Below are 115,343 nucleotides of genomic sequence, written 5' to 3' on the forward strand. Positions count from 1 at the left end.
GCAAAATAGAAAGTCTAATTTATATAGATTGTATGTATAGTAGTAAATTAATATACTATACAGATATAAATAAAGAGAAGAAAAAAGAGATTTTGTTATAAAGAAAACTAAAAGGAGATAAAGACTTTTGTTATTTCTTATATCAAAGACAATATTATGATATAGAAATAGGGCTTGCTTACAATGGCTTTAGGTATTACTCTCCTGAAACTGGTAGCTATATCTCCCAAGACCCTATTGGGTTATTAGGAGGAATGGCTCTCTATGGTTATGTACACGACTCTAATGGTTGGGCACGAGCTACAAGCTCGCGGCAGCAGGGGAGCAACAAAAATTGAAAAGATATCACTAAATATTCTAATAATATGAAAGAAATTGAATTTTTATTAACATTTGAAGAAATGAATGCTTTACTTAAACTACTTCATTATATAAAATTTACTTGCGAAGATGAAGAAGCAAATATATTTAAGGGCAGTCCTTTTATCAATTCAATATTTAAAAAAAATTTAAAAGAATATCCTATTCCTCTATATCAAAGTAAACAAAGACAAAAAGAGCTTTTAGATAGCATAGAGAAGAGATTAGAAAAGGAAGATTATTATAATGAGCTTTCGGCTGTAGAAAAAAGAGAATACTTATCAATTCTTTTATACCCATATCAATTAGATTAGAAAAAGGGTAATGTTCCAGATGTGTTGTTGTAATCCTCATTGATAAGGCACGAGCTACAAGCTCACGCCAGCAGGGTAAACTTAAAGCTGTATTCCCATTTTAAATAAAACTACAATGAGAACCATAAGAAAAAAAGCAAGTGTTATACGATTAAAATATACTCCATCAGCAGGTTGGTTGGATATCAATTTTGGTGGAGAGATTTTTCGTTTGCTAAAAGGGGAGATTATGCTCGACAAGACCCCTTATAGCGATGAAACTTTAGTACCTATTGAAAATCCAACTATAGAAGGTGATATTTTCTCCTATCAAGTAGGGAAAACCTTATATAAAATGGACTGCTCCACTATGGAAGGAGCTATAGATTTGGCGCTGCTGGTGCAAAAGCTAAAGAATGAAACCAAAATAGTAAAAAACTCTATTGATGAGAATTTTGAAATTATTTTGGAAGAAAAAAAACTTAGTTTTAGTATTGGAAATTTCAATAGAATGATATTGATAGACTATAATAAATATAGGAATCAATTTACAGAACGTTTTCCAGAACCAACGAAGTGTTATACAATGGGAGATTATTATGTAGAAAATGGTATTATCTATATACAAACAGTAGGGAGAAATTTAGATGATGAAAATGACCCTGTTGTAGATTATCAATATCAGTGGCACCTCAAACTAAATAAGGTACTGCAAACTACTCTTGAAAAATTATTGGAAATAGGAAGGGGAAAAAAGAATATTTTTTGTACCTTTGCCTAGTCTATAAGCTGAATATAGAAAATATGAGAATAAAAGAGATAACACTTCACAATTACAAACGCTTTGCAGATAAAAAAATATCTTTTCACAAAAATGGTGATATAAATGATATGACCCTGATTGTAGGGAATAATGGCACTGGAAAAAGTTCACTGCTACAGGCTATTGTAATGATGATAGCCCCCCTTACACGTAATAACTTTAGTGTAGAAAATATTGATTGGAGTGGCTTTGAATATAGGTTTATACAAAGTGGAGGACGTATGCCTTTAAAAATAGAGGCAACTATTCATTTTTCTGAAGAGGAACTCAATGAAACTATTCTTTATGCTGAAAGGCTTAAAGAACTGGAAAAAAAGTTAGTTATTCCTAACAAAAATAAAGAAATCAAAGTTTTCTTTGACTATGAAAACGGAAAGCCTTTCACTAAAAACCCTAAAGATTCCTATCAACTTTCAGGCTATCAGTACGCAAAACAGCTTACAGCCTTTGAAGCTGATAAAAGCAAATTGTTTGAAAAAGTTGGTAATATCTATTGGTATACCGAGCAGCGCACTTCCTATAGCGTGAACAATATGTTTGAAGGTGAAACCTCTCAATTAGACGCTATACGCTCATTTTTAGCCAGTGCTTATAGTTTTCACATCGCCCTTGAAAGAGGACGAGAGCTAAAAGCTGGGGAATTTGATTTTTACAAAAAAATATCAGAATTATATAGCATTGTTTTTACCGACAGAAAATTCGTAGGTTCTACCCCTCGTTTTGATATTTATGAAAAGACTACTGCCCCTGATTTCTTTTTAAACGATGGCAAGAACGATTATGAACTCTCTGAAATGTCGGCTGGTGAGCGTGCTATCTTTCCTATTCTAATGGATTTCGCACGATATAACATCAACAATTCTATCATTATTATTGATGAAATAGAATTGCACCTGCACGCCCCTCTGCAACAGGCTTTTATACGTGCTTTGCCTAAATTAGGACACAATAACCAATTTATACTCACCTCGCATTCTGATTATGTTACCACTATGTTTGAGGAGAACCAAATTATTAAGCTTAACTAATGAAAATTATCAACCTATACTGCGAAGGAAAAAGAGGTAGCCACGACTTTGATATTCTTGAAAAAGTAATCGATGGTTACCTCAACATCACTATCAAACCCATTGGTGGTAAATATGGTGCCAATGCTATTATGGAATACCAAGAGAAAAATGGCAATGTGCGTTCCGATTTCTATCTTCTCTTTAGAGATAGAGATTTTGATAAACCCATTCCTAAAGATGAAAAACTTATTATTGATAGAAAAACTTATTACAGCTATCGCACTACCATTGAAAACTATCTGTTGGATGTGAGTACCTTTTTCCATTTTCTTCAGGAACAAAAAAACAACTACGGACTTAATACTGAAGACACTGTAAAAGCACTTTTTATAAAGGTTGCTAAAGAATTACAATACTACCAAGCCGTAAGACATACTTTAGGAAAAATGCGTTTTGCTAATAGTTTTGATACTACTTGGGTAGTAGGGAGTGGCACCTTACCTAATGTATTAGATTTAAATACCTGCAAAACTAATGCTTGGCAACTGATTGAAAAAGAACTTCATAAAAGTCAACAACAATGGACGAAAGAAATTTTTGAAGCTACTTTGCAAGACTTCTTAACCCTATTTGAGGCAGAATCATTCTTTGATGAACTGAAGTTTTTAGTGTATTACCAAGGAAAAGATTTTGCTAAAGCTCTCACTAAAGAATTGCCTAACTTTCCCATTGATAACTACTATAAATACGCCAAGAAATATTTTGATTACACAAAATACCTCGATCTTGTAGAACTGAGAACTATCATAGAACAACATTTAGTATAGCAAAACTTGTTTTTGGTATAGAAAAAACTACTTTTTACCCTTTGTAATTCCTTTTGCACTACCTTTGCCTCTGTAATACTAAAATCTTCATTACAGTGAAAAATACAATAACCCTTATAGCTCTATTGATTGTGGTGAGTGAGGCTGTCCGAAAAGTTTTGTTTAAACTTTTAAAGACAGCCTTCTTTTTTAAGATTTTATTTTATATTTTCTAAAATATTCAAGATTTTGGATTCTTAAGCAGCTTGTAAAAGGTAAGAAAATAAAAAAGTTGTATTTTGAGAAGATTTTAGTGTGTTTTTATTAGTTTTTGCTTCCAATTGGGCGGTCTTCTTCCTATTAGACAATAATTTTCTAAAATTATGACCAATTGACATTAGTAAAAATTCCATTTCTACTTTTTCCTTACCTCTATGTGTGAACCGATTAAACTTATTATCACTTTTTAGCTGTCCAAATACTGCTTCAACTTCTATCGGACGCTTTCTACGATGATACTGACCTCTTTCACTGGTTAATAATGCTCTCGCTCGTGATTTTAACTGATTTAATCGATAATTAACCTCTATTCTTCGGTTGCCTTTTGATTTATGACATAAACCTCTAAGCGGACACCCCTCACATCTTTGTGCCTGGTAATAAGCAATTTCTGATTTATATCCATTACTCGATATTCGCTTCCCCTTCCCTACATTTCGTAGTTTTTGCCCCATTGGACATACATAATAATCCTCTTTTAGGTTATAGTACATATTTTGAACTAAAAATGGGTCTTCTTTTTGCTTCTTTTTCTGTTCTATATGAAAAAAACTGAACTTTATATATCCCTTAACACCTTTTCTTTCAAGTATTTCGTAGTTTTCTTCACTGCCATACCCTGCATCAGCACAAACTTCTTTGCTTTGTTTCTGATAATTCTTTTCAAACCCATTTAGATGACTTTCTAATGTAGTAGTATCACTTGGCGTTTGATGGATGCTAACGTGAGTAATGAACTGATTTTCAGTAGATATTTGAGCATTATAAGCTGGCTTTAACTGACCATTTTTCATATGATCATCTTTCATTCGCATAAAAGTAGCATCAGTATCTGTTTTACTATAAGAGTTCCTATCTCCCATTATCTCTAAACTTTTTTCGTATTGTTCTAACTTTGGAAGATATTCATTTTGAAGCTTTTGTAACTCTCTTTCTTGTTTTTTAGTAGGTTCTTTTAGCCTTTTATTGATTTGGGATAATTGCTCTTTAAGTGCTTCTGCATTAATTTCTTTAGGAAGTTCCTTTTTGTTAATTTCTTGATTATCAGATTGTATACTATCTTCTATATCAGAAAGTACTTTATTAATTTTTGCTTCTAACCTTTCCTTGTACTTCTCTACAGAACCTCTCCACACAAAAGTATATTTATTGGCAGCTGACTCTATTTTTGTACCATCAATATACTGAATATCAAGGCTAAGATAACCTTCTTTTACTAAGAGTTTTACAATTTCAGCAAAAAGTTTTTGCAGAGAATCTTTCAGAGTTTTGCCTCTAAAATCATTAATAGTTCTAAAATCAGGAGTTGTACCACCTGCCAAATACATAAGAGGAAGATTCTCTTTAACTGCGAGAGCCATTTTACGGCAAGAATAAATATTAGAAAGGTAGCTATAAAAGATTATTTTTATCATCGTACGAGGATGATACGCAGAACATCCTCCCCCCTTATATTTTTGAAGTATATCTTTTATATCTAATTGATTAACAACCATTTCAACTAGTTTAGCAGGATGGTTCTTATCTATTTTATCAAAAATATTTTCGGGAAAAAGTGTTAAAAATTTGTCAGGTTCAGATTTAAATGATATTTTTGTCATAGTGTTTTTTTAGGAGCCACAAAGATACAAAATTTGTGGTAAAACACCAAATAATAAGAGGCTATCCGATAAAAGATAGCCTCTTTTTTATTCATTACTGATAATCAGCCTTTTAAAACTTTTCGGACAGGCTCGGAGTATATAGGCAATTCTAAGTTCTACGATGCCGTAGCCGATACGAATACGGGCGATGGTTCGGCTACTATTTATTCGGTAGGCGCAATGGTACCCCTATGGATACAAGCACCCGCTGAAGAAGACCCCTATAAGCGTGCTACCGTTTGGGGCGTGGCTCTTAGCGGTACTTTTGTAAAGATGGAGAATCAAAACTTTCCTATTGGTAAAGCCCATTGCCCCCGAGCGCTTTAAAAAAGCGGTTGCCAAAGCCGAAAGTTACCACCAACTGCTCACTCAGCAAAAAACGGACTTTGAGTGTACTGACACACAATGTATTAGTATTCGCGCTAACAGACGCAATTACCGCATCGCTCATAGCGATATATTGTATATAGAGGCACTGAAGGACTATGTGATTATCCACACTTTTACCGATAAATACATTACGTGGATTAACCTGAAGAACATTCATAGCCAGCTGCCCGCTGCGTTATTTGTACGCATCAATAAAAGTTGCGTGGTGAATGTACAGCACATCAGTTCGTACACCCACCAATTTATTTACATTGGTGAGACCGAAATTCCTATTGGCAGAGCGTATGAGGTAATTAGCAAATTAGCAAATTAGCAAATTTGGAAATTAGTTGTATTTTTGCTTTGAAAATAAAGCTTAAATACCACTTTATGAAAAAGAATTTTATAACTTTAGTATTAGTATGTATGGCATTGATACATTCAGTAAAAGCACAGCAAACAGAAGACCTTACCCTACAAGGGGCTAAAGGTAAATTAGCAGCCACCCTGCAAATGCCTAAAATCGAGAAAGGCAAAAAGGCGCGAATGGTGATTATCTGTCACGGTTTTGGTGGCGATAAAGACCGTCCCCTATTGCGCACTATCGCCGACAGGCTGCAAGAGGCGGGTATCGCGAGCATCCGTTTTGATTTCAACGGCTGTGGCAAAAGCGAAGGACGTTTTCAAGATATGACCGTACTCAACGAAATTGAAGACGCCAAAAAGGTGATAGATTATGCTCAGAAACTCCCTTGGGTGAGCGGCATCAGTATCGTAGGGCATTCTCAGGGAGGTGTAGTAGCCTCGATGGTAGCCGGTGAGCTGAAGAAAAGCATCAAGAGTGTGGCTCTTTGTGCCCCTGCGGCTGTTTTGCGCGATGATGCCCTGCGCGGCAGCACACAAGGCGCTACTTACGACCCTCATCATATTCCTGAATATGTAGACCTCCCCAGAGGAATTCGTATGGGACGGGACTATGTTGTAACAGCACAAACGCTTCCCATTTACGAAACCGCTAAAGAGTATAAAGGCGCAGTACTCGTTATTCACGGCACTTGGGATGTGATAGTCCCCTACACCTATGGCGAGCGTTACCACCAAGGGTATAAAAATAGTCGATTAATACTTCTCCCCCAAGTAGACCACACCTTCTCCACCGAAGAAGCCCGAACCAAAACCGCCGCTGAAATTACCGAGTTTATAAAAAAACATTAGAAACAAATCCCCGCTGAAAGAAAAATCTATCAGCGGGGATTTTTTTAATTTGCTAATTATTCATTACCTTTGCAAAAAAATCATCTAGAAAGATATTATTGAATATTGGTATATTATAAGATTAAAAATTTAATTATTAAATATATGGAAAATGAACAAACTACACAAAGTGGGTTTAAATATCCTATTACAATAAGTGATGCCATTATAAATATAGAGCAAAGAAAATTTTTATTACCCGCTATACAAAGAAAGTTTGTATGGACAACTGAGCAAATAGAAGTACTTTTTGATAGTATAATGAGGGATTATCCTATAAATTCATTTATGCTATGGAACGTCACATCAGAAAAAACAAAAAATAGTTATAAATTCTATGAATTTTTAAAAGAATATAAAGCTTTTTTTAAAGAAGAAAACCCTTATATAAACACAAAAGGATATCCAGATTTTATGGCAATTATTGATGGGCAACAAAGACTTACCTCTTTATACCTTGGTTTAAAGGGCACGTATGCTTATAAAATGCCTAGAAAAAGATGGAAAGACGATCCAGATTGTATGCCCACAAGAAAATTATACTTAAATCTTTCAGCTCCCTCATTAGATGATGAAAAACAAATGAATTATGACTTTAAGTTTCTTTCATTAGATGATTTTGAAAAATTGAAAAATGAAAAAGACCTTTTTCTTGTTAATGACATTTATTTGTATAAAGATCAAGATAAACTTGAAGACTATATGAATGAGCATTCTTGGAAAGATAAATCTTTTGCAAAGAAGACTTTACGCAAACTTAGAGAAGTGATATTTAAAGATAAATTAATTAATTATTATCAGGAAGAAAATCAAGATATAGACACTGTATTAGATATTTTTATAAGAACAAATAGTGGAGGAGAACCCTTAAGCTTTTCAAATCTTCTTATGTCTATAACTACAGCCAACTGGAATAGGGATACAAGAGAAGAATTTAGATCACTTAGAGATACTATCTATAGCTATAATTTTATTATATCAGATGATTTTATTCTCAAATGTTGTTTAGTATTATTCAATGATAATATAAAATTCCAAGTAGCTAATTTTGATTCAGATAGTGTAGAAAAATTTGATGAAAATTGGGGACGTATAAGAAAATGTATTGAAGTATCATTTGAATTACTAAAAAAATGGGGATTTAATGATGCAAATTTAAGAGCAAAGAATGCTGTAATACCCATTATTTACTATATCTACTATCATAATTTAGAAAATGAAATTCTTGAAGAACATAAATACAAAGATGATAAGAAAACAATAAGAAAATGGCTTTGTATATCTTTATTAAAAGGAGTTTTTGGAGGTCATTCTGATAGTGTGCTTTCTAGTATAAGAAAAGTATTAAAAACTAATCTTTCTCTGAAAAAATTCCCTTTTAAAGAAATTAAGGAAGAATTTTCTACTAATGATGCTAAAAGCTTATCTTTAAGTACTGAAGCAATTGATGATTTATTAAAAACTCAAAAAGAGTCTCCTAATTGTTATACTATTCTTGCTTTACTATATTCACACTTTAACTATGATACTGTTGCATATCACCAAGACCATCTACATCCAAAGAGTAAATTTGAAAAACTAAGCAAAGAAAAAATTGAAAGTGAAGAAAAATATATTTTTTACACTAATAAAGAAAATTGGAATTCTATTCTTAACCTTCAATTATTACAAGGAGGGGTTAATAAATCTAAAAATGATGATGATTTATCAAAATGGGTAAAAGATAACAATATCAATCTTAAAGAACACATTATACCTGAAAATATAAGTCTTGATTTTAGTAACTTTGAAAACTTTATACATCAAAGAAAGAAAATGCTTATGAGTATAATTCAAGAAATAACAAATATTCAAGAATAAATCCATTCCTTTTTTATAATTTGTGTTTCTAAGAAGATATTACAAAAAGAGTGAAAAACTCTCAAAATCACTTTCTCTCAGCTAATAACATCTATATAAAAGGCATCCTTTCTTTCACTACCCTCATTCAACGCTCAACTGCACAAACTTTTGACGAATTAGCAGAATCGTTTTGCTCCTTGATATCCTTTATATAGTTTTCATATAGGTATTAATGAAGTGAATGTTTTGAAGAAGGAAGCGGCGCGTAACCGCTACCTTAGGAGATAAAAAAGCAGTGAAAGTAGGTACTGATTTTCTAAAAATTAAAGACGGGAAAATCACCGACTGCTGGACGATGAACAACAGAGAATAAAGAAAAGCGTTTTTCCTTGCGCCACGCATAGCACAAATGCTTTTTTAGGTAACGGCACAGCGAAAAACAGCAACGCAAGGGGTGTTTTAGGTATTTTTCAAGTGAAAAAATCTTACAAAAACACTTTATGGACTTGTGGCATTTTTCCCAAAGGCTAACTTATCACTTAGGCAACCTTTGGCATTTTGAAAAAAGATAGAAAAACGAATATTTTAGGCTTTTTCCCGTAGGAAAAAGCCTAAAATATTTATAAATACACCATTTTCTCGCGGGCAATGGGTTGTTATGGGAGTTTTTTAGAAAGTTTTATAAAGAATGAAAGTATACACATAAATGAAATATATTTAAAATTATAGTACTTAAATAAAAATATTATTTTTCTTATTCTCAAAAAATAATATTAAAAGTTATATATGATTTTACTCTAAAATCGTATCTTTGCAATCATAAATCAATAAACTATTTTATAGATGATGAATAACATTGTAGGAATTATTAAACAGTCATTAGATAACATATCATATTTATATTATTTATTATTGATATTTTGCTATGCATTTCTTATCGCAGATATTTTAAGTTTATGGTATTTAGATAATCCTATAACCAAAACTATTGGGACATCAATTAACATTATAAATATACTTATATTTATAATTTGTTTTATGTTTTGCTATTTTATAGGTATGTTCATAATTTTAATTAGAAATTTAATTTTTCCTCCAAAAAGCGATTATTATGAAAAAGGAAAAATGTCATTATATGAGATGAGGGAAAGATCTGTTATTGAAGATAATAAAGTAATGTATGAGGAATATAAATTTCTTATAAAAGAAAGAAACATACAAGAAAATGGAGAATGTTTTATATATATGATAATAATTATGGGGGTTATAGATTTTTTTTCTAATAATGGTAGCTTAAGAATATTATGGTACAATAATATATTATTATTTATAGTGCTTATAGGAACATTAATATCATTACTTTATTTCTCGGCAGGTAGAAATAGTAGAGATTACACAGGAATTAGTAGGAAAAAGAATGCTAATACTAAATAATTAACTCACTTGTGACAATAGATGATTATAAAGCTGTTTATAATTGTCATAACTTCCTTTTTCATCTAAACCAAGATTAAACTGATTACTCCAATTTTTAAGAACTAAACATAATATAGCCCAAAAAGGGTGTTCATTATTAGGTTCAAATACATTAATTATATTATTTAAACGGATGTTAATATCAGGATGCCATTTCCCTCCACTAAGATTATTTTTAAAGAATATTAAGGAGGCAACTCCTATTACAATAGATAACTCTGTCTTTTCTTGACTTTCTTTAGATAGAAGTATTCTATCAGCAGCCTTCCTATCAGCTTCAAGTTCTATCTCTTTTACATCATCATCTGTCAAATTGTTTTCTTTTCGTTTTTTAATATGTTCTAATTCTGCGTGTGCTATTTCGTGATATAGAATAAAATTCATAACCTCTACAAATAGATCATTTGTTCTTTCAATATACCATCCTTCTTCATCATTTTTATCATAATATTCAGGATTAGGAAAATACTCTTTATCCCAATCAGAGTAGGTTTTAATTAAAGATATACCATAATCAAATAGTTCTTTTGCTCTTTCACATAATTCTTTATTGTGTTCTTTTCTCGGTTTTTTTCCCATTCTTATAGCATCTGGAATAACTAATATTTCTTCATACAATACAAAAAAATAATAACATATAATCCAAATATAGGAAAGGAATGTTTCGTGAATACTAATAGTTCCATTTTCATCAATAAAAGGAGTTTGTCGTTCAGATAAAGATAGATTTTCTCCACGATATTTTATTTTATCATCCAATTTAGAATTCATTAGTAATTTCTCAATATATTCTTTATCCCTATCTACAAGTCTGCCTGTAATATTATATTTTAACACTCTAATAGGTTGATTTCCATTATGTACATCTTTCTTTACTGAAACTTTCATAGATTAAAAATTTAGAATGCAAAAATACATTTTTTTATTTTAATACAATCTATTATAGTAATAAATTTCACTAACTAATCATAAATCTATAGATTATTTTACAACTTCTTACCTACTTCACCTCTTGTTCTTACAGAAGTAATTTATTAACACAACTAAATCCTCGCTTGTAGCAAACGGGGATTTTCCTAATTCTCTAATTTCCTAATTTCCTCAATGCGTTTGTTGAGTTTTTTCAATTTCTTTTTGATTTGTTTTTCTTGGCGTTTGGCAATCTTTTCTTCATTTTTTGTATGCTTTTATGAAAGGACGCAAAGATAGTGATGATTTGCCGGCAAGTTAAAACGACCGAAAAACGACCGAAAAACGACCATTTCTATATATTATTGTTTAAATTCTTCCTCTCCTTTTTCGGTAATAAACCATTGCTTACCACTTTCTGACTTCCTTAAAAGCCCCTGATTTGCCATATTTACAAGATCTTCCAATCTTTCTAAGTTTTTCATCATAGGTGTTACTTAAACTCAACCCAACCAGATTCATTAGGTTGTTTGCATAATTCTTTTATAAGTAAATCTAAGTTCTCCATTAGCTAAAAAATCTTCTCCGGCAAGTTACCGGCAAGTTAAATTACATAAGTTAAATATATGAAAATCAGATATATATTCAATATCAACAGATAAAAAAAGAGTACTCCGGCAAGTTACAGGCAAGTTAAAACAACCGAAAAACTTGGTAAGACTACACATAAATCTGGCACAAAAGTAATAAAATAAATTGATTATGAAAAACTTTGCTTAGCATAGCTTTTTTATTCACTTCCCAATTTGCTAATTTCCTAATTTCCTAATTATTTGTACTTTTGCCCCGTAAAACAGAGGAATATTACAAATGATATATGGTTTAATTAGCAGCCTATGAAACTTTTCCAATTTATAAAAAGCTGGACGCTCCCTCTCTCAATGGGCATAGGGGCGATGGCGTATTTGCTGTTTTATTACGTGCCCGCCTTAGAGGAGGCATCGCAATGGTTTGCCCCCATATTCAACAGCATACTGCCGCTGTTTATGTTCCTCATTCTCTACGTAACTTTTTGTAAAGTCGATTTCAGGAAAATAGCCATCGTACCTTGGCACTGGTGGATGGTAGCAGTGCAATGCCTATTAGTAGGCATAGGCGTAGGAGCTGTTCTCCTTTGGGGCATCATAGGTAAGGAACTGATACTTTTAGAAAGTGTATTAGCTTGTATTATCAGTCCGTGTGCCGCAGCGGCAGCCGTAGTAACCCTCAAACTCGGTGGTAATTTAGAGCAAATGACCACCTACACCTTTGTTTCCAATCTGCTCTGTGCCCTGCTTATTCCGCTATGCTTCCCGCTGATAGAACCCGCCTCACAAATAACCTTCTGGAGTGCTTTTGTGCTGATAATGCAAAAAGTATGTTTAGTGCTGGTTGTACCAATGCTATTAGCCTTGCTCACCAAGAGCCTTCCCCTACTCCACCGCTTTCACCAATGGCTCATACACATCCCCGACCTATCTTTCTACCTTTGGGGCTGCTCGCTGATGATTGTAACAGGCACTACCCTCAAGAACATCTTCCACGCAGAAAGCAGTATATTTTTTTTACTACTTATTGCACTTTCAGGCTTAGTAATATGCCTATTGCAGTACGCCATAGGCAGGCGTATTGGTAAATATTTCGGCACTTCTATTGAGGCAGGACAAGCCTTAGGACAAAAGAACACCGCCTTTGCTATCTGGATAGCCGCCACCTATCTGCATCCCCTTTCTACGGTAGGTCCCGGTTGTTATATCCTATGGCAAAACATTATCAATTCAATAGAAATCTGGAAACGAGGAAAGTATAATGCATAAAACAATTAACATAAGATTGTCAATTGCTAATTGTTTTGTATTTTTGCAGCGAAAACAAACATACTTCTCTACCAATGAAAATATCATTCAAAAACGATTATGCCGAAGGAGCTCACCCTGCTATCTTAGAGGCACTTATGAAAACTAATCTCACCCAGCAAGCAGGCTACGGACTTGATGACTATTCTTTAGAAGCCAAAGCCCTTATCAGAGAAAAAATAAAGAACCCTAATGCCAAAATACACTTTGTAAGCGGCGGCACACAAGCCAATTTATTAGTAATTGCGGCACTACTGCGCCCTTACGAAAGCGTTATTGCCGACAATACTGCCCATATTGCCGACAGCGAAACAGGTGCCATTGAGGCTGTAGGACATAAAATACACCTCGCCCCCTCTATCAATGGCAAGATAACCCCTGAAGACATCGCTCATTACGCCACTTGTTATACCAACTTTCCTCATCAGGTAAAACCGCGATTGGTATACATTACCAATGCTACCGAAGTGGGCACAATATACACCCTTGCCGAGCTAAAAGCTATCTATGCCTGTTGCCAAGCCCATCAGCTTTTGCTCTTTATGGACGGCGCAAGGCTGGGAGCAGCCCTCAACGCCAAGGACAATGATATACAATGGGAAGACCTTGCTCAATACACCGATGTTTTCTACATAGGGGCAACCAAAAATGGCGGCTTATTAGGAGAGGCAATTGTTATCAACAAGCCTGCCCTACAAGAAGGATTTGAATATCATCTGAAACAAAAAGGCGCCCTCTTAGCCAAAGGAAGGTTATTGGGCTTACAGTTCCTGACGCTCTTTCAAAACGACCTATACAACACATTAGCACGCTATGCCAATGAGCGTATGCAGACCATCAAAGAAGCACTGGCAGCAGCAGGATACCCCTTTTTAGCCGACACCACTACCAATCAGTTATTCCCTATTTTGCCCAACAAAAGCATTGATATATTAGCAGAAAAGTTTGAGTTTTACCGATGGAAAACCATTGATGAGGAACACACTGCTATACGACTGATAACCTCGTGGGCTACCACCCCCGCACAAGTAGCCGCCCTGACAGAAGCAATTGGCTCGCTATAATAACGCACAAAATATCTATCTACATCGCCCCATCCCTGAGCGAAGGATGAGCGAAGGATGAGCGAAGGTTGAGCGAAGGAAAGTCAGCGCAACACAAATTTACTAATTTGCTAATTTACTAATTTGTTAATTTGCTAATTAGTTCTTACCTTTGCGCCAAACTAACGTCATAACGACTAAAAATAACCCATATATGAAATTCAACGAGTACAAACAATTAGACCTTACTAAGGTAGCTGAGGAAATATTGGCTTTTTGGAAAGCCTCAAATATCTTTGAACAGAGTATCTCCGCTCGTGAGGGCGCTGCTCCGTTTGTGTTTTTTGAAGGACCGCCGTCTGCCAACGGAGTGCCTGGTATTCACCACGTGATGGCACGCTCTATTAAAGATATTTTCTGCCGCTACAAAACTCAAAAAGGATTTCAAGTAAAACGCAAGGCAGGTTGGGATACCCACGGATTGCCCGTAGAATTGGGAGTAGAGAAAGAACTCGGCATCACCAAAGAAGATATAGGCAAAAAAATAAGTATAGAAGACTACAACAAAGCCTGCAAGGAAGCCGTGATGCGCTATACCGACATCTGGAACGACCTTACCGAAAAAATAGGCTACTGGGTGGATATGGACGACCCTTACATCACCTACAAACCCAAATATATGGAAAGCGTATGGTGGCTTTTGAAACAGCTCTACAACAAGCAGTTGCTGTACAAAGGCTACACCATTCAGCCCTATTCGCCTAAGGCAGGGACAGGCTTGTCATCGCACGAGCTGAACCAACCAGGTTGCTACCGCGATGTGAGCGATACTACCATTGTGGCACAATTCAAAGTGAAAGCATTAGCAGCAGCGGCAAGCAAAGTATTCGGCAACGCTACCGAACCTATCCATATCCTCGCTTGGACAACTACCCCTTGGACGTTGCCTTCTAATACGGCATTGGCGGTAGGCAAAGAAATTGACTATGTACTCGTAAAAACATTCAATCAATATACTTTTGAGCCGATTACTATCATCATCGGCAAACCGCTTTTGGCAAAACAATTCGGCAAGAAGTTTGTAGAGGGCGCTGCCGAAGCCTTTGCAGCTTACACTCCCGAAAGCAAGACGATTCCTTACCAAATATTAGGCGAATGCAAAGGTGCTGACCTTGTAGGTACTACCTACGAGCAACTCGTTCCTTGGTGCGCTCCTGCCGAAAATGCCGACCAAGCTTTCCGCGTGATTGCAGGCGACTTTGTTACTACCGATGATGGTACAGGTATCGTACATATTGCCCCTACTTTTGGTGCTGATGACGCCCGTGCTGCCAAAGCCTACGATATCCCTCCAATGTTGGTGAAAGATGCCGATGGCAACCTTATTCCGCTAGTAGATTTGCAAGGAAAATTTATCACAGGGCATAATATCCCTGAGCTTTTTGCAGGTAAATACATCAAAAATGAGTATTACGAGGCAGGGCAAGCTCCTGAAAAATCGTGGGATGTGAGCTTGGCGATTCTCCTAAAAGAAGAAAACAAGGCTTTCAAAGTAGAAAAATACGTACACAGCTATCCGCACTGCTGGCGTACCGATAAACCGGTGCTGTACTACCCGCTCGACTCGTGGTTTGTAAAGGTTACCGACTTCAAAGAGCGTATGTTTGCCCTCAACGAAACCATCAATTGGAAACCTAAGGCTACCGGCGAAGGGCGTTTTGGCAACTGGCTAAAAAATGCCAACGACTGGAACCTTTCGCGTTCGCGCTATTGGGGTATCCCGCTACCTATTTGGCGCACTGCCGATAAGCAAGAGGAAATATGCATCGGTTCGGTAGAAGAGCTAAAAGCCGAAATACAAAAAGCTATTGCAGCGGGCGTAATGACTGCCGACCCTTATAAGGATTTTGTAGTGGGCGACAACTCCGAAAGCAATTACAACAAGGTAGATTTGCACAAAAATATCGTTGATAACATAGTGCTCGTATCGCCATCGGGCAAACCAATGCAGCGCGAAACCGACCTGATAGACGTATGGTTCGACTCGGGAGCTATGCCTTATGCACAATGGCACTATCCTTTTGAAAACAAAGAGTATATAGAAAACCATACTGCCTACCCAGCCGACTTTATAGCCGAAGGGGTAGACCAAACACGCGGTTGGTTCTATACGCTACACGCCATTGCTACTTCGGTATTCAATAGCGTGGCTTATAAAAACGTAGTATCTAATGGGTTGGTGCTTGACAAGAACGGACAAAAAATGTCCAAACGCTTGGGCAATGCAGTAGACCCATTCACTACCATTGCCGAGTACGGCGCCGATGCCACTCGCTGGTATATGATTTCCAACGCTAACCCTTGGGATAACCTCAAATTCGACTTGGAAGGGGTAGCCGAAGTGCGCCGTAAGTTCTTCGGTACGCTCTACAACACTTATTCATTCTTTGCGCTCTATGCCAATACCGATAGCTTTACTTATGCCGAAGCCGATATACCACTGGCTGAACGCCCTGAAATAGACCGCTGGATACTTTCGGAACTCAACACACTCATCAAAGAAGTTGATGCCCTCTATGCCGATTATGAGCCTACCCGTGCTACCCGTGCTATCTCGGATTTTGTACAGGAGAATCTCAGCAACTGGTACGTACGCTTATCGCGCCGCCGTTTCTGGAAAGGCGAATACGAAGCTGATAAAATAGCAGCTTACCAAACGCTTTACACCTGCCTGATAACCATTGCTAAACTGATGGCACCTGTAGCACCTTTCTATGCCGACCGCCTCTACAAAGATTTGGCAAGCGTTACCGGCAAAGAAAACAAAGAGAGTGTACACCTCACCGATTTCCCTGTAGCTAACGAAAGCTACATCGATAAATCATTGGAAAGCAAGATGCAGAAAGCACAGACTATCTCGTCTTTAGTACTATCGTTGCGCAAGAAAGAAAGCATCAAGGTGCGTCAGCCGCTGCAAAAAATTATGATACCGATAGCTAACGACACCGAGCGTGCTGAAATAGAAGCGGTAGCAAGCCTCATCAAGCACGAGGTGAATGTGAAGGAAATAGAGCTTTTGGAAGATGCCTCAGGTATATTGGTGAAACAAATCAAGCCAAACTTCAAGACCTTAGGTCCTAAATTTGGCAAGGATATGAAAGCCATTGCCGCTGCAGTACAAGAGTTTGGACAAGCGGAAATTGCACAGTTTGAAAAAGCACAAACTTATTCCCTACAACTGCCCGACAAAACAGTTACTTTGAGTTTGGACGATGTTGAAATCAGCACTCAGGATATAGAAGGTTGGTTGGTAGCCACAGCTGGTAGCCTATTGGTAGCTTTAGATATTCACATCACCCCCGAACTGCGCCAAGAGGGTATTGCTCGCGAGCTAGTGAACCGCATTCAGAATATCCGCAAGGACAACGAATACGACATCACCGACCGCATACAGATACGCCTGCAAGCGCAGCCTGCCCTACAAGCAGCCGTTACAGCCAACGAAGCCTATATCAAGAATGAAACCCTTACTGATAGCATCACTTTTGTAGATAGCCTGCCTGAGGGTGAAGAAATAGTATTCGACGAAGTAACAACAAGAATAGTGGTTAGTCGTTAGTCATCGGTCGTTAATCAAAAAGAATTACTCCCAGAGTTTTTATATAAATTTTGGCAGTTGGTAAGATTTATTTAAAAATATTTTTCAAAAAAACGTGTTAGGCACTATTTTTGAGGTGTAAAGAGTGAGGTGCCCCCTCCTCACTAAACATTAACATTATACATATACAATGAAAATTTTTTTAGTAACTATCACGTTTGCAGCATTATTGTTGGGCTGCGCTTGCCAACATACAACTAATAAAAACAAAACGGAGGCGGTTCCTTCAAATGAAATTATGGAAAATAATAACCAACAAATGATTACGGAGGTAAATGCAGAAAAAGAGGCTGAAAAAACCAATTCGGGGACTGCTAATTTGTATTTTGCAGGAGGGTGCTTCTGGGGTACAGAGCACTTTTTCAAACAGATACGCGGTGTGATAAGCACTGAGGTGGGCTATGCCAATGGCACATTACAACACGCTCCTTCGTATGAAGAGGTGTGCAGTGGAAATACAGGATTTGCAGAAACTGTAAAAATAGTTTATAACCCGCAGGTAGTGGATTTGAAATTGTTATTAGAGCTCTATTTCAAAACTATAGATCCTACTTCGCTAAACAAACAAGGCAATGATGTGGGCGACCAATACCGCACTGGTATTTACTATACAGATGCAGGAGTGAAAACGACCATAGATGAAGCCATAGCTGCATTGGCTAAAAACTATAAAAAACCTATAGTAGTAGAGGTAAGTCCGTTAAAGAATTTTTATCAGGCAGAGGAATATCATCAGGATTATTTGGATAAGAATCCTCGTGGGTATTGTCATATCCCTACAAAGTTGTTTGAGGTAGCGCGAAAGGCAAACCCTGAGCCTATAAAATTCAAGAAACCTACGGAAGCAGAGTTGCGCTCACGACTAACCAAGGAGCAATATGCTGTTACCCAACAGAATGCTACCGAAACGCCTTTTGCCAACGAGTATTGGGATGAGCAACGTGAGGGTATTTATGTGGATATTACTACAGGGGAGCCATTGTTCAGTTCGCTAGACAAGTTTCAGTCGGGGTGTGGATGGCCTTCTTTTGCAAAACCTATAGACAAAAAGCTTATAGAGGAAAAAGAAGATAAATCATACCATATGACACGTACTGAAGTGCGTAGCAAGCTGGGTGATGCTCACTTAGGGCACGTGTTTGACGATGGTCCTAAACAGCTGGGAGGCTTGCGTTATTGCATCAATAGTGCTTCATTGCGTTTTATTCCTAAAGAGGATATGCAGAAAGAAGGCTATGGTGAATATCTTGTTTTATTTAAAAAATAGAACTTTTTCACATCTATAGAAAAGCGACAATGTTGGCTTTCCAAAAAGTTAAAATGCACTTAGTATCTACACTTAAAACCTCTTGATTTTATCTATAAAGAAAAAACAATGATTTTAATGGATTACTGATGATTTTTCAACATTAAACCTATTTATATAAATTATTCTTTTTATAATAGGAGAAATATTGACAATACAACATCTATAAAATAGAGGACTAAAAGTGTTAATGAAAATATAAATATGTTAAATGTGCGCATTTATTCGCTAAAAAAGTAGAGCAACACAAAAAAAAGAAGTATATTTGCTGAAAATTTTGCTGATTGTGTTTATATACTATATAGGAGTATAGGGAGGGCAATTGGCAGTGATTAGCAAGCAAATAGTTAAAGTTAATTTTTTATCAAACAATGAAAAGAATAGTATTGTTACTTTTGGCAGTGTGTGCTTTTGAAGCGAAAACATTTGCACAAGAACTCAACTTACCACAGCAAAATCAATATTTGGCTGACAGTGAATTTTTGATAGCTCCTACTTATGCGGGTATCGGGGACTTTGTGCGTATTCGTCTTTCAGGGATTACGCAATGGGTAGGTATAAAAGGTGCGCCTGATTATCAGTCTATTGGTGGAGATATGCGATTGGGTGAACGAAGTGGAGCAGGTATGACACTTTACAATGACCGCAACGGGCATACTTACCAAAAAGGGGGTAAAGTGAGTTTTGCTCACCACCTTACACTTGACCGTTATGATAATCACTTTGTTTCGTTTGGTATTTCGTATGCACTTAATACTTTTCAGATAAACATTGATAAATTTAATCCATCAATACGAGATCAGGCGGTTACCAATGACAGGTTTACAGTGAATCACAACTTCGATCTTGCAATGCTTTATCGTTACAAAAGTGTGTTTGTAAACATTTCGGCTTTGAACATCTTAAACAAAGATATTGAGCGTTTTTACAGAGAAGAGCCTAAAGCGTTGCGTAACTATATGGTATTTATGGGCTACCGTTACAAACAAGACAAACGCAGCAAATTTGAAATTGAGCCTTCTATTTTGTATCAACTTTACGAAAGTGATAGTCGTTCTACTACCGACTTTAACTTGAAATTCCGTTGGATGGATATAGAGGATTATTATTGGGTGGGTGTGAACTACCGTTCTCTAAACGATCAAATTTTCAAACCTTTAAATATTGGGCCTATGGCGGGGCTTAAAAAGGGATTGTTTTATTTTGCTTACTCATATCAGTTGACACTTAATGAACTTGTAGGATACAACTCTGGTACACACGTAATTACCTTGGGGCTTGACCTTTTCCAAGGGGTTAGTAACTGTAAATGTGCGCAACGATAAGCTGACAATGGAACAGATTATACTTAAGAACATTAGAGTGCGTTCTAACCACGGTTGCCTTGTGGAAGAGGAACAAATAGGCAGTGATTATAGGGTAGACCTAAAAGTTACTGCGGACTTGGGCAAGGCGCGTAGCACAGATGCACTTGAGGATACGGTGGATTATGTGAGCTTGAATAGGATTGTAGTTGAAGAAATGGCAGTGCGAGCGCAATTGCTGGAGGTGGTAGCCGATAGAATTGTGAAGCGGGTGTTTGCAGAGCATCATCAGGTAAAGGGGCTGACATTGAAGGTTGCTAAGATAAATCCGCCTATAGGAGGAGATGTAGCAGAGGTAGTATTGAAAATAAAAGAAAAAAGAGCATAACAACCATACTCTTTTAAAAGTAAAACGATTATTAACCCATAAAAAAGAGCATTATAATGACAAATGTATTAGACAAATTTATTCACGATGTAAAGGCGAATGTACCTGGATACATTGCGGTATCAGTTACTGAAATTCGTTCGGGAGTTTCGTATGCAGCAGACTCTGCAGATCCTAACTTTGATCCGAACCTTGCATCGGCTTACAACCTTGAGGTAATTAAAGCTGCACAAATGGCAATTCAAGCCTTGGGGTTGGGCGGAAAAGAAAGAATACAAGACATTGTAATTACCCTAACCGACCAAATTCACGCGATAGATGTGGCTGGGAATGGTAGTTACTTTATCTACTTGGTAATGGACGCTACGAAGACCAACGTAGGCTTAGCGAGAGCTTTTGTATCTAAATACAAAAGAGATTTAGAATCTGTTTTCTAAAAAAAAGTGGGAAAAATTTGGTTAGTTTGAAAAAAAGCTATATCTTTGCACCCGAAATAAAAAATAAGGCATCGTGGCCGAGGGGCTAGGCGGAGGTCTGCAAAACCTTATACAGCGGTTCAAATCCGCTCGATGCCTCTCTTTTTTTTAAAGGGAGCACTTCATATAATTTTTAAAAACATAAAATAATGACAAATATTTTAGACAAATTTATTCAGGATATGCGTACTAACGTTCCTGGATTCGTAGCTGTTTCAGTTACTGAAGTACGTTCAGGCGTTTCATATGGTTCTGATTCCGTAGATAACAGTTTTGACCCTAACCTTGCTTCAGCTTACAACCTCGAAGTAGTGAAAGCAAAACAAAATGCGCTTCAAGTTTTAGGTCTTGCATCTAAAGAAAGAATTGTGGATATTATCATTACACTTACAGATCAAATCCACGTTATTGATATTTCATCAAATGGTAGCTACTTCATCTACTTGGTAGTAGATTCTACAAAGGCAAACCTTGGTATGACAAGAGCTTTGCTTTCAAAATACAAGAAAGACTTAGCTTCAATCTTCTAAGAGGGTTTGGTGAAAGTATTCATATAAAAATTGTTTATCAGAAAGAAGCTATCTTTGTAGGTAGCTTCTTTTTGTACTTAAATATTTTATGGATAAAGAACATAAGGTATATAGTGTTGAAGAAGCAAAACGGCGCTTAGAGCGTTATTGTGCTTATCAGGAGCGGTCGCATAGGCAAGTGAAGGAAAAGTTGCGAGAGATGGGAATGATTCCGCTGGCTATTGATGAAATTATTGTGCATCTTATCACGCATAATTTCCTGAATGAAGAACGATTTGCACGAAGTTATGCTCGCGGAAAGTTTAGGATAAAAAAATGGGGGCGCTATAAAATTACACAAGGACTAAAACAACACGGACTGAGTGATTATATTATTGAAGCTGGGCTTGAGGAGATTGATGAGGAGGAATATATGGAGGTGTTTGAGGCTGTAGCTGAAAAAAAATATAATGCCATAAATGAGCGCAATGTATATAAAGCGAAGGCTAAACTGGCTAACTATTTATTGTATAGAGGTTGGGAGCCTGAACTCGTATATGAAAAAGTAGAAGAATACTACGATTAAAATACTATGAAAAATGCTTTTTTGTGGCTTTTGCTACTGATGGTTTTTTTTGGTTGGCTTATCCCTTATCGTGAGGATTACAATGCTTATTTTGATTTGGGGGCTTTTATAGACTGGGGGATAGTGATTATCTTCTTGCTGTATGGGCTTAAACTGAACCTTACTGAGGTACTAAAGGATATTAGAAATTGGCGCTTACACGTATTGGTACAGGTGGCTACTTTTGTGATATTTCCTTTGTTGGTATTACCATTTTACAAGTTGGCTGAAGGTAGTGATTTATATGTGTTATGGCTTTCTATTTACTTTTTGGCTTGCTTGCCTTCTACGGTGTCGTCTTCGGTGGTGATGGTTTCGATAGCGCGTGGTAATGTGCCTTCGGCAATTTTTAATGCTTCGGTTTCGGGGCTTATAGGTATCTTGGCTACGCCTTTGCTGATGCGTCCTTTTATGGAGGGGGGTAGTAGTAATGAGGTTGACCAGATGGCAATTGTACAGCAGTTGCTACTAAAGGTACTTTTGCCTATTGTGCTTGGGCTGCTGTTAAACCCTCTTTGCAAAAAACTTATTGCTAAATATGGAAAGCTCATTGGCAAATTTGACAGGCTTATTATTTTGCTGATTGTGTATGAGAGTTTTTCGTTAGCCTTTGTGAATAAGGTTTTTAGTAGTGTGCCTTTGGTAATGTTTGTTGTGATAGCTATAGCTGTGGTAGGACTTTTCTTTATTGTGTATTACCTGCTACAGTGGGTTTGCGCAAAACTGAGCTTTAATCGTGAGGACACAATCACTACTACTTTTTGCGGTTCTAAGAAATCACTGGTACACGGTAGCTTGTTTATGATGGTACTGGGTGTGCCTGATGACAATAAGGTATTGTTTTTGCTGCCTATAATGCTTTATCATAGCTTTCAGCTGTTTTATGTTAGCTTTTTAGCAAATAAGCTGGGAACAAAAGCATAACTGATAACTATTTAACCACTAAAAACTGAAAATTATGAATATTAAAGATTGGGCTGATGATGATAAGCCTCGTGAGAAGCTAATGGTACGTGGTAAAGGGGCTCTCAGTGATGCGGAGCTTTTGGCGATATTGCTGGGGTCGGGTACCACTAATGAGAGTGCGGTGGCACTGAGTAGGCGTATATTGGCTTCGGTAGATAATCGTTTGACGTTGTTGGGAAAGCAATCTCTACAACAATTGCAGCAGTTTAAAGGTATTGGTCAGGCAAAGGCTATTACTATTTTGGCGGCTGCTGAATTGGGTAGGCGTTGTAGTGCTGAAAGTCCTGAGCCTTTGCCTAAAATAGGAAGCTCTTCGGCAGTATTTAGGCTGATGCAACCTCTAATAGGGGATTTGCCTCACGAGGAGTTTTGGGTGCTTTATATGAATAGTGCAAATAAGGTAGTTCATAAAGCTCCTCTTTTTAAAGGTGGAATTGATGAAACTATTGTAGATATACGTTTGCTTTTTAAGATTGCATTGGAATGGTGTGCTGTACAGATTATATTGGTGCATAATCATCCTTCGGGCAATACAACCCCCAGCCGACAGGACTTTGAACTTACTGAAAAGGTGGGGAAAGCGGGTAAAACACTTGATGTGAAACTTATAGACCACGTAATTATTACAGAAAAAGATTACTATAGCTTTATGGATAGTGGTGTTATTATTTATTAAAAAGAAATTACAATGAGAGATATTGTACGTGCAGCTAAATTATTTGCTGAGATTAATGAATTATTGATATCTAGTGGTGCTAACACACGGCGTGTGGAGCGCAATGTAGAGCGTATATCGAACGCATTGAACTATCATTGTGAGAATTTTTATTCGCATTCGGCTATCGTACTCACTGTTACAGATAAGGCTACTAAAGAAAAGGAAACTATAGTGCGTACTATATCGCATCACGGGGTGAATTTTAGTGCTATTTCGGATATTAGTATTCTTTCGTGGGAGACTATAGAAAAGGGATTGCCCATAGAGGAAATAGAGGAGCAAGTAGAGACTATTAAAGCTAAACCGCACTATAATCGTTATTTGATGTGGTTTTTTGTGTCGGTAGCCGGTGGAGCGCTTGCTTATGTATTTGGTCAGCAGCAAGCAAGCTATGGTGAGTTTGCGCTTTCGTTTATAGCTACTTTAGTAGGGCTATGGGGGCGATACTTACTGCAACTTAAGAAATTTAACGTGTATATATGCTGGGCGTGGGCTGCTTTTGTGTCGGTATCAGTAATTAGTGTATTTAAGCATTTGGGGGTAGAAACGTATCATAATGCATTGGCAGCTTGTGTGTTGTGGTTGGTGCCTGGTGTGCCGCTTATCAATGGTTTTATAGATTTGCTTTCGGGAATTGTAGTATCGGGACTGGCTAAACTTACGCACGCTGCGATGCTGGTATTTATGATTTCAGTAGGTTTTTATTTAGCATTACATTTGTGGTTATGAATTTTCTTGATGTATTTATAGGTTTATCGGAGCGTATTTTTTGGTCGATGTGGATATCTATAGGCTTTGCTCTTTTGTTTAACACACCGCGCCGTGCTCTTTGGATTACGGGGGTATTAGGTGGTGTAGGCTGGGGGATAAAGTTTGTACTTTTGGCAACGCTTATGCCCGAACAGATTGTTACTACTTCTTTTTTGGGGGCTTGTGCAGTGGGCTTGCTTGCAGTGTATTTTGCTCATAGGGTGCATACTCCTCCTATTGTATTTACCATTCCTGCGGTTATCAATATGATACCTGGTAAATACGGCTACGAGTTTATGATGAATACTATCAAAATAGTTACGATAAAAACCCCACAGGAGGAAACCCTTACCCTTATCTATGAAACGATAAAATTGGGCTTGCAAACAGGCTTTATAACGATGTGTTTGGCTTTTGGGGTAATTACTCCTCTACTGCTATTCAATACTTATTCGGTAAAAGGAAAGGATTTGAATGCTTTTATCAAGAAGAGATTGCTAAATAAGAACAAGGACAAAAACAATAGCTATTAGAGGTATTTTTTTAGTCGTTTGGTAAATCTATTTACATTCATTTCTTGGGGAATATCAATCTTTTGGAACATTGCATTATATAGAACTTGGGCACATAAGGGGGCGTTGAGCACTCCGCGTGTGCCTAAGCCATTTAATATCCATAGCGGGGTGTGTATTGGGTGCTGCCCCACCAAGGGGCGTCTATCAGCTACCGTAGGGCGTATGCCTGCCTGATGACTAACAACTTCATAATCGCAGCATATCATCTTTTCTAGTTTCTCAATAAGAGCCGTACGACCCGCTTCGGTTATACATTCTGTAAGGTCTTCGGGGTCGTAGGTTGCCCCAACAGTATAAAGGTCGTTACCCAGCGGAATGATAACGCCATCGCTTTTTAGGATATTGTTAAGCTTCAAATCAGGTGCGGAAAAAGTAAGCGTTTCACCTTTGCAAGGGCGCATAGGCACATTTTTAAAGTAAGGATTATTAGCAACACCACAGCCTTCGCAAAATACTATATTGCGAGCTTCTACACCTTTATAAACTACATATTCTTCGCAAAATTGCAATAGTTCATAATCAAATGTTTGCTCATAATATATCCCTTGTTTTTGCCATTGAGCGAGTGCGTTATCAAGATATAGTTTTATATCCAATCTTCCCGTATGTAGTACCTCGCCAAGTCCAAAAGGCGCTGGTATTGCACTATTCCCCGATGACAATATACACCCTCCTAAATAGTGCTGTAGTACAAGATTATCGGCAGCGGCAAACCAATTGTTTTGTTCTTCTACCGAAGCAAATTTGCGCCATACAGGCAATGCTTTTCTGAACGATAAGCCAGCTGCTTTTTCTGTTTCCGTATAAAAACTGTCGGCTACCGAACTCACCTCATCGGCGCGCCATATGGGGGTAAAGCGCTTCAGCACCACAGGGTTATATACCCCTCCTGCAATTCTACTCGTAGGCTGAGAGTGGTCGGAAATTATACAAAAAGTTTTTTTGTTTTTCTCAAGAAAATGACCCAAAGTAACCCCTGCTAATCCAGCCCCAATGATAATACAATCGTACATTTCACCCTCTTTGTTTGTTGTTTTTATAAATCTGATAATAACTTGTAGCCCCCTCTTTTTTTATGCCTTCTGAAAAATAAGGTGCTTTTACCCCCTCTTTAAGTACAGTTTTGCCCGTAGCTATATAAGCCTCATCCCATAGTCCGTTTTTAATAAACTCCTGCAAGGTATAGCTGCCCCCCTCTACTATCAAACTTTGTATCTGTTTTTGGTAGAGCACCTTGCACAGCTGCGGTAAAACATCTGCCGAGAAATCTATCAAAGCTACTTCGGTATTTTTAAGCTCTTTTTCAGCTATAAAAGTACAATGTTGTTTGTCAGCCAAAAACAATGTAGGTTGCGAGTCATTCCATACTTTGAAGTTTTTAGGGCTACGCAAGTAAGGGTCTATAATCACGCGCAACGGATTATGTCCATACCACTCACGAGTGTCCAATGAAGGATTATCAGCAATTACCGTATTCACCCCCACCAAGATAGCCTGTTCACGACTGCGCATCAGGTGAGCGTATTGTCGTGCTTCAGCGCAGCTAATCCAGTGAGGAGCAACTTCATCTTTGTGAGCGGGTGCTATAAAGCCATCACTACTCTGTGCCCATTTCAAAAATATATAAGGGCGTTGCTTGTTGTGATAGGTAAAAAAACGCTTATTTAGTTCCAAGCATTCTGCTTCGCATACACCTACAGTTACAGCTATCCCTGCCGCCCTCAATTGGTCAATACCCTTGCCCGCAACAGCCGCAAAAGGATCAGTAGTACCAATCACCACACGCCCAATGCGATGCTTAATGATAAGCTCCGTACAAGGCGGCGTTTTTCCGTAGTGGCAACAAGGCTCTAAATTCACATATAGCGTACTATAAGGCAGCAAGTTTTTTTCTTTTACCGAAGCTATGGCGCGCACCTCAGCGTGTCCCTCGCCAGAACGCTGATGCCATCCCTCGCCTATAATCCTACCCTCATAAACAACAACACTACCTACCAAAGGGTTGGGGTAGGTAGTGCCTAAACCATTATATGCTAATTCAATACATCTATTTATAAAAGCTTCATCCATAATTAGAAAAGATCGTTTTCGCTGATGCTCTTATCGTGTTTAGTATAAGCTGTAGGTCGTTTTGCAAAAAAATCATCCAGTTCATTACTAAAAACCTCCTCTTCAAACCAAAGCATCGGTTTAGCCTCATCAGCACTGATGTTAAAAGGCTTGCCCAATCCCAACTGGGTAAGCGAATCATCTAAGCGGTAACGCATATAGTTTGACAAGTCCTTTTTGCTAAAGAAATCCAACTCCCCTTGTTCAAAAATCCAATCAAGCATCTTATCTTCCAACAAAATGTAGTTCCTGATAAACTCTGTAGCATCTTTTTCTGCCTTAGCCTTCATTTCTGGCTTTTCTTCAAAAATCTTTTTCAGTATATAAATACCCGCATTAGCGTGAAGTTGCTCATCTATCGATGTCCAAGCAATAATATTCGCTACATTCTTCAAATACCCCTTGAAACGCGTAAATGACAATATAGTAGCAAACTGACTGAAAAGTGAAGCGTTTTCTATGATAAGCGTAAAGAATAAAATACGCTCCATAGCATTCTCGCGGTTTTTAGCAAGATACTCCTTCAGCACCCCACTGCGTTCTTTAAATACAGGCACTTCTAATAAGTTCTCAAACTCATTGTTGTAGCCCAATACCTCCAACAAGCGCGCATAAGCCTCGCTATGGCGAAATTCACATTCAGCAAAAGTAGCCCCCAAACCATTAAATTCTGGCTTTGGGAACAAATCGTAAAGATCTCCCCAAAATGTCTTTACCGATACCTCTACCTGAGCAATACCCAATAAAGCTCGCTTTACCGCTTCCTGCTCACTAAAACTAAGATTCGACTTAAAGTCCTGAATGTCGGCAGTAAATTCCACCTCCGAGTGCACCCAAAACGACTGGTGCATAGCGTTTACAAACTCCATAACCTCTGGATATTCAAAGGGTTTGTAGTTCTCTCGCTTGTCAAAAATACCCATAGTAATTATTATTTTTTTGTTTTTCTTGAGGTGCAAAGATAAGAAAGTATTACCAAAAAAGTACTGCTAACGAAAAGAAAAATCGTTAGCAGTCCCCACTTTTAATCCTTCCTACTTGATATTAAGGCAAATAGATCTGATTGTTCATTAGCCCCTCCTCATCCTTATTATGAGGCTGCTTCTTTTCCATTGTTTTCGCATACAGAAACTCCTCACTGCTCAAGTGAGTCTTATTTCTCTCTGTCGCATTATTACGGGTGTCCAAAGCGCTACCCACTCCAGACATTTCTCCCACATCATCCAAGACAATCTCCTCACGGAGATTCTCTTTCACAAGTTTTTGATTCTCTAATTTCATTTTGTCTGTTTTTTTTAATTATTAAATACGTTATTAAGTTCCTTATTTCGAGGCTTCCTTATAATGCTTTACCCTATCAATAAAATCGCTCAATACGTTCATATAATTGATAAAAGCCTCATAAGGAGAGTCATACGGAAGTACATACTTATGGTAATCAGCCCCCGAAAATAGTTTCGTACGCATAAAGTAAAAATGTTCACTTGCTTGCAACCTACTATAATCGTCTATCAAGTCCGCATCCTTCAATTTCCTCACCAAAGGCTGAACTTTAAAAAGCTCACTAAAAGCCTCTTTTTGCAATTCGTTACCCATCCACGAAGTAATATCACGCTCCTCATCAGTCCACGATATAGGGTAAGGAACAGGCAAAATATCTTTCGCAGGATATTTCTTCGCTACCTCTTTAGGTAATAAAAACTGATAATTAGCACTATCTTCCATTATATGCGCTATAAAATAACGCAAAAATTCAAATATACCACTCTCTTTGCGTTGGTAATGCCCTATTACCTCGTAGTTCATAAACAAGTTCAGCACATCAGTCTCCTTCAAGCTCTCCGATACCCAATGCGCATATTTTTCCGAAGTAAGAGGATATTCACTCCAATTTTTATCCGAAAAACGAATCGCTATATCATCACTCAATTTACTATTCTTAAGCAGCAAGCTCAAGCTGTCGTCTATTGCGTTTTTATATACAAAATTCGGACTCTTCCACCCAAGTACGTGTTTTGCACCATCAGTAAGCATAGTCTTAAAGCCCAATTTCGCCACACGCTCACCTATCTTATCCGAGTATATAAGCGATGTATTTCTGAAGGTAACAGGTTTCTTCCCAAAGAGTTGTTTTATAGCCGTAGCGTGGCGCTTTACTTGTTGTTCAAACTCATCAGTATCTTCCGATAATGAAGCCAATGAATGCGAATACGTCTCAGCCAAAAACTCTACATTACCCGTGTCTGCCAATTCCTTAAAGCTGCGCAACACCTCTGGAGTATGCATCTCAAATTGGTCTATTGCCGAGCCCGAAATCGAAAAAGCTACTTTAAACTTCCCTTCATATTTCTTTATCAGCTCTAGCAGCAACCCATTAGCTGGCAAATAACAATTCTCAGCAAGATCTTCAAGCTCAGAACGATTCATATAGTTGTCAAAGTAATTATGTTTCTTACCTATATCAAAAAATTGATACTTTCTAAGACGTTCAGGATGGTGAATTTGAAAATAAATGCAAATCGACTTTTTCATAGTTCTTCTTTTTGTGTGATTGATTGATAAATTTGTTTAAGTTTCAGTGAGGCATTTTCCCATTTAAGTTCATTCACTTCGTTATAACCCTCACGTTGCATATGATTAGATAAGGCAGGATAAGTCAGTACCCCATAAATAGCGTCAGCAAGCGCATCTATATCCCAATAATCCACTTTTATTGCGTGATCCAATACCTCCGCTACCCCCGATTGTTTCGATATAATAGTAGGAACCCCCGAGCGCATAGCCTCCAATGGCGATATCCCAAAAGGCTCCGATACCGATGGCATCACATACACATCGCTATATCTAAACATTCGTTGCACATCATTTCCGCGCAAAAAGCCCGTAAAGTGAAACCTCGTGCCCAAGCCCAATTGTGCCACACGGCGCACCAAAGGGTTCATCTTTTCACCGCTACCAGCCATCACAAAGCGCACATTAGGCACGCGTTTTAGTACTTTCGCAGCAGCTTCCACAAAGTATTCAGGACCCTTTTGCAAGGTAATACGTCCCAAGAAAGTTACTATCTTATCCTTAATGCCGCGCTCCTCTTTTTCCTCTGTATCAGTCTTAAAGTCCACCGCATTGTGCACTGTGATCACCTTTTCAGGAGCAATGCCATATTTTTCTATTACTATATTACGAGTCCAGTTACTTACCGTTACCACCACATCGGCAGCCTCCATACCCCGCTTTTCAATATCGTATACCAAAGTGTTGCGGTTATATTCGCCACCGCGGTCATATTCAGTAGCGTGCACGTGCACTATCAGCGGTTTGCCCGATAGCTGTTTAGCAATCATCCCTGCGCTATAAGTCAGCCAATCGTGAGCGTGAATCACATCAAAATCGTAATTCTTAGCCACAGTACCCGCCACCAAAGCATAGCGGTATACTTCTTCCATCAGGTTCGCTCCGTATTTACCCGAAAACTGAAACTTGTTGTGGTACGATATGCGTTCCCTGTTTTCACCCGCTTTTAGGTAAGCATCACGCTCACGCGCAAAAGTCTCTGGGTCAAGATAAGGCACCAAGTTAGAGCCTATCTCCATAAAGTTGATATGTTTCCAAAAATCCTCAATCTTCTCGGTATTTTGTAGCATCTCCACATCACTCGCATTGATAATTTTCGCCGCGCTCGCATCTTCATCACCACTGGCTTTTGGCATTACAAATAGTACTTCTACATCATTTTTGGCAAGACCTTGGGCTATCCCCAAGCACGCCGTGCCAAGACCACCACTGATGTGTGGCGGAAATTCCCACCCAAACATTAATACTCTCACATTCTTCATATAATTAACAGTTTTAAACTATTACTAAAACTCATTATTTTTCCCCTTTTGCTTTTTCCAATAGCCACTCGCAGCGCAATATTTCAGCCACATTCTTCGCCTTCGATATGCATCCCCGCGATTGGAAAGGTGGGTTACCATCGTAAATCGCCGAAATACAACTCACTCCGTGTGCGTTCAGCTCATCTTCAAAGTCCTCCAAAATAACATCAGCATCCGCTATATAAGCCTTGCCGTATAGTTTCAAGCTCGCCTCTATGTAAAAACTAATAAGCCAAGGGTGTGCAGCACCATTAAAGGTAGCCTTATCTCGCGCAATCACATTGCCCACACTCTCGCTTTCATAACGCGGGTGGTTAGGCGACAAGCTGCGCAACCCACGTGGCGTAAGCAATTCCTGCTTAATGATAGTCAGTACCTTGTGTTGTCTCTTTTCGTTTAGGGGCGAATAGTCTAGCGCACAAGCAAATAATTGGTTAGGGCGCACATCCGTATTTTGGTAAGTAAAGTTCGCATAGTCAGCAAGATAATCCTTGCCCTCTATCCAAAATACATTGTTAAAGCTATCAGCAATTTGTGCCCCTACGGTAGCCCATTCAGCCAAAAACGCCTTGTCTTTAGCCGCTTCAGCCATTGCTACAGCATAACATACAGCGTTGTACCACAGCGCATTCACCTCCACTACATAGCCATTGCGAGGCACAATAGCCCCGTAATTACCCTCAGCGTCAAACCAAGTTAGTGGGCGGGTAACATCATCTGTCCATAGCAAGCTATTGCTATCCATTCGCATCGTTTTGCGCGTACCCTTGCGGTAAGCCTCAAGTATAGCCTTTAGCACCTCACCATATTCCTTCCACAATTGTTTTTTGTTCTTGCCAGCCTCTTTTTCGTATTGCTGCAAAGTCCAGAAAAACCAAAGTGAAGTATCCGCATCAAATACAGGATTGCTCACGTGCGTGCTGATTTGTCGTGCAAAAAGCCCATTGTAAAAATATTTAAGAGCCGAAGTAATAACCTCACTGAAAATCTTATCCGTCTTCCCCGATAGCGCAATCCCTGGTAAAGCTATAAAAGTATCGCGAGTATTAAATTTATACCAGTGGTACCCCGCTTTGATGCGTGTTTCTCCCGCTTTATTTACTAAAAACTGCGAAGCACTATATCGCAAGCACTCTTCTGCCGTGTTGCGCTCTTGGCGTTCTTTTTGGTATTTCTCAAAATCTTTCGCCAATTTGCTACTATCAGCCTCTTCCAAGCTTGCCGAAAATACGATGCTTTCACCTTTTTTCAAGCTCATTTCAAAGTAGCCTACGCTTAGCAAATCCTCTTGGTAGTCATAACCACGCTCTTTTTCTTTGGTGTAATAAACATTGTAATTCCAATACGCCTGATTTACAAAATCTACCTTTTTACTCGTCTGTAAGTATAAGTGCGGAAGTGCAGCGTATAGTTTTACGCGTACCCCACCCTTTATCGCTTCAGTTTCAGTATTTGCCGCATCGTTAGCTTTGCTTAGCGAATGTATTTCTCTAAATGCCAACAGCGGGTTCAATCGCAATTTAGTAGCCGAATGCGCCTCCAATAGAGTGTACCGAATCAATACCTGCGGAGCGTGGTGCATCATTAGTATTTCTTTCTTTAGCAATACGCCCCCCACTTGGTAGGTTACCGTAAAAGCCTTTTCGTATGAAATATCTACTATATATTTATGCCCTCGTGGCTCATACACACCTTCATATTTATGCACCCCAAAGTTAAACTCTCTCCCGTGTTGTATAATAGTCTCGTCCAATGACGAAAGCATTACATAATTCTCACCCATAAAATTCTCAAGTGGCACTACTAGTAGCCCGTGATATTTACGCGTGTTACAAAACACAAGAGTTGAGGAACAATAACCCCCACCCCTATTCGTACCCAAAAACTCCTTGTTCAGTGAGTATTCAAGGTTGATAAGCTGGTCTTTTTTAAATGATAAATAACTCATAAATAGATACTTTAGTTATTGGTTCGTTTATTACATCTTCATTATATCCGTTCTTATAAAAATACCCCCCACGGCGAAGTTTCTTTTTTACTCCTGCCATTTCAACACCATTCCTACGCGTGAGGGGATATATATTGATATGAGATTTTTCCCTTCTTTATATTGTGTGAAATGTTCTGTATTTTCTTCCAATCGGTTCAAACCACCATAAGTAGGGTTATCGCTATTCAGGGCAATAGTATATTTTCCTGGGCGCACCTCAAATTGGTAGTCGCTATACGAGTTGCTACCGCTAAAGTTGAATACAAATAAGTACCCTCCTCGCTCAAAAGCCAATAGCTGCCGTTCAATATCTCGCACCAGCACCTGTGGCTCATAATTTAGCATACTCGTTTCTCTCACCAAGTGTATCATCGCCTTGTCAAAAGCATTCAAGTGCTTAAATTTCAAATCAGGATTATCTACAAGGCTCCACAAGCGCCTTGCGTGGCTATAGCTCCAGCCGTTACCCTCACGCGGAAAGTCTATCCACTCAGGGTGTCCCCATTCGTTGCCCATAAAAGTAAGGTAACCACCCCCACAAGTGCCTATCGTTACAAGGCGTATCATCTTGTGTAAGGCTATTGCCCGCTCTACGATAAGGCTCTGGTCAACCCCCCCCATTCCAGTGTATATTTCCTTGTCCGTCAGCCTAAAAAAGATAGTCTTATCACCCACTAAGGCTTGGTCGTGGCTTTCCGCATAGCTAATAGTCTTCTCTTCAGCCCGCTTGTTAGTCAGTTCGTAGTAAATATCTCCCACGTGCCATTGTTCATCAGGCACCTCTTTTAGTAATTTTATCCAATAGTCAGGAATGCCCATACTCATTTTGTAGTCAAAGCCCATTCCTTTAGTTCTTATAGGCGATGCCAAACCCGGCATACCACTCATCTCTTCAGCTATTGTAATCGCTTTCGGATAAATCTCGTGTATCAGTTGGTTCGCAAGTGTCAAATACACTATGGCATCATCATCTTCGTTGCCGTCATAGTAAAAACTATAATTGGTAAAAGCCTTCCCCAGTCCGTGGTCGTAGTACAGCATACTCGTTACCCCGTCAAATCTAAAACCATCAAATTGGTATTCTTCCAGCCAATATTTGCAGTTTGATAGCAAAAAGTTCAGCACTTGGGGTTTGCCGTAGTCAAAGCAGCGAGAGTCCCACGCAGGGTGATGTCCCCGTTCCCCACCGTGAAAGTACAAATAGTCCGTACCGTCAAATTTACTAAGCCCTTCAGCCTCGTTACTCACCGAGTGCGAGTGTACTAAATCAAGAATCACACAGATACCCAAGCCGTGAGCAGCATCTATCAGCTCCTTTAGTTCTTCAGGCGTACCAAATCGTGAGCTTACCGCAAAAAAGTTAGCCACTTGGTAGCCAAACGACCCGTAGTAGGGGTGTTCCTGTATCGCCATCAGCTGTATCGTATTGTAGCCCAAGGCAGCAATGCGGGGCAATACATACAACCTAAATTCTATAAATGTACTCACCCGTTGGTGTTCTGTGCTCATCCCTATGTGTGCTTCATATATTAGCGGATGTGCTTCAGGAATAGGGCGTTTATTCCGCCATTTGTAAGGGTAAGGCGGCAACCACACTTGCGCACTGAACACTTTTGTGTAATCATCTTGCACAGCACGAATAGTGTGTGAAGGAATACGCTCGGCAGCACCGCCGTCCCATTCCACTAACAGTTTGTACAATTGGTTGTGTTGTAGCACCTCTTTAGCAAGGCGCAATTCCCAGTCTTGAGAATTAAGTTTTTTAAAAGCGTAGTGATTATTTTTTTGCCAGTCATTGCCGTCAGTCAGAAGGTAAATGGCAGTGGCATTAGGAGCCCATTCGCGCAAAACCCATTCTCGCCCATCAAAATGCAACCCGTAGTACAAGTGCGAGTTGCAATTATCCGATAAGCACGCCGCATCTCCTTGCATTGTTTTCGCAACACTCTGGTAATGCGCATAGCGCCCGTCAATAATATGACGGTATGGGGTTAATAATGGGTCTTTCATAATCAGGTAATTTTGGGCTTAACGGAAAAGTCTACGTAAGTGGCTTTATGGTAAGTCAATTAAATTCGCCGTAAAATTAATATAATTTTTTGACATACACAAAACTTTTTTTCAAAAAAATATATTTAATTTTAACAATCCCTTATTTTTCAATGATTTCCAATATTAATTAGAAAGCAAGCAAATCAATAAATCCCCTATTTATTAATAAGACGATGAGCCAAATTTCACCAGCTCATCGTCTTATTTCATCATTTTAGTACAAAATCCCAACTTTTAAGACTTATATAACACCCATTCCTCGTCCGATAGGTTATATATCTTCTGTATTTTGCTCAAAATACCCTCAAAATCTATATGCAAGTCCTTCAGTTCGCCCGTTTTTATATCAAATACCCAGCCGTGCACCCGCACCGAGCGGTTTGCTAAGTAACTTTCCTGCACCACTGCCATTTTTATGATGTTTACACACTGTTCTTGCACGTTTAGTTCCACTAAGCGCCGATAACGTTCCTCGTTATCTGCAATAGCGTCCAATTCCTCTTGGTGTAGTCTATACACGTCTCGTATTGTCCGAAGCCAAGGGTTCAGCAGCCCGTAGTCTTTAGCCTGCATCGCCGCTTTCACGCCTCCACAACCGTAATGCCCACACACCACTATATGTTTCACCTTCAGGTGCAGCACCGCGTATTGTATCACGGCAGTCGAGTTCATATCCAACCCATTTATCACGTTCCCCACATTGCGATGCACAAAAGCATCACCAGGTTCCAAGCCCATCAACTCTTCCGCTGCCACCCTACTGTCCGAGCAGCCTATGTATAAATAGTCAGGATTGTGAGTGCGCGCCAATTTTTCAAAAAAATGTGGGTCTTCAGCCTTACGCCTGCGTATCCATTCCCGATTGTTCTCAAAAATTTTGTTATACGAAGAGGTCATAATTTTATAGTATTAAATTTTCACTTTTTATTTGTTATTCGCACTTTTCTTCCTCACAATGGCAGTCAGGAGCATCTATTTCAAGAGTCGTATGCGCTATGTGCAATTCCAACAATCTATGCTTCAGTTCGTGTTTTATTTCCATAAAAGCCCGCGTATTCACACACTCTTTCAGTACGATATGAGCCGTCAATGCATTCTTGTCACTACTCAAAGCCCAAATGTGAATGTGATGCACCGCCTGCACCATAGGGTGCGACTCTAGGCAGCGTTTTATCTCCTCACTATCAATCCCCGAAGGCACCCCGTCCAAAATCAACTTCATACTCTCTTTCAGCAAACCCCAAGTAGATACCAAAATCACGATTGCCACTATAAAACTACTGATAGGGTCTGCAATATGCCAACCCGTAAAATACACTATTGCCCCCGATACGATCACACCCACCGATACCAAAGCATCTACCATCAAATGCAAAAAAGCCCCTTTGATGTTGATATCATTATGCTGACCCTTGTAAAATAGAAATGCCGAAGCCGCATTTATTATCACCCCTATAAAAGCAGTAATCATAATCGCACTACCCACCATTTCTGGTGGATTTGCCAGTCGTTCACAAGCCTCAATACATATTCTTACTACGATATACATCAGCAGCAGCGCATTGATGAGCGAAGCAAGTATTGACGATTTTTTATAGCCATAAGTATAAAGCTGAGTAGCAGCCTTTTGCGACAGCTTCATTCCTATAAGCGAAATAAACAAACTCGCCACATCACTCAAGTTATGGGTAGCATCCGAAAGCAATGCCAGCGAGTTTATTCTATACCCCACCGCATATTCTATAAAAGTATACAATAAGTTAAGTCCAATACCTATGTAAAAAGCCCGATTCAAACTCTCAAAATCAACCACGTGATGATGGTGATGCCCGTGTTCGTGCTCGTGATGATGCTCGTGCTCGTGATGATGATGTTCACAACAACATTCTTCTTTATGTGCCTCCATTTTCATAATAGTTTATAAGTTATCATTAATGTAATTCAATAGTCAAAAAAATTGTACAATAGGGCTAACCTTACAACAAGGCAGTTGTTCAGCAACCCACCGCAAAAGTACTTAAAAAAATACAAATAATCACACTCGCAACACTACTTTTTTTTAATCATAATAAATAGAGCAACCGCCACCAACGCCAGCCACCAGCCCTGTCGCTGCCACCAGCCGCCCCCAGCTACAGACTTTTGTTGATGGTTATAAGCCACCCGATGAGCTTTCCCAAAAAGTCGTTGCCCACTTTCTTTTTCAGCAACTTGCCTCTGTAGTGCCCTCTGATTTTGCAATTTCCGCTCACGCCTAATCTTTAGACCACGTTTTTTAATACCATCGTCCCAAGCCGATAGCTCCACCCACACTTCATCTATTTCGCGCCCTATAGCCTCCACCTCCTGCAGTTGCGTTTTTAGCCCACCCCACGCCATACTGTCTACTAACGTTTGTGCTTCAGCCGTTACAGCCATTTGTTGCACCTCCTTTTTAGCCCTGCACGATAGCAGCGCCAACAAGCCCATCAATAAAATACCCCTTTTCATCATTGTTTTTCATCAATTATTGTAATTCTCTTTTTAAGCACCTCAGCGTAATGAGGGTCAGTAGCATAGCCCGCTGCCGCAATCGCATCAGCAAATTTGTACGGGTCGTCCCTTACCAAAAGAGCTTGGGCATAACGTTTATAGCGAAAGAAAAACATAGCGTGGTCAGTAAAACACTCCTCCGCCGACTTATATTTTCTAAACCAATCCTTTACCGTACAATTGTATTTCCCATCGCGCCGCCTCCGTACACTTATGATTTCAGGAAAATCACCCATACGAGGAGGAGCAGACAATACCTCAGTAGTAACCAGCAGCTGCCGAAACTCCTCTTGGCAATTCCTGTCAGCTTTTATGCCAAAAAACATATTATTAGGAGCGTGCAATCCCCATCCACTTTCCAATGACGCCTGTCCCAAGGTAAAAAGATGTGAAATCCCCGTTTTTTGCTCCGTCTCCAGCGCAAAATCCTTATATTTAGCAATAAAATCCCGTTCTATCAATCTCATAATCATTTCTTATTAGTTTTTTTGATGCATCAATCCCCTAATCACCCTTTCAAGTTCCTTAATGCGTTCGTTAGCCTCATTCAGGTCAGCAATAGCTTTAGCATATTTAGCCGAAAGGTCTTCAATCATATCCCGATAAATATGGATAGCCTTATCCACATTATCCAATTCACTACGCTGCAATTCCAATCGTTGTTTAGGTCTGCCAAAAAGCCAACCAGCCAATCCCGATAGTACAAGCCCCACAAACGACAGCAGATGTTCTTTTAGTAATTCCATTTGATTTAGTGGTTTGTAATTAATAAGTGAGTCTTCAGCCGCCAACAAGCAACTCTATGCCAACGACTGAAGACTAATGAACAACGACTAAAGAGTTACTTCCTTAGTAGACACATTACCAGGGCGGTCAGTAGCCGTTACCATTATTTTGCTACCCGAAAGCGTACTATTAGCGCTCGAAGTAGTGTACACCCATTGTCCTTCTTTTTGGGTAGCAGCTCCTTCTTCTATTAAGGCGTCATTACTTCCTGTAATTTTCACCTTCACGCTCACCACTTTCATAAAGTCGTGCACCATTACAACGATTTTCTCGTCCGAGCCCGCGCCCTTATAAGCCGAAGTATCGATGCTGTCAATAACAGGAACGCCCAAAAAGTCAGCCAAAGCCATATTGCGAGCACTTACCCCCGTACGTTTTGCCGCCTCTTCAGTATAGAACTTCTTAAGCGAGCTATTTTCCATAGCAGTTTTAGCGTAGAGCGCCCCTTTGGCGAATTTGTCGTGATGACTTTTTTGTTTTTCAGTGAATCCACTTTTTCTGTTAGGGTATTTGGCAACGATAGTTCTGCCATTCACTTGCCTGAATACAAGCAATTTAGCTACTTGTCCGCTCAAGCCAGCGGTTACGATGTTGTTTTTACTTTCTGCCATTTTTTTTAAAGTTTAAAAAGTTACACAATATTTTCTTTTTTGTAAAACCCAATCTTTTTTTCCACTGATCAATGTTCTTGTTTTTGTTTTACGCTGCAAAGGTGCGGCGAAAATTCAAGCCTCGCAAAAAGTTGTTCCACCCTGTTACAACCCTGTTCCACTATGCTACAACCCTGTCCACAAAATACAAAAAAAAGAGACCGCCCGAAGGCAATCTCTTTCTTATATTACAATATACCACACACTTTGTCAAACTTTCAGATTCCACCACACACTTTGGCAAACTTTCAGAGTTTGACAAAGTTTATATAATCAATTATGCGCTACGCACTTTGGCAAACTTTCAGAGTTTGCCAAAGTTTTTCTACCCCTCAATCCAAAATTCTCCCACCTGTCCCACCCGTCTTACCCGTCCCACACTTGAGCCTGTCCAAAAAGTCTTTAAAGGTACTACTTCGGCATCTCCCCCCCTTTTGAAGGAAGTCCGCGAGCTGGCGCAGCGGAGTATGTGTTAAGGGGGGATGTTAATAATCAATTAGTTACAAAAATATTCTGTTCATTAATAAGCTTGTTTTAAGCTAAAATAAAACTTTTTGGACACCCTCTCACAAACTAAAACGCATCACAATACTACAAAACTTTCATCTTCATAGCGTTTAAATTTATAAACAGCATCATTCATCAATCCCTTATTGAATACCCCCAACGAGGCAAGCAATTCAAATTGTTGCTGAGTAAGCCCTGTAACGCGCTTAAATAGCTCTGGTTCCAAACGCCGCACCACATCGTAAAAAGTCTCTTCGCGATAGGTAGTCAGGTACATAAAGTACGGAATACGCGTAGCGAGTTTGCGCAACTTCTTCTGTATTTCAGTGCGTTTTTTATAATACTCTTTTTCTTCTCCAGTTATTTCCTTATCGGGTTTTTCTCTTTTTTCAGCAGCCTCTTTCTTGGCTTTTTTTATCTTTTCGCTCTTGCTAATCACTGCCGTAAGGTCATCGCGTAGCGAGCGAAAATCTTCTATACTCTCCAAGGCAGCCATTGCTTCGGCGTTGTTTATCAACCGATTTAAAGTAAGGGTATCTACATTCACCAGCAGATTGCTTTCCCAGCGCCGCACCAGCTGGTTGGCTGTCGTACCCACTATAATTTTGTCTAATATATCCTGTGCATTAATAGCGTCTAATCGTCCCCCTTCGTAGTAAAGCACCGGCAAAAAGTGTATAAACTCCGCTACTGCCTGCTCCCTGCTTATCTCGCTATTCATCGTCAGCTGACCGCAGTATTGGTCTATCTGCTTCAGTGCGCGGTCAGGGGCAAAGTCAAATACATAACACAAGGTTTTTAGTATTTCCTCGCGGTTGGGCGAAGTGTTATTCGGGTTTTTTAGTACCCAAGGAGTCTGCACCCTAAAAATCGACTGAAAATAAGTCTCCGGACTGGTAAGGCTCCTAAGCACAAAAATACCCGACCACGCTGGCACCGATACCCCTGTAGTGAGCTTGCCACAAGAGAGCGTAATCGACTCCGATGTAATAGGGTCGCCCATTTGCTGTTCCATACGCTTCAAGGCTTCTTCTCCTATCCCTGCCTTAGTGCCCGAGCAGTTGATAATCTTATAGTTTTTGAAAAACACATTGGCTTTTAGCAGATTTTCCATCGCATCACAAGCCGACACATTAGGCAAAAACCAAAAAGTGTGTTGCAAGTTTCTCAGCAATTCCACATCCGAAAAAGGCATAGGGGCAAAAATATCTGCTTTCAGCTCGGTTTCATTAGCATCTAAAAATTGCCCTTTGATAAAATTCAACCAGCCTTGCACTGCTGTTTGATATTTGAATGTAGCGTGTTTTCCTTTGCCTTCAGCTTTAAAAAAAACATTGAGGTCAAACTCATCTTTATCACCTTTCTCAGCCATTTCTTCTACCTTTTGGGGCAGTTTGTAGAGCATCATCTGCATTTTGGGCAGCGACAGATAAGGGTTGTTATCGCCCTGCCATTGCTCTTTGGCTTGTTGCTCATCGGTATATGTCCAGCTAAAAATCTGGTCTTCTAAGAAGTCGCCGTTTTGTAGCGCACGGAAAGGAGTGCCAGAGAGGTACAAATAATGATTAGTAGTAATGGGCAGGGCTTCCTCATCAAAATCCTCTACAAAGCTAATATCGTTACCCTCTTCTTTTTCTATAGTTTTAGCCTCTGCTTGGTAGTCTTCGTACTCTTTTTTAAGTTGCCTTTCTATCTCTGTCGCTGTTTTAGGATCACCGAAAAGGTCTTGTGCTTTTTCGCGCCACGCCCCAAAGTGGTATTCGTCAAATATCACACAATCCCAATGCGTTTGGTGTATCCATTGGTTTTGCTCTTTAATGCCCTCCGTAGTTCTGTCTTTGCCCAATAGGTCTTGAAACGAACCAAAATACACATACGGGCGCTGCTTATCTATCTGTTCCGGAGAGGTATCAACCTCCGACTGCGATACAAATTGCCAGCCTTTAAAATCAATATGCTTAGTCAGGTCTTCGCGCCACGCATTTACCACAGCAGGCTTAAAGGTAATAACAAGCAAGTGCTTCCAGCCCATTGTTTTAGCCAACTGATAGGCAGCAAAGGTTTTGCCAAAACGCATTTTGGCGTTCCACAAGAAATGCGGTATATGTCCTCCTGCAGGGCGATTTTTGTTAAAATAAGCCGCTGTCATCGTTACCGCTCTTTGTTGTTCAGGGCGCATTGCAAAGCTGTGATAGCGACTCGCATCGGTATCGTATTGCCCCGTCTTTTCATAGGTAATACACGCTTTTAGTAGCTCGACACTACAGCGAAACCACTCGCCTTTTTCACGCACCACCCCCATACGCTGTAAGCCACGGTGAATTTCGTGGTCGGTAAAGAAGGTGCCATCATTGCGAATAGCGAGCTCATCGAGTTCTATACGCCACGTTTGTTTAGGCATTTTCACAGCTTCAGTTTGCTGGCGTACGCGCTCTTCAGCCGTAAGGGTAGTATAACCCACCTTTAGGCAATTAGGAAAACGCTCATCAGAATACGCATAAATACGAGGGATGTTCATAATAATTAGTAATTAGTTAGATTATTTTTCAGATGTTGTTTGGGTACGCTTTTCTTCTTCTATAGCCTCTAAGAGTTCTTTTAAAAGCTTTTCTCTGGCATCAAAAAGCCCTTTGGTTACTTCTTTTCTACAACCATCTCTAATTTTTCTCTCTTCTCTTGCTATAGAGCTAAGTATAAGAACCAAGCTGTTTTTGTAACAACTGTACTCTTGTTAGGTTTGCTTTTTTCATCTTACAAAGGTTTTTATTTTTTAATATTTTTAGGTTATAACATTATCTTTTGATTATCTTCTCGTGGTTTATCTAATTCCAGAATAATATTCTTTTTCTCTTCCGAAGAGAGAATTATATTATACTTTTTTTCCAATACTTCAAAAAGGTCTTCTATCGTGAATACACAATTTAATGCTTTTAAACGTTCTATCAATTCCTTCCATTTAATATTTCTCTCAATCCTACAATTTTCAACCTCTTTCAAATATTCATTCCATTCATTATTGAATTTTTCTTCAAGGTTTTTAATATCATCTTTTTTAGTTAGGGACACAAATATATTAGGAGGAGGAGAGAAATCTAAATTAATTTCTCCGAAAAAGCATACAAAAGGATGTAAAACAACTCCTTTTTTTTCAATAAAAGAGTTTATTTGCTGAGCTCTTTTCTCGAATCTGACATCTATTTCAGTTTTATAGTAATTATGAATACGATCTTCTTTTTCTCCCGTTTCAAGATTTTCTACTTCATCCCAACTATTATGTTGCTTTATAACTCTACAAGGGAAGTATTCCTCTTGACTATTTTTTCTCATAAAGTAATATTCACTTTTTCCCATTTTATTTCTACTTTTATTAATTCTACTCCATTGGTCTTACCATTTTTTCTATATAAGCTATTTCTTCCGCTGTAAGACCATATTTGCGGTATAGCTTTTCATCTGTCCATTCTTCAGTAAAATCTTGTAAGGGTATTAATCCAAATACACTTTTAGTTACGTGCATTGTACCTTTCCCTAAATAAAGAAGAAACTTAAAGAATTTTGTGTTCATATATTTAAGACAGTTTAATTGCTCGTTTTCTGTGTCAAAAGGACCTACTAACAAAAAAGTTTCTGTACAGATTTCATTAGGTTGAGCTTTTATAATCTCTGGGGGATTTATTGCATTGGTTGAATAACTTGTAGTAAAGAATAATTTATATTTATCTATACTATCAAAACCATTAGTTACAATATCTCTTGAAATATAACCAATAATACGCTTAGCCCCTCCCTTAATTCCTTTTACTCCATAAATCTTCAAAGCTTTTTCAAAAGGTTTAAAACTCAGGTTAGAGTTAGGATACCTTTCTGGTGTATTGAATAAAAAACCTCTTATACCATATGGTCTTACTTGTGAAACTATTTTTGAAAAACTCTCTTCGGAAGATGATTCTTCAATAATAGAAAGGACTCTATTGTTACGTATAATATATTCAAAATAGTTGTTTTTCAAAAAACGTTTTGATTTTATCTCTTCTCCATCGTTACTTCTAAAAATATAGTCTGTTTCTCCTTTATATTCTCTATCCAAAAGAAAATAGCAGACTCCTCCATCAAGATTTTGACCTGGGAAGCAATCTTTAGAGTTTTCAAAATCATATAAGATTTTAATTTTCTTATTTTCGACCATATTCTCTCTGAATTTCTTTAAGCCTCTTCCTCCTACCATCCATTTTGAAGGGATAATCATACATAAATAGCGAGGGTTCAACATAATAGCCTGTTCTACAAACTTGTTATAGATAGGCACTGCACTATCAGAACTTCCTCCACTACCATCGCTCATTTGGTAAGGTGGATTGCCGATGATTACATCAAATTGCATTTCTTTATAAGGGTTTTTGTTATGTATAAATAGATAAGCGTGTTGTTCTAGGGCGCTACGTTGCTCAGCACCAAACTCTCTTTCGGTGGCACCGCAATAAGTGCATTTGCCCTTAACGAAGGTATGTTCGCAGGGCTCAAAATAAATATTGCCATCGGGGTTACCTTGCTGGGCAAAAACATCGGTAAGGCAGTGTGCTAACTCCGTAGTGTCTTTATTACAATAAAGGGTACGCCTTGCGGTGAGTGCCGTAAGCTGGGTAATGGCAATGCCGTAGAGCTGCTGCCCCAGTATATGGTCAAGGCGCGCTTGCCGGTCGGGTATGGCTGTAGCCAAACCTTGCATCAGGCGTTTGGCTATCTCGCGCAAGAATACACCACTCTTAGTAAAAGGGTCTAAAAACTTAGCATTGGGGTCGCTCCACAACGTATCAGGCAGGGTGTCGAGCATACGGTTGGCTATTGCTGGCGAAGTAAAAACCTCATCATTACTCAGGTTTGCTAAACAATCTAATATATCCATAATAATTCGTCAATGAGTTAATTTTCTAATTTCCAAATTTGCTAATTTCCAAATAAGGCTTATACGCTGAAGTCTGTGCGTGTATCTCATTGCTTATGCCAAACATATCAAGCTGTTTACCTACATTGCCAGTGGTAGTGGTCTCAAAATCAAAAGTGCGATAAGCTACTTGTGTAAAGTCGGGCGCACTAAAAAGCCATTCGTAGAAAACAATCGGCTGTCCATCAGCAGTTTTATAAGTAAGGGCATCACCACAAATAAGGTTTTTTTGCATTATAAACCGAACGCTATTAGCAAGGGCATCCTCTAAAGGGTGTCCTTGTATTGGCTCATAGGTACTCAAAAGTTCGCTAAAAAGCCGTTCGCGGCATTCGGCTATATTGTCGGGCAATATATCTATCCCATAGATGCTGCCCACAACCTGTAGCAGATGGGTGTCATACGCCAAAGGCTGCTTGCCGTACTGCTCAGCAAGGGTGCAGAGCTTGCGGCGCAAGATTTCAATAAGAAAATTGCCATTGCCGCAGGCAGGTTCTAAAAAAGTAGCACTGAGGCTAAAACTCTGCTCTTTTACCAAATTGAGCATAGCATTTACCTCGCGCGGGTTAGTATACACCTCGCCGTGATCAGCTACTCGCTGTTTCGATTTTACTTGTGGAAGTTCCATAGCAAAGAGCCTTCACCTGTTCCTAAGTGAAGAAATAACGCTTAAAAAGCGTGGAACAGCAGCTCTACTCTTTGCACAGATAAAAAAAAGTAGCTCATAGCAAAGGAAGACACTATCGCGCTTCCTTTGCTCTCATAGGCTAACCTATATTCTGCGTTACTGACAAAAATTTTCCAGATTTTTACGGGTAACAGAATAAAGCTAACGCTTTTTTTTGTAATGTAGACATAAAAAAGCGTGAACTATATTCTACTCTGCTACCCGTAAGCGTCTGGAATCGCTCAATAACACAGAAATAGATAGCTCACGCCTATAATAGGAGGAGCATTATCCTTTTGTTTCTGTGTTATTTTAAAAATTTTCCAGATTTTTACGAGTAACAGAACAAAAGCTAACGCTTTTAATATATCTTTATTTTCAGTGGGCTGTCCAAAAAGTTTTTTTAAGTATGATTGCGCCACACACTTTGGCAAACTTTCAGAGTTTGCCAAAGTTAATCGCTCTGATAATCAATCACTTTTTCTCACATTGTACGGGCGATTGGCAAATCGCCCTCACTTTGGACAGCCTCATTTATTATTTAATCATTATTTTAATATGCTCGTTCTTTATTTCCTTCATAAAAGTTAATAAATGCCCTATTCACTACACGGTTACCACCATTAGTAGGATAGTTGCCCGTAAAGTACCAATCGCCAAGATTTTCCGGACAAGCGCGGTGAAGATTCTCTACCGTTTGGAAAATCACCTCCACCTCCGATGCAAAATCCTTAGGCAGCAACAAATCGCGTATTTTGCCCGAGATTTCCTCATTGCTAAAAGGAGCATATATTTCTTTTACGTAATTCACCACCTTATCATCGGTCAAATCCACTTGCGACAGGCACTTTTTGTATACAGCTTCTATAAGGTCATACGTGCCCCGTTCTTTATGCAATGCCAATGCCGCCTGAAAAGCCACCAAGTCCTCCAAACGAGCCATATCAATACCATAGCAGTCAGGGTAACGTATTTGTGGGGCTGAAGATACGATTACTATCTTCTTAGGCTCCAATCGGCTCAAAATACTCAATATACTCTTTTTCAAGGTCGTACCACGTACGATACTATCGTCTATAATCACCAAAGCATCTCCTTTTTGCACCGAGCCATAAGTGATGTCATACACGTGCGCTACGAGGTCATCGCGGCTGCTATCCTCAGTTATAAAGGTTCGCAACTTCACATCCTTAATAGCCACTTTTTCAGTGCGTACTTTTTGCGAAAGTATCGTTGGGTATTCAGCCTTGTCAGCCACTGCCAATTGTTTTGCTTTTTGCAAATTCAGTTGGTGTTCAGTCTCTTCTATAAGCCCTAAGTAAGCCGTTTCGGCAGTATTAGGAATATAAGCAAAAACCGTATCTTTCAAGTTGTTGCCAATAGCTTGGGCTACGTGCGGATAAAGCAACCTACCCAGCATTTTGCGTTCGCGGTAAATATCTTGGTCGTTGCCACGCGAAAAGTAAATACGTTCAAACGAACAAGCCTTGCGGACTGTAGCAGGTACAATCTCTTTGATAGCTACCGCGCCACTTTTCTTGATGATAATAGCATTCCCTGGTGGCAACTCTCGTATATCTTCGTATTTTACATTGAAAACAGTTTGTATGGCAGGGCGTTCCGATGCCACCACTACCACCTCCTCATCTTGGTAGTAAAACGCCGGACGTATGCCCGCAGGGTCGCGCAACACAAAAGCATCGCCGTGTCCAAACATTCCCTCCATAGCATAGCCGCCGTCCCAATATTTCGAGGCGCGCTTCAGTATCCGTTCTATATCCAATTGCTCGGCTATAAAAGGAGAAGCCTCTCTTTTGCTGTATCCTTGTTCTTTTAGTTTGCGGTACAACTCCTCTACTTCATCGTCCAGAAAATGACCAATCCCTTCCATCACTATCACCGTGTCGGTCTTGTCTTTAGGGTGTTGCCCCAAGCGAACAAGATTTTGGAATAGCTCATTTACGTTGGTCATATTAAAGTTGCCCGCCATTATCAGGTTGCGGTATATCCAATTGTTTTCACGCAAAAAAGGGTGTACATTTTCAATACTATTTTTCCCAAAAGTACCATAGCGCACGTGCCCTATTACCACCTCGCCTATATAAGGAAGCTCCCGTTTTTGCAAAGCAACATCCTCTTTCAGGGCAGGATTAGCCTTAAAACCTTTGTTGATACGCTCATTTATCTGCGAAAAAATATCTTGCACAGGCTGATGAGCGTTAGAGCGTACCCTACTGATGTAGCGCTCACCAGGTTCCATATCCAGCTTAATGCTCGCCAGTCCAGCACCATCTTGCCCCCTATTGTGCTGTTTTTCCAGCATCAAGTACATCTTGTTGATTCCGTAAAATGCAGAACCGTATTTTTCTTTGTAAAACTCAAGCGGTTTCAGTAGGCGGATTAGCGCAATACCGCACTCGTGTTTAATCGTGTCGCTCATTGTTAAAATTGATATACAACCTCTAATTTATGTCCCGCAAGGGAACGTTTTGCCTTTTCCAAATCTTCAGTGAAGCCCAAAATATAGCCACCACCGCCCGAACCACACAATTTCAAGAAATAATCACCCGTATCAATACCCTGTTTCCACAAAGTGTGAAATTCTTGCGGTATCATCGGCTTGAAGTGGTTCAGTACAACGCTCGATAAATTTTTTATATTCCCAAACAACGATTTGAATCGCCCTTTTAGAAAATCATCAATACAAGCATCCGTATATTTTATAAATTCCTCTTTTAGCATTTTCTGGAAAGACTCATTTTTCATATTTTCCATAAAAATACGCACCATAGGGGCAGTTTCGCCAATTACGCCACTGTCCAATAAAAAAACAGCTCCCTTGCCATTAGGGCTTTCTACAGGTATTCCCGTAGGCTCTATATGGTCAAGCGAGTTGATAAGAATCGGCAAACTCAAGTAGCTATTCAGCGGGTCTAACCCCGATGATGTTCCGTGAAAAAACGACTCCATACGTCCAAAGATAGCCCTCAGTTGCAGCAGCTGTTCACGAGTAAGATGCGCCATCGCATCAATAGGGTTTATAGCGTATTCGCTGTAGATAGCCGCTACCAAAGCACCGCTACTGCCCACCCCATAACCCTGAGGGATACTACTATCAAAGTACATCCCAGCAGCAATATCAGCCTTCAAGCGCGCAATGTCAAACTGCACTATAGGAGTTGCCTCCTTGCTCAACGACTCAAGGTGAGAAGCAAAAGCACTAAGAGCCTCATTCGATTTTCGAGCCTCTTCTCTTTTCTGCCCGTCCAAAGCATTCTTCGCTTCCTCTTCAGCAAGCATTTTCAGCGTACCCTTGTAAAAATTATAAGGGATAGCCAACCCTTTCGAGTTTTTAATAATACCATATTCTCCAAAAAGAAGAATTTTAGAATAGAAAAGTTTCATTTTTTAAAAATCACTCCGCAAAAGTACATATTTTTTGTCAATCACAAATATTTTTTAATTAAAAAAATCAACTTGCTAGTCGCTAATTATTTTAAACAACTGTAATCCAAAAATATACATTGTTATCTTTATTAAAAAACCTTTTAAAGTAACAGAATGTATCGTCCTAGGAAACAGCTTTTTAATATCGCTTATAGCTACTTCTATACGTTTTCTCATCTTTAATTTTAGCTTGCTCTGTTTTTCTGTATCGAGTCTTTTGCTATTGCTTTTCCGTTGTGTTCTTAACTCAACATTCTTGTTTTCTAACAGATAATCCTCTGCTTGATAATCTGTATAAGCACTATCCCCATAAAGTTTTGCCTCTGGTGGAAAAATTTCTGTAATCTTATCTAAGGCTTTCACATCTGCCATTTTTCCTACCGTAAAATGAAATGCAATCGGTATACCTTTTTCCGTTGTAACTAACTGAACATTAATTCCGTAAAAATAAGTTCGCATACTTGCTGTATAACCTCTATATTGTTTCCCTTTTGCAATTCTACATCTATTAATACGGATGTTTTGACAAATAGGCACAGGAAACGAATCAATGATATAGTTCATTTCACAAGTAAAATCTTTATAGAGAGAAGCTATCAGATGAAATAATTCATAAAGCATATTTCCCAAACTATGTAAGCGCCTATTAAACCTACTCTCTTCTAACATATTGGGGAATAGGTTATATTGCTTAACAAATTTGATAGCCGAACGATGATTCCCATAGAAATTTGTAGCAGCTATAAATGCTGTTGTAACAATCTCACTATTAGATACTTTTCTGCGAATATCTTCTGAATGATTAATTTCTTTTAAAATATCATCAATAATACAAAAAATTGACGTAATTTTGTCTTTGCAAAGCATTGGAGTTGTTTTTATTTTTTTTGCAATCACAAATATACAAATCTTTTGCTTTGCTTTTTTATTTTCTGAACTTTTCAACTAGCAAGTTGAATTATAATAGCATCTTATCATCAAATAATTATGAAACATTTTTTTTATACAATAGTAACATTAATAGGATTAATAAATCCAACCTTTGCACAAAAAATAGACTTCTTTGAGAAATTAGATTTTTTAGATTTGATTTTTTACCAAAAGGAGGTTAGTTTTACTTTGCAAATAACAGGTAATACACAAGAAACTTATAAAGGGGATTTTAAAATTTCGTCTAATACATACGAGATAGAAGATTGTACGCTTAGTGAACAAAAAGTACCTAACAAAAAAGATATGAATCAGATTAAAGAGCTTATAAAATTTGGGGTTAACACTTCAAACGCTATGTATAGAACTCTTTATGAATATAACGCACACAACAAAGGAAAGTTTAAATCTTCTTATGTATCTAATAATACTTGGAAACTTACTTGTGCTGATAAAGCAACAAGAGAGATGATGCAGTTAAGCAAAGATGACAAATGTTATTTCTTGGTTACCTTAGATGCCAATGGTTATATCACTCAGATTAAATCGGTTATTGAGGGAAAAAGAGAGGATATAGTACATTATACTACTGAAAAATTGTCATCTGAAGACGCAAAGGCTTTGGGAGGAGATGTGGCTAAGCTTTTTGTAGGGAATAACCTTGTTGCCTATTTTAGTGATATAGACGGAAAGGTTTTAAATCCAGATTCTGGCAATACGCTTCATTTTCAGTTTAAAACTAAACAAAATGACAAAATCAATCAACTCAGTTCCTTTTAATTAAGTAGCTTGATAGGAGTTTTTATATTAAGAAATGATAGAGAAAGATTACATAAAACGACAAATAGATTTATTCTTTCAGGAACTAACAGCTCTTTTGAGTAAAAAACCTGCAAAGGAAATAAAATTAAAAGAACTTAATTACTTATCAGAAAAATATACAAATCATACACTTACTTACTTTATAGACACTCCTATTGAAAATATTATCTCTGCCTATAAAGAAGAAGATGATACTTTAGAAATCATATCAGAATTACTTCTTCAAATAGAAAATAATAAAGAGGTTTTGAGTAAAAATATACAACTTATAGAGCATATCAATAAAGTAAGTACTTGCTTTTCATTTCAACGGAGTTCTAATTTACAAAAAATAAAAGCTACATTATCTATCTGTCTATTCTCCTGCTCCTCACAGAAATAGTGGTTGCATTGCCCTTTATCGGTATCGGCACGCGGGGTGATACGTTCCAATTTTGAAGATTCAGAACTTACTGCTCCTGTAAGCGGGAGGGTAGTAAAGTGCTTTCTCTCTCAAAACAACCAAAGCATCCAAAAAGGAGATACCCTACTGGTTATCACTACAGAACTATTAAACACACAGCAACAACTTGTCAATACTCAACAACAAGATTATAACGCACAATTACAAGACCTTACTGCATTAGTCTCTCACAAAAATACACCCCTGCAAACACCACAATACGCTCAAGAAAGAGCTGCTTTTTTGGAAAGAATAGGTCAGTTGCAAGCACAATTATCCTTAGCTAAAATAGAAGAATTTCTTATCAGTTAATGTGTTTTACTTAAAATACTCTATTTTTCGCTCTACGTAAAGTAGAGGAACCCCATTTTCGTAATTAATCATCTTTATCCAATTACCCTGTTTATCATTCGTATAAACGAAAGTAGCAACCTTCTCAGACGATAAAGTCAAGTGCTCTATCAGCCTACCATCAGCCGAAAATTTATTCTGAAAACCATTGTTTTTATTGCCGTTTATCTCAATGTACTCCTCTTTCAGTCTATTGCCCTCATCATAAGTAAATTTAGAATCCCATATCATATTCCCCTCTTCTTTAAATAACGAACCAATCAACAGATTTTCATCATTATACTCATAAAAAGCACGCACTCCTAATACACCATTTCGGTAAGTATCCTTGCCCACAAGCAGCTTGTTTTTATAAGTATAGATTTCCTTAGCACTTGGAAAACCATCTACATCTGTGTAATTACATTCAATCAGCCGTCCGTCAGCATCATATGTATACTTACAAGTTACGCCCCCTTCGCCCCCCAATTGGTTCAGCAAATCCTCCTCTTTTTGTCCGTTAGCTTTGTATTTATAAGTATCTTTTACAGCCAATACGTCGCGCACAAAAGTCGATTTATCTATCAGATGATTTTTTGCATCGTAAGTATATACTATTTTTCGGTGAAGAGTAGTGTCAAACAGCCTTTTTTCTACCAATCTCCCTTTTTGGTTATAAGTAACCACCGAAGGTACAATATCCACTAAAAAAGTAAGAAAAAAAACATTCGCACCCATTTTCTGCATAAGATGAAATTTTTCTATTCGCTCAGAAGGATAAAACCCCATCGAAAAAGGATCCCCTTTACTAATAACCCCATCTTTCTCCTCAGCAAAATAAAACCCCGTCTCTACCAATTTTACCTTGCCTTTTAACCCCATTGCTGCCCAATCATTGCCTGCAGCCTCCCCTTGTGCATAACCATACACACTCACAATCAATAGTAAAACACCGAGTAAAGATTTTATTTTCATCGCATTAGGTTTTAAAATTTAGAAGGTACTACCTAAAAACACTATAAGTAGCCAAAATAATACTAAGTCTTTCGGTATAAGTATCAGGATATTGTTTTATAATATCATCGGCATAGGGTTCAAGATATTTCTTGCCCAAATCTTCTTCTAACCAATAGATTTTCTTCTTTTTTAACCACGTTTCTTTGCTAATTTGGCAGAGCTCAGCAAAATTAGGTGCTTTCTGCAAATCGTGAAATCCTTGTACAACTCTCATATAACGAGTAGCTAATATTTTAGCGGTATTAATACCTTTTGTTGCAATCTCACTGGGGTTGTGCATCTCATTGATTACGGCTTCTTTTAAGCAAACGGCACTAGGCAATAGATTGGTAAGTCTATTGATGTATTTGTCATAAAACCCTGAACCTAACTCAAAGTTTCTATCTAAAGGAATGCCAAAAGCTAAGGAGGTACGTTCCCAAAGATCATCGTTATCACGTGGAGGCGATACGATAAGAAAACCATCTTGGCTATGTTGTTTGTGCTGACCGACGTAAACATACATATAAACCAAGTGTTCGCTATCCAATTCCTTTACCCACGAACGAAGGTTATTGTAATTTATCGGTACAGCCAAAAAACCTTGCTCTTTTAAAAAACTGCTTAGGTTCTTAATATCATTAGCAAAACTCATAGAAATATTTCTTATTTGGTTATTTTACAAAGGGGGTTTAGGTACTAAAGTCTGCTATTTGCTGGTATTGATGATAGTTAATACTATTTTTTAATACTATGGTGTTTATCTTTTTCTTATTTTAATTGCAAAGATTTTTACTACTGCCGCAGTCCGTCTCATATCTATATTTAGAATTTCAAATAAAAATCTCGCGTCAAAGCCTTATACGCTTCAGTATATTCTCCGCGTACCTGCTCTATTACAAGCTCTTCAGCCACTACCTCAGCCAATTCTTTTTTAGCAAAAAGTATCAAACTACGCTTCAAAGGTGCTGTTGCGTTACCTCGTGTGCGCAGCAAGCGTTGCGGGTAAAGCCCCTGTTGCTGTGCCAATTCCATAAAATAAGCCTCCTCACTATAAGGCAGTATCACCGCAAAGTATCCCGTTTCAGCAAGCAGTTTTGCCACACCCTCTACAAGCTCAGCAAAAGAAAGTCCATCAGTAAAACGAGCTCTATCGCGCTGCTCATTCCCCGATTTGTATGCCGCCCTATAAAAAGGCGGATTACTAATAATCAAGTCATAATCACCCGCAGCGCACAGCACAAAGTCCTGAAATGAAATGCAGTGCGCACGTAAGCGCACTGCCCAATTACTATTAGTAAAATTCTCTACACATTCAGCATAAGCTACCCCGTCTATTTCTACAGCATCTATCATTGCCGTAGGGCAACGCTGGGCTAACATCAAGGAAAGCAATCCTGTACCCGCACCTACATCCAATGTTTTATGGTAAGGTGCTATAGGTACCCACGCCCCCAGCAAGACTGCATCGGTGCCCACTTTCATAGCTGTTGCAGCTTGTTTTATGTCAAATTGTTTAAACCGAAAGTACATCTTTATCTGCTCACAGGACGAATTAAAAAGCCAAACCAATAGCTTGTAGGCTTTTCAGCGGTAATAGCGTCAAGGCGTATATAAGTACCATCAGGCTCAGGTAGCTGGTAAGGGTGTGCGGCTGCCTTTAGTTGCGCTTCGCCATAAGGCAATGCCGATACGCTCATCGGTTGCATCGCTACAAACTCAGCTCCTGTACCACGCATATTGGTAATCGATGCCCATTGCGTGTCTTGGTGTTGCCCCATTGTTTGTGGCTGGGCATAAGGTACAAACTCACTGCGCACATCGCCTTCATATACTCCCATAAAAGCAGCTTCTTTGTCCGCTTCGGTATTTTCTTGTCGCCCACGTCCGTAGTATTTAAAATTGTAGAATACTGTAGGCATTTTTATTTCGTAGCCCAATTGGGGTACAGTTATTTGCTCATCATTGCCTGTAATATTAGTAAGCACTTCTATAGTACCATCGGTAAAGACAATAAACTCCTGATAAGTTACCAAAGGAGATACAGTTTCACTTTCCGTAGTTGTAGCCAGAGCCTTATCTTCTATTGATTCCAGCATAAAGCAATAACTATAGCTACCGTCTTCATTCTCAAAAATTTTGTAATCTATTACTCTGTGATGCCATTTCTCATCACTTAGCACATTCAGGTTCAGCCCATTATCGTCTATTACTTTACTATTGTTATAGGTAAGACTTTCTATAGTGCCTCGTTCGTAGTCAAAATGCACCGTGAAGTTTTTGCCTACTACTATTTTTTTATCTACCGTAAGCTGTAGCGCTTCCCCCTGATTTAGAATGCGCTGCTTAGGCTTGTTTGTACCCTTTTGCAAAAGAAACTGCTCACGTGCCTGCACAAAGCCCTTTTCACACCAAGGTCGGTCAGCAGCTTGCTTAAATTCTATAGTAGCGTAATATTCTGCCCCACTATTCATTCGTTTAGGGGTAAGCCTTACCGTACCCTTCAGCTGTGGTTTTAGAGGCGATACATCAAAAGAGCGTTCCTCCACCTTTTGCCCATCGCGATAGAGCGTCCAAACCCCTTCATAACCGTCCATTGGCTCAAAGTACGCTTTATTGATAAGCTGAAAAGTATCGTTTGAGAGTTTTTTCACCTCAATATTTTGATAATCTTTCTGTAGCTGGTAAAATTGTGGTTTAGGTATTCTACTTGCAAAGATAACCCCATCGGTCATCGCTGCTTTTTCTTCTATTCCTTTACCAAAATCCTCACCATAGCCTTCGTAGCGTGTTCCTTTATCGGTATAAAGATAAATTGTCTGGTCTACCCAATGCTTTTTGGGCAATAGAGCTTCTTCAAAATTTATTTCACGAGCCAAGAAAATCCCGTATTTATCACACAAGTAAAACCAATATGGGTCGGGGGGATACGGAATGGAATAAACATAATTCACATTGGCACGTTTCATCAGCATAATTTCGTCTTCCATTTGCTCGTGTGTAAGGGTACGACCCTGCGCAGGGTGTCCCTCTTGTCGTTTTACGCCCTTCAATTCTATGGGTTCTCCATTTACGTAAATCTCTTTATTTTTGCGAACTTCTATTTTTTTGAAGGTAATAGGAGTAGATACCGTTTCGGCTACTCGCCCTTTTCTATCTATGAGTTGTGCAATAAGCGTATAGCGATAAGGCGTTTCATCTGTCCAAACCATAGGCTTTTTCACTTTCATAGTAGTTTCATTCCACACCGATGTTTTACCCCCTATGATTTCTAAAGGCACTTCTTGCTCTACAGGCTCTAAATGACGGCGCAACACATCACTATACAATATGTTTTCACGTAATTTATACTGAATTTTGTAGTTCTGTGCTGCTTTCTTGCGAAGATTACGCACTTGGGCACGCAATTGCAGTTCCCAATTTACAAAATCCTGAGAATCTGTCATTATCTGCAAGTCGTTCAGCTGTAATTCAGGAGTAGCACGCAGCGCTACACTCCTAAATATCCCAGGCAACTGCAGTACGCCCGAACGTTCAGCTATAGAATCATTAGCCGTACTATGCACCTCTACAGCCAACTTATTATCTCCTTTTTTTAGCTGCTTTGTAATGTTAAAAGATACTACCGAAACCGAATGCTCGGCAACATCCACCATTTGCCCGTTTACCCACACGTAAAACGACCCCGCTACGCCTGTGAAATCTAAATAAACTTCACGTTTTTTCCACTCTTTAGGTACTTCAAAAAACCTAACATAGGAGCCCACTTCGTTGTTCGGGCAATACGAAGGCATACCATAGCGGGGCTTGTGATACTTGTTTAGCGCATACACTTTCCAGTCCGAAGGCACTTTTATCATATCCCAAGTACTAATATCGTAATTAGGCATATAAAAGTCCTGCGGACGTTCATCGCTCTGTTGGCTCCATTTAAAACGCCAGTCCCCATCAAGAGAACGCCAATACGATGAATTTTCAGGAAGTGATACCGAAGCCTCTGTCTCGTCTTTAAACGAAAATAGCAATTTGCGCGTAGAAGCCTCTTTCACCAAAGGTTGCGATTGTGCTACAAGCCCATAAGCCAATAGGGCAAACACAACACTTCTTCGCAAATAATTTTTCATATTATAAAAATCAAAACTTTTTAATCGTTAATCATAGAAGCAGGATCTAATATCTTATCCAATTCTTCCTTGCTAAGCAACTGATGCGCCAACACCAAATCATATACCGATTTGCCTGTCTCTAAAGCCTCTTTTGCTATCTTAGTACTATTTTTGTACCCAATATAAGGGTTTAGAGCCGTTACGATACCTATACTGTGCTTCACCATATTTAGCGATACTTCGCGATTAGCCGTAATGCCCTTTACGCACAACTCTCGCAAGGTAACCAATGCATTCTGCAACAAACTAATACTTTCAAATATCGACTCGCAAAGCACAGGCTCCATCACATTCAATTGCAACTGACCTGCCTCTGCTGCAAACGATACCGTAACATCGTTACCTATCACCTTAAAGCACACTTGGTTTACTACCTCCGGAATTACAGGGTTTACTTTACCTGGCATTATAGACGAGCCTGGTTGCATCGCAGGCAAGTTAATTTCGCGTAACCCTGCACGAGGGCCCGAAGCCAACAAGCGCAAGTCGTTACACACTTTAGAAAGTTCTATGGCAAAACGCTTTAAAGCAGATGAGTAGCTCACATAAGCTCCTGTATTGGGAGTTGCGGCAATCAAATCAGTAGAAGGAATAAACGTATCCCCTGTAATTGCCGATAAATTTTCAGCACACAAAGCAGGAAAACCTTTAGGAGCATTAAGCCCCGTGCCTATAGCGGTACCGCCCATATTAATTTCGTGTAACAACTTGGCAGCAGCAGTAAGCCTGTTTTCATTATCTCCTAAAGTAGCTGCAAAAGCATCAAACTCTTGCCCCAAGGTCATAGGTACAGCATCTTGCAGCTGGGTGCGCCCCATCTTTATTATATCGGCAAAAGCCTTCCCTTTTTCGCGCAAAGCATCTACTAAGGCTCTAAGTGCAGTAAGCAGTTGCTTGTTCATATTAATAATTGCAATCTTGATAGCCGTAGGGTAAGCATCATTGGTAGATTGCGAGCAGTTGATATGATCATTAGGCAAACAGTGTTGGTAATCGCCTTTAGAATAGCCCATAATTTCCAATGCCCTATTCGCTATCACCTCGTTGGCGTTCATATTTACAGAGGTACCAGCCCCCCCTTGAAACATATCTACAGGAAATTGGTCATTTAGTTTACCATCAATCACCTCTTGGCAAGCCTGGGTAACGGCAGGCATAATAGCATCAGGAAGCAATCCAAAATGATGATTAGTTTTAGCAGCAGCCAATTTCACATAACCAATAGCCCTCACAAATTCGGGGTAATGGTGCATTACAACCCCCGAGATTTTAAAGTTATCAATCGCACGTTGTGTTTGTACGCCATAATAAACCTCAGCAGGAACTTGTAGTTCCCCTATAAGATCTGATTCTGTTCTAAATGTTGCCATTTTATATATTATTTTAATTATTAGTCATACAATTCATCATCCACCTACCGACTGCAAATATACACCTTTTTTTTGATAATACAACTTTTATAAACCTCATTTATCTGCATTGGCACCATAAATAAGCGCTAATTTTAGCAGTCGTTTGCCTGCCGTATGCACTACATAAGTATTTTCCAAATGATTGGAGGCATCGGCTTCAAACGACAGCGTTTGCTTATCTTTTATAGAACCAAAGTTTTGTATACTGAAATTTACAATCATCTTACATATATTCTAAACAGTTCCCTATTTAATCACCGTGCAAATATACGTTTTTTTTTAATGCCTTGCTATTTTTATGAAGAAAAATATGTGTTGTAAAGAAGAAGATTAGCGCAAAGCTTTTTTAAGCCATTATGCAACAAGTGTGTTTAGCTTAAAAAGGCTTCGCGCCAATACCTAATACGATACCCAAAATTATTTTTGAGTTTAGATTTATCTAATACTGAATAAGCGGGACGTGTTACCTTGCTTGGAAACTCTGCCGAGCGGCAGGGCAGCACCTTACAAGCGTTACCCGAATGCGCCACTATAGTAGTAGCGAAGTCATACCACGAGCATACCCCTTCATTGCTAAAGTGATATACCTCTTGTTTGCCTTTATACCAGCCATTATTAATGGCTTGCACTACAAAATCAGCCAAATCAGCAGCATTGGTAGGAGTACCTACTTGGTCAAAAACTACTTTTAGCTCTGTACGTTCAGCACTTAGCCGCTGAATAGTTTTTACAAAATTATGCCCAAAGCGCAATGAGTAAAGCCACGAGGTGCGGATAATCATATAATCAATACCCGCCGCCTTTATAGCTTCTTCGCCGGCTAATTTTGTACGCCCATACACGCCTAACGGCTGCGTAGCATCCGTTTCATTATAAGGCGTATTGGCACTTCCACCAAACACATAGTCGGTAGAAATATGAATAAGTGGTATGTGAAACTCTTTGCATACAGCAGCCAAGTGGACTGCAGCGTGATGGTTAATAGCCTCTGCCACCACCACATCATCTTCAGCTTTATCCACATTGGTATAAGCCGCACAATTTACGATAATATCTATATTGTTTTGCTGTACAAAAGAGTGTAGGCTGCCTATTTGGGTAATATCCAAGGTAGTAGCATCAGTAAAAAAATAATTACCAATGCGTACCGTGCTGGCTTCTATTTCAGAACCAAGCTGTCCGCCAGCACCTGTTACTAATACATTCATTACTACAATAAACAGCCTTGCAATTAATAGCTAAAAGCGTTTACGTTCACACCTACATATTTGTTTGCCATACGATTTACATCGCTGCGGTATTTTTCTGGTACATTAGCACCATACGCTGCATACAATTGTGCAAACTTTTGCTTTAAATCTGCTGTTACCTCTGTGTTGAAGTTTTCCATATAAAGGATTTGCTCCACTACTTTTACAAATTCTTCCATTTTTTTTGAGTTTTAAAATTATTAATTCCTTTCAATTTTTCGCTGCAAAGATATAAAATATTTTCGAACTACCAAATAATAATTGTTAAATAAATTAAACATCAAACTAACAACGTTACTAACAAGTTATTAACAGCTTGTTTATGGTTATTAACAATTTAGCCAACACACTGTCTTTTAGAGCTCTAACACTACTCTATTGAGTGCTTTAATCGTTTTATCCAAATCGTCATAAGTGATAGCATCATTTAGAAAATAACTCTCAAAACTACTAGGAGGTAGGTAAATTCCCTCGCGTAGCATTCCGTGAAAATAACGCTTAAAGCGTTGGGTATCACTTTTTGAAGAGCTAACAAAGTTGGTTACAGGGCTCTCGGTAAAGAATAAGGTAAACATAGAGCCAAAGCTGTTGATTTGGTGGGGTATTCCTGCTCTTTGCAACACTTCTTCAAAACCTTGATGTAAATAAGCTGTTTTTTTAGCCAAACTTTCATACACTTCGGGGTGTTCATTCAGTGCTGTAAGCATTGCCAAGCCCGCACTCATCGCCAGCGGATTCCCACTAAGGGTTCCTGCCTGATATACAGGCCCCTCAGGAGCTAAATAGCTCATTATTTCTTTATTAGCTGCAAACGCCCCTACAGGTAGCCCGCCGCCTATCACTTTCCCAAAGGTAACAATATCTGCCCTGATACCGAATACTTCTTGCGCTCCTCCTTTGGCTAAACGGAAGCCCGTCATTACTTCGTCAAATATCAGCAAAGAACCATTTTCGGTACAAAGTTGTCGCAAGCCTTCCAAAAATCCTTCTTGTGGCAGTACGCACCCCATATTGCCCGCTACTGGCTCAATGATAACACCTGCTATCTGCTGAGGATTAGCTTCAAAAAGGGCTTTTACCGAAGCTAAATCGTTGTAATTAGCCAAAAGGGTATCTTTTGCAGTGCCTTGTGTTACCCCTGGGCTGTTGGGTGTGCCAAAGGTAGCTCCACCGCTTCCCGCTTCTATCAGGAATGCATCGGAATGCCCGTGATAGCAACCTATAAATTTGATAATCTTTTCGCGCCCTGTGTAGCCACGTGCCAAGCGTATAGCACTCATACAGGCTTCAGTACCACTATTCACAAACCTGATTTTGTCTATATTGGGCACCATTGCAACTGCCAATTCGGCTATTTGTACTTCCACTTCGGTAGGGATACCAAATGAGGTGCCTTTTTTGGCACGCTCTGTTACTGCTTCAATCACAGGGGGATAAGCGTGCCCTAAAATTAGGGGACCCCAAGAGGCTATATAGTCTATATATTTTCGTCCGTCTTCATCGGTAAGATAAGCACCAGCAGCTTCTTTTATAAATATAGGATTTCCTCCTACGGCATTAAAAGCACGTACAGGTGAATTTACCCCCCCTGGTAATACTTGCTGAGCTTTTGCGAAAAGCTCACTACTGCGTTTATACAACATTTTATTATCTTTTTATTCTGGTTTGTCTATTTTTTTATTGGCAATTTAACTGATAATCAACACAATTTGATATCAAATTGTGTAAGGTCTCTGAATTGATACAAGCGGCTATTGATATCCTCTGGGGTAAGCGATAGCATTCGTTCGGCTCCTAAACTTTCTATACAAAACGAAGCTAAATTGGAGCCGTGTATAACAGCATTTTTGATGTTTTCAAAACTAAAATCGTTTGTTTTTGTAAGATAGCCTACAATACCTCCTGCAAACACATCGCCTGCCCCTGTGGGGTCGCACACTTCGGAGAGCGGCAAAGCGGGAGCAAAAAAAGCACTATCTTCGTGAAACAACAACGCCCCGTGTTCGCCTTTTTTGATTACTACATATTTTGTACCCATTGCCAAGATGCGTTTTGCTGCCTTTACCAGTGAATATTCATCGGTAAGCTGGCGCGCCTCTTGCTCGTTGATGGTTATCATATCTACCTTGCTGATAACTTCTTCTAAAAGTTCGTAGGTATGGGTAATCCAATAGTTCATCGTATCGAGTACCACAAAGGGCAAATGCGTCATTTGGGCAAGTACATCTATCTGTATTTGTGGGTGCAAGTTGCCCAGCATTAGCACTTGGGCATCGGTAAAAGCTGCGGGTACCACAGGCTTGAAGTGGGCAAGCACATTCAGCTGGGTATCTAAGGTATCGCGCAGGTTCATATCTTCGTGATAACGAGCACTCCAATAGAATGTCTTATCTTGGGGGTCTATCTCTATCCCCGATATATCTATATGGCGCTGGGTGAGCAATCTCAAAAAACTGGTAGGATAATCACCCCCTATTACAGATACTACTGCTGTAGGAACACCAAACTGTGCTGCCGAGAGGGCAGTGTAATTAGCTGCACCCCCCATAATAATATCACTCTTCTGAAAAGGCGTTTCTATCTTATCAAACGCCATACTTCCTATAATCAATAATTTATGCGACATCTTACGCCTTTTGTTTTCGGGGCAAAGATACAAAAAAATAATTATTAATACCTAATGATTATGATTAATATACCTGCTCGCCTACTTTCGTGCGAGCCACACAGCCTTCACATACTCGGCTGTGCCAGCTCGCCGACTTTCCTTCGGTGCGAGCCGCACAGCCTTTTATCCTTCGTCACATACTCGGCTGCGCCAGCTCGCCGACTTTCCTTCGCTTATCCTTCGCTGAAGGTTCGCTGAAGGTTCGCTGAAGGGATAGTGCTTTAGAAATAAAAAAGAGCTGATGAGTACGGGTGCTCATCAGCTCTTTTTGAATACTTATTTTTATTACATTGATTATATAGCTTGCGCTAATCGGCAATATCTACTCGCAAGTTTACTATATCTGGCTGAGTAGAGGGGCCTGCTCCACCGCTGTAACGACCATAACGTGAAGTTGCATCTAACTTATTCTTGCTTTGGTCTTTGATATAATATACTCCATTTTTTTCATAACTATCGGTACCATTGAGTTTCCAATAACCGAATAGTCCTTCAGAATTAGGATCTACCCCTAAGCGGTTGTTCTTTAGCTGGCTGGCAGTTCTTGCTACGTTCCAAATGCGGCACTCGCTCATTTTGCCTCGCCAAATACGGTTAGGGTCATAGTCGTAAGCATAGCCTATGAAAAATGGCCCTGTAAGGTTGAAACTGCTTACGCTGGCTGTCTTTTCAGCTACTTTTTCTCCATCAACAAATATTTCAGCCAGTTTGCTTGCTCCGTTAAACACAAAAGCTACGTGATACCATTTTCCTGTAACAAATTTCATTGCAGGGTTAAACTGTACATTACCTGCTATCTGTATTTGTTCGGCATCTACCGTAGTATCACCAAAACGCAATATTAGGTTACCTTCAGCCCCCATTACAGTACTAAGAAGTACAAAGTTATCTACGTATATCAGTGCCTCATAAGTAAGTGAATTAAACTTGGCATTGGTAGGCATAGGTATTGAAAGAAATTTACCATTAAAATTCATTACCTTGCTGATAACAGTTGGTTTTGTTATCTCTACAAACATTGTTCTAGCCTCTATTGTTGGCAAGCTCGCATCAGCTATCGTAACAGGTACTACATAAGTACTACCTTCTTGAATTCCCGAAAGATTCTTCAAAATTAGCTTGCAAGGATCAGCGTAAATACTACCACTTTTTATGCTAGCCGAATTACTCGCTAAACTGAAGTTTTCAGCAGGCATCATTTGGTATTTTGTCCCATTTTTAGCATTGTAGTCCGCTACCATTTGCGCATTGCCTACTTGGTAGGTAACATTTACAACCTCATCAGCTATATTTGTCAGCCGCGAAGTGATGTTAAACTCATATGTGTTTACACCCTCACCTACTTTTAGCTTTTGCTGTTCTTTCTCAAAGTATACTTTTGTTTCCAATAGGCTATTTTCCTTGTCTTTACAAGCGTAAAGAGCTAAGAAAGCAACCACTCCTATACAATATTTTATATATTTCATAACTAATTACTTTTTAGGGTTGTGGATTATTTTTTATATATTCCTTATGAGCTTTGTGCATCAAATAGATAGCTTTGCGTGTCCATTTATAGTCGGGCTTGTTGTCATAGTCGTTATCTATACGATAAGCACCTACACCCCCTTTAGGCCCGTTGCTGGAGTTATAGACCGCTTGTTGCAAAAGTACTCCTCCTGATTGTGATGACGATTCGAAGTTATCTGTATAGATATGCTTCTTGGTGTTGTAGTATTCTTCAAAAGCTCTTGCTACACGCGACTCGCGATAGTCAAGATGAGAGTCGCCATAGGCTTGCGAAATAAAGTAGTCAAAATAAGGACCTGACTGTTTGCTCACCGACCAAAGCTCTCCATCTACTAATAAATAGCGTCTTTTTCCTGTATCTACAGTAGCTTTGGGGCCTAAATACTTCCCAAGCTCTTCTACCAAAATATGAAGATACCTTCCGTGATATCCCTTCAAGCTACCATCGCCATCACCAGCAACGTTAGGCTCCCAGTCTATATCCAATCCGTCATAATCATACTTCACAATAGTATCGCAAAGTGCTTTTGCATACTTCTTTATTGCAGCGGTATGGTCGTCCGAACCTTTCACGCCACTTGTATAGCCCCAATAAGCTTCTTGAGCCCTTCTTATCTTCTCGTTGATTTCCGATTCCGAGTCATTAGGGTTATCAGTCTTCACCTTATCGGCTATACTTGATGGTGTAATACCTGTACCTATGTTGTGCAATATAAAGCACGCAAATACTTTGGTACCCTTCACTTTTTGCACATAAGCCTTATCGGCTTTCTTTGCCTCGCTGATGCCAAAAGGCGCACTCCACATCGATACCATATCTATACTATCGGGCAACGCTGCAAGATACCCTTTGCGCACACTGCCTTCGGGCGACCAGTTGCTAAACCAAAAGATACTGGGCGACCGTAGTTCTCGGCTGTTTTTTTCCAAGCGCGCAAAGACGCGTAATAGTTATCGCGTTCGGCTTCGCTAAGGGTATTTTTTCCGCCGTTATGGTCTATTTCTTTAGCTTCTACGTCAGTCCATTTGCTACAAGAGGCTAAGGCAAGCCCCATAGCTATCACAACTGCCGAAATACTTTTTAGTAATATATACTTCATAACTGTATTTATTTTATTTGTTAGTTCTTTTTATCCCACCATAGTTTGGTACCGCCGTTGTTAGGGCCTCCTAATAGGCGAATCGCTCCTGCCAAAACAGCTTTGTCTTCGGTAGAGAGTTTGCTTTCGGGGTAAGGCAAGCGGCGCACTCCTTTATCGGTAGAAATTACACCCCCACTTTTGTTTTGGTCTACAGGGTGTAGTTTGGGGTAGCCTGTACGGCGCCATTCTGTCCAAGCTTCTTGTCCGTTAGGGTATAGGGCTATCCATTTTTGGGTAATAATCTTTTCCAATTTTTGTTCATCGGTACCGCCCCATTGGGTAGTAGCGGCGGTAGGAGCAGGAGCGCTACCAAAATAGTAAGTATCAAACTCGGCAGGCTCATTACCCGATGAAAGATAAGCACTCACTTTTGATATATCAATATTGTTTTCTGCAAATGAAGTTTCTACCCCTTTGCGGTAAAGATTTTCGGCAGTATCACCCATATTCCAACCTGCCAAAGCCCCTTCAGCTCTTAAAAAGTACACCTCCGATGCGCGTAGCCAATAAGTAGGCGTACTTTTTTCTATATTTGGCTTTGAAAAAGTATCAAAATAGGTAGAACCTTCTCCTAATCCTGCCAAGATACCTTGGTATTTAGCCCCTGCAAAAGGCACATTTTGTGCATAAGGACTTGTACTTGGCTTGAAGTACGCCATTAGGCGAGGGTCTTCATAGCCCACCAAGTAAGAATACATAGACGAACCCATACGGCACTCTCCATATTGGTTGACAAAAGTTTCTATATTGTTTATAAAACTAAGTCCTGCCCCTTCTTGCATTTTTGCTTCATCAGCCTTATCGGTCATTACTCCCAATGGCTGATTGATAGCCTGTTCTGCATAACGTTGTGCTTTTGCAGGATCTACAAAGCGAATGCGCATCGCCAAACGCAACATTAGCGAATTGGCGTATTTTACCCACTTGGTTACATTACCTGCATATACAGCATCGTATTCAGCCAATAAAGTACCCCCTTGTGTTACTTTGTTTTGCAATACAGCTATAGCTGCAGTAAGATCGTCAAAAAATGCTTGGTATACAACCTCTTGGCTGTCATAAGGCACTCGGAAAAGCCCCTTCCCAGCTTCTTTGTAAGGAATAGGCCCAAACATATCAGTAGCCTTATGCCAAGCCGAAATTTTTAGTATCTGTGCCAATGCAAAAGCCTCAGGAAAATTAGAGCTTTCAGCATCACTTTTTACACTGCTCCACAATGGCAATACTTTCGTATACGAACTATTGTACGAAGCCGAATACCAGCCTTCCAACAAAAAGTAAGTAGTATTGTTATAACCATTATTCCAACCTTGGTTTTGAGCAAAGTAGCCACTCCAAGTATCAGCAGCCAAGTGGTAAGCTATTTGGTATTCATTCGCCACATTAGTACCATCAGCTTGCGTACCTACAGGTACAACCTGGGTTTGTAGCGAAGTAATCTTAGCACCAATGGTTATACCATCTTTTTTACCCATAGAACCCGTTACCCCAAAAGCATCCGTATTGATATCTTCAAACTTGCCACAAGATACCATTACCAAGCCCAATACTGTACTTATTAATATATTCTTTTTCATAGTATTACAATTTTGCTTTTATGTTAAAACCTACACTGCGCAAGCTGGGTTGCATAAAGTAGTCATTCCCTTGTCCATAAGTAGCTGTCGAAGGTGTTAACTCAGGGTCAAAAGGAGCCTTGTTGTATATCATCCACAAGTTATTACCTATAAGCGACAATGTAAGCTCATCTAAATAGTTTTTAAACCACTTCGCAGGGAATGTATAGCTAAGCGTTAGCTCTTGCAAGCGTACATTCGTAGCATCATAAGTGTAATAGCCTGCGGTTTCGCTCTTGCCTGTTGCTACTGCCTCGTAATATTTTTTGGCGTTGTATTTGCCTTGCCCTGGCAAGTTTACCCCTCCGTTATCACGTGCTATAGCCGAGTTTTTCGATACCCCAAAGCGGTCTAAAATAGCCTCAGTAGACGAATTGACAATACCACCGAAACGACCACTTACCAAAAAGCTCAATCCAAAACCTTTGTATGAAAAACTATTGTTCCAACCCAATAAAAAGTCAGGTGTAGTACGCCCTAAATATACAGGGTTGATAGTCTCCATATCCAGCTCACCACTTTCAGGAATATTGATGTAGCCTTGATTGTCTTTTTTCAAGAATTTAGAAGCGTACACATCACTAATACTACCACCCACTTTTAGGATTGTTCTACCATTGTCTTTGCTCACCTCGTTGATGTTGAAAGGCTGATCGGTAAAGGGGTGACGATAGTTTTGTACCATTTTTTTAATTTCGTTCTTGTTGCGAGTGTATGACACAGACGAGATTACGTTTAGCTCGCCAAATTTATTTTTATAGCTTACGTTTAGCTCGGTACCGCTATTTTGCACATCACCTGCTTGCAAGTAAATATACTTATACCCTGTAGATTCAGGCAAGTTTGCCACAAAGGTTTGGTTGTAAGTATTAGAGCGATACCAAGTAGATTCTATATTGAAGTGTTTGAAAATGCGCAAGCTAAGCCCCAATTCATACGATTTGGTACGCTCTGCCTTAAAGTCAGAATAAGGGTAGATTTCTTCGGGCTTGATGATACCCCCTACAATCTTTTGGGTAATAGTACCAGGCGTACGACCCGACCACGCTATAGGCGAAGCCACCTCTGTGTATGAACTTCTTACCTTGAAGTAATTGATAAACTTCGGCATTTCGCCCATTTCAGATACCACTGCCGACATACCTATAGATGGGTAAAAATAAGACTCTTCAGCCGAGTTTACCAAGCGAGAATCCCACTCGTTACGACCTGATAAGGTAAGGTAAGCAAAACGTTTGTAGCCTATTTCGGCATTTCCAAATACCGCTACATTACGACGGCGAGAGTCTCCAAAACCTTCTGATATTTTACCTTCCGAAGGGGTAATGTTTTGTATAGAAAACAAGTTGGGGGCTAATTGTAAATTGCCTTCATAACCTCTTTCAATAGCACTAAAATCTGAAAAGCTACCCCCTACGTTTAGCACTACATTCCAATCTTCAAAGAAAGTCTTGTTCATATTGGCAATGATATCCGAATAGAATTGGTGGTCGCTGTAGTTAGAATACTTGTAAGCTCCTTTAGGTTTTGCAAATTTTTCGTTGGAAGAAGCGTAAAGTTTGCGTTCAAAATTTACGTATGATTTATCCATACGGGCACGAGCCGCTACGTTTGCCCAATCGTTGATTTTGTAGCTAAGCCCTGTGTTGAACATAAAGCGGTCTTTGTTATTAGAAGCCAAGTTGCGGTAGGCTGTCCAATATGGGTTTTGGTTACCAAATACACTTTCGCTGATAGGCCAATATTGTACAGGGAAATTGCGGTTGGTATCGTAACGTTCAAAGGTTTTTATCTTGTCAAAATCTTCTCCTCTGGGGTATAAATAAGCCGCTACTATAGGGTTCCAGTATTCACCTTGTGATACCATATTCATATCTTTTTGTTTGATATAAGAAGCCCCCAAATCTAACTGTACTTTTTCTTTGAAGAGTGCCGTAGTATTCCTAATGCTGAAGTTGTAGCGGTGGTAGCTGTTGTTGGGTACTACCCCGTTAGCATCGGTAGTGGCTGCCGAAGCAAAAGTTTGATTTGTTTTGTTGCCCGAAGTAAGTGTAAACGAATTGATTATATTCGTACCTGTTACAAAAAAATCTTTAGCGGGGTCATAACTGCTGGGGGTTGCAAGTTTGCTACCCCAGCTAGTAAATTCGCCAGAGCGATTGCCATAGGTATTCTGAAACTTAGGCAAAATAAAAGGTCGGCTAAGCTCAGTTGAGTTGCCCACCGTAATTTGCATTTTACCTTCTTTACCTTTTTTAGTATTGATGAGGATAACCCCATTGGCAGCATTACTACCATAAAGGGCAGCTGCTGAAGGACCGCTAAGTACCGAAATACTTTCAATATCATCAGGGTTGAAATCGGCAATACCCTCACTGGTTACGCGCCCTTCACCTTTGATACCACTATCATCACCCCCTGATTTTGAATTGAATAACGGGATACCATCTATCACATATAGCACGTTGTTGCTACCTTCAATAGATTTTTCACCACGCATTACCACGCGGGTAGCTCCTCCTGCTCCTGAAGCACTTTTGTTGATTGTAATCCCCGCAACTTTACCATTGAGGCTATTTACAAAGTTGGGCGATTTTACTTTCGTAAGTTCTTCCGATTTCACCTGTTGCACGTTGTAGCTCAGTGCTTTTTCTTCTCGCTTAATACCCAAAGCAGTAACTACCACTTCGGTAAGCTGTTGTGCTTCTTCTTTTAGTACAACATCCAGCTTAAGCGTTCCTTTTTGCTTATCAACTTTTTTTGTTTGGGTACTGTAGCCCAGCGAACTAAACTCAAGCAGCTGATTAGCTTCTACCTGAATTTCGTATTTTCCATCAAAGTCGGTTGATACACCGTGTGTAGTGCCTTTCACCACTACACCCACCCCTGGTAAGGGTAAACCATCGTTACCAGTAACAACACCTGTTACTTGCACCTTGTTTTGTGCCATTAGCGAAACACTAAAGAGAGCACAAATGGCTAATAACATCAAATATTTCATCTTCATTATGCGTAGAAAAATAAATTAATCGCCTGCAAAATTAATATTTATTTAACAACCTGCAAGTTTTCATTAATAATTTTTTAACGCTTTGGTTTTTATTTTAAGATTTGATTGGGATATTTGATTGTAAATCAAAACAAAACGAACTATAATAGAAAGGATAAAATTTAGGCGCGAGCCGCATCGGCTTACTTAAACAGCAACTCGCCTCCTTGCATCAGCTGCTTATAGGTAATATAACGCTCCTTTACCAACTTATGATTTAAATATACTTCATTACCTGCCGATTGTTCTTTTTCTTTCTTGATGACAAAGGTTTTCCCATTGTCTAAATTCAGTGTAATTTCCGAAAAGAGTGGCATCCCGAAGTAGAACTTGCCGTCTGCTGGATTTACAGGATAAAAACCTAAGGCTGAAAAGATATACCAAGCCGACATCTGTCCGCAGTCTTCATTACCACAATGCCCTGCGGGATTGTTGTGGTATTGGGTACGCATAATTTGCATAGCGCGGTGGGCTGCCTTTTGCGGTAGCGAACCAAAGTTGTACAAATAGGCTACGTGGTGGCTTGGTTCATTGCCGTGTACGTATTGTCCTATCATTCCTGTACTGAAAATAGGCAACTTTTCATCGGGGTTTACTCGCAAAGAAAACATATCGTCAATAGCATTTTCAAAGGCTTGCGCCCCACCCATAGCCGTTACTAAGCCCGAAACGTTATGCGGCACAAACCAGCGGTAGTGCCAAGCGTTGCTCTCACAAAAATAAGGGGTGTATTCCTTCGGATTGAAAGGAGTAATAAACTTTCCTGCACTATTTTTGGGGCGGAAAAAAAATGTTTCTGTATCAAAAAGATTACGCCAGTTTTCAGCTCGCTTGCCAAAATAGGCTGCATCTTCTTTTTTGCCTAAGGCTGCCGCAAATTGTGCCACACACCAATCGTCATAGGCGTATTCCAAACTTTTTGACACCGACCAGTTTTCGCCCGATTTGTCTAAATCATAAGGTACATAACCATATTTTTTGTACAAGTCTATTTCTCGTTCATCGCTCATTGCACTGGCTTTGCAGGCTTCGTAAGCCAAATTAGCATCTATGGGCAAGCCTTTTAGGTAGGCATCTACTATAATAGGCACTGCGTGGTAGCCTATCATCATATTTGTTTCGCCGCCTTGCATACTCCAAACGGGCAACGTTCCGTTTTCTTTATAATGAGCTAAAAAGCTATTGATAAACTGTACATTGGTTTGTGGGTGCAAGATAGTATACAAAGGGTGGGCTGCCCTGAAAGTATCCCATAGCGAAAAAGTATCGTAACGCACAGGGGCTTTTACATCGGAATAGAGGTTGGGGGCGAGCATCGTTTGGTAAAGCATTGTATAGAAGATAGTACGCGTATCGTCATCGCCGCCTTTTACGATGATTTTCTGTAATTGCTGTTCCCAAAGGTTGTGTGCTTGCTCGCGGTATTCGTCAAAAGAAAAATGGGGGGCTTCAGCTTCCATATTTTGGTAGGCGGCTGCAATGTTATGCATAGAAAGTGCTGTTTTTAGCACTATGGTTTCGCCCTCTTGGGTAGTGCCGTAGTGGAGTACGATTTTAGAATTGTTGGTAGTATTGCTTTCGGTGGTTTGGGTGAGGGTGTAATTTGCAAAAGGTTTTGATAGCTTTGCTACAAAATACACTTTTTGGTCGCGAGCCCAGCCTGTAGAGTAGCGATACCCCTCGATAGTAGTGTCATCTACCACTTTTAGGTAGGTAGCTGTGGGCTTATCCCAGTTGATAGCATAGCCCAAATCTATAGTAATATCACTCTGATTATCTTGTGGGAAGGTGTAGCGTTGCACGCCCACACGTGGGGTAGCGGTAAGCTCTACGCCTATGTTATAGCTTTCGAGTTGCACGCGGTAATAACCTGCGGTAGCCGTTTCGGTGCCGTGCTGAAAATATGAAAAAGGTTTGTAGTTATTAGCCTCAATACGTTTGGTAAACTTGCTATTGGTAGGCATTGTGAGTATATCGTATAGGTCGCCTGCACCAGTACCCGAAAGGTGTGTGTGCGAAAAACCAGTGATGATACTATCGGGGTAGAAATAGCCTGAAATTCTATCCCAACCAGGGATTCCAATATCGGGGCTTAGCTGTACCATTCCAAAGGGGGTTGTAGCACCAGGGTAGGTATTACCAGTGCCGTCAGTGCCTATAAAGGGGTTTACATAGGGCGTAAGGGGTTCGGGGGTATCAGTAGTGGGGGTGGTGTGGCACGCAAATAGCGTTAAGAGGGCTATAGCGGTTGTAACTTTTAGTAATCTCATTATAATATTTTTCAGGTTATAGGGCAAAGTTACAACTTTTTTTGATAATACAACCAAAAAGAGGCTGTCCGAAAAGTTTTGTTTTGTGAGGGCGATTTGCCAATCGCCCCTACAATGTAAATAAAAGTGATTGATTATCAGAGCAATTAACTTTGTCAAACTTTGAAAGTTTGACAAAGTGTGTGGCGCAATCATACTTTTAAAACTCTTCGGACAGCTTCTTTATTTATGTAGTTAATATTTAAGTTTGTAAGTTGTACATTCGGTATCTTACTTATTTTATAAAAACTTTCCAAAAGTAATGGGGATACTGTATTGGTATAAAGCTTGGTCTGTTTCATCTTCTATTTTTTGTTTTAGTTCTTTCAACGTTTCTACAACTACACTTTTACCATAATAGGAAATTATTGCTTTTTTATCGTCTTGAAATCCTCTTTCAAAAATCCTTTTTATAATACTTTTTTTATACCGCTTCCAGTCCAACTTATCAAAATCTGTGTCCCAAAATATGAATCTATTAATTTTAGGAATATTTGCTGCTTGTGCTTCTTTATTTCCTTTCTGTGCTTTTTTAAACTTCTCTTGAACTTCCAAAAAATAGGTAGCATCTACCCCAAACCTATCTCCTAAAATTGCTGATAATTCTGGCGTTATCTCGTCAAACATACCTTCCGAAACTACGATACCTGTTTCTTTCATAAACTGTTCTAAACTACAATTTGTTTTTTTCAATTCATAAAAGATTATTACAGCAGGTGGTGTTTCTTTTATTTTGTGTATTTCGGGCAGCATCATTCATTCTTTTAAAGTTATTATCTGCAAAGTTACTAAAAAAGAGTGATATAAAGACTATTTAAGTCAAAAAAGAGGCTGTCCGAAAAGTTTTGTTTTGTGAGGGCGATTTGCCAATCGCCCCTACAATATGAATAAAAGTGATTGATTATCAAGGCAATTAACTTTGTCAAACTTTGAAAGTTTGACAAAGTGTGGGGCGCAGTCAAAAAAAAATGCGAGCTCATTTATTGGCTCGCATTTCTTATATTGTCGTTTTATTATTTAAGTTTGTAAGTAAGTCCTACGCCTAATACTTCGCGTATTTGGAATGCTTTAGCTGCATTGTCGTCGTAAATAGCTTGGAAAGTGAAGTTTGCACTTAGATATTTATTGATAGACATTACTATATTAGCAGTATAATCTATATCTACATTGAAAGGTTTATCTAAATAGTTGCTATACAAGTTGAGTATGTTCTCAAAACTAACATTATCCATAGGAGCGAATTTGTAGTAAGCATTAAGTGCAAAACCGAGCTCGTAACGCAATGTTTTACCTTTTTCAACGCCATAAAAACTTCCAAACTCTGTCCAGCGTTTAGCTGCTGTAGTAAGTTTTGAGGTTGCAGGTGCTAAGTTCACTTTCAAGTTGTCGTTTTTCTTCCACAACATACCAGGACCAAATTGTATATACCCTGGTGAAAGGAGTGAGTTTATCCAAGTGCGGTCGGTGGTGGTATATTTGTAACCATCAGCCATTTGGGTTTTGAAGTTGAAGAAGAAAGAGGCATACCAAGTGTTGGATAGCTGGTACCCTGCTACTGAGTTGACTTCAAAACGGTCGTTGGTTTTGCGAGTATATTTGTCGCTTTCCAATTTAGTTAAACCATAGTCGATATATAGGTTGTTATCCCACGCCCATTTGTCTTTTTTGTAGTTAAGTGAATAACTTACAGCAAGGTTGGCAGCAAGGTTGTTAGTACCTCCACCTGTCCAATCGTGGTTGAATGCTGATTGCGAAAACATTAGCGATGCGTTACCGCCTTTGCTCCAATAAGGTGCAGGGGCTGCTTCTTCGGCAGGATCCACTGTTGGGTTTTGCGCTACACCGTCTTCTTGTGCAAAAATTGCCATTGTTGATAATAGGCATACTGAAAATAAAAATTTTTTCATAAGTGATATAAGTAAATTATTTATTATTAGTTACAAAAATCCGAGTTCTAATTTTGCCACTTCGCTCATCATATCTTGGTTCCAAGGTGGGTCGAAGGTAAGTTCAACGATAGTTTCGTGTACTTCGTCTATACTTTGTACTTTTTCTTTCACTTCCATTGGCAACGCCTCTGCTACGGGGCAATTGGGCGAGGTGAGTGTCATTAGTATTTTTACATCGTTTTGTTCGTTTACGAACACGTCATATACAAGACCGAGTTCGTAAATATCTACGGGTATTTCGGGGTCGTAAATGCCTTTCAATACTTCTACTATTTTTTCGCCTAAGGCTTCTGTGTCTACCATTGTTTAATTCTGAATTTTGAATTATGAATTTTGAATTATATCAAGTGCATATTTTTTCATTTGTGTAAGCATACTTACCAGTCCGTTGGCACGTGTGGGCGAAAGATGCTCTTTGAGTTGTATTTTATCGATAAACGCTGTATCGGCAGCTGCAATTTCTTGGGGGGTATGCCCTGTGAATACACGCACTAAGAGTGCTACAATGCCTTTGGTAATAATAGCATCGCTATCGGCAGTAAAGTGTATCAGTGTGCCGTCATACTGGGCGTGCAACCACACTTGGCTTTGGCAGCCTTTGATGAGGTATAGGTCGGTTTTGTATTTTTCGTCTATTAGGGGGAGGCTTTTGCCGAGTTCTATGAGGTATTCGTAACGTTGCGACCAATCTTCAAAGAATGAAAATTCGTCAATAAGTTGGTTTTGAATTTCTTGTATCGTCATACAGTTGTGATTTAGGGTGCAAAGGTACGAAATAATTATGAATTATTAATGAATTAGTGAATTAAAATAGTCGGTGCGAGCCGCACTGGCTTCACATACTCGGCTGCGTTATCCTTCGCTCAAGGTTCGCTCATCCTTCGCTCATCCTTCGCTCAACCTTCGTCACATACTCGGCTGCGCCAGCTCGCCGACTTTCCTTCGCTCATCCTTCGCTCAGGGTTCGGTGTAGGAATGTGGGATAAACCGGATAGGGGTATCATTGTTTTTACCAAAATGTATGCCATATTTTGATGACTAATAACTAATTTAAATTTCGTATCTTTGCGGCGTTTATTAAACTTTATTATAATGCGTTTTAAAGAGTATAAAATTCTTTTCTACAGGTTGTTACTTGTATATGTTGCTTATTTTTTAGCTCGATTGGCTTTTTTTGGCTTCAACCATTCGCACCTTATTGTAGATGGTATTAGCGATTTGGCTAGATTGTGCTTTTACGGATTGTTGTTCGACACTACGGCTATTATCTATGTAAATTTGCTTTTTATCTTCCTCAGTATCCTCCCTTTGAAGGTAAATACGCAAGGGTGGTATCAAAAAATATTGTTCTGGTGTTACTTTTTGATGAATATTCCTGCTTTTCTACTTAATTTCATCAATATTGCTTACTTTTCGTACAACAAAACAGGTCTTACTACCAACGATTGGGCTTTGGTACAACACGAAGAAAACGCTTTGGGCTTGCTTATGGGCTTTTTAGTACGCTATTGGCTCATCTTTTTGTGCTTTTTAGTGGTGTGTGTGCTTTGGGTGATGGCTTATAAACGCATAGGTATCGCTCATAGGGCTGTAGTACGCCCTTTGCGCTATTTTACGACTTCTGTTGTGTTTATTTTAGTACTCGCGCCTGTGCTGGTTTTTGGCATCAGGGGGATGAACTTCAGCCCTGGTGTGGTGCCGCTAAGTGTAATTGATGCCGGAAAATATGCTCGCGACATTTCGCAGGTGCATTTACTGCTAAATGCGCCTTTTTCGGTAATACGAACGATGAATAAGAATAAAACTTTTAGAGAATATAACTTTACCGATGAAAAGTATATTGAAGCGAATATCAAACCGATAAAACAATACAAGCGGGTAGTAACCGAAAAACCTAATGTGGTGCTTATCATCTTAGAAGGTATGGGGGCTGAATATTTTGGGTTGCTGAATGAGGGCTTGCCTATTGAGGGATACAAAGGGTATACGCCTTTCTTAGACTCGTTGGCGCGCAAGGGGTTCTATTTCAGTAATATCTACTCGAATAGCGTGCATTCTATTGAAGGGATTTCGGCTGTTACGGCTGGGATGCCTACTTTTCAGAAACCTTTTGTAAATTCGGCTTATGCTCCGCAACGGGGCTTGGCTTCTATAGCGTGGGTAGCGCGCGACTTGGGTTACGAAACGCTGTTTGCGCACGGGGCTACCAATGGCTCGATGAGTATTGATGCTTTTGCTCGCCAAGTGGGGTATGAGCGCTATGTTGGCAGAACTGAGTTCAATGACGACCGCTACTACAACGGAAAGTGGGGAATTGACGATGAGCCTTTTTTGCAGTATTTCGCAAAGGAAATCAACAAAATGAAAGCTCCTTTTTTAGCAACGGTATTTACGCTTTCATCGCACGAACCTTATATAGTACCCGAACCGCACAAAGGGCGATTCAACAAAGGGGCTATGGAAATGCACAATGTGGTAGCCTACACCGATTTTGCTATCAGTCGTTTTTTTGAAACTGTAAAAAAAGAGGCTTGGTATGAGAATACTATTTTTGCCATTATCCCCGACCATACCACTGTGGATTATTACCCTTATTACCAACAAAAAATAACACACCATCGCATTCCTATCATTCTTTATAGCGCCAATAAAACCCTGATTCCGCAAGGGCATTCGGCAGTATTAGGACAACAGATAGACCTCTTCCCTACCCTTGCCGACCTAATGGGGTATCAGAAGCCTTTCCGCTCGTGGGGGCGTAGCCTTATGAGTACTATTGCCGATGAAACCCCTCGTGCTTACGTTACCAATGCTCAATTCTACCAGCTGATGCAAGGCAATTACACTTATGTGTTAGACCCCAATGGCGAGGTGGTGGGCGTATATGCTATTGACGACTACAACTTGAGCAAAAACCTAAAAGATGCACAAGGCAATAATGAAGAAATAAAAAAAGGCATCGCCGATATGCGTGCCTTTATACAAGATTATAACGATAGGATTATCAATGATAAGCTAAAGTAAGATTGCGGAAAAGAATGGGCAAAAAGAACTGAGGTAGCGCACCCATAAGGTAGCTGAGTAGCACCATGCGCATACGCTGTTGGGTAAGGTATATTTGCACTGTTATATCTGCTCCGCTAAGAAATAACAAAAAGGCAATAATATAGGTCATATCTTTCTGAAAGAGAATACTCATCAGCAAAGTGAAGGTAGTGAGTGCCCCCATACCCATTGCCGACATATTACTGCGTATTTTGAAGAACAAAAAAAAGAGTATTGTAATACACCCTACCGTAAGCCCTATGATATAAAAGTGTATAAACGGAAACTTCTCAAAAGGGGTTATCCAAAAGGCTACTGACAGCAATATTACTATATAGCCGTACAGTAGCCATTTTTGTTTTTCATCGGGTATTAAAAAAGGATTTTCTAACCAATTAAATACAAAAAGGATAAGATATACCATTGTAGGTAATGCTACTGTTATAAGAAGTAGCAACAACCACGTAAGCCTTATTTCGCTTATGGTAAGAAAAATAGGGATGTGAAATAACACAATCATAGCCCCATAAATAGGGAACCATATAGGGTGCGCCAAAAACGATATGAGATAGTTATAGTAACGCATTACTCTAAGGTATCTTGTGTGGGGGCAGGGGGTTCGGGCAGCGTGTCGGTAGCTGAAGCAGGGTTCCCTAAAAAGTACTCTTCCAGCTCTTTATCGCGCATATAGAGGCGCACCGAACCTTTGAATATATCCCATTGCTTTTGGAAGAAAGCAGGGTCGTAATCTTTGGTTACAAGCAAGAGCTCGCCATAGCGGTCTACACAATATTGTATTTTGTGAGCGTTATCGTTTAGCTGAGCGGCAGGCAGATGGTTGTAGTAGTTCATTTCCTCTTGATACTTTTGGGCTATCTGTGCTGCAATAGCTTGCGCTTTTTGGGGCTCACCCACTTGGTAATAACCTTTGATGAATGGCTCTAACGAAAAGTAATAACCATATGAGGCTACAGGCATATTTTTCATAGCAATATCCATCACTTCTTTAGCTTTATCGTTTTTGCCTTCTTTGATAAGCTGTTCGGTAAGGCGTGCCAAATTACCCCTAAAGATAATACTATTCTTACGAGTTTCGGGGTCTAAGTAAATATCCTCTCTACCCATATTGCCCCACGTCCATTGTTTTACGATATTGTACATCAGTTCGCTATCAATGCGCCCCATATCGTAAGGATTACTTTTATCAATAGGTGTTTTGATAGGTACCAGCTTATACACTAAGCCGTCCAACTGCAAGTAGTCTTTCATCCAAATATACTCAGCAGCATCCATACTACCGCCTGTAAAGTAGATAGGGCGTTTCCAATCGTTATTAGCAATGATATCAAGCATCAACACACGAGCCTTATCGATAGCGTTAGGCAAGGTAATATCTATATAATCTACTATTTTATCAGCATCTTCAGGTTTTACAATACCACTTTTTAGCACGTTTTCTTTATTTACAGGGATACGTATTTTATTGGTAGGGTAATAAAAGAAAGTTTGCTGATATTCGCCTCGCCCTCTCACCGATTGGGTAGCAGGATCGCCAGAGGTAATCCAATTCACGAAATCTTTGATATTCCAACGATTATCGGTGCGTTTTTGGTAATATACCGCCTCGCGCACGCCGTGAGCGTATTGGCTATGTACAATTTGCGAAGGTATGGGGTTACTTTCGTAAGCCTTGCGCTTCATTTGGTCTATATACCAATCGGTTTGCAAAAGACTTGTATTGATTACGCGTACATCGGTGCGGTAACCTTCAATCTCTTGGGCATACCACAACAAGAAAGTATCGTTATCGCCTATGGTAAATATCATAGCATCTTTATCTTTGGCGATAGATTCTAAGTAAGCATCGGCAATAAACTCAGCCGAATATTTTTGAGATCGGTCGTGGTCGTCCCAGTTTTCGGCAGCCATTAGTAGCGGTACCGATAGCGAAAAAGCTACTGCGCCAATAGCTGTAACGTTAGGAGTCAGGTATTTTTTTATCAAGTCGTAGAGTGCATACACTCCGTAGCCTATCCAAATAGCAAAGGCGTAGAACGACCCCACAAGAGCGTAATCGCGCTCGCGTGGCTCGAACGGACGCTCATTGACGTATATTTTTAGCGCCAAGCCTGTAAAGAGGAGTAAAACGAGTATCACCCACGTTTGGCGTTCACTCTTCACCGACATATAGAACAAGCCCAACAAGCCCAACAACAAAGGCAAAAAGTAATAAGTATTGCGAGCCTTGTTGTTTAGCACATCCGAAGGCAAGTTCTTTTGCGACCCCAAGTGCATCTCATCTACAAAAGGAATCCCCGACAGCCAGTTGCCGTGGTCGGCTTCCATTTTGCCTTGTATATCATCTTGCCTACCAATAAAGTTCCACGCAAAGTAGCGGAAATACATATAACCAAATTGGTAGTTAAAAAGGTACTGCATATTCTTCCAGAAGCTAGGTTTTTCTACTTCTATATAATCGCGGTACTCTGTCAAGAACTGATCATAGCGCTCAGGAGGCATTGGGCGCAATGTATTTTGCTTGTGCAACTCTTGCAGCAGCTGATATAGTTTAGGTTCTTCATAGGCTTCTTGGCTAATTTTGAAATCTAAATTGCCCGTCAGCTTCATATAATTAGCTGCGTGCTGTGGGCTCCACATACGCGGCAAGAAGCCTTTCTGATTTCTATTGGAAGCCACCTGAGCATTTTTATATTGGTTTACAATAATATACCTGCCCGTAGTATAATCGCGCTCGTATTTAGGTTTGGCATCTTCATAAGGGTGTTCCTCATCTATGCCTGCGTATTTATCAGAATACATAGGTCCGTAAAACAAATGCGTTTCAGGATATTGCTCTAAGTTGTAGTACGCCAAAAGCAAACGCGCATCGGTAGGGCTATTTTCGTTGATAACCGTATCGGCATTAGAGCGTATGGGTATCATCAGCCACGATGAAAATCCTACAAATACAAACAACAAACACAAGGTAGCGGTTTGCAATCGCACATTGTTCTTTTTGTTGGCATATTGCAAGGTGAAGAAGAAAAACGCCACCACACTAAGTCCTGCAATAATTGTCCCCGAATTGAACGGCAGCCCAAAGGTATTTACAAAAAACACCTCTAAGTAGCCAAAGTAAGCCAATGTGTAGGGTAATATCAGTTTGAATATCAGCAACAAAATTGCGATAGAAACTACATTGGCAATCACAAAATTGACAAATGTTTTAGGGTATTTACTGTTGAAGAAATACAGCATCCCAATAGCGGGTATCGTAAGCAATGCCATAAAGTGCACCCCAAACGAAAGACCCACTACCAGCGAAATCAGCAGCAACCAGCGGTCGCCACGCTCTTCTTGCAAGCTATCAGTCCATTTAATGCCGAGCCAAAACATCACCGACATAAAGAGCATCGCCATTCCGTACACCTCAGCTTCTACAGCATTGAACCAAAAACTATCCGAAAAAGTGTAAGCCAAGCCACCCACTACCCCACTGCCCATCACAGCGATAACGTGCGAAGGGGTAAGGGTAGTTGTAGTGCGAAGGGCTATTTTTTTAGTAAGATTTACAATGATAAAATACAAGAAAAATACAGTGAAGGCACTCGATAGCACCGACATCATATTTACAAAAAATGCAATCTTATCGGCATTAGGAGCAAAAGCCGCTATAAAAGCCCCTACCATCTGAAAAAAAGGTGCTCCTGGAGGGTGCCCCACCTGCAATTTTGCCGAAGTGGCTATATACTCACCACAATCCCAAAAACTCACCGTAGGCTCTACCGTAAGTGTATAAGTGATTAGGGCAATGGCAAAAACCACCCAACCCATAATAAGATTGTATTTTTTAAAATCTTTCTCGCTCATTGTCGTTCTGTAAGATAATTATTTGTAAAGAGTTTTTCCGTAAAGTTCAGCTACTTTATCCCAGTCAATCACATTGAAAAAATTAGCAATGTAATCGCCTCGTTTGTTTTGATATTTCAAGTAATAAGCGTGTTCCCACACATCCATAGCCAAGATAGGCACTCCGCTTACGCCTATGTTGGGCATCAAAGGGTTATCTTGGTTGGCAGTGCTCACCACGCTTAGTTTTTCGTCATTTACTACCAAGAAAGCCCAGCCCGAACCAAAACGCTTGCTACCCGCTTCAGCAAATGCTTTTTTGAAGTTCTCAAAGCTGCCAAAGTCGCGCTTAATAGCCTCCATCAGTGTGCCTTTAGGCTCACCACCTCCTTTAGGTGATATTACCCCAAAATACATATTGTGGTTGTAGTAGCCCCCCGCATTATTGCGCAAAGCAGCATTATTAGGGTCTAAGTTTTTAAGTACCTCTTCTATGCTTTGTGAAGCGTAAGGAGTACCTGCTACAGCTTTGTTCAGGTTGTGCAAGTAGCCCACATAGTGTTTAGAAAAGTGAATGTACATCGTTTCGGCATCAATATAGTCAGCCACAGCATCGTAATCGTAGGGCAGTGGTATTACTGCAAAAGCCCCTTTGTCGGCTTTTGTTACTACATCTATGGGTTTGCCGTAATCTTGCTTGTGGCAAGATTTTTCAGTCTTTTTGCACTTTTTAGATTTCTTTTCTTGGGCATAAGTAGTTCCCACGCCCATTGCCATTGCCAATGCTATAGCCGCAACAGTGAATGTTCTTTTTAGTAACATATTTCGTTTTTTATTAGTGATTTGTTTTTATTATTTATCATTGCGATGCTCTTTATACACCCCCAGCACTTTCAGCTCTTCAGTCATTACCTGCAGCAAATAAAGTGCCCGCTCATAGTTGCGAAGGTCATCAAAAGAAGCATCTACAAAGAAAGCGTATTTCCAAGGGGTATCAATCACAGGCATTGATTGTATTTTGCTCATATTCAGCTCGCAATCGCGCAATACGTTTAGCACTGTAGCTAGGCTACCACTTTTGTCGTACAACTGAAACTTCAGCGAAACCTTGTTGCAATCGTCAGTAGGCAATACAGCAGCAGCAGTGCTTAGCACTACAAAACGCGTTGCATTGCGCTGTATGGTTTGTATGCTATGTGCCAAAATACCCAAGTTGTAAAGGCTTGCGGCAGCACTCGATGCGATAGCAGCCACTCCCTTTTCGCCTTGCTCAGCTATTTGCTTGGCAGCCGTAGCAGTATCGGGAGCTTCCACCAGCCTAATGTGCGGCTTATCAGCAAAATAGTCTTTACATTGCAGCAAAGCCATATAGTGCGACCGTACTTCAGTAATATCCTCCAAAGTTTGCCCAGCAAGCGCCAACAAATGATGTTGAATATTCATATAGTACTCGCCCCGTATGTGCAAGTTGTGCTTATCTATAAGCGTATAGTTAGGCAGTATCGCACCTGCAATACTATTTTCAATAGCCATTACTCCCCACGCAGCAGCCCCGCTCAAAAGCGTTTGTACTAAGGTGTCAAAGTTTCGGCACTCTACCACCTCTATCGCTTTGCCAAAATAAGCCTCAGCAGCCTGATAGTGAAACGCCCCTTTAGTTCCCTGAATGGCAACTACTGTAGGCTTTCCCATTATATTTGTAGTTCTTGTCCTACATTCAGCAATATCAAGTCTTTGCCTTTAGCTTTAAAACTGCGTACAGCAGCCTCTTTATCATCTACTTTTATAAAGCGGTTCGTATCGTAGTGATAACCCAACACACGGTTGCACTTCACAAAGTCCGAAGCCATAATAGCATCATCCACGTCCATAGTAAAGTTGCCCCCTATAGGTAGTACTGCAAGGTCAAGTTTATAGCGCACCGGAATAAGCTGCATATCAAAATGCAAAGCTGTAGCCCCCGCTATATAGATGCTTCTGTCGTTTGTTTTAATCACAAAGCCACAAGCACAACCACCACCAGCACCACCGTTATCAAAAGTAGAAGAGTGCAAAGCAGGAACCATTTTTACACTTCCAAAGTTGAAGTCAAACGAACCACCCAAATCCATAGGGTGCGCATTTTCTATTCCAAGACCAAAAAAGTGATTTGTAATCTCGTAGTTAGAAATAATTTGCGCTTTGGTACGTTTGGCAATAGCCTCCACATCGTAAGTGTGATCTTGTTGCGCAGTAGTGATGAGAATAAAGTCAGCAGGTACCGAATTGATGTCGATACTGCTTGCCAAAGGGTTATCCGAGATAAAAGGGTCTACCAACAAATGTGTGTTCCCAATTTTGATACCCACGCAGGCGTGTCCGTAGTAAGTTAATTCCATAGTTATTATGATAATTAAAAAGATATATTAAATTCTAACGACTCCCAAGCAATAGCAATACCGAAAGCAAAAATGTACTAAGTGCCACCACTTTCAGTTCCTTATCCAATAGCTTAAGGTCTTTATTTTGTCGTACCCTCAGCAAATGTGCTACCAAAGGCACAAATGCCAATATATAAAGCAGTTCCCATCGCATCTGCAAACGCCATACCGAGTAGCCCAGCATCGAAACCATAGCCAAAACCACCAAGTAATAATGGTAATATTTTGCCAGTTCAATACCCATCTTTACTACCAAAGTATGTTTCCCCGACTGCTTATCATTCTCATAATCGCGCATATTGTTTAGGTTCAGCACAGCTACACTCAGCAAGCCTATAGCAGTAGCAGGCAAAAAAATATAAGCAGGCAATTCTTGCCTATACAAAAAATAACTGCCTACAACACTTACCAAACCAAAAAATACAAACACAAATACATCGCCCAGCCCGCGATAGCCATACGCCGATTTGCCTACCGTATATTTAATAGCGGCTACGATGCACAAAGCCCCAAGAATGAGGAAAATGAGTACATAGCCCAAATTCTCCAAGCCAAAAGCTGCGTATATAAGTGCTATAGCCGAAAGAAACGACAAGGCAGCCGTAATTATCACCACGCGCTTTAGTTCGCTACGCGTGATAGCACCACTTTGCAGAGCCCGTTTAGGACCCAAGCGCTGGTCGTTGTCCGTACCCTTTACCCCATCGCCATAGTCGTTGGCAAAGTTGGAGAGTATTTGGAATAGTATGGTGGTGAGCAATGCTAGCACAAAAATATCAGTTCTGAACCCCTCTACATCTTCACGGCGAGCAATAGCACTCCCTGTAATAATCCCCGCCACCGATAGCGGCAAAGTGCGCAAGCGTGCTGCACTGATAAGCGTTTTTATCGTCATAGCTCAGTATTAATCATCGCCCACAACCTATCTTTAAGCACCTGCAACCCCTTCCCCGATACAGACGAGATAAACAAGAAAGGCACATCGGCTAAACTTGCCTGTAACTCGTGGCGAAGGGCTTCAGTAAGCTCCTCGTCCAATATATCAGCTTTAGAAATTGCTATCAATCGCTGTTTGTCTAATAGTTCAGGGTTATAAGCCTCTAGTTCGTTTAGCAAAATGCGGTATTCAGCAGCAATATCATCGCTATCAGCTGCTATTACAAACAGCAAAGCAGCGTTGCGCTCTATATGACGCAAAAAGTAATGCCCTAAGCCTTTGCCTTCGGCTGCCCCTTCTATAATACCGGGGATATCAGCCATTACAAACGATTGATAGTCGCGATGTTCTACAATTCCTAAGTTGGGTTTTAGGGTCGTAAAAGGATAATCGGCAATTTTAGGCTTTGCCGAAGTAAGTACCGAGAGCAGGGTCGATTTGCCAGCATTGGGGAAACCTACCAAACCTACATCAGCCAATACCTTCAGCTCTAATAACAACTCGCGTTCTTCACCAGGTAACCCTGGTTGTGCATAGCGCGGCGTTTGATTGGTAGCGGTGCGGAAATGCCAATTGCCTAAGCCCCCCTTGCCCCCACGCAAGCAGATGATTTCTTGCGCATCTTCGGTAATTTCAAAGAGGACTTCCTCAGTAAAGGCATCTTTTACAATAGTTCCTAAAGGCACTTCTATATACACATCTTTACCATCAGCACCAAAACTACGGTTAGCACCACCCGCCTCGCCGTGGCTTGCTACAAAATGCTTCTGAAATTTAAAGTGGATAAGCGTCCAGAGGTGCTTATTACCCCTAAAGATAATATGCCCTCCCCTACCGCCATCACCACCATCGGGACCTCCTTTGGGTACAAATTTTTCTCGATGTAGGTGCATAGAGCCTGCGCCTCCTTTTCCTGATGCGGCGTATATCTTTACGTAATCGGTAAAGTTCCCTTCTGTCATTATTTACTTTTTATGAGGTCTATTGCTTGTGATAGACGCTGTGTAATTTCCTCGATACTGCCTATACCATCAATAGGATAATATTTGCCTTGTTGTTGGTAGTAAGCAATCAAAGGAGCTGTTTTTTCGTTGTATTCGGCAAAGCGGTTGCGTATTTTAGTTTCATCTTGGTCATCAGCACGACCACTTACTTTGCCGCGCCCTATGATGCGCTCTACAAGCACTTCGTCATCAGCCTCAAGAGCTAAAGTGCCGTGTATTTTCATATCTTTTGAAGCTAAAAAAGCATCTAAGGCTTCTGCTTGTGCAATAGTACGTGGGAAGCCATCGAATATAAACCCTTTAGCATCAGGATTTTTGGCTACTTCTTCTTGTAGCATTTTTATAGTAACATCATCGGGCACAAGGTCGCCGCGGTCGGTATATGAGCGCACCAAACGTCCTAATTCGGTTTCGTTTTTGATGTGATAACGGAAAATATCACCTGTTGAGATGTGTACTAATCCGTATTTTTCTTTTAAGAATGCGGCTTGTGTGCCTTTGCCAGCTCCTGGCTTGCCAAAAAGTACTATGTTTGTCATTGTTAATGAGGTATTTAGTTGATATACTTCGGGAAGGTTACGCCCCAGTTCGTCATAATCTAAGCCGTAGCCTACTATAAAACGATTAGGGATAGGTTTCCCTACGTAATCTATTTTCAAATCTTTGGTATAGGCATCGGGCTTAAAGAAAAGCGTAGCGATGCGGAAAGAATGTACCTTTTTATCAGCAAAGATACGATAAATTTCTTCAAGTGTATTGCCTGTATCTACAATATCTTCTATCACAACTACATCTTTTCCTTCTAAATCATCGGAAAGACCAATGAGGTGATGTATTTTTCCTGAGCTTTGAGTTCCCTCATAAGAAGCCATTTTTACAAACGACAACTCGCAGAGCCCTTTGTAACGCCTCACAAGGTCGGCAGCAAACATAAATGAGCCGTTTAGTATACATACGAATACGGGGCGGCTATCGCCTAAATCTTGATAGATTTCATCTGCCACTCGCGCTACTATTTCCTGCAATTGTACTGCAGTTACGTAGGGTTCAAAAGTTTTGTCGTGTAATTTAATAAGTGACATTTTATATAATTTTTTGTTGTTAATTTTGTATTAAGGCTGCTCCAGCCCTGCCAGCTTTCCTTCGCTCAAGCTTCGTCACATACTCGGCTGTGCCAGCTCGCCGACTTTCCTTCGCTTATCCTTCGCTTATCCTTCGCTTATCCTTCGCTTATCCTTCGCTCAACCTTCGCTCAGGCTAACGACTAGCGACTAAGGACTAACGACTCATCCCTACGGTAATATTTCGCCTACTGATATGTCGCAGCGGTGCCCTGGTTGCCCGTGCGGAGGGTTAGGTTTGCCCGACCAGCCTGGCTCGGTAGTACCTGTGTGTTGTTGTGCTTGTTGGGGGTCTATAACTACCTGTTGTTGTATGGTTTGTGCTGCGGGCTGTGCTGGGGCTGCTTGTTGTTGTGCTGGGGCACTATTTAGCGGTGCTCCTACAGGGATATCGCAACGATGCCCTGGTTGCCCGTGGGGAGGGTTTAGTTTTTCGCCATTAGCTCCCACATAGCTTTGAGGCTGCTGCACTTGTACTAACTGCTGTGTTTCGTTAGATACAGCTGGTAGTGCCGAAGGGTCTGTAGCGGTAGCGTTTGTTTGTACCTGATTGATTATCTGGCTATCGTTTGGAAGCGGAGCCCCTACAGCTATATCGCAACGGTGCCCTGGCTCGCCGTGTGGAGGGTTCAGCATTACCCCCTGCGCGCCTCCTGCCGAAGCTGTAGGCATTGCCAAGTTCGTATTATTAGCGTTGTCAAAAGGATTGCCCTCTCTTGTTTTACTGCGCTGCGCTTCAGCCATTTGGGTATTGGCAAGTGCTTCTTCATCTACGGCTATTTCGCTTGGAGTATTATTACAAGCAACCAAGCCAAGAAGCGCAAAAGCAAAATATGAGAAACGTATTTTCATTGTTAGATTTTTATATTTGAAACATTCAATGCGCAAAGGTACAAAATTATTTTGAATTTTGAATTTTCCATTTTCATTTTTTTGCCGAAGTGTTTAGTCATTCGTAAATTGAAGCAAATCAGTAAATCGACTAAACGAACTTATCAACTCAAGTTTTTTAGTATAATAGCTAATAACAACTAAAATAGTAAAAGTTATATTGTAAGTTTTATATTTGAATTGTTAAACATTATGTCTGTACACTTCTTCAAACGGCAATCTAAACCTTTCTCCCCAGATACCGCGTTCTTCACGAATCCCACAAGTGACAACCATACTCACTTCAGCCCCATAAGGTAGGTGTAGCAGTTTTTTAATCCGATGGCTATCATACCCCCCTAACGGACAAGTATCGTAGCCTTGCTCAGCCATTGCTAAGATAAAAGTTTGCGCTATAAGTCCGCAGCTTTTATGTACTTCTACGCGTATATCACCTTCAGAGAGTTCTCGCACCATAGGGCGAAACCAACCGATTACCCCAGAGAGTTTGCGGAAAGCTCCTAATAAGCCAAAAAACCGACTATACACAAAGGGGATTAGTTTCTGGTATTGGTTTTCTTTATCTTTAATGCGTTTGGCTTGCCTTTCGGGCGGACTATTGCGCTGTATATTGCCGCGTTCAAATTCCAAAATCATCTTGGCGTGCTGTCGGTGCTTATCTTGACGGGTAACGAACACCACCATCTGTTGTGCCGTGCTGGCTGTAAGCTGGCTGAGGCAGGCGTGAGCTAACTTTTCTAACAAAGCTTTATCAGTAATATGGTACAGCTCGTATAGTTGCATGTTGAAACCTGTAGGAGCTAAGGTAGCGAGCTTAAGGCATTCTTGTACCTTTTCCTCACTGATGGGCGTAGGCGCATAATAGCGTACCGCCCTGCGAAAGTTTAAAATATCTTTTAACATATAGTCGTTAGGTGTTAATAAATTAAGTTAGTAACAATACTTTTAGTTTCAGCGAACAAAAGTACAAAATAATTTCTAAAAACTCACTATCTTACCAAGTGATAACTCTATCTACGATAGCTTGCTGCTCCGAAGCCGTTCTACGCAAATAGATACGAGTAGTCTCAATACTCTCGTGCCCCATAAGGTCTGCCAGAAGCGAAATATCATTAAAAGCCTCCAAGAAATTTTTGGCATATCTATGCCTAAATGAATGCGGATAAACCACTTGAGTATTCATACCATATTTCTCAGCAAAAGATTTAAGTTTTTGAGCAATACCACGCGTAGTAATACGTTCTCCTAAGCGATTAACGAAAAGATAGCCCGATGTTTTCTTTTGTGTTTTAAGCCATTGTGTAGCCTCATTGCGCAGTTGTTCAGGAATAAAAAGCCGCCTCACTTTGCCGCCCTTAGTATAAAGGTCAAAGTAACCAATCTGCACGTGTTCAGCTTTTATTTGGATAAGCTCACTAACCCTTGCACCGGTAGCTGCTAAAAAGCGCACCACGAAGTACCACATAGGGTTCTCTTCCTGTCGCAGTTGCTCTTTCAAGAAAAGGTAATCCGCCTGACTAATCACGTTTTCCAAATAAGTGCGCTGTTGTACTTTTACCGATTTAAGTCGAAGTTTAGGCTTACCGATATGTTCCAGAAATTTATTAAGAGCCTGAATGCGCAAGTTCACCGTTTTAGGTTTAAAATGCTCTATCAGGTAGTTTTTGTAGAACAAAAGGTTTTTCTTGTTGAAGGATTGGTATTTGCAGAGGAAGTCATTCACAGCAAATAGGTAGGCAGTAATTGTATTTTCAGCCATATTGCGCTCTTTAAGAGCCATTTCAAAGGTTGTAACCATATCGTTTTGTTTTTTATATATTAATGGGTACAATATAAGAAAAACTTGTTATAGACACTATTATAGGAAATCCACCCTATCAGGTAACTACAGAAAACACAAGCGATACCCCTGTTTACCACTTATTTATTGATTTAGCCTCAAAGCTTTCTCAGCGGGTATCTCTTATAACACCTGCACGTTATCTATTTAATGCTGGCAAAACCCCAGAAGATTGGAATACTAAAATACTAAATGATAAACATTTCAAAGTAGTTTGGTATAAAGCAAATAGTACAGATGTTTTCCCAAATGTAGATATAGAAGGAGGAATAGCTGTGATGTATAGAGATAGCAAACAGTGTTTTGAAAAAATAGGAACATTTACTGCCTATCCCCAACTTAATGAGATTGTGAACAAAGTTGAAACGCTTAGTAAAAAAGGAGCTTTTGCAAAATTGATATATGCCCCTGAAAGTTATCGTCTTTCTCAACAACTACACAAAGAACATCCTTGGGTAATAGAGCGTTTGAGCAAAGGGCATCCTTATGATATTACTACAAATATCTTTGAAAAGTTGCCTGAAATTTTTACAGAGAACATAAAAGGAGGATATTGTTTTTTTGGAAGATTAAAAAATGAACGTTGTTATCGATGGATTAAAAAAGAATATATTGTCTCTCACCCTAACTTAGAGAAGTTTAAAGTGATTGTACCAAAGAGCAATGGTTCAGGAGCTTTGGGAGGAGGGATAATTACTCCTATAATAGGAGAACCTATAATAGGAGAACCTCTAACTGGGAGTACGCAAACATTCATCAGTATTGGAGCATTTAATACTCGTGAAGAAGCTGAAGCCTGTCTGAAGTATGTGAAAACAAAGTTTGCCCGTACTATGTTAGGTGTCCTTAAGGCTACACAAGATAACAAAAAGAAAACTTGGAATAATGTTCCTCTGCAAGACTTTACTTCTTCAAGCGATATTGATTGGTCGCAAACCATTGAAGAAATTGATAAGCAACTTTATACTAAATATCACCTTTCAGAAGATGAAATCGCTTTTATCGAACGAATGATAAAGCCAATGGTTTAAAAACTAAAAATAGTATAGAGAGGAAAACTGTACGCTATTTTTGGTAATTCATCAATTATTGCTATTTTTGTACCTAAATATCAGTATCTAAAAAAATTATGAAAGATATTATAAATATCACCGACTATAAAGATTGGTTACAAAACCTAAAAGGGAAAATACAACAAAGCCAAATAAAAGCTGCTATTCAAGTAAATAGTGAGTTGTTACGCCTTTATTGGCAAATAGGGAAAGATATTGTAGAAAAACAAGCACAAGCTAAATGGGGAGATGGATTCTTGCAAACTCTTAGTGCTGATTTATGTAAGGAATTTCCTACAATGAAAGGTTTTTCATACAGAAACTTAAAATCAATACGACAATGGTATTTGTTTTATAGTCAGTTAGATATAATTGGGAAACAAGTTGTTTCCCAATTAGAAGTTTCTTTATTTAGCATTCCTTGGGGGCATCATATAATGATTATGCAACGTTGTAAGAATACTCAAGAAGCTCTTTTCTATGTACATAAAACGATAGAAAATCATTGGAGTCGTTCAGTATTAGAGCATCAAATAGCAATAAACTTATATGTTCGGCAAGGTAAAGCAATTACAAACTTTCAACATCAATTACCTCCTGCTATGTCTGATTTAGCTCAAGAACTCACAAAAGACCCTTATATTTTTGATTTTCTGTCGATAACAGAAAATTATACCGAGAAAGAGCTCCAACAATATTTGGAGGATAATGTGACAAAGTTTCTGTTAGAGTTGGGTAAAGGATTCTGTTTCTATGGAAAACAAGTGCATATAAACGTAGGTGGAGATGATTTTTATATTGATTTGCTTTTCTATAATGCTCATTTACATTGTTATGTAGTAGTAGAACTTAAAACTACAAAATTTAAGCCCGAACATATAGGACAACTGAAATTTTACGTTACAGCAGTAAATAAACAATTGTGTACCGAAGGTGATGCTCCCACTATCGGGCTATTAATCTGCAAAGACAAAAATAATGTAATAGCTGAATATACTTTAGAAGATATACACAACCCCATAGGAGTTTCGTCATATAAATTATTTGATGAACTTTCAAAAGATTATCAATCATCTTTACCCAGTATTGAAGAAATTGAAAAACGATTGTTAGATTAGAATAAATAGCGTACAGCAAGGAGCACTATACGCTATTTTTACTATTCCATAGGTCTTATCATTTTCTCAATATAGACTATTTCTTCAGGGGTAAGCCCATATTTCTTATATAGTTTTTCATCTGTCCATTCTTCATCAAAGTTTTGTTGAGGTACAAATTGATAAAACTCTTTGGTTGAGTGTTGGGTATTTTTCTTTAAAGTTAAGCAGAAATGTAGAAATTTAGTCCCTATATATTGCATTACATTCTCACACTGTTTTTTAGTAGCAAAAGGACCTATTACTAAGTAGGTTTCTGTGCAACAAGAATTAGGCTCCGCATAAATAGGATTAACTTTATCAGTCTTGCTATCTCCACTTCCTATGGCATAAGGAACTATTACCTTGTGTTCTTTTATCCAATGTTGATTTTTTAAAACTTCTTCCTTCTTAATATATCCAACTCCTCCATTTACATAGATTTTAATAGCTCCTTCAAATGGTTCACTTTCTCCTTTAAAATAGGTTCTTAATCCAAAAGGCTTTGCAGAACTCATCAATTCACTAAAACTTTTTTCATTAAAAGATTGTATTTTTCTCAGAATAGGAATAGCTTCATTATATCTGATAAAAACATCTGCATTATTTTCTTTAAGAGGGCGCTTCAATGCTGACACACAGACTCCATTTTCATAAGTTCTAATAAGACAATCTCCTTTATATTCCTTATCCCAAAGAAAATAATTAACACCTCCTTTGATTTCTATTGAAGGAAATATCTCTGAAGCATTGGGATAATCGTGTATTGCTTTTATTCGTTTATCTTTAAGCATTGCTTTGCGAAAATCATCTAACCCTTTGCCACCAGCGAACCACCTACTAGGGGTAATCATACTAATGTATTTAGGATTGAGTTTCATAGCTTGTTGAATAAACAACTGATAAATAGGCTTTGCACTAGCTTGTGCCCCTCCGTCCATTACCTGATAAGGTGGATTTCCTATAATAGTGTCTATCTTCATATATTCTTTATCGTTAAAATGCCAAAAGCGTTTGCCATCGTGTAGCATATTTACTACGCTTTCGGGCTGTTTACTAATGTTTTCTATAAGTTCAGGATAGTATTCTGCACGTACGGTAGTCTCTCTAAAGCCTGCCAATGTACGTTTGGTTATACTGCGTGCCATTGGGGTTTTACACACTACTAATATATTCTCTTCAAGGGTTGCATCCCATAATTGCAAGGCTAATTGCCTACCTACTTCCTCTCTGTACTTTTTCTTAGCTTCTTCTATACGAGAGCGATAGATATTATAGGCAGCATATAAAGGGTATAGCCCACTCTTCGAGTTGATTTCTAAAATCACATTCTTAGGGGTAAATACCTCCTCTGTTACCCCTTCTTGGGTTACATAGCGCGGCACATCTAAGGGCTGCTCAAAATTCTTATCCATAAAACAATAGCCTCCTAAGCAATCCGACAGATGCCTATTCACTACCCGCCAAGGAGTAAGTACTGTTTCTTTATCAGGATTGCGAAAAGTAGCAAAGATAGCCGCTATCCTACTAATACGCTCTTCTATGGTAAACTTATCAGCCATACGTGCCATTTCGCGTATACGCTTACCTGCCTCTCGAAAAATATCAGAGTCGTAATAACGCTTAAAGCGTCTAAAAACTTCTTTAGTTACCCCACGTGGCATAAACTCCTCCCACGAGGTGTCGTCTACTAATTTTTCAAAGTTGTCAAGGGTGAGTTCTTCGTCTTCATTAGTGATTTCAGCCCCGTAGAGTAAGAGCGGCATACGGATAGAAATACCGCGTAGTATGGCTATTGCTTCGCGTCTTTGGTCGCCAAGAGCTTTGAGTTGTTCTAAACGTTCGGCTTCTTCAGTAGTAAGGTCTTTTTTCTTTTTTTTCTCCAAACGTTCTTTTTCAGCGTGGAGTTCGTTGTTGAGCCCCTGTTTGTTAATATCAATATCTCCAGGACGGGGCATTGCTTTGGTTTTTCCGATAGTAGCCCTCAAATTGCTAAAATCTTTGAGTTCTACTTCGGTAAGTTTAAGCAGTTCGTCATTGTAGAGAGCTCCATCTTCAAAACCACATTGCACTACTTTTTCTATCTGCGCTCGTTTCAGTTGCCCGAGCATTGTTTTTACATCATAAGGCTTCATTTGGCTACCTTCAATAGCTATTATAGGGCAGAAGTTCAAAAAATCGCCTAATATTTTACGGTCTTCTTCAGTTTGTTTACCTGCTTTAGCCGATACTTTAGCACTTTCAGCTAATACACGTAATGTTCTGTCAGGAGCAAAATCAAAAGCATAACAATCGGTTTTCATTCGTCCATTGTGCGTGTAAGGTGTTTGCACACGGAAGATTGTTTGCATATAGCTCGCCGCTGAGGTACTATAAGCTCCTGCCATCATAAATACCCCCGTCCAAGGCTTGATACTCACCCCTGTAGTGAGTCGCCCACACGAAAGAGTAATAGTATAAGTTTGGTCAGAATCTTTTCCAATAGCTTTTTCTACTAAATCCAATGCATCTCTGCTTTCTTCTTCTTCATCGCCATCGCCTGCTACATTCACTACTTTGAAAGCCCCAAATATAGGATGATTCTGCAACTTAGCACTGAGGGATTTAGCGGCTTTTACCCCTGGCAATATCCAGAGCGTATGACGGAAAATCTTGCGAAAAGTATCATTAGCATAAGGGTAAAAACTCTCACTATCGTCACAAAGCAAAGTTAAAAAGCGGTCAATATCTTTGTCGTGTACAAAAGTACCATCTTCTCGGGTACGGAAGAACTCACGGAAGTTAAACGCTTTTTCATCATCGCTATACTCACTCATCAGCCTGCCCAAATCGTAGGTGTAAATATGAATAGCAGGTAGTGCAGCATAAGGATTAGTATCTCCCAAATGCGTAATTTCCCAATCTATCTTAGCTTTTTGCTCCATTACATAATCCCAGGTAAAGATTTCCTCTTCCTTGTGGTCATCAAGCAGATTGAAAGGAGTACCCGAAAGACGCAATATTTTAGTATTACTACCTCTTAGGTGCGCAATCACGGATTGTCCTAATTCAGTTTGAGTACCTTCGTGTGCCTCATCTACTATCAAAAAGTCCCAAGTAGTAGAGAAAAGTTCATTGTTTTTATCAAATTTACCACCAACTTCTTTAGAGCCCCGCATATCTTGCATCGAGGCAAAATACACATAATTACCCCCTTCGTTTGCAAGTTTTTCCAATGAAGCAAAATCATTTTCTCCTTTAGCTTTAGAACCATAGTAATAATTAGGACTATCATAGAAGATTTTCCTGAAATCTTCATACCAACCCGCATCTACTACTGGTCGGTGGGTTACGATAAGGGTACGCTTCATTTGTAAGTTTTTAGCTACTTGTAGCGCACAGAGTGTTTTCCCAAAGCGCATTTTAGCATTCCATAGCATCTGCGCCCCTTTTTTAAACTGCTTTTCAGTACGTTCTATAGCATCAGCTTGCTCGGGGCGAAAAATGATAGGGTTTTCAGTAGTGCTAATATCCTCCGTTTTTAGACTTTTTCTACCTTGTTTTACAGCAGCAATAGCTTTTATAGCCGTTGCCAGGTCGCAACAGTACCATTCAGTAGCCCCTTTGAAAGCCTTTTTCTTTACTCCAGAACGTTCTAATACAGAGTGAACCTCCTTATCATTAAAGAGACCTATCTTTCCCTCACGAGAAAACAGAGTGAGTTCAGTGTGTAACAATTGGTAACTGATACCGGCGGTTTGGGTATATTGCTTAATACGGTTATGAGCGGCATTATTTAGTTCTTTGCAATTAGCCTCGGGCAATCCATTACCGTTAAAAGTAGTTTCACCTATCTTTACGCAGTCGCTATGAGCTTCATCGGCAATGGTAAAGATATAAATTAAGCGAGGTTTTAGAGAAAGTTCAAATGTAGCCATATTAGGTATAATTTATATTATAGGAAATACCGAATAATGGCTAATGATATAGATATAAGCGAAAATGAACTTCTTCAACAATCAAAAGAAGTTCTTGAGCTTTTGTTAAAAGACCACACTACTCAAAAAAATATTTTTTGGGCAACCAATAGTTATGCAGTTTATGGTGAAGGATATACTTTTTTTGAGGCTATTACCATAGAACGAATTACAGGAGAAAAAGGATTAATGATACGCCCAAGAGCTGCTAAATCTAAAGGAGAACAAACAGAACGTACCAAAGGAATGGCAGAAGTGTTTACCCCCTCGTGGGTGTGCAATGCTCAAAATAATTTAGTAGACGAAGCGTGGTTTGGGCGTAAAGATGTTTTTAATATTGAAGATACCGATAAACATACTTGGAAATCTGTAGAGACTCCTATTGCTTTTCCTGAAGGGAAAACGTGGAAAGATTACGTGCGCGCTACCCGAATAGAGTTAAGTTGCGGAGAGGCACCATACTTGGCAAGTCGTTACGATACTACAACGGGAACATTTATTCCTCTTGAACAACGTATTGGAATGTTAGACCGAAAACTTAGGGTAATTTCTGAAAACACTACCTCTTCAGGCGAATGGCTTGAAATGGCACAAGAGGCTTATAAAAACATTTACGGATTTGAATGGCAAGGTGATAACCTACTATTAGCTCGGGAATCATTATTAGTTTCATTTATAGAGTATTACGAAGCTAAGTTTGGTAAGCGTCCTTTAGAAAAATCTATTAAATATATTGCCTACATTATTTCTTGGAACTTATGGCAAATGGACGGACTTAAAGGAGTTATACCTTGTAGTTGTAAGCATAACATTACAGAAATGGGATTTGACATATACGGACAACAAGAAAAAAGAAGAATTACTTGTAACGGTTGTCAAAAAGAAATATTTAAGGAACATAATGGTATTTACTGCCAGATAAGAGACTGGGGTAACAAAGATCCTGATACTAGTAAAAATAACCGAAAAATAAGATTTGTTGATTTGATTAAATAATATAAATTATCGGTGCAAATATAGTAATAATTAATGAATTACGCCTGCCTTTTACTCGCTTACGGCAAAAGTATTGCTATGTGCACGGAGGATGTGCCTTAGCTGGGGCGAATAGCCTCCGCCCATAGCGCACTGCACGGGCAACTGATGTACCTTGCACTGCTGGAAAACAAACTTGTCGCGCTCGGCACAGCCTTCAACACTAAGGGATAGCTTGCCGAGCTTGTCGGTGGCTAATACATCTACCCCCGACTGGTAGAACACAAACTGCGGCTGATGCTGTGCTATCAGCTGGGGTAAGGTATCTTGCAAAATGCGCAAATATACCTCATCGGTAGTGCCGTTGGGTAGGGGGATATCAAGAGAAGATTGTTCTTTTTGGAAAGGATAATTGTGCTGGGCGTGCATTGAAAAGGTAAACACGCGGGGGTCATTAGCGAAGATTTGGGCAGTGCCATTGCCCTGATGTACATCTAAATCGACTATTAGGATACGCTGCACCGCCGTATGTGCTAACAAATAGCCTGCTGCTACGGCTTGGTCGTTCAGCATACAGAAGCCTTCACCTCTATCAGAAAAAGCGTGGTGTGTGCCTCCGGCTATATTAAAAGCCACTTGCTGGTGTTGCAGTGCCCAAAGTGCCCCATCGATAGTGCCTTGTACGAGAGTGAGTTCGCGCTCTACGAGTTGCTCATTTTGCACAAACCCTATGGGCAGCGCTTCTTGGTGGGTGAGTTGCAGATGAATAAAACGATGTACGTAATCGGGGTAATGTACTAAGCAGAGGCTTTGAGGGCTTGCTTTTTGGGGTGTATGAAAATCCGTAGGCTGGGCAATGCCTTCGTACAGCAATTGTTGCGGCAGGAGGGCGTATTTGAGCATCGGGAAGCGATGGTTATCGGGTACGGGGTGATTGTATATAGGGTGATAAGCAATATACATTACAAAGAAGGCATTTCGAGGTGCATATTTACGACTTCCATACGCTCTTGAAGGTCTCCTTTCAGAACGGTGTAGGGGAAGCCGTATTCGAGTAGTTTTTGTTGGAAGAAATCGAATATTTCGGCGCGGTTGTGAGGGCGGTCGCGCAGGTCATCGGCTACCCAAGGGGTATCTATATACGTAAGAAAAATATGCTGATAGTGTGTAGTTTCCAAAGCACGCTCTATGGGTGCTGGGCATCTGTTGTAATAGTAATGGGCATAGATAGCGAGCTCTATAAGGCAAGTATCGCAAAAGAGGTAATGGTGTGCTTTTGCAGCAGCCTCTGCTTCCAATTGTAGTTGCCCTTTGGCTATAGGCAGCAAATCTGCCCAAGTGCAGGTTTGCTTGAAGATATCCCATTTTTGTTGCAGATAGAGGCGCATATACTCTGGCACCCATTGGGTGTTGTGGTACTGAGCCAGCTGCTCGCTAAGGGTTGTTTTACCGGTACTTTCGGGACCTACAAAAGCTACTTTGATAAGCTCATTAGTTCCTGTTGTAATTTTCGTCTCCATTCTAAATATCCCATTATTGCAATGATTGTAAATAATAAATACTGAAATGAGGTGAATACCATTCCTTTTATGTAGTATAGCGGTATAGAAATGAGGTCGCCTACAATCCAGAAAATCCAGTTTTCAATTTTTCGTTTAGCCATTAACCACATTCCTACAAGGAAGATAGCGGTAGTAAAAACATCTACGTATTCTGTAGGCAAAAAATTGTGAAAGCCGAGTGTAACGCCTTGCAAACTAAAGTCGTTCTTGATAAATGGCTTGAGGTAGTAAATGCTGATAACGAAAGCGAAACTAAAGACGGCGAGTAGAGCAGCTGTTTTCCAATCGGCGGGGGTAGTACGGCTGATAGTGATAATGTTATCTTTTGCATTGCGCGCCCAAAGTACCCAGCCGTAAATACTCATAATAGTATAATACACATTGATGAGCATATCGCCCCAGAGCACATAGTGCCATAGCAGGTATACAAACAGCATTGTGCTGATGATACCTGTGGGATAGACCCATATATTTCCTTTTCTGGCATACCATACACTTAGGAAGCCAAAGATAACGCCTATAATTTCGAGTACTACCAAGTGGGTAGGTACTCCATCGTATTGGTTGAACACAATTAAAGAATTATTTTAGAAAAAAGGCACGTAATCCTGCCTGTTTGATTTTACAATTTTCACGTACAGCAATCCGTTGTCAATAAGCTCAAGAGCTTCTTCCATTTCGGCAGTGAGCAGTTGCATTACTTTGTGGTATTCGCCATATACTTGGGTACTTAGAGGGTTTTCTTTTACTACAAACCCTGATGTGCGTAGTTTTTTGATAAAGCGAATGATGTGCTCTTCAAAGTCGTCCTGTAGCGGACTAAAGGTTAGTTCTACTGATATATCCATTTTTTAGTTGTTAGGTATACGAGCCGTACGGGCACGTTGGTTATTGTTATAATTTTATTGTCTACAATTTTGCAAAGTGAGTAATAAAAAAACCTTAATTCAGTAGTGAATTAAGGTTTTAACAGTGCGGGTGAAGGGACTCGAACCCCCACGCCGTGAAGCACTAGATCCTAAGTCTAGCGTGTCTACCAATTTCACCACACCCGCAGATGATGAACTTTCAATGATTGACGGTGCAAAGGTACAACATTTTTTTAAACTTGCAAGTTTTTTGTCAATTTTTTTTTAATTTAGTCGTTAGTCCGAAGTCGTTAGTCATTAGGTGCGAGCCGCACGTGCAGAGATGCAAAGCGTTGCTTACTAACGACTATAGACTAACAACTATAGACTAACGACTAAATATAGAGTAGTATTTTCTAATATATTTTTTAGTAGTAAAGCGTTTGTGTAGCGGTACGCCCATCTATTGCTTTGATAACTACTTGTGTAGGTTTATTTACCGTATTATACTTGTATTCACTCACTATAGGAGATGTCTTAGGAAGATACTTTTGGGCTACATTTTCAAATCTTTTGTTATAAAATAGCTTTACGTGGTGGAAGCTGGTCATTACTACTGTAGGAGCAATAAATTTGAATGCACCGCGCCCATTGTAGTTTACTCCTTCGGTATAAGTATATTCCTGAATATAGCTATTGTAATTATAGCTTGCCACATTACCTTTAGCATCAAAAGTATACACTTCGGTAGCGGTACCTGTAGGTTTTATCTCGGTAGAAGTAACAGTATTCCCTGCATAAGCATAGGTAACGGTAGCCACTTCGGTAGTACTTGCTTCTACTTGTTGGCTAATTCTGCTCTCAGCATCATAGGTAAAAGTACTTGTAACTACACTTACTCCTCCATAAGAAGAGGTAATGTACAAAGTGCGTTCCACTTGTTTTTTGTCGTTATACGAAAGTTCTAATACAACGGGAGCTGTAGCTCCTGATTTTAGCTCGGATATTTTGGTAAGGTAGTTGTCGGTATTATAGGTGAAAGTAGTGGTTGTAATTCCACCAAAAGGATTTACATAAACCACCTCTCTTAACAAACGATCGGTTACCGAATGGGTAATTGTAGTGGTTCCCCACGATTCTTCAAGGGCTATTGTTTTGGGATAGTCGAAATCTACAATATAAGGGTTTGTTTCCACTTGTGGAGCTGGTGCTGGGGCAGGCTGTTGAGGTTCTTCTTTGTTGTCTTTTTTGCAGGCTACGATAGCAAGCGCAGCTACTGCGATTAATAAAAGCTTCTTCATTGTAATATAAATTAAAAAGTTATCAGTTGTTAGTAGGAAATCGCTAGTATTTATGTTATGTTAGAGTATATTAGTCGTTAGTCTGAAGTCATTAGGTGCGAGCCGCACGTGCAGAGATGCAAAGCGTTGCTTACTAACGACTAATGACTGAAGACTAACGACTAAATATAGAGTAGTATTTTTCTAATATATTTTTTTTAGTAGCTATATTCTACTGTTTGCGTAGCTACTTGAGTTTGAGGGTTACGAGGGTCTCCGTAAGTACTTTTAGATACTTCTACCGTTTTCTTTACATAGTCATTGGCTGTATACTCATAGTTTACAACTGTAGGAGTAAAAGTACCTACTTTAGTAGTAGTACGATAGTTTTTACCATAGTCAGGGCGAGGCAAACCATAGTACCCAGATATCAAACGAGAAAATTCATTATTTTTATAATTTTTCTTGTTGTCATAGGTATGGATGGTCGCTTGATTATTTTTTTTATCGTCCATCCTTACTACATTATTATTGGCATCAAAAGTATATTCATCTTCAGAATACACACTATTATCTTCGTGGTCAATCACTTTTTCAATAACTTTATTGCCGCTGTAAGTAAGGTTGTAAGTCATATCTGACCAAGCATCTTTCCTATGAATGCTTTTTACTTTCCCGTCATCATAGTAAGTGTAAGTGATAGTAGCCACACTGCCGTTATCATATGTTTCTAATATTTTATCCACTTTACCATCTACATAAAGGAACTCCTTTTTGCTAGTTATTTTGTTTTGGAGTAAATCGGTAGTAACGATAGTAGCTACTGCTCCTTTAGCATCGTATGACAAAACAACTTTTTCATTAGTTAATAAGTTAGACTGATTTGTCCATTTAGCAACAGTAGTATACTCAGTAATAAGTTTTTTAGGACTTATGGTATAAGTAACTGTGGTGACTTGATTATTACCTCTATTAGTACTATCTTCTCTTGTAGTTACTATTGTTTTAGGATAGGTAATATCTCCTAATGAGTGTGTGGCTTCAGCTTCAGGTGCTGGTGCTGGCACAGGCTGTTGAGGCTCGTCTTTGTCTTTTTTGCAGGCTACGATAGCAAGCGCAGCTACTGCGATTAATAAAATTCTCTTCATTGTATAGTATTTAATTAATTAAAAAAAAATGATTCTTTTTATTCGTTAGTCATTAGTCGTTAGTAAACTCGTGCCTAACGACTAATATTTATATATTATTTTCTCTCCTGTAGGTTGTTTAACAATTTCAAGTGGTTTGTTTCCGTTTTTAGTAATAACCCGATCAAAGAAAAGATATTTTTTACGTACATTTTTTGACTGATTTGCAAAAATGTTTTCTTCTGCAACGAAACTAATATCACTATCGTGACCACGTACATTTACTTTTGCTAAGTCGGTTAACAAGATATAAGGATTGCTAAGGTCATTCACTACCGTAGTGTCATACTCATAAGTTTGTGTAGCTCCATTGTAATTTACCGCTACTACATTGTCATCTTTATAGCCATAAGCACAAGTGGTTGTAGCATTACCATCGTAATTTTTCACAGTGAGTGTAGTAGTACCATAATCAAAGGTAATAACTGATGGCATCACATTGAAATGATTGCCCACCCCTGGGTTTTCTTTTTTGGTAATACGCCCTTTGTCATCAGTAGTAATAATAAAGGTATCTGGCTGACTGCTACCTGTTTTATAAGTGATTTTGGTAAGCTTATTGTTTTCATATACAAAAGAGTACAATTCATCAAGCCCTCTACTACTATCTTGCAAGCGATAGGTTTTTAGGTTTTTACCGTTATACTCTAATGTGTGAGTAACTGTATTTTGCGAATTTTGTTCTACCCAACTTTTTAATACGTTGTTTTCTACATTATAAGTAGTAGTAGCTACAGCACCTGTAAGACTTGTTCTGATGATTTGCTTTACAAATCCTGCAGGTACGGGGGTAGGTTGTTCGGTTTGGGTACCGCCACCGCCGTTGTTGCCATTACCTCCGTTAGGAGCTACGGGCTCGTTTTTGTCTTTTTTGCAGGCTACGATAGCAAGCGCAGCTACTGCTATTAACAAGAGTTTTTTCATAAGAAAATGAGTATTTAATTATTACGGCGCAAAGATAGTGTTTATCTTTTATACTACCTGTTAAACAAAAGTTAAAATTGTCTTTTTAATAGTTGAGGGGATTTTGAATTTTGAATTGGGGTTTATCCTTCGCTCATCCTTCGCTCATCTTTCGTCACATACTCAGCTGCGCCAGCTCGCTGACTTTCCTTCGCTGAAGCTTCGGTAATTTTGAATTGTGAATTTTGAATTTTGAATTGGGGGGTTCAAAAATTAATCATTAAACATTCAATCAATTAATAATTATTTTGTATCTTTGTGCTTTCAATACTAAAATAATAACATTATGGGTATGGTTATGAACTTCCTCCGCGTACCTAAAGCGGAGTTTGATAAGTATCTAAAAGAACCTGAGGCTCTTGAAGAAGACCTTCAGGCAATTTTTGAGGCTGAAGAGTCTAATGAGCGTTTGTTTGATGTAGACAAGGCGTGGAGCGGCATTATGTATTTGCTTACGGGTTTCGCTTTCGTGTGTGGTTACGAAGAAGACGATGACGATGATGTGTCGCGTGTTTTTTTTAGCGGGCAGCTTTTTGATGAGGAGTCTAACCTCTACGGATATGGTCCTGCTCACTATATTACCCCTGTGCAAGTGGCTGCCCTCAGTAAGCGACTTGGCTCTATTACCGAAGCTAAGCTAAGAGAAAACTACAATCAGGAAGAAATGGCTGCCGATGAGGAACTTTATCCTTCATTGGAATGGGACGAAGATGATTTTGCTTATCTGAAGTCTCATTTTGAGAACCTACAGCATTTCTTTGCCGCAGCTGCCCAAAACGGTGATGCTATAGTTAGTTTTCTATCGTAAAGGGGGTACCTAACATCATTTTCAAATTGAACACTAATGGAAGTTACTAATATCAATCAGTTAGACCTCGTAAATGGACTTTATACGTATGCTGATTATTTCCTTTGGAAAATAGAAGAGCGGATAGAGTTGCTGAAAGGGAAGATTTTTAAGATGAGTCCTGCCCCTGCGATACCTCACCAGAGGGTATCTCGCAAGTTGTCGGGCGAACTTTATAATTTCTTCAAAGGAAAGACTTGCGAACTATTTGCTGCTCCTTTTGATGTGGTACTTCCTAATGCAGAAGGCAAAGAAGATAGTGTTGTACAGCCCGACTTGTGTGTGGTATGCGACCCTGAGAAATTAGCCGATGGCAAACGTTGCTTAGGTGCTCCTGATTTGGTTGTTGAAATACTTTCGGCAGGCAACGCACAGCGCGATTTGAGCGATAAGTTTTGCTTGTATGAAGAAGCAGGAGTAGCGGAATATTGGATAGTGCGCCCTTCTAATAAAGAGGTGAATATCTTTGTATTAGACAATGGCAAATATCGCGGGCTTGCGCCTATTGTAGAGGACGGGGTGATTACCTCTGTAAAATTTCCAACCCTTAGAATAAACACTAATGATATTTTTTAAATACAACATTAGAAATTTCCTATATTTCAAATAGTTAGTGTTTTTTCTGCTAAAAAAAACATATAAAATTTTGTAGTTATAAAAATATATTGTATTTTTGCCCTGATAGTACACACCACGCTTCCTCTTTGATAGCGTACCAGGGTGTGTCTTTTTTTTAATATATATTCAAAATGTTTCAAAAACCAGCTACAACCATTGATTGGCAAATTGAAAAACTCATAGAAAGAGGTTTACAAATAGAAAATAAATTCACAATACAATTAGCAAATTTATTTGAAAAATATCCTAATGTAGATATAAATGCTTTAGGAATAAAACCTAATTGGAAAAACGAACCTCTTTGGTTAGTATAAAATATAAATCGTATGGAAAAAATAGCTTCTCAAATCACTCATTGGATAAAAACCTATGCCGAAAACGCTCGCGTAAAGGGCTTAGTAATAGGTGTATCGGGTGGGGTGGACTCGGCGGTGGTCTCTACTCTCTGTGCGCGTACGGGCTTGCCTACTCTCTGCCTCGAAATGCCTATACACCAAGCGGCGACTCACGTGAGCAGGTCGCAAGAGCATATTAACTTTTTACGGCAACACTTCGCTAATGTAACGGCTCTTTCGGTTGATCTTACGCCTACTTTTGATACCTTAGTAGCTGCCTTGCCGCCTACGGAAGCCTCAACTCGCGAAATGGCTTTGGCTAATACTCGTGCGCGCTTGCGAATGACGACTCTTTACTACTTTGCGGGTTTAGAAGGTAGATTGGTAGTGGGCACGGGCAATAAGATAGAGGATTTTGGGGTAGGGTTCTTTACCAAATACGGTGATGGGGGCGTAGATATCAGTCCTATAGCCGACTTGATGAAGAGTGAGGTTTATCAGCTGGGGGCATATCTTGGCATTCCTGCTTCGATATTGCAAGCTAAACCTTCAGATGGCTTGTTTGGCGATGACCGCAGCGATGAAGACCAGCTAAAAGCTACTTATGACGAGCTGGAATGGGCTATGTTGCAAACCGAACAGGGGCATACCGCTGAAGCCTTCACAGGCAGAGAGCGCGAAGTATTTGAGATATACACCCGCCTAAATCGTGCTAACCAACACAAAATGCAACCGATACCTATTTGTAAAATTAGCCGATAAGAAAATTAGTAAATTTGCTAATTGATAAATTAACAGATTGATAAAATGTATTATAACAACATACGAGAAGAAGAACTTAAAAACAAAGTAGCTGCCGAATGGTTTGGCAACTTTGATACTACACAAATCATCGGAAATATTGACTTTTCAGTTTTTCCTGAAAAGGACAATATCTTCCATTCTATTCCTTTGCTATGGGCAGAGGCAAAAAAAGGTGATTATGATGTAGTAACAATGTTTGTGCAGCTTGTTCTTACTATTGGCAAGGCACGCACCTATACACGTATGTTGCCGCCTGCATTTTTAGGTGCTTTTGATGGCTGCAAGTTTGCTTTTGTACCATACAGCCGTATAGAAGATATTTTTTCTATTAATGATTTCAATTGGAATGTAACCCCTTCTGACCACCAAAGCAAGGAGTTTGACCTTATCAAGCAACGTATAGAAGCCGACCTAAAGCAAAATGCTTATATTTTCAATTTTGAGAAAGACGCTAAAGAGATCCGCTTTTTCATTAGTCATAATCTTGCTAATGCAACTGACAAGGCTAAGCAAACTATCAATAAAAATAATTTTCTCTCTATTTACTTACGATGGTTAGAGGTAATAAAACCTATCATTGATACTGATTGGGAAGCACTCAAGAAAAATAATATTTTAGACTGCGATTTCTATCTTGCCGACCTCTTTGTAGACGACAAAGGTACAGAAACTATTAGCGATGATACAGCTATCTATGAAAATCTCTTTGTACTCTTTGAAAATCAGGGTTATAAAATACCAAAGAAGAATTTAAATAATGTGTTATTTGATGCCACTGTTACCATAAAAGACAAAACTACATATCAGAACTTTTGGAAGCTCTATAAGCGTCCTCCACACTCTGATTACCACGATTATATCATAGAGCGGCGGGAATTATTAGTACCGCAGGACATACGTGAGCGTAAAGGGGCTTTCTTTACACCTCGCCAATGGGTTGCTCTATCCCAACAATATCTTACTGATTATTTAGGAGAAAATTGGCAAGATGAATATTATGTATGGGATTGTGCGGCAGGTACAGGTAACCTATTAGCGGGGCTTACAAACAAATATCACCTTTTTGCTTCAACCCTTGACCAAGCCGATGTAAATGTAATGTATGAACGCATACAACACGGAGCCATTTTAAAAGAAGAACACGTTTTTCAGTTTGACTTTCTCAACGATGAGTTTATACCCAAAAAACAAGGAGGTAAGCTACCCGATGCTCTATTTGATATTATTAGTAATGACGAAAAGCGCAAAAAATTAGTAGTGTATATCAATCCTCCTTATGCGGAGGCTGGAAATGCAAAACAAACTGTAGGAACTGGTAAAAACAAAACAGGAACTTCAACAGATACTGTTATACACAGTAGATATATAAAAGAAATTGGTATGGCAGGGAGAGAACTTTTTGCCCAGTTTCTAATACGAATTTACAAAGAAATCCCTAATTGTAAAATTGCAAATTTTTCAAAGTTGAAAAATTTGCAAGGTACTGCCTTTGAGGATTTCAGAAAACAGTTTCGAGCGAAGCTCGAAAAAATTTTTATCGTTCCAGCCGACACTTTCGACAATGTATCTGGAAAATTCCCAATTAGTTTTCAAATATGGGATAGTGAAAAAAAAGAAGATTTCAAGGATATTATAGTCGATATGTATGATAGAAAAGGACATCTTTTTAGTGAGAAAAAAATTAGTGCTCCAAAAATATCTATTACTAAATGGATTACAGAATTCCCTGTAAACCCTAAGACTCCAAATATACCTACAATAGGTTACACGGGAAATCACGGGCCTGACTATCAAAATAATATTAAACTTTCTATTGAAAGTACACAAGCTATTTCAGAAAAAGGAACTCTTGAAAACAAATCAAAATATTCTATTCATAAAGATACCTTAATTCCTTTGTCTATCTATTTTTCTGTTAGACTTTGTATCCCTGCTGAATGGCATAACGACCGTGATCAGTTTCTCTACCCTAATGACAATTGGAAGCAAGATAAAGAATTTCAAGGTGATTGCCTTACCTTTACACTATTCCACGGACAAAATAGAATAAGCAGTAAGGAGGGCGAAAACCACTGGATACCCTTCACTGAAGAAGAGGTGGATGCTCCTACCCTATTCAGCAGTCATTTTATGACTGATTTTATAAGAGGAGACATTAAACCTACTTCGCCACCCCAAGAAATTAACCTATTTATGGTAGTAATAGCGGAACCCAAAGAAGTGTATGGTTCGCTATTCCGCTTTTCCAATAGAGCAAAAGCTGTATTTGATGCAGGGCGACAGTTATGGAAATACTATTTCAGACAGCCTAATGCCGATGCAAACGCTTCGCTATACGATATACGTGAGTACTTCCAAGGGCGTAATAACAAGGGGAAAATGAATAACAAAAGTACTGATAAAACCTATAACATGCTCATAACACAGTTGCGAGAGGCTCTTAGCCTTTTGGCTAAACAAATAGAACCTAAAGTATACGAATATGGATTTTTACTATAATTTTTTATAAATCGACAAGAATGAACATACTGATTCTTGGCTCTGGCGGTCGCGAACACGCCTTTGCCGTAAAACTACACAGCAGTCCGCTTTGCGACCAGCTTTACATCGCCCCTGGGAATGGGGGTACTCACTCCATAGCTACTAATGTGGCTATCAACGCTACCGACTTTTCGGCTCTGAAAGCCTTTGTACTCGAAAAAGAGATTGCAATGCTGGTAGTAGGTCCTGAAGACCCTTTGGTGAAGGGTGTGTACGATTTCTTCATAAACGACAAAGAACTCGCTCACGTGCAAATAATAGGCCCTTCACAACGTGGGGCTACTCTGGAAGGCAGCAAGGAGTTTGCCAAAGAGTTTATGGTGCGCCATAATATTCCTACGGCTAAATATGCGAGTTTTACTAAGGAAACTGTTGAGGAGGGTTGTGCGTTCCTCAGTACAATGAAAGCTCCTTACGTGCTTAAAGCTGACGGATTGGCTGCAGGCAAAGGGGTAGTAATTCTCGAAGATCTAGAAGAAGCACAAGCCGAACTACGCCGTATGCTTATTGATGCTAAATTTGGGCAAGCCAGCACCAAAGTTGTAATTGAAGAGTTCCTCAAAGGTATAGAGCTTAGCTGCTTTGTACTGACCGATGGGAAAGACTACAAAATATTGCCTACCGCTAAAGATTACAAGCGTATTGGTGAAGGCGACACTGGGCTCAACACCGGTGGTATGGGAGCGGTTTCGCCGGTGCCTTTTGCCGATGCTGCTTTTATGCAGAAGATAGAAGAACGCATCGTAAAACCTACTATCAACGGACTACAAGCAGAGGGCATCGTTTATAAAGGGTTTGTATTTATCGGACTTATAAAAGTGGATGGTGAGCCTTACGTGATAGAATACAACGTGCGTATGGGCGACCCCGAAACGGAAGTGGTATTGCCCCGCATAGAAAGCGACTTAGTACCGCTATTTCAGTCGCTTTACAACGGCACTTTGGCTTCACAAGAACTAAAAGTAACCCCAGAAAGCGCTACTACCGTAGTAATGGTATCGGGGGGGTATCCTGAAGAGTACGAAAAAGGAAAGGTTATCAGTGGTACTGAACTGGTAACTAAAAGTACTGTATATCACGCAGGTACTACGCTGAAAGGCGAGCAACTGCTTACCAATGGCGGTAGGGTACTAGCAATTACCTCATTGGGTAATACTTTCCAAGAGGCTTTGGCTACAAGTTATGAAAGCATCAGCAAGATAGCGTTTCAGGGGGCTTACTTCCGAAGAGATATAGGAAAGGATTTGGCTTAGTAATTAAACCTCAAGTAATAACAAAAAAACTGCCCCGTAAGGCAGTTTTTTATTGCTAACAACTAACAACTTAATCCTTTGTTTTAGCTATTTTATCAATAATAAGAGCAACAGCACCATCACCTGTTACGTTGCAAGCAGTACCAAAGCTATCCATAGCAATGTAAAGAGCAACCATCAGTCCTTGTAGTTTTTCATCAAAACCTAATATAGAATTAAGTATACCCAAAGCTGCCATAATTGCACCTCCTGGTACACCTGGTGCGGCTACCATTATCACACTTAGCATCAGTATAAAGCCTGCAAAGAGTTCAAAGTTATAAGGCATTCCTTGTAGCATCATCAGGGCAAGGGCACAAGCAGTGATTTTCATCGTACTACCCGATAAATGGATAGTAGCGCATAGAGGGATTACAAAGCCTGCGATGCGTTGTGAGATGTTCATCTTTAGGGCTTGGCGTAGCGATACAGGAATAGTAGCTGCCGAAGAGGAAGTACCCAAAGCAGTAGCATAGGCAGGTAGCATTGTAAGCAAAGCCTTGAAAGGATTGCGTCCTGCTACACCTCCTGCGATAACATACTGTATAAGCAATAGCACTATGTGCATTATAAATAATATCACTATGAGCTTGAAGAATACACTGATAATAGATACTACTTGTCCTGAGAAAGTAATTTCGGCAAAGATAGCTAATATATAATAAGGAAGCACAGGGATAATGGCTTTGGTAATGAGCCATTTCACAATGTCTCCAAATTCTTTTACTACAGAATTAAGAGTTGATTCTTCACGGAATGAGAGCCCTATCCCTACGATAAATGAGAATAGCAAAGCGGTCATCACGCTCGTGATAGGGGGCATATCTAAAGAGAAATAGGGGGTGAGAGTAGAGGCTTGTTGCTCTTCGAGTACTTTGAGCTGTTCGCCTTGTAGTAGAGACGGGAATAGTGCATCGCTCACAAAATAGGTAGAGAACCCTGAGAAGAGCGTGAAGGCATAAGCGATAGCTACCGTTATAAGTAGCAATTTACCTGAGTTTTTACCCAAGTCGCTAATAGCAGGCATAATAAGTCCCATCATAATGAGAGGAATTGTAAAGCCTAAAAAATTACCAAAAAGCCCCTTGAAAGTGAGGAGCAATCGGTTGAGCCATTCAATGTTAAAAATACCGATGACGATACCGATGACGATACCACAAAACACTTTGAACAGCAAACTGTTAAGGATTCTTTTCATTAGTTATCTACTTTTTATAGTTAAACAATGGGGCAAAGATACAAAATAATGTTTAATAATCAACGATTAATGATTAATTCTTCACACTTTTACAATAAAATCAGACAAGAAACTTGCCTAATAATAGTACTTATTAGGTATAATGGACAAAAACGTTGTTTTATTTCATCGGGAAATCCCTAATAGGGTAAGCGCAATTATAACCTGTTGATAATAAACGTTGTTTTATTTCATCGGGAAATCCCTGATAGGTAATCAATCACAATAAAAAATACTAACTCATTAGCTCGCGGTATTTAGTGAGTGTCCAGAGTTCGTCATCTACCATCATTTCGAGCTTGTCGCAGTGGTAGCGTATTTCATCAAAGAAAGGTTTTACTTCGTGACAATAGCTATGGGCTTTTTCTTCAAAATTAGGCAAGTGGTTTGCCCGCTTACGCGCTTCTATCATCGCATCGGTTTTGCTGTGAATGACCTTGATGTGTTCAGAAATATGGCGTATAAGCTCCAACTGCTCGGCAGCTACCTCTTGATAGCTTTCTCCAAAAATCTCTTTCAGCCCCTTTACGTTTTCAATAAGCGTATTTTGATAGCGAACCGCTGTTGGTACAATATGATTACGAGCAATATCACCCAACACGCGCGATTCTATCTGCACCGTTTTTACGTATTCTTCTAAAGCTATTTCGTAGCGCGCCATTAGCTCTACACGATTAAGCACGCCCATTTCTTCAAAAAGAGCAATAGCTTTTTCAGTAATGTTTTCTTTGAGAGCTTCGGGAGTTGTTTTATGGTTAGAAAGTCCGCGTTTTGCAGCCTCATCTTCCCATTGCTTGCTATAGCCATCACCCTCAAAGCGTATTTTTTTAGATGTTTTGATATAACTACGCAACACTTTGAAGATGGCATCTTCTTTCTTCATTCCTTTAGCTATGAGCGCATCCACTTCTTTTTTGAAGTTGGTAAGCTGTTTTGCTACGATAGTATTGAGCACCATCATAGGTCTGCCACAATTAGCTTTTGAACCTACTGCACGAAACTCAAATTTATTACCTGTAAAGGCAAAAGGCGAAGTGCGATTGCGGTCAGTAGTATCCAAGAAAAGGTCGGGTATTTTGCCTACCACATTCAGCTTAAGGTCTGTTTTTTCTTCTTGCGAAAGTTCTTCAGAAGCCACTTCTAAGGCATCGAGTACCTTGGTGAGTTGCTCACCTATAAATACAGATACAATAGCAGGAGGAGCCTCGTTAGCGCCCAAGCGATAGTCATTGGTAGCCGAAGCTACTGAGGCACGCAATAGGGGTTCGTATTGGCAAACAGCCTTGATAGTACAAATGAAAAAAGTAAGAAACTGTAGGTTCTTAATAGGGGTACGACTGGGAGCAAGTAGGTTTATACCCGTATCAGTAGCCAACGACCAATTGTTATGCTTACCCGAACCATTAACGCCTGCAAATGGCTTTTCGTGAAATAGCACTACAAAGCTATGGCGGTCGGCAACCTTGCGCATCACGTCCATCAGCAGCGCATTTTGGTCTACCGCAAGGTTAGTTTCTTCAAAAATAGGAGCAAACTCAAATTGGTGAGGTGCTACCTCATTATGGCGTGTTTTCAGAGGAATACCAAGCAGCAAGCACTCGTGTTCCAAATCGCGCATATAGCTAAGCACGCGCTCGGGTATCGAGCCGAAGTAGTGGTCGTCTAACTGTTGCCCTTTAGCTGCCTGATGCCCCAAAAGAGTACGCCCTGCAATCATCAAGTCGGGACGAGAGTAAGCAAGGGTTTTATCTACCAGAAAGTATTCTTGTTCCCAGCCAAGCGTAGCGGTTACCTTATTTACGTTTTTATCGAAATAGCGCGCCACCTCAGTAGCAGCTGTATCTATAGCCGTAAGTGCCTTTAGCAAAGGCGTTTTATTGTCTAAAGCCTCACCCGTATACGAAATGAATATGGTAGGGATACAAAGGGTAGTCCCATACACAAAAGGCGGCGAAGTAGGATCCCAAGCGGTGTAGCCGCGTGCCTCAAAGGTATTGCGAATACCTCCATTAGGGAAGCTTGATGCATCCGATTCTTGTTGCACGAGTTGCCCCCCTCCAAAACGTTCTATAGCTCTATCGCGACTTACTGGCTCAAAAAAAGCATCGTGTTTTTCGGCAGTGCCGCCCGTAAGAGGCTGAAACCAATGCGTATAGTGGGTAGCCCCTTTGCTAATCGCCCAGTCGCGCATCGCCGCCGCCACTTGGTCGGCTACGCGGCGGTCTATCTTTTCGCCATAGCGAATAGCATTCATCACACTTTCAAAAGCCTCTCGCGTCATCGCTTGGCGCATAGCGGCTTCGTTAAATACATTTACGGCAAATAGCTCTGAGCGTTTGCCATTTTCGGCTACCGCTATAGGCTGGCGGCGCTGACTTTCGGTTAGGGCATTGAATCGTAACATATTATTTCTTAGGATCTTTTATACGTTCTATTTCTTTGAGAAGTTGTTGGTAATGAAGCTTGTTTAGGGGCTGAGCCTCTTGTTGCTGTGCTGTTTTCAAATAATCAGCTATCTTGTCCAAATGTTGTAACGCATATAAGCGTACATCCAAATTGCCCACTGCGGTACTCGATACCGAAGCCGCTCCGTTGCTATTAGTAGCAGTTGCAGCCTGCTCTTTAGGATTGATAAGATCATCTATTTTTGCCAAATAAGAGCGTTGTAACCCGCGCCTCAAAGCATTTTGCTGGGCTTCGCTGTTGTTTAATGGTTTCCAAACAGCCGCAAAAACATCAGCGAGATATTCATCTAAAAGGTAAGCCTTGGGCGAAGCTAAACTTTGCGTATAGAGCTTGTAAAGCACCACATTATTGAGCATGACATTTAGAGCATTGTTTTGCATATCAGCAATTTCCTTTTCTACATTACTGCCTATCTTATTAGTGATAGCCTGCGGATAAAGCCACAAGGGGGCTTCAAAAAGTTGTGCATCTACGTAAGCGATTGCTTCTTTTACAACTTCTTTAGGTACAGGCTGATACACCTCAGCACTACCTATCACCCCTATATAGCGACTACCGATGTGCTTAAGTACGTGATTCAAGTATCTATTGTATTGCAACACTGCCGACTTGTGCATACTGCTTAAGTAGTCGTATTTGTCATTAGGTTCTTTCATCCACTGGTGAAGGTTGCTCACTACATAGCGGAGATTTTTCAGCGCATAGGTATTGGCTTTCATTACATTGTCCGACAAGTCTTCCGTTTGCGCTCGTGGGTCTTCGCCACGCCCTTCGCCACCAAACCACAAATGAGGATTAGCCGTAAGGCGCTGGGTAGTAGTAGCCGCTAAGGCTTCTTGCTCGGCAAATTCATTTTTATACCGATTTCCGTAATAGCGATACCCCCATTCTATAGCCCACTTATCGTAGTCGCCTATACGCGGATAAAGTCCTTTAGTACCAATGTTGTCTTCGGGCTGGGCTACGTAGTTGAAGCGAGCATAATCCATTATAGATACGGTATGCCCGTGTGCCTCTACCCATTTTTTATCGCGAAGTTTCTCTACAGGTGTTTGGCTGCTTGCCCCCATATTGTGGCGCAAACCAAGACAATGCCCTATTTCGTGCGATGATACAAACCTAATAAGGTCGCCCATTAGAGCTTCGTCTAGCTTCAAGTTGCGCGCGCGTTTATCTACCGCACCCACTTGTATCAAATACCACTCTTGCAGTAGTTTCATCACATTGTGATACCACCCCACGTGGCACTCTATAATCTCCCCACTGCGTGGGTCGGCAATATTAGGACCATAAGCATTGCTGATTTCAGAAGGAAGATAACGTATTACGTTGAAGCGCGCATCTTCCAAACTCATCGCAGGGTCGTTAGGCCACTCTTTGGCTACAATGGCATTCTTAAAACCAGCCTTTTCAAAGGCTACATTCCAATCATTTACGCCCAGTATAAGGTACTTTTGCCATTGTTTAGGAGTAGCAGGGTCTATATAAAAAATGATTTGTTTTTTAGGTTCTACAAGCTGACCGCTAAGGTATTTATTCACATCTTCTTTGCGTGGTTCTAAGCGGAAACGATGTATATAACTTTCTGTTTGTGTGCGCTGTTGGTCATCGGCAAATTTGATAAAGCGCGTAGCAAAGAAGCCCACTCTGCTGTCAAAAAGGCGTTTTTGCATAGGCACTTTGGGCAAAAGTACTATTGAGGTGTTGAGTTCAAAAGAAATAGCCCCTACCCTATTGGCATCGGGTATGTTACTAGGCGAGGCACCATACGTTTTTAGGGTCTGCACCTCCACATTCATCGGATAGGCACGCAAGTCGTCTACAAACGATTGAGCCGCTACAATAGCACCTATCTTTTTATCAGTTTTAAGTTTTGCGAGCAAGCCCGTAACACTATTATCCTGCTTAAAAAAATCTGTAACCTCTATCAACTGATTTTTGTTCTGCGGATTCCTACCAATTACGTTGAAAGTAGCTACCACAGGATTGCTGCTCGAATTCGTTACTGCGGTGTAGATGTTATTGGTGCTGTCGGCTACTTGCGTATTGAGGTAAGAACGCAAGATAAGAGTTTTTTCGTTTTTTTGCTGAAAGAAGAGAGTTTGCTCGTTAATCTTTTCGCCGGCATACATCCCAAACTGCTGCGGAGCTGTTTTAAGCCTTGTAACGCATAATAAGTAGCGATTTAGCAGACTATCGGCTACCTCAAAGTACCATTTATCGTCTATTTTTCTTACGGTAAACAGCCCATTGCGTTCCAATCCCCCTTTTTTTATCAGTTTAGCGTACTCTTCGGCACGTTTTTCTTCAGGAGTTTTTTCAGGTTTTTCAGTAGTATCAGTTTTAGTTGCACCTTTAGCAATGGTATCTTTCACCGCAGGAGTTTGCTGCGCAAAAGAAAACATCGCAAAAGATAAAAAGAGAGTGGTTAAATATTTTTTCATTTCAAACAAAATAGTTAAATGGTACTGTTTATATAGCATAAGAAGAAAGAGAAATCTCCTTTTGCTTTAAATATTTAAAATTCGTTTCCTGAGCAAACAAGTGAGCTTCTATATTTGTCATCCTTTTTTGAATTACTTTTATCGCTTCTTCCGATTGGTCTATCCCTATCCATTTTCTCCCTAATTGCTGAGCCGCATTTAAGGTAGTGCCAGAACCAGCAAAACAATCCAACACATAGCTGCTTTCATTAGAAGAAGTTTTTATAATGGTTTGCAATAAGTTAGCGTTTTTTTCAGTAGGATAGATTGGGTATTGAGGGTCTTTAAATTCCCAAATATCTTGCATTTTTTTACCTTCTCTATCATCCAGAAAAATCTTTTTACGAGGATTTCCTTTGTCACTCCATTCTATAAGGCCTTCGCTATCCCATTGTTCCAAAACTGATACATCACTTCTCCAGTGCCGCCCTTTGGGAGGAAGTATTCCTTTAAATGGTTTAGAGGTGTTCCCTTTTAGCGTTTCCCCTGGTGCGTGTAGCGGAATAGTAGTGTATCGCTTCCCTTGTTTATCTATCTTAGGAAAAAGTTTTTGTTTATCTTCCTCTGTATAAGGAATTTTCGCCTCATTCCATATTAGGTTATCCGTTTTAGAATAAAAAAGAATCATATCTTTTATATTGCCATAAGCTTTTCGGTTGAAGTTTTTAGGATTACATTTTATACGAGTTATATCATTCCTAAAGTTTTCTATCCCAAAGATTTCGTCCATTATAATTTTCACATAATGCCCTATCTTATAATCTATATGTAAATAGATAGACCCTTTATCCGAAAGGAGCTCTTTAAGGAGTACCAATCGTTCTCTTAGAAACTCTAAAAATTCAAATCCTTTTAGCGTATCTTGGTAAGCTATCGTACCTTTTGAACTATTGCTTATTGTAGCGGCTCTTCCTTCAGAAATTGTAAAAGTGTTATTGGTAGCAAAAGGAGGGTCTATATAAACAAGATCTATTTTCCCTGATAAGTTGTAATTATCTATTAGCTGTTTTAGTGCCAATAGGTTATCTGCTTGTATAAGCATATTGGGGCTCTTAGAGTTTCCTAAAGTCTCTAAGGGAATATCTGGAATACTATCAAAAATTTCTTGTCTTGTTTTTTTATTAGGATATTGTAAATGCATACCGTTAGAGCTGATATAAAAAATCCCGTAGCACTAAACTACTCATTATATTGTAATCCTGATATTTAGTAGTAATATCTTGAAACATT

At 39.6% G+C, this 115,343-nt stretch carries 100 protein-coding genes, 2 tRNA genes and 5 pseudogenes (1 of these 107 running past the window's edge); 38 read left to right on the top strand and 69 right to left on the bottom strand.

Features of this window, described 5'->3' with window-relative positions; translation table 11 throughout:
• Positions 1-146: 146 nt before the first annotated feature.
• The 5 genes and pseudogenes from J4N46_RS04305 to J4N46_RS04325 all read left to right on the top strand — a co-directional run.
• Positions 147-338 (top strand): annotated as a pseudogene (locus J4N46_RS04305) (RHS repeat-associated core domain-containing protein); the annotation flags it as partial.
• A gap of 27 nt (positions 339-365) precedes the next feature.
• On the top strand, positions 366-674 hold the full coding sequence (locus tag J4N46_RS04310; RefSeq protein ID WP_208058293.1) for a hypothetical protein: 309 nt from the start codon (positions 366-368) through the stop codon (positions 672-674).
• A gap of 115 nt (positions 675-789) precedes the next feature.
• On the top strand, positions 790-1,434 hold the full coding sequence (locus J4N46_RS04315) for a hypothetical protein (protein ID WP_208058294.1): 645 nt from the start codon (positions 790-792) through the stop codon (positions 1,432-1,434).
• Between the two features lie 23 nt (positions 1,435-1,457).
• Positions 1,458-2,504: an AAA family ATPase gene (locus J4N46_RS04320; protein ID WP_208058295.1), complete on the top strand. Its 1,047-nt coding sequence runs from the start codon at positions 1,458-1,460 to the stop codon at positions 2,502-2,504.
• Positions 2,504-3,313, top strand: coding sequence for a hypothetical protein (locus J4N46_RS04325; protein WP_208058296.1), 810 nt, complete (start codon positions 2,504-2,506; stop codon positions 3,311-3,313). Before J4N46_RS04320 ends, J4N46_RS04325 begins: the two co-directional genes overlap by 1 nt.
• A 236-nt stretch (positions 3,314-3,549) precedes the next feature.
• Here the strand turns inward: J4N46_RS04325 and J4N46_RS04330 are convergent, their stop codons facing one another.
• The gene (locus J4N46_RS04330) at positions 3,550-5,172 is read right to left on the bottom strand and encodes an IS1182 family transposase (RefSeq protein ID WP_208058144.1); all 1,623 of its coding nucleotides are present in this window, start codon (positions 5,170-5,172) and stop codon (positions 3,550-3,552) included.
• A gap of 132 nt (positions 5,173-5,304) precedes the next feature.
• On the opposite strand from J4N46_RS04330, the pseudogene J4N46_RS04335 reads away from it, so the two are divergent.
• The 5 genes and pseudogenes from J4N46_RS04335 to J4N46_RS04355 form a co-directional block, all read left to right on the top strand.
• Positions 5,305-5,517, top strand: a pseudogene (locus tag J4N46_RS04335) (DUF6268 family outer membrane beta-barrel protein); the annotation flags it as partial.
• Positions 5,510-5,917: pseudogene (locus J4N46_RS04340) on the top strand (LytR/AlgR family response regulator transcription factor); the annotation flags it as partial. The pseudogenes J4N46_RS04335 and J4N46_RS04340, both read left to right, overlap by 8 nt.
• A gap of 56 nt (positions 5,918-5,973) precedes the next feature.
• Positions 5,974-6,798, top strand: coding sequence for an alpha/beta hydrolase (locus J4N46_RS04345; protein ID WP_208058297.1), 825 nt, complete (start codon positions 5,974-5,976; stop codon positions 6,796-6,798).
• A gap of 144 nt (positions 6,799-6,942) precedes the next feature.
• Positions 6,943-8,697, top strand: a complete 1,755-nt coding sequence (locus tag J4N46_RS04350; protein ID WP_208058298.1) for a DUF262 domain-containing protein — start codon at positions 6,943-6,945, stop codon at positions 8,695-8,697.
• A gap of 825 nt (positions 8,698-9,522) precedes the next feature.
• Positions 9,523-10,113, top strand: coding sequence for a hypothetical protein (locus J4N46_RS04355; protein ID WP_208058299.1), 591 nt, complete (start codon positions 9,523-9,525; stop codon positions 10,111-10,113).
• Here J4N46_RS04355 and J4N46_RS04360 read toward each other — a convergent pair whose 3' ends face one another.
• Positions 10,114-11,043 carry a phage exclusion protein Lit family protein gene (locus J4N46_RS04360; RefSeq protein WP_208058300.1) on the bottom strand — a complete coding sequence of 310 codons (930 nt, stop codon included), beginning with the start codon at positions 11,041-11,043 and terminating at the stop codon, positions 10,114-10,116.
• A 917-nt stretch (positions 11,044-11,960) separates the two neighbouring features.
• Between J4N46_RS04360 and J4N46_RS04365 the strand changes: the two genes are divergently transcribed.
• From J4N46_RS04365 to J4N46_RS04430, 14 genes are all read left to right on the top strand, one after another.
• Positions 11,961-12,920: a transporter gene (locus tag J4N46_RS04365; RefSeq protein ID WP_208058301.1), complete on the top strand. Its 960-nt coding sequence runs from the start codon at positions 11,961-11,963 to the stop codon at positions 12,918-12,920.
• A gap of 74 nt (positions 12,921-12,994) precedes the next feature.
• Positions 12,995-14,023: a threonine aldolase family protein gene (locus J4N46_RS04370; RefSeq protein ID WP_208058302.1), complete on the top strand. Its 1,029-nt coding sequence runs from the start codon at positions 12,995-12,997 to the stop codon at positions 14,021-14,023.
• 193 nt (positions 14,024-14,216) lie between these two features.
• Positions 14,217-17,621 (top strand): isoleucine--tRNA ligase, encoded by a 3,405-nt coding sequence (ileS, locus tag J4N46_RS04375; RefSeq protein WP_208058303.1) that lies wholly within the window; start codon positions 14,217-14,219, stop codon positions 17,619-17,621.
• Positions 17,622-17,790: 169 nt separating this feature from the next.
• Positions 17,791-18,927, top strand: coding sequence for a peptide-methionine (R)-S-oxide reductase MsrB (gene msrB / locus J4N46_RS04380; RefSeq protein ID WP_208058304.1), 1,137 nt, complete (start codon positions 17,791-17,793; stop codon positions 18,925-18,927).
• 410 nt (positions 18,928-19,337) lie between these two features.
• Positions 19,338-20,291, top strand: coding sequence for a PorP/SprF family type IX secretion system membrane protein (locus J4N46_RS04385; RefSeq protein WP_208058305.1), 954 nt, complete (start codon positions 19,338-19,340; stop codon positions 20,289-20,291).
• A 7-nt stretch (positions 20,292-20,298) separates the two neighbouring features.
• Positions 20,299-20,658: a dihydroneopterin aldolase gene (gene folB, locus J4N46_RS04390; protein WP_208058306.1), complete on the top strand. Its 360-nt coding sequence runs from the start codon at positions 20,299-20,301 to the stop codon at positions 20,656-20,658.
• Positions 20,659-20,714: 56 nt separating this feature from the next.
• Positions 20,715-21,095 (top strand): hypothetical protein, encoded by a 381-nt coding sequence (locus tag J4N46_RS04395; protein ID WP_208058307.1) that lies wholly within the window; start codon positions 20,715-20,717, stop codon positions 21,093-21,095.
• Positions 21,096-21,162: 67 nt separating this feature from the next.
• A tRNA-Cys gene (locus tag J4N46_RS04400) sits at positions 21,163-21,233 on the top strand.
• A 50-nt stretch (positions 21,234-21,283) separates the two neighbouring features.
• Positions 21,284-21,664: a hypothetical protein gene (locus J4N46_RS04405; protein ID WP_009416246.1), complete on the top strand. Its 381-nt coding sequence runs from the start codon at positions 21,284-21,286 to the stop codon at positions 21,662-21,664.
• Between the two features lie 88 nt (positions 21,665-21,752).
• A complete protein-coding gene (locus tag J4N46_RS04410; protein WP_009416247.1) occupies positions 21,753-22,229 on the top strand; it encodes a regulatory protein RecX in 477 nt (158 codons plus the stop codon).
• Positions 22,230-22,235: 6 nt separating this feature from the next.
• Positions 22,236-23,192: a bile acid:sodium symporter family protein gene (locus J4N46_RS04415; RefSeq protein WP_208058308.1), complete on the top strand. Its 957-nt coding sequence runs from the start codon at positions 22,236-22,238 to the stop codon at positions 23,190-23,192.
• Positions 23,193-23,226: 34 nt separating this feature from the next.
• Positions 23,227-23,910 (top strand): RadC family protein, encoded by a 684-nt coding sequence (radC, locus tag J4N46_RS04420; protein WP_208058309.1) that lies wholly within the window; start codon positions 23,227-23,229, stop codon positions 23,908-23,910.
• A gap of 12 nt (positions 23,911-23,922) precedes the next feature.
• Positions 23,923-24,681 carry a threonine/serine exporter family protein gene (locus tag J4N46_RS04425; RefSeq protein ID WP_208058310.1) on the top strand — a complete coding sequence of 253 codons (759 nt, stop codon included), beginning with the start codon at positions 23,923-23,925 and terminating at the stop codon, positions 24,679-24,681.
• Positions 24,678-25,235, top strand: coding sequence for a threonine/serine exporter family protein (locus tag J4N46_RS04430; protein WP_208058311.1), 558 nt, complete (start codon positions 24,678-24,680; stop codon positions 25,233-25,235). Before J4N46_RS04425 ends, J4N46_RS04430 begins: the two co-directional genes overlap by 4 nt.
• On the opposite strand, the gene J4N46_RS04435 is transcribed toward J4N46_RS04430, so the two are convergent.
• The 22 genes from J4N46_RS04435 to J4N46_RS04540 form a co-directional block, all read right to left on the bottom strand.
• Positions 25,232-26,290, bottom strand: a complete 1,059-nt coding sequence (locus J4N46_RS04435) for an NAD(P)/FAD-dependent oxidoreductase (RefSeq protein WP_208058312.1) — start codon at positions 26,288-26,290, stop codon at positions 25,232-25,234. The genes J4N46_RS04430 and J4N46_RS04435 overlap by 4 nt on opposite strands.
• 1 nt (position 26,291) lies before the next feature.
• Positions 26,292-27,347, bottom strand: a complete 1,056-nt coding sequence (gene ribD, locus J4N46_RS04440; RefSeq protein WP_208058313.1) for a bifunctional diaminohydroxyphosphoribosylaminopyrimidine deaminase/5-amino-6-(5-phosphoribosylamino)uracil reductase RibD — start codon at positions 27,345-27,347, stop codon at positions 26,292-26,294.
• A gap of 2 nt (positions 27,348-27,349) precedes the next feature.
• Entirely contained in the window at positions 27,350-28,309 is a 960-nt protein-coding gene (locus J4N46_RS04445) for a ribonucleotide-diphosphate reductase subunit beta (protein WP_009416254.1), read from the bottom strand.
• Between the two features lie 121 nt (positions 28,310-28,430).
• Positions 28,431-28,667: a hypothetical protein gene (locus J4N46_RS04450; protein ID WP_208058314.1), complete on the bottom strand. Its 237-nt coding sequence runs from the start codon at positions 28,665-28,667 to the stop codon at positions 28,431-28,433.
• Between the two features lie 42 nt (positions 28,668-28,709).
• The gene (locus tag J4N46_RS04455) at positions 28,710-29,918 is read right to left on the bottom strand and encodes a glycoside hydrolase family 57 protein (protein WP_009416256.1); all 1,209 of its coding nucleotides are present in this window, start codon (positions 29,916-29,918) and stop codon (positions 28,710-28,712) included.
• Positions 29,915-31,219, bottom strand: coding sequence for a glycosyltransferase family 4 protein (locus tag J4N46_RS04460; protein WP_208058315.1), 1,305 nt, complete (start codon positions 31,217-31,219; stop codon positions 29,915-29,917). The genes J4N46_RS04455 and J4N46_RS04460 overlap by 4 nt, the downstream gene beginning before the upstream one ends.
• A gap of 34 nt (positions 31,220-31,253) precedes the next feature.
• Entirely contained in the window at positions 31,254-33,209 is a 1,956-nt protein-coding gene (locus J4N46_RS04465) for a glycogen debranching enzyme N-terminal domain-containing protein (RefSeq protein WP_208058316.1), read from the bottom strand.
• 87 nt (positions 33,210-33,296) lie between these two features.
• Positions 33,297-35,261 (bottom strand): alpha-amylase family glycosyl hydrolase, encoded by a 1,965-nt coding sequence (locus tag J4N46_RS04470; RefSeq protein ID WP_208058317.1) that lies wholly within the window; start codon positions 35,259-35,261, stop codon positions 33,297-33,299.
• A 276-nt stretch (positions 35,262-35,537) separates the two neighbouring features.
• Positions 35,538-36,200 carry a carbonic anhydrase gene (locus J4N46_RS04475; RefSeq protein WP_208058318.1) on the bottom strand — a complete coding sequence of 221 codons (663 nt, stop codon included), beginning with the start codon at positions 36,198-36,200 and terminating at the stop codon, positions 35,538-35,540.
• 34 nt (positions 36,201-36,234) lie between these two features.
• On the bottom strand, positions 36,235-37,215 hold the full coding sequence (locus J4N46_RS04480; RefSeq protein ID WP_009416262.1) for a cation diffusion facilitator family transporter: 981 nt from the start codon (positions 37,213-37,215) through the stop codon (positions 36,235-36,237).
• Between the two features lie 137 nt (positions 37,216-37,352).
• Positions 37,353-37,796 (bottom strand): hypothetical protein, encoded by a 444-nt coding sequence (locus tag J4N46_RS04485; RefSeq protein ID WP_208058319.1) that lies wholly within the window; start codon positions 37,794-37,796, stop codon positions 37,353-37,355.
• Entirely contained in the window at positions 37,793-38,308 is a 516-nt protein-coding gene (locus J4N46_RS04490; RefSeq protein WP_208058320.1) for a glycoside hydrolase family 73 protein, read from the bottom strand. Before J4N46_RS04490 ends, J4N46_RS04485 begins: the two co-directional genes overlap by 4 nt.
• A 6-nt stretch (positions 38,309-38,314) precedes the next feature.
• The gene (locus J4N46_RS04495) at positions 38,315-38,581 is read right to left on the bottom strand and encodes a cell wall anchor protein (RefSeq protein ID WP_208058321.1); all 267 of its coding nucleotides are present in this window, start codon (positions 38,579-38,581) and stop codon (positions 38,315-38,317) included.
• Positions 38,582-38,668: 87 nt separating this feature from the next.
• Positions 38,669-39,232 (bottom strand): hypothetical protein, encoded by a 564-nt coding sequence (locus J4N46_RS04500; protein WP_208058322.1) that lies wholly within the window; start codon positions 39,230-39,232, stop codon positions 38,669-38,671.
• A gap of 622 nt (positions 39,233-39,854) precedes the next feature.
• Positions 39,855-42,296 carry a GIY-YIG nuclease family protein gene (locus tag J4N46_RS04505; RefSeq protein WP_208058323.1) on the bottom strand — a complete coding sequence of 814 codons (2,442 nt, stop codon included), beginning with the start codon at positions 42,294-42,296 and terminating at the stop codon, positions 39,855-39,857.
• A gap of 21 nt (positions 42,297-42,317) precedes the next feature.
• Positions 42,318-42,482 (bottom strand): hypothetical protein, encoded by a 165-nt coding sequence (locus J4N46_RS04510; RefSeq protein WP_208058324.1) that lies wholly within the window; start codon positions 42,480-42,482, stop codon positions 42,318-42,320.
• Positions 42,483-42,562: 80 nt separating this feature from the next.
• A complete protein-coding gene (locus tag J4N46_RS04515; protein ID WP_208058325.1) occupies positions 42,563-43,129 on the bottom strand; it encodes a hypothetical protein in 567 nt (188 codons plus the stop codon).
• A 22-nt stretch (positions 43,130-43,151) separates the two neighbouring features.
• Positions 43,152-44,681, bottom strand: a complete 1,530-nt coding sequence (locus J4N46_RS04520) for an Eco57I restriction-modification methylase domain-containing protein (RefSeq protein WP_208058326.1) — start codon at positions 44,679-44,681, stop codon at positions 43,152-43,154.
• A gap of 25 nt (positions 44,682-44,706) precedes the next feature.
• Positions 44,707-45,348, bottom strand: a complete 642-nt coding sequence (locus tag J4N46_RS04525; protein ID WP_208058327.1) for a DNA methyltransferase family protein — start codon at positions 45,346-45,348, stop codon at positions 44,707-44,709.
• A 592-nt stretch (positions 45,349-45,940) separates the two neighbouring features.
• Complete coding sequence (locus J4N46_RS04530) at positions 45,941-47,827, bottom strand: amidophosphoribosyltransferase (protein ID WP_208058328.1); 1,887 nt, start codon at positions 47,825-47,827, stop codon at positions 45,941-45,943.
• A gap of 2 nt (positions 47,828-47,829) precedes the next feature.
• Entirely contained in the window at positions 47,830-48,792 is a 963-nt protein-coding gene (locus J4N46_RS04535) for a mevalonate kinase family protein (protein ID WP_208058329.1), read from the bottom strand.
• A gap of 75 nt (positions 48,793-48,867) precedes the next feature.
• A complete protein-coding gene (locus tag J4N46_RS04540; RefSeq protein ID WP_208058534.1) occupies positions 48,868-49,701 on the bottom strand; it encodes an IS982 family transposase in 834 nt (277 codons plus the stop codon).
• Positions 49,702-49,821: 120 nt separating this feature from the next.
• Between J4N46_RS04540 and J4N46_RS04545 the strand changes: the two genes are divergently transcribed.
• From J4N46_RS04545 to J4N46_RS04555, 3 genes are read left to right on the top strand one after another with little or no spacing between them, the layout of a single operon-like run.
• A complete protein-coding gene (locus J4N46_RS04545) occupies positions 49,822-50,544 on the top strand; it encodes a hypothetical protein (protein WP_208058330.1) in 723 nt (240 codons plus the stop codon).
• A gap of 34 nt (positions 50,545-50,578) precedes the next feature.
• Positions 50,579-50,968 carry a hypothetical protein gene (locus J4N46_RS04550; RefSeq protein ID WP_208058331.1) on the top strand — a complete coding sequence of 130 codons (390 nt, stop codon included), beginning with the start codon at positions 50,579-50,581 and terminating at the stop codon, positions 50,966-50,968.
• A gap of 3 nt (positions 50,969-50,971) precedes the next feature.
• Positions 50,972-51,340 (top strand): HlyD family secretion protein, encoded by a 369-nt coding sequence (locus tag J4N46_RS04555; RefSeq protein ID WP_236013700.1) that lies wholly within the window; start codon positions 50,972-50,974, stop codon positions 51,338-51,340.
• A 6-nt stretch (positions 51,341-51,346) separates the two neighbouring features.
• Here J4N46_RS04555 and J4N46_RS04560 read toward each other — a convergent pair whose 3' ends face one another.
• The 20 genes and pseudogenes from J4N46_RS04560 to J4N46_RS12845 form a co-directional block, all read right to left on the bottom strand.
• Positions 51,347-52,333: a hypothetical protein gene (locus J4N46_RS04560; protein WP_208058332.1), complete on the bottom strand. Its 987-nt coding sequence runs from the start codon at positions 52,331-52,333 to the stop codon at positions 51,347-51,349.
• A gap of 28 nt (positions 52,334-52,361) precedes the next feature.
• Positions 52,362-53,009, bottom strand: coding sequence for a hypothetical protein (locus tag J4N46_RS04565; RefSeq protein WP_208058333.1), 648 nt, complete (start codon positions 53,007-53,009; stop codon positions 52,362-52,364).
• A 170-nt stretch (positions 53,010-53,179) separates the two neighbouring features.
• On the bottom strand, positions 53,180-53,887 hold the full coding sequence (locus J4N46_RS04570) for a tRNA1(Val) (adenine(37)-N6)-methyltransferase (protein WP_208058334.1): 708 nt from the start codon (positions 53,885-53,887) through the stop codon (positions 53,180-53,182).
• A 2-nt stretch (positions 53,888-53,889) separates the two neighbouring features.
• Positions 53,890-56,478 carry a beta-galactosidase small subunit-related protein gene (locus J4N46_RS04575; protein ID WP_208058335.1) on the bottom strand — a complete coding sequence of 863 codons (2,589 nt, stop codon included), beginning with the start codon at positions 56,476-56,478 and terminating at the stop codon, positions 53,890-53,892.
• Between the two features lie 20 nt (positions 56,479-56,498).
• Positions 56,499-57,890 (bottom strand): aspartate ammonia-lyase, encoded by a 1,392-nt coding sequence (gene aspA, locus J4N46_RS04580; protein WP_208058336.1) that lies wholly within the window; start codon positions 57,888-57,890, stop codon positions 56,499-56,501.
• Positions 57,891-57,986: 96 nt separating this feature from the next.
• Positions 57,987-58,154 (bottom strand): hypothetical protein, encoded by a 168-nt coding sequence (locus J4N46_RS04585; protein WP_236013702.1) that lies wholly within the window; start codon positions 58,152-58,154, stop codon positions 57,987-57,989.
• Between the two features lie 149 nt (positions 58,155-58,303).
• Positions 58,304-59,140, bottom strand: a complete 837-nt coding sequence (gene rfbD / locus J4N46_RS04590) for a dTDP-4-dehydrorhamnose reductase (RefSeq protein WP_208058337.1) — start codon at positions 59,138-59,140, stop codon at positions 58,304-58,306.
• Positions 59,141-59,163: 23 nt separating this feature from the next.
• A complete protein-coding gene (locus J4N46_RS04595; RefSeq protein WP_009416288.1) occupies positions 59,164-59,361 on the bottom strand; it encodes a hypothetical protein in 198 nt (65 codons plus the stop codon).
• A gap of 177 nt (positions 59,362-59,538) precedes the next feature.
• Complete coding sequence (gene hemL, locus J4N46_RS04600) at positions 59,539-60,825, bottom strand: glutamate-1-semialdehyde 2,1-aminomutase (RefSeq protein WP_208058338.1); 1,287 nt, start codon at positions 60,823-60,825, stop codon at positions 59,539-59,541.
• Positions 60,826-60,881: 56 nt separating this feature from the next.
• Positions 60,882-61,808, bottom strand: coding sequence for a PfkB family carbohydrate kinase (locus J4N46_RS04605; RefSeq protein WP_009416290.1), 927 nt, complete (start codon positions 61,806-61,808; stop codon positions 60,882-60,884).
• 350 nt (positions 61,809-62,158) lie between these two features.
• Positions 62,159-63,316, bottom strand: a complete 1,158-nt coding sequence (locus J4N46_RS04610; RefSeq protein ID WP_208058339.1) for a DUF1735 and LamG domain-containing protein — start codon at positions 63,314-63,316, stop codon at positions 62,159-62,161.
• Between the two features lie 13 nt (positions 63,317-63,329).
• A pseudogene (locus J4N46_RS04615) lies at positions 63,330-64,459 on the bottom strand (glycoside hydrolase family 18).
• Positions 64,460-64,479: 20 nt separating this feature from the next.
• A complete protein-coding gene (locus tag J4N46_RS04620) occupies positions 64,480-66,078 on the bottom strand; it encodes a RagB/SusD family nutrient uptake outer membrane protein (protein ID WP_208058340.1) in 1,599 nt (532 codons plus the stop codon).
• A gap of 4 nt (positions 66,079-66,082) precedes the next feature.
• Positions 66,083-69,124, bottom strand: a complete 3,042-nt coding sequence (locus tag J4N46_RS04625) for a SusC/RagA family TonB-linked outer membrane protein (protein WP_208058341.1) — start codon at positions 69,122-69,124, stop codon at positions 66,083-66,085.
• A gap of 185 nt (positions 69,125-69,309) precedes the next feature.
• Complete coding sequence (locus tag J4N46_RS04630) at positions 69,310-71,436, bottom strand: GH92 family glycosyl hydrolase (protein WP_208058342.1); 2,127 nt, start codon at positions 71,434-71,436, stop codon at positions 69,310-69,312.
• A 279-nt stretch (positions 71,437-71,715) separates the two neighbouring features.
• Positions 71,716-72,231: a DUF6922 domain-containing protein gene (locus tag J4N46_RS04635; protein ID WP_208058343.1), complete on the bottom strand. Its 516-nt coding sequence runs from the start codon at positions 72,229-72,231 to the stop codon at positions 71,716-71,718.
• A 257-nt stretch (positions 72,232-72,488) separates the two neighbouring features.
• Positions 72,489-73,382, bottom strand: a complete 894-nt coding sequence (locus J4N46_RS04640) for a DUF3078 domain-containing protein (RefSeq protein WP_208058344.1) — start codon at positions 73,380-73,382, stop codon at positions 72,489-72,491.
• 30 nt (positions 73,383-73,412) lie between these two features.
• Complete coding sequence (locus J4N46_RS04645; RefSeq protein WP_009415287.1) at positions 73,413-73,727, bottom strand: iron-sulfur cluster assembly protein; 315 nt, start codon at positions 73,725-73,727, stop codon at positions 73,413-73,415.
• Positions 73,728-73,748: 21 nt separating this feature from the next.
• A complete protein-coding gene (locus J4N46_RS04650) occupies positions 73,749-74,168 on the bottom strand; it encodes a SufE family protein (RefSeq protein WP_208058345.1) in 420 nt (139 codons plus the stop codon).
• 152 nt (positions 74,169-74,320) lie between these two features.
• Positions 74,321-74,452 carry a hypothetical protein gene (locus J4N46_RS12845; RefSeq protein ID WP_262897133.1) on the bottom strand — a complete coding sequence of 44 codons (132 nt, stop codon included), beginning with the start codon at positions 74,450-74,452 and terminating at the stop codon, positions 74,321-74,323.
• A gap of 64 nt (positions 74,453-74,516) precedes the next feature.
• Here J4N46_RS12845 and J4N46_RS04655 point away from each other — a divergent pair, with 64 nt between their 5' ends.
• Positions 74,517-76,448 carry an LTA synthase family protein gene (locus J4N46_RS04655; RefSeq protein ID WP_208058346.1) on the top strand — a complete coding sequence of 644 codons (1,932 nt, stop codon included), beginning with the start codon at positions 74,517-74,519 and terminating at the stop codon, positions 76,446-76,448.
• Here J4N46_RS04655 and J4N46_RS04660 read toward each other — a convergent pair.
• The 11 genes from J4N46_RS04660 to J4N46_RS04710 all read right to left on the bottom strand — a co-directional run bounded on the left by J4N46_RS04660 (position 76,429) and on the right by J4N46_RS04710 (position 88,489).
• Positions 76,429-77,055 carry a hypothetical protein gene (locus J4N46_RS04660; RefSeq protein WP_208058347.1) on the bottom strand — a complete coding sequence of 209 codons (627 nt, stop codon included), beginning with the start codon at positions 77,053-77,055 and terminating at the stop codon, positions 76,429-76,431. The genes J4N46_RS04655 and J4N46_RS04660 overlap by 20 nt on opposite strands.
• Positions 77,055-80,339, bottom strand: a complete 3,285-nt coding sequence (locus J4N46_RS04665) for a glycosyltransferase family 117 protein (RefSeq protein ID WP_208058348.1) — start codon at positions 80,337-80,339, stop codon at positions 77,055-77,057. The genes J4N46_RS04660 and J4N46_RS04665 overlap by 1 nt, the downstream gene beginning before the upstream one ends.
• A gap of 18 nt (positions 80,340-80,357) precedes the next feature.
• The gene (locus tag J4N46_RS04670; RefSeq protein ID WP_317194291.1) at positions 80,358-81,140 is read right to left on the bottom strand and encodes a superoxide dismutase; all 783 of its coding nucleotides are present in this window, start codon (positions 81,138-81,140) and stop codon (positions 80,358-80,360) included.
• Positions 81,141-81,170: 30 nt separating this feature from the next.
• Positions 81,171-82,010 (bottom strand): prephenate dehydratase, encoded by an 840-nt coding sequence (locus tag J4N46_RS04675; RefSeq protein ID WP_208058349.1) that lies wholly within the window; start codon positions 82,008-82,010, stop codon positions 81,171-81,173.
• The gene (locus J4N46_RS04680; protein WP_208058350.1) at positions 82,010-82,696 is read right to left on the bottom strand and encodes a metal-dependent hydrolase; all 687 of its coding nucleotides are present in this window, start codon (positions 82,694-82,696) and stop codon (positions 82,010-82,012) included. Before J4N46_RS04680 ends, J4N46_RS04675 begins: the two co-directional genes overlap by 1 nt.
• A gap of 34 nt (positions 82,697-82,730) precedes the next feature.
• Positions 82,731-83,633: a 1,4-dihydroxy-2-naphthoate octaprenyltransferase gene (gene menA, locus J4N46_RS04685; RefSeq protein ID WP_208058351.1), complete on the bottom strand. Its 903-nt coding sequence runs from the start codon at positions 83,631-83,633 to the stop codon at positions 82,731-82,733.
• Positions 83,630-84,637 (bottom strand): GTPase ObgE, encoded by a 1,008-nt coding sequence (gene obgE / locus J4N46_RS04690; protein ID WP_208058352.1) that lies wholly within the window; start codon positions 84,635-84,637, stop codon positions 83,630-83,632. The genes menA and obgE overlap by 4 nt, the downstream gene beginning before the upstream one ends.
• Positions 84,637-85,761: an adenylate kinase gene (locus J4N46_RS04695; protein WP_208058353.1), complete on the bottom strand. Its 1,125-nt coding sequence runs from the start codon at positions 85,759-85,761 to the stop codon at positions 84,637-84,639. The genes obgE and J4N46_RS04695 overlap by 1 nt, the downstream gene beginning before the upstream one ends.
• A gap of 210 nt (positions 85,762-85,971) precedes the next feature.
• On the bottom strand, positions 85,972-86,652 hold the full coding sequence (locus tag J4N46_RS04700; protein WP_208058354.1) for a hypothetical protein: 681 nt from the start codon (positions 86,650-86,652) through the stop codon (positions 85,972-85,974).
• A gap of 222 nt (positions 86,653-86,874) precedes the next feature.
• Positions 86,875-87,594 carry a nitroreductase family protein gene (locus J4N46_RS04705; RefSeq protein ID WP_208058355.1) on the bottom strand — a complete coding sequence of 240 codons (720 nt, stop codon included), beginning with the start codon at positions 87,592-87,594 and terminating at the stop codon, positions 86,875-86,877.
• Between the two features lie 91 nt (positions 87,595-87,685).
• On the bottom strand, positions 87,686-88,489 hold the full coding sequence (locus J4N46_RS04710) for a tyrosine-type recombinase/integrase (RefSeq protein ID WP_208058356.1): 804 nt from the start codon (positions 88,487-88,489) through the stop codon (positions 87,686-87,688).
• Between the two features lie 62 nt (positions 88,490-88,551).
• On the opposite strand from J4N46_RS04710, the pseudogene J4N46_RS13005 reads away from it, so the two are divergent.
• The 3 genes and pseudogenes from J4N46_RS13005 to J4N46_RS04720 form a co-directional block, all read left to right on the top strand.
• Positions 88,552-88,764: pseudogene (locus tag J4N46_RS13005) on the top strand (Eco57I restriction-modification methylase domain-containing protein); the annotation flags it as partial.
• A 42-nt stretch (positions 88,765-88,806) separates the two neighbouring features.
• Positions 88,807-89,562: a hypothetical protein gene (locus J4N46_RS04715; RefSeq protein ID WP_236013709.1), complete on the top strand. Its 756-nt coding sequence runs from the start codon at positions 88,807-88,809 to the stop codon at positions 89,560-89,562.
• A 98-nt stretch (positions 89,563-89,660) separates the two neighbouring features.
• Positions 89,661-90,701 (top strand): PDDEXK nuclease domain-containing protein, encoded by a 1,041-nt coding sequence (locus J4N46_RS04720; protein WP_208058357.1) that lies wholly within the window; start codon positions 89,661-89,663, stop codon positions 90,699-90,701.
• 41 nt (positions 90,702-90,742) lie between these two features.
• Here J4N46_RS04720 and J4N46_RS04725 read toward each other — a convergent pair whose 3' ends face one another.
• Positions 90,743-94,636 (bottom strand): Eco57I restriction-modification methylase domain-containing protein, encoded by a 3,894-nt coding sequence (locus J4N46_RS04725; RefSeq protein ID WP_236013718.1) that lies wholly within the window; start codon positions 94,634-94,636, stop codon positions 90,743-90,745.
• Between the two features lie 36 nt (positions 94,637-94,672).
• Here J4N46_RS04725 and J4N46_RS04730 point away from each other — a divergent pair, with 36 nt between their 5' ends.
• On the top strand, positions 94,673-95,671 hold the full coding sequence (locus J4N46_RS04730) for a restriction endonuclease subunit M (protein WP_208058358.1): 999 nt from the start codon (positions 94,673-94,675) through the stop codon (positions 95,669-95,671).
• Between the two features lie 51 nt (positions 95,672-95,722).
• Here the strand turns inward: J4N46_RS04730 and J4N46_RS04735 are convergent, their stop codons facing one another.
• The 8 genes from J4N46_RS04735 to J4N46_RS04770 all read right to left on the bottom strand — a co-directional run bounded on the left by J4N46_RS04735 (position 95,723) and on the right by J4N46_RS04770 (position 101,451).
• A complete protein-coding gene (locus J4N46_RS04735; RefSeq protein ID WP_208058359.1) occupies positions 95,723-96,613 on the bottom strand; it encodes a histone deacetylase family protein in 891 nt (296 codons plus the stop codon).
• Positions 96,613-97,170 (bottom strand): AAA family ATPase, encoded by a 558-nt coding sequence (locus J4N46_RS04740; RefSeq protein WP_208058360.1) that lies wholly within the window; start codon positions 97,168-97,170, stop codon positions 96,613-96,615. Before J4N46_RS04740 ends, J4N46_RS04735 begins: the two co-directional genes overlap by 1 nt.
• Complete coding sequence (gene pnuC / locus J4N46_RS04745) at positions 97,125-97,784, bottom strand: nicotinamide riboside transporter PnuC (protein WP_208058361.1); 660 nt, start codon at positions 97,782-97,784, stop codon at positions 97,125-97,127. The genes J4N46_RS04740 and pnuC overlap by 46 nt, the downstream gene beginning before the upstream one ends.
• A gap of 15 nt (positions 97,785-97,799) precedes the next feature.
• Positions 97,800-98,060, bottom strand: coding sequence for a hypothetical protein (locus J4N46_RS04750; protein ID WP_208058362.1), 261 nt, complete (start codon positions 98,058-98,060; stop codon positions 97,800-97,802).
• Positions 98,061-98,185: 125 nt separating this feature from the next.
• Positions 98,186-98,267, bottom strand: a tRNA-Leu gene (locus tag J4N46_RS04755).
• Between the two features lie 221 nt (positions 98,268-98,488).
• The gene (locus J4N46_RS04760; protein WP_208058363.1) at positions 98,489-99,361 is read right to left on the bottom strand and encodes a hypothetical protein; all 873 of its coding nucleotides are present in this window, start codon (positions 99,359-99,361) and stop codon (positions 98,489-98,491) included.
• 197 nt (positions 99,362-99,558) lie between these two features.
• Entirely contained in the window at positions 99,559-100,488 is a 930-nt protein-coding gene (locus tag J4N46_RS04765; protein WP_208058364.1) for a hypothetical protein, read from the bottom strand.
• Between the two features lie 81 nt (positions 100,489-100,569).
• A complete protein-coding gene (locus J4N46_RS04770) occupies positions 100,570-101,451 on the bottom strand; it encodes a hypothetical protein (RefSeq protein WP_208058365.1) in 882 nt (293 codons plus the stop codon).
• 331 nt (positions 101,452-101,782) lie between these two features.
• Here J4N46_RS04770 and J4N46_RS04775 point away from each other — a divergent pair, with 331 nt between their 5' ends.
• The 6 genes from J4N46_RS04775 (at position 101,783) to purD (ending at position 107,888) form a co-directional block, all read left to right on the top strand.
• Positions 101,783-102,298, top strand: a complete 516-nt coding sequence (locus tag J4N46_RS04775; RefSeq protein WP_236013720.1) for a YfbM family protein — start codon at positions 101,783-101,785, stop codon at positions 102,296-102,298.
• Positions 102,299-102,334: 36 nt separating this feature from the next.
• Positions 102,335-102,913, top strand: a complete 579-nt coding sequence (locus tag J4N46_RS04780) for a Uma2 family endonuclease (RefSeq protein WP_208058367.1) — start codon at positions 102,335-102,337, stop codon at positions 102,911-102,913.
• Positions 102,914-103,086: 173 nt separating this feature from the next.
• Complete coding sequence (locus J4N46_RS04785; protein ID WP_208058368.1) at positions 103,087-103,269, top strand: hypothetical protein; 183 nt, start codon at positions 103,087-103,089, stop codon at positions 103,267-103,269.
• Positions 103,270-103,281: 12 nt separating this feature from the next.
• On the top strand, positions 103,282-104,052 hold the full coding sequence (gene nadE / locus J4N46_RS04790; RefSeq protein WP_009415115.1) for an NAD(+) synthase: 771 nt from the start codon (positions 103,282-103,284) through the stop codon (positions 104,050-104,052).
• Positions 104,053-104,097: 45 nt separating this feature from the next.
• On the top strand, positions 104,098-106,593 hold the full coding sequence (locus tag J4N46_RS04795; RefSeq protein WP_208058369.1) for a hypothetical protein: 2,496 nt from the start codon (positions 104,098-104,100) through the stop codon (positions 106,591-106,593).
• A gap of 20 nt (positions 106,594-106,613) precedes the next feature.
• Positions 106,614-107,888 carry a phosphoribosylamine--glycine ligase gene (gene purD, locus J4N46_RS04800; RefSeq protein ID WP_208058370.1) on the top strand — a complete coding sequence of 425 codons (1,275 nt, stop codon included), beginning with the start codon at positions 106,614-106,616 and terminating at the stop codon, positions 107,886-107,888.
• Between the two features lie 70 nt (positions 107,889-107,958).
• Here purD and J4N46_RS04805 read toward each other — a convergent pair whose 3' ends face one another.
• From J4N46_RS04805 to J4N46_RS04825, 5 genes are all read right to left on the bottom strand, one after another.
• Entirely contained in the window at positions 107,959-109,125 is a 1,167-nt protein-coding gene (locus J4N46_RS04805) for a dicarboxylate/amino acid:cation symporter (RefSeq protein WP_208058371.1), read from the bottom strand.
• 274 nt (positions 109,126-109,399) lie between these two features.
• Positions 109,400-111,568 (bottom strand): glutamine synthetase III family protein, encoded by a 2,169-nt coding sequence (locus J4N46_RS04810; protein WP_208058372.1) that lies wholly within the window; start codon positions 111,566-111,568, stop codon positions 109,400-109,402.
• 1 nt (position 111,569) lies between these two features.
• Positions 111,570-114,074 (bottom strand): zinc-dependent metalloprotease, encoded by a 2,505-nt coding sequence (locus J4N46_RS04815; protein ID WP_208058373.1) that lies wholly within the window; start codon positions 114,072-114,074, stop codon positions 111,570-111,572.
• A gap of 28 nt (positions 114,075-114,102) precedes the next feature.
• Complete coding sequence (locus J4N46_RS04820) at positions 114,103-115,254, bottom strand: site-specific DNA-methyltransferase (protein WP_208058374.1); 1,152 nt, start codon at positions 115,252-115,254, stop codon at positions 114,103-114,105.
• Between the two features lie 4 nt (positions 115,255-115,258).
• A protein-coding gene (locus J4N46_RS04825) for a hypothetical protein (RefSeq protein ID WP_208058375.1) crosses the window boundary here: on the bottom strand, positions 115,259-115,343 show its 3' portion. 701 nt of this gene lie beyond the right edge of the window; only the last 85 of its 786 coding nucleotides appear in the window; its start codon lies beyond the right edge, outside the window; its stop codon occupies positions 115,259-115,261.

Origin of the sequence: Capnocytophaga bilenii (genome assembly GCF_017565765.1) — a bacterium.
Classification (GTDB): Bacteria; Bacteroidota; Bacteroidia; order Flavobacteriales; family Flavobacteriaceae; genus Capnocytophaga; species Capnocytophaga bilenii.

Excerpts from the sequence above, each read along its gene's own strand:
- J4N46_RS04435 (WP_208058312.1), bottom strand. The coding sequence starts at position 26,290 with ATGTACGATTGTATTATCATTGGGGCTGGATTAGCAGGGGTTACTTTG.
- J4N46_RS04520 (WP_208058326.1), bottom strand. The coding sequence starts at position 44,681 with ATGGATATATTAGATTGTTTAGCAAACCTGAGTAATGATGAGGTTTTT.
- J4N46_RS04550 (WP_208058331.1), top strand. The coding sequence starts at position 50,579 with ATGATAGAGAAAGATTACATAAAACGACAAATAGATTTATTCTTTCAG.
- obgE (WP_208058352.1), bottom strand. The coding sequence starts at position 84,637 with ATGACAGAAGGGAACTTTACCGATTACGTAAAGATATACGCCGCATCA.
- J4N46_RS04575 (WP_208058335.1), bottom strand. The coding sequence starts at position 56,478 with ATGAAAAATTATTTGCGAAGAAGTGTTGTGTTTGCCCTATTGGCTTAT.
- J4N46_RS04695 (WP_208058353.1), bottom strand. The coding sequence starts at position 85,761 with ATGTCACTTATTAAATTACACGACAAAACTTTTGAACCCTACGTAACT.
- J4N46_RS04785 (WP_208058368.1), top strand. The coding sequence starts at position 103,087 with ATGTTTCAAAAACCAGCTACAACCATTGATTGGCAAATTGAAAAACTC.
- J4N46_RS04330 (WP_208058144.1), bottom strand. The coding sequence starts at position 5,172 with ATGACAAAAATATCATTTAAATCTGAACCTGACAAATTTTTAACACTT.
- J4N46_RS04735 (WP_208058359.1), bottom strand. The coding sequence starts at position 96,613 with ATGTATATTGCTTATCACCCTATATACAATCACCCCGTACCCGATAAC.
- J4N46_RS04760 (WP_208058363.1), bottom strand. The coding sequence starts at position 99,361 with ATGAAGAAGCTTTTATTAATCGCAGTAGCTGCGCTTGCTATCGTAGCC.
- J4N46_RS04815 (WP_208058373.1), bottom strand. The coding sequence starts at position 114,074 with ATGAAAAAATATTTAACCACTCTCTTTTTATCTTTTGCGATGTTTTCT.
- J4N46_RS04780 (WP_208058367.1), top strand. The coding sequence starts at position 102,335 with ATGGAAGTTACTAATATCAATCAGTTAGACCTCGTAAATGGACTTTAT.
- J4N46_RS04445 (WP_009416254.1), bottom strand. The coding sequence starts at position 28,309 with ATGGGTATTTTTGACAAGCGAGAGAACTACAAACCCTTTGAATATCCA.
- J4N46_RS04765 (WP_208058364.1), bottom strand. The coding sequence starts at position 100,488 with ATGAAGAGAATTTTATTAATCGCAGTAGCTGCGCTTGCTATCGTAGCC.
- J4N46_RS04805 (WP_208058371.1), bottom strand. The coding sequence starts at position 109,125 with ATGAAAAGAATCCTTAACAGTTTGCTGTTCAAAGTGTTTTGTGGTATC.
- J4N46_RS04565 (WP_208058333.1), bottom strand. The coding sequence starts at position 53,009 with ATGAGTTTTGCTAATGATATTAAGAACCTAAGCAGTTTTTTAAAAGAG.
- J4N46_RS04460 (WP_208058315.1), bottom strand. The coding sequence starts at position 31,219 with ATGAAGAATGTGAGAGTATTAATGTTTGGGTGGGAATTTCCGCCACAC.
- J4N46_RS04675 (WP_208058349.1), bottom strand. The coding sequence starts at position 82,010 with ATGGGAAAGCCTACAGTAGTTGCCATTCAGGGAACTAAAGGGGCGTTT.
- J4N46_RS04770 (WP_208058365.1), bottom strand. The coding sequence starts at position 101,451 with ATGAAAAAACTCTTGTTAATAGCAGTAGCTGCGCTTGCTATCGTAGCC.
- ribD (WP_208058313.1), bottom strand. The coding sequence starts at position 27,347 with ATGGATGAAGCTTTTATAAATAGATGTATTGAATTAGCATATAATGGT.
- J4N46_RS04640 (WP_208058344.1), bottom strand. The coding sequence starts at position 73,382 with ATGAAAAAATTTTTATTTTCAGTATGCCTATTATCAACAATGGCAATT.
- purD (WP_208058370.1), top strand. The coding sequence starts at position 106,614 with ATGAACATACTGATTCTTGGCTCTGGCGGTCGCGAACACGCCTTTGCC.
- J4N46_RS04310 (WP_208058293.1), top strand. The coding sequence starts at position 366 with ATGAAAGAAATTGAATTTTTATTAACATTTGAAGAAATGAATGCTTTA.
- J4N46_RS04585 (WP_236013702.1), bottom strand. The coding sequence starts at position 58,154 with ATGATTGTAAATTTCAGTATACAAAACTTTGGTTCTATAAAAGATAAG.
- J4N46_RS04700 (WP_208058354.1), bottom strand. The coding sequence starts at position 86,652 with ATGAAAATACGTTTCTCATATTTTGCTTTTGCGCTTCTTGGCTTGGTT.
- J4N46_RS04660 (WP_208058347.1), bottom strand. The coding sequence starts at position 77,055 with ATGCGTTACTATAACTATCTCATATCGTTTTTGGCGCACCCTATATGG.
- J4N46_RS04655 (WP_208058346.1), top strand. The coding sequence starts at position 74,517 with ATGCGTTTTAAAGAGTATAAAATTCTTTTCTACAGGTTGTTACTTGTA.
- J4N46_RS04465 (WP_208058316.1), bottom strand. The coding sequence starts at position 33,209 with ATGAGTTATTTATCATTTAAAAAAGACCAGCTTATCAACCTTGAATAC.
- J4N46_RS04355 (WP_208058299.1), top strand. The coding sequence starts at position 9,523 with ATGATGAATAACATTGTAGGAATTATTAAACAGTCATTAGATAACATA.
- J4N46_RS04505 (WP_208058323.1), bottom strand. The coding sequence starts at position 42,296 with ATGAACATCCCTCGTATTTATGCGTATTCTGATGAGCGTTTTCCTAAT.
- J4N46_RS04665 (WP_208058348.1), bottom strand. The coding sequence starts at position 80,339 with ATGAGCGAGAAAGATTTTAAAAAATACAATCTTATTATGGGTTGGGTG.
- J4N46_RS04490 (WP_208058320.1), bottom strand. The coding sequence starts at position 38,308 with ATGATTATGAGATTGATAGAACGGGATTTTATTGCTAAATATAAGGAT.
- J4N46_RS04810 (WP_208058372.1), bottom strand. The coding sequence starts at position 111,568 with ATGTTACGATTCAATGCCCTAACCGAAAGTCAGCGCCGCCAGCCTATA.
- J4N46_RS04705 (WP_208058355.1), bottom strand. The coding sequence starts at position 87,594 with ATGTTAAAAGATATTTTAAACTTTCGCAGGGCGGTACGCTATTATGCG.
- radC (WP_208058309.1), top strand. The coding sequence starts at position 23,227 with ATGAATATTAAAGATTGGGCTGATGATGATAAGCCTCGTGAGAAGCTA.
- J4N46_RS04605 (WP_009416290.1), bottom strand. The coding sequence starts at position 61,808 with ATGTCGCATAAATTATTGATTATAGGAAGTATGGCGTTTGATAAGATA.
- rfbD (WP_208058337.1), bottom strand. The coding sequence starts at position 59,140 with ATGAATGTATTAGTAACAGGTGCTGGCGGACAGCTTGGTTCTGAAATA.
- J4N46_RS04495 (WP_208058321.1), bottom strand. The coding sequence starts at position 38,581 with ATGGAATTACTAAAAGAACATCTGCTGTCGTTTGTGGGGCTTGTACTA.
- J4N46_RS04540 (WP_208058534.1), bottom strand. The coding sequence starts at position 49,701 with ATGCTTTGCAAAGACAAAATTACGTCAATTTTTTGTATTATTGATGAT.
- J4N46_RS04480 (WP_009416262.1), bottom strand. The coding sequence starts at position 37,215 with ATGAAAATGGAGGCACATAAAGAAGAATGTTGTTGTGAACATCATCAT.
- J4N46_RS04325 (WP_208058296.1), top strand. The coding sequence starts at position 2,504 with ATGAAAATTATCAACCTATACTGCGAAGGAAAAAGAGGTAGCCACGAC.
- J4N46_RS04530 (WP_208058328.1), bottom strand. The coding sequence starts at position 47,827 with ATGAGCGACACGATTAAACACGAGTGCGGTATTGCGCTAATCCGCCTA.
- J4N46_RS04750 (WP_208058362.1), bottom strand. The coding sequence starts at position 98,060 with ATGGATATATCAGTAGAACTAACCTTTAGTCCGCTACAGGACGACTTT.
- J4N46_RS04560 (WP_208058332.1), bottom strand. The coding sequence starts at position 52,333 with ATGAAAATAAAATCTTTACTCGGTGTTTTACTATTGATTGTGAGTGTG.
- J4N46_RS04595 (WP_009416288.1), bottom strand. The coding sequence starts at position 59,361 with ATGGAAGAATTTGTAAAAGTAGTGGAGCAAATCCTTTATATGGAAAAC.
- J4N46_RS04645 (WP_009415287.1), bottom strand. The coding sequence starts at position 73,727 with ATGGTAGACACAGAAGCCTTAGGCGAAAAAATAGTAGAAGTATTGAAA.
- J4N46_RS04315 (WP_208058294.1), top strand. The coding sequence starts at position 790 with ATGAGAACCATAAGAAAAAAAGCAAGTGTTATACGATTAAAATATACT.
- J4N46_RS04405 (WP_009416246.1), top strand. The coding sequence starts at position 21,284 with ATGACAAATATTTTAGACAAATTTATTCAGGATATGCGTACTAACGTT.
- J4N46_RS04570 (WP_208058334.1), bottom strand. The coding sequence starts at position 53,887 with ATGTACTTTCGGTTTAAACAATTTGACATAAAACAAGCTGCAACAGCT.
- J4N46_RS04385 (WP_208058305.1), top strand. The coding sequence starts at position 19,338 with ATGAAAAGAATAGTATTGTTACTTTTGGCAGTGTGTGCTTTTGAAGCG.
- J4N46_RS04410 (WP_009416247.1), top strand. The coding sequence starts at position 21,753 with ATGGATAAAGAACATAAGGTATATAGTGTTGAAGAAGCAAAACGGCGC.
- J4N46_RS04635 (WP_208058343.1), bottom strand. The coding sequence starts at position 72,231 with ATGATGCTGCCCGAAATACACAAAATAAAAGAAACACCACCTGCTGTA.
- hemL (WP_208058338.1), bottom strand. The coding sequence starts at position 60,825 with ATGTTGTATAAACGCAGTAGTGAGCTTTTCGCAAAAGCTCAGCAAGTA.
- J4N46_RS04430 (WP_208058311.1), top strand. The coding sequence starts at position 24,678 with ATGAATTTTCTTGATGTATTTATAGGTTTATCGGAGCGTATTTTTTGG.
- J4N46_RS04360 (WP_208058300.1), bottom strand. The coding sequence starts at position 11,043 with ATGAAAGTTTCAGTAAAGAAAGATGTACATAATGGAAATCAACCTATT.
- J4N46_RS04525 (WP_208058327.1), bottom strand. The coding sequence starts at position 45,348 with ATGGAACTTCCACAAGTAAAATCGAAACAGCGAGTAGCTGATCACGGC.
- J4N46_RS04610 (WP_208058339.1), bottom strand. The coding sequence starts at position 63,316 with ATGAAATATATAAAATATTGTATAGGAGTGGTTGCTTTCTTAGCTCTT.
- J4N46_RS04450 (WP_208058314.1), bottom strand. The coding sequence starts at position 28,667 with ATGAAATTAGAGAATCAAAAACTTGTGAAAGAGAATCTCCGTGAGGAG.
- J4N46_RS04500 (WP_208058322.1), bottom strand. The coding sequence starts at position 39,232 with ATGGCAGAAAGTAAAAACAACATCGTAACCGCTGGCTTGAGCGGACAA.
- J4N46_RS04670 (WP_317194291.1), bottom strand. The coding sequence starts at position 81,140 with ATGTTACTAAAAAGAACATTCACTGTTGCGGCTATAGCATTGGCAATG.
- J4N46_RS04415 (WP_208058308.1), top strand. The coding sequence starts at position 22,236 with ATGAAAAATGCTTTTTTGTGGCTTTTGCTACTGATGGTTTTTTTTGGT.
- J4N46_RS04710 (WP_208058356.1), bottom strand. The coding sequence starts at position 88,489 with ATGGTTACAACCTTTGAAATGGCTCTTAAAGAGCGCAATATGGCTGAA.
- J4N46_RS04620 (WP_208058340.1), bottom strand. The coding sequence starts at position 66,078 with ATGAAAAAGAATATATTAATAAGTACAGTATTGGGCTTGGTAATGGTA.
- J4N46_RS04350 (WP_208058298.1), top strand. The coding sequence starts at position 6,943 with ATGGAAAATGAACAAACTACACAAAGTGGGTTTAAATATCCTATTACA.
- J4N46_RS12845 (WP_262897133.1), bottom strand. The coding sequence starts at position 74,452 with ATGGCATACATTTTGGTAAAAACAATGATACCCCTATCCGGTTTATCC.
- nadE (WP_009415115.1), top strand. The coding sequence starts at position 103,282 with ATGGAAAAAATAGCTTCTCAAATCACTCATTGGATAAAAACCTATGCC.
- J4N46_RS04625 (WP_208058341.1), bottom strand. The coding sequence starts at position 69,124 with ATGAAGATGAAATATTTGATGTTATTAGCCATTTGTGCTCTCTTTAGT.
- J4N46_RS04475 (WP_208058318.1), bottom strand. The coding sequence starts at position 36,200 with ATGACCTCTTCGTATAACAAAATTTTTGAGAACAATCGGGAATGGATA.
- J4N46_RS04820 (WP_208058374.1), bottom strand. The coding sequence starts at position 115,254 with ATGCATTTACAATATCCTAATAAAAAAACAAGACAAGAAATTTTTGAT.
- J4N46_RS04775 (WP_236013720.1), top strand. The coding sequence starts at position 101,783 with ATGGTTATGAACTTCCTCCGCGTACCTAAAGCGGAGTTTGATAAGTAT.
- J4N46_RS04730 (WP_208058358.1), top strand. The coding sequence starts at position 94,673 with ATGGCTAATGATATAGATATAAGCGAAAATGAACTTCTTCAACAATCA.
- aspA (WP_208058336.1), bottom strand. The coding sequence starts at position 57,890 with ATGGCAACATTTAGAACAGAATCAGATCTTATAGGGGAACTACAAGTT.
- J4N46_RS04425 (WP_208058310.1), top strand. The coding sequence starts at position 23,923 with ATGAGAGATATTGTACGTGCAGCTAAATTATTTGCTGAGATTAATGAA.
- J4N46_RS04395 (WP_208058307.1), top strand. The coding sequence starts at position 20,715 with ATGACAAATGTATTAGACAAATTTATTCACGATGTAAAGGCGAATGTA.
- J4N46_RS04795 (WP_208058369.1), top strand. The coding sequence starts at position 104,098 with ATGTATTATAACAACATACGAGAAGAAGAACTTAAAAACAAAGTAGCT.
- J4N46_RS04485 (WP_208058319.1), bottom strand. The coding sequence starts at position 37,796 with ATGATGAAAAGGGGTATTTTATTGATGGGCTTGTTGGCGCTGCTATCG.
- J4N46_RS04545 (WP_208058330.1), top strand. The coding sequence starts at position 49,822 with ATGAAACATTTTTTTTATACAATAGTAACATTAATAGGATTAATAAAT.
- ileS (WP_208058303.1), top strand. The coding sequence starts at position 14,217 with ATGAAATTCAACGAGTACAAACAATTAGACCTTACTAAGGTAGCTGAG.
- J4N46_RS04370 (WP_208058302.1), top strand. The coding sequence starts at position 12,995 with ATGAAAATATCATTCAAAAACGATTATGCCGAAGGAGCTCACCCTGCT.
- J4N46_RS04470 (WP_208058317.1), bottom strand. The coding sequence starts at position 35,261 with ATGAAAGACCCATTATTAACCCCATACCGTCATATTATTGACGGGCGC.
- J4N46_RS04630 (WP_208058342.1), bottom strand. The coding sequence starts at position 71,436 with ATGAGATTACTAAAAGTTACAACCGCTATAGCCCTCTTAACGCTATTT.
- J4N46_RS04320 (WP_208058295.1), top strand. The coding sequence starts at position 1,458 with ATGAGAATAAAAGAGATAACACTTCACAATTACAAACGCTTTGCAGAT.
- J4N46_RS04725 (WP_236013718.1), bottom strand. The coding sequence starts at position 94,636 with ATGGCTACATTTGAACTTTCTCTAAAACCTCGCTTAATTTATATCTTT.
- J4N46_RS04515 (WP_208058325.1), bottom strand. The coding sequence starts at position 43,129 with ATGGGAAAAAGTGAATATTACTTTATGAGAAAAAATAGTCAAGAGGAA.
- menA (WP_208058351.1), bottom strand. The coding sequence starts at position 83,633 with ATGACGATAAAAACGCTTATCAGTGCAGCACGCTTGCGCACTTTGCCG.
- J4N46_RS04365 (WP_208058301.1), top strand. The coding sequence starts at position 11,961 with ATGAAACTTTTCCAATTTATAAAAAGCTGGACGCTCCCTCTCTCAATG.
- J4N46_RS04650 (WP_208058345.1), bottom strand. The coding sequence starts at position 74,168 with ATGACGATACAAGAAATTCAAAACCAACTTATTGACGAATTTTCATTC.
- J4N46_RS04535 (WP_208058329.1), bottom strand. The coding sequence starts at position 48,792 with ATGAAACTTTTCTATTCTAAAATTCTTCTTTTTGGAGAATATGGTATT.
- J4N46_RS04740 (WP_208058360.1), bottom strand. The coding sequence starts at position 97,170 with ATGGAGACGAAAATTACAACAGGAACTAATGAGCTTATCAAAGTAGCT.
- J4N46_RS04455 (WP_009416256.1), bottom strand. The coding sequence starts at position 29,918 with ATGAAAAAGTCGATTTGCATTTATTTTCAAATTCACCATCCTGAACGT.
- J4N46_RS04720 (WP_208058357.1), top strand. The coding sequence starts at position 89,661 with ATGAAAGATATTATAAATATCACCGACTATAAAGATTGGTTACAAAAC.
- J4N46_RS04345 (WP_208058297.1), top strand. The coding sequence starts at position 5,974 with ATGAAAAAGAATTTTATAACTTTAGTATTAGTATGTATGGCATTGATA.
- folB (WP_208058306.1), top strand. The coding sequence starts at position 20,299 with ATGGAACAGATTATACTTAAGAACATTAGAGTGCGTTCTAACCACGGT.
- J4N46_RS04680 (WP_208058350.1), bottom strand. The coding sequence starts at position 82,696 with ATGGAATTAACTTACTACGGACACGCCTGCGTGGGTATCAAAATTGGG.
- msrB (WP_208058304.1), top strand. The coding sequence starts at position 17,791 with ATGAAAATTTTTTTAGTAACTATCACGTTTGCAGCATTATTGTTGGGC.